We start from the raw sequence: 114829 nt of genomic DNA on the forward strand, positions 1-114829 counted from the left end.
TGCGCGGCAGCCCCGCCGTACCCTCCGCCTCGCGCCGCGCGGAGGCTTCCGCATAGCCCTCGTCGAGGCTGTGGTCCATCACGTGCGTCAGCAGCGACATGGACGCGTCCGGGCGCGCGGGCGGTGTGGCCGAACTCCGGTTGTTGGGCGGCTGCGACATGCCGCACATCGTCGCATGTCGGCGCCGCCCATACCGAATGCGGCCTTCCGGCGGGCCGGGGCGGATGGCTCCCGCACCCGGCCCGCCGTATTCCTGTCCCGCTCCGCACGCGCGTACGGGCGGGATTCCGGTCAGTGCTGGCCGGCTCCGTCCACCACCGCGGCCCACTCGTCCAGCAGGGCCTGTGCGGACGCGTCGTCGGGGCCTTCGGCCCACAGGTGGGTGACGGCCTCCGCCGGGTCCGGCAGGACCAGGGCCCACCGGCCGTCGGCCTCGACCACGCGCACGCCGTCGGTGGTGTCCACCTGCCGCTCCCCGGCCGCTTCCACGACCCGCCGCATCACGAGCCCCTTGGCCGCCCACGGGGTGGGCACGTCCCGCTTGAGGACGTGCGCCCGCGGGATGCGGGAGTCGATCTGGCTGAGCGTGAGCTGCGTGCGCGCGACCAGCCCGATGAGCTGGACGAAGGCCGCCGATCCGTCGAAGACGCTGCTGAACTCCGGGACGATGAACCCGCCCCGGCCGTCGCCGCCGAAGATCGTGGTCTCCTCGCGGCCCACCCGGGTCAGGTCGTCGGGCGAAGTCGTCGTCCACTCCACCTGGGTGCCGTGGTACGCCGCCACCTGCTCGGCGACCCGGGTCGTGGTCACCGGCAGGGCCACCTTGCCGCTGCGCTTCTCGGCCGCCACGAGGTCCAGCAGGACCAGCAGCGCCCGGTCGTCCTCGATGATCCGGCCGCGTTCGTCCACCAGGGAGATCCGCTCGCCGACCGGGTCGAAGCGCACGCCGAAGGCCGCCCGCGCCGAGGCCACGATCTCCCCGAGCCGGACCAGTCCGGCGCGCCGCGACTCGGTGCTCTCGGTGGGCCGGGACTCGTCCAGGCCGGGGTTGATCGTCAGCGCGTCCACCCCGAGCCGCCCGAGGAGGCTGGGCAGGACGAGTCCGGCGCTGCCGTTCGAGGCGTCCACGACCACCTTGAGGCCGGAGTCGGCGATCCCGGTGGTGTCCACCCGCCGCAGCAGCGAGCCCGTGTACGAGTCGAAGACGCTCGAGGGGAACTGCAGGTCGCCGATCTCCCCGGGGAAGGCCCGGCGGTACTCCTGACGTGCGTAGACGCGGTCCAGCTTGCGCTGCTGCGCCTGCGAGAGGTCCGCTCCCCGCTCGTCGAGGAACATGATGTCCACCGAGTCCGGCACACCCGGCGAGGTCCGGATCATGATCCCGCCCGCGGCGCCCCGGGCCGTCTGCTGGCGGGCCACGGGCAGCGGTACGTTCTCCAGGTCGCGCACGTTGATGGCGCTGGCCTGGAGCGCCGAGATCACGGCGCGCTTGAGCGCGCGGGCGCCTCGGGAGTGGTCGCGTGCCGTGGTGACGATCGCCCCCTTCTTGAGGGTCGTCGCGTAGGCGCCGGCGAGTTTCACCACCAGCTCGGGGGTGATCTCCACGTTGAGGATCCCGGAGACGCCGCGCGCACCGAACAGGTGGGCCTGCCCGCGGGACTCCCAGATCACCGAGGTGTTGACGAAGGCGCCGGCCTCGATCGTCTTGAACGGGTAGACGCGGACGTTGCCCTGGACGATCGATTCCTCGCCGACGAGGCACTCGTCACCGATGACCGCGCCGTCCTCGATCCGGGCGGCCCGCATGATGTCGGTGTTCTTGCCGATGACGCAGCCGCGCAGGTTGCTGTGCGGCCCGATGTAGACGTTGTCGTGGACGACGGCCTTGTGCAGGAAGGCCCCGCTCTTGACGACCACGTTCGACCCGATGACGGTGTGCTCGCGGATCTCCGCCCCGGCCTCGACCTTGGCGTAGTCACCGATGTACAGCGGGCCGCGCAGGACGGCGTCCGGGCTCACCTCGGCACCTTCGGCGACCCACACCCCGGGCGAGATCTCGAAGCCGTCCATCTCGACCTGGACCTTGCCTTCGAGGACGTCGGCCTGGGCCTTGACGTAGCTCTCGTGGGTGCCCACGTCCTCCCAGTAGCCCTCGGCGACGTAGCCGTAGATCGGCCGGCCTTCCTTCATCAGCTTCGGGAAGACGTCGCTGGACCAGTCGACCGAGACGTCGGGGTCGACGTAGTCGAAGATCTCCGGCTCCATGACGTAGATGCCGGTGTTGATGGTGTCCGAGAACACCTGCCCCCAGGTCGGCTTCTCGAGGAAGCGCTCGACCTTGCCCTCTTCGTCCACGATGGTGATGCCGAATTCCAGCGGGTTCGGCACCCGGGTGAGGCACACCGTGACCAGTGCGCCCTTCTCCTTGTGGAAGTTGATGAGGTCGGTGAGGTCGAAGTCGGTGAGCGCGTCGCCGGAGATGACCAGGAACGTGTCGTCCTTGAGGGCCTCCTCGGCGTTCTTCACGCTGCCGGCGGTGCCGAGTGGCTTCTCCTCGTTGGCGTAGGTCAGCTCCATTCCGAGCTCCTCGCCGTCACCGAAGTAGTTCTTGACGAGTGACGCCAGGAACTGAACGGTGACCACGGTCTCGCTGAGCCCATGCCGCTTGAGCAGCCTGAGCACGTGCTCCATGATCGGCCGGTTCGCCACCGGCAGGAGCGGCTTGGGCATGCTTGAGGTCATGGGGCGAAGCCGCGTACCTTCGCCACCGGCCATCACGACGGCCTTCATGTCGGAAGAGTCCTCCTAGAGAGATGACGGTCTGGCCGACCTCACCCGTCTCGGACGGATACTCCGCTACTCCTCCGCGTCAGCACCGGCGCCGAGTGAGCTCAATCGGCCGTGGTGTCCGCCTTCACCAGACGGCGGACTTGCACCACGTAAAGGATTCCTGCCCACCAATAGAGCGTTGTACCCCAACCTGCGAACGCCCATCCGAAAACGGACGCCATCCAGGCCAACCACCCCGTACCGTCACTGAGCAGTAGCAAGGGGAAGGCGTACATCAGGTTGAAGGTGGCGGCCTTGCCGAGGAAGTTGACCTGGGGCGGCGGATAGCCGTGCCGGCGCAGGATCCACACCATGACCAGCAGCATTGCCTCACGGGCCAGCAGCGCGGCGGTGAGCCACAGCGGCAGAATCCCCCGGTAGGTGAGCCCGAAGAGCGTGGTCAGGACGTAGAGCCGGTCGGCGGCGGGGTCCAGGAGCCGGCCCAGTTTGCTGATCTGGTTCCAGCGCCGCGCGAGTTTTCCGTCGAGGTAGTCACTGACGCCGCTCAGCATGAGCACGAGCAGTGCCCAACCGTCGTGCTTCGCGAGGATGAGCCAGAGGAACAGCGGCACGCCCACGAGACGGGCCATGCTCAGGATGTTCGGAATGGTGAAAATTCGGTCAGTCTGGACCCGAGTCTCCTGGACCTCCACCCGGGGGCCTCCACTGTGACTGTAGAAATGTCGAATCTATGCTCCCCTGACCCTACAGGAGTCCACGACCGGCCCCGTAAACGCAAGAAAGCCCCGCACCATGACTGGTGCGGGGCTTTCCCACAATGATTGTTCGGCGGCGTCCTACTCTCCCACAGGGTCCCCCCTGCAGTACCATCGGCGCTGAAAGGCTTAGCTTCCGGGTTCGGAATGTAACCGGGCGTTTCCCTAACGCTATGACCACCGAAACACTATGAAGTTGAACTCAAGCCGGCAAGGCGAGTTCGTTACTTCAGAACTAACACAGTGGACGCGAGCAACTGAGGACAAGCCCTCGGCCTATTAGTACCAGTCAGCTCCACCCGTTACCGGGCTTCCACATCTGGCCTATCAACCCAGTCGTCTACTGGGAGCCTTACCCTCTCAAGGAGGTGGGAATACTCATCTTGAAGCAGGCTTCCCGCTTAGATGCTTTCAGCGGTTATCCCTCCCGAACGTAGCCAACCAGCCATGCCCTTGGCAGGACAACTGGCACACCAGAGGTTCGTCCGTCCCGGTCCTCTCGTACTAGGGACAGCCCTTCTCAATATTCCTACGCGCACAGCGGATAGGGACCGAACTGTCTCACGACGTTCTAAACCCAGCTCGCGTACCGCTTTAATGGGCGAACAGCCCAACCCTTGGGACCGACTCCAGCCCCAGGATGCGACGAGCCGACATCGAGGTGCCAAACCATCCCGTCGATATGGACTCTTGGGGAAGATCAGCCTGTTATCCCCGGGGTACCTTTTATCCGTTGAGCGACGGCGCTTCCACAAGCCACCGCCGGATCACTAGTCCCGACTTTCGTCCCTGCTCGACCCGTCGGTCTCACAGTCAAGCTCCCTTGTGCACTTACACTCAACACCTGATTGCCAACCAGGCTGAGGGAACCTTTGGGCGCCTCCGTTACCCTTTGGGAGGCAACCGCCCCAGTTAAACTACCCATCAGACACTGTCCCTGATCCGGATCACGGACCGAGGTTAGACATCCAGCACGACCAGAGTGGTATTTCAACGGCGACTCCACAACCACTGGCGTGGCTGCTTCAAAGTCTCCCACCTATCCTACACAAGCCGAACCGAACACCAATATCAAACTGTAGTAAAGGTCCCGGGGTCTTTCCGTCCTGCTGCGCGAAACGAGCATCTTTACTCGTAGTGCAATTTCACCGGGCCTATGGTTGAGACAGTCGAGAAGTCGTTACGCCATTCGTGCAGGTCGGAACTTACCCGACAAGGAATTTCGCTACCTTAGGATGGTTATAGTTACCACCGCCGTTTACTGGCGCTTAAGTTCTCAGCTTCGCAACCCCGAAAGGTCACTAACCGGTCCCCTTAACGTTCCAGCACCGGGCAGGCGTCAGTCCGTATACATCGCCTTACGGCTTCGCACGGACCTGTGTTTTTAGTAAACAGTCGCTTCTCGCTGGTCTCTGCGGCCACCCCCAGCTCAGAGAGCAAGTCTCATCACCAGGAATGGCCCCCCTTCTCCCGAAGTTACGGGGGCATTTTGCCGAGTTCCTTAACCATAGTTCACCCGAACGCCTCGGTATTCTCTACCTGACCACCTGAGTCGGTTTAGGGTACGGGCCGCCATGAAACTCGCTAGAGGCTTTTCTCGACAGCATAGGATCATCCACTTCACCACAATCGGCTCGGCATCAGGTCTCAGCCTTATATGAGGGACGGATTTGCCTACCCCTCGGCCTACACCCTTACCCCGGGACAACCACCGCCCGGGCTGGACTACCTTCCTGCGTCACCCCATCGCTTACCTACTACCACCTTGGGCCGGCGGCTCCACCACTTTCCTTTCCCCGAAGGGTCCGGAACGGCTTCACGGCCTTAGCATCAGAGGATTCGATATTGGGCGTTTCAAAGCGGGTACCGGAATATCAACCGGTTGTCCATCGACTACGCCTGTCGGCCTCGCCTTAGGTCCCGACTTACCCTGGGCAGATCAGCTTGACCCAGGAACCCTTAGTCAATCGGCGCACACGTTTCTCACGTGTGTATCGCTACTCATGCCTGCATTCTCACTCGTGAACCGTCCACAACTAGCTTCCGCTGCTGCTTCACCCGGCACACGACGCTCCCCTACCCATCACAACACCCGTTGGGGCTTATTGCTGCAATGACACGACTTCGGCGGTACGCTTGAGCCCCGCTACATTGTCGGCGCGGAATCACTTGACCAGTGAGCTATTACGCACTCTTTCAAGGGTGGCTGCTTCTAAGCCAACCTCCTGGTTGTCTCTGCGACTCCACATCCTTTCCCACTTAGCGTACGCTTAGGGGCCTTAGTCGATGCTCTGGGCTGTTTCCCTCTCGACCATGGAGCTTATCCCCCACAGTCTCACTGCCGTGCTCTCACTTACCGGCATTCGGAGTTTGGCTAAGGTCAGTAACCCGGTAGGGCCCATCGCCTATCCAGTGCTCTACCTCCGGCAAGAAACACACGACGCTGCACCTAAATGCATTTCGGGGAGAACCAGCTATCACGGAGTTTGATTGGCCTTTCACCCCTAACCACAGGTCATCCCCCAGGTTTTCAACCCTGGTGGGTTCGGTCCTCCACGAAGTCTTACCTCCGCTTCAACCTGCCCATGGCTAGATCACTCCGCTTCGGGTCTAGAGCGTGCAACTCAATCGCCCTATTCGGACTCGCTTTCGCTACGGCTTCCCCACACGGGTTAACCTCGCTACACACCGCTAACTCGCAGGCTCATTCTTCAAAAGGCACGCAGTCACGAGACGTACAAGTACGTCCGACGCTCCCACGGCTTGTAGGCACACGGTTTCAGGTACTATTTCACTCCGCTCCCGCGGTACTTTTCACCATTCCCTCACGGTACTATCCGCTATCGGTCACCAGGGAATATTTAGGCTTAGCGGGTGGTCCCGCCAGATTCACACGGGATTTCTCGGGCCCCGTGCTACTTGGGAGATGAGCAAGCAAGCCGCTGATGTTTCGTCTACGGGGGTCTTACCCTCTACGCCGGACCTTTCGCATGTCCTTCGACTACATCAACGGTTTCTGACTCGCCCAGCCGCCGGCAGACGACTGAAGCTCATTCCCACAACCCCGCATGCGCAACCCCTGCCGGGTATCACACGCATACGGTTTGGCCTCATCCGGTTTCGCTCGCCACTACTCCCGGAATCACGGTTGTTTTCTCTTCCTGAGGGTACTGAGATGTTTCACTTCCCCTCGTTCCCTCCACATGCCCTATGTGTTCAGGCATGGGTGACAGCCCATGACGACTGCCGGGTTTCCCCATTCGGACACCCCCGGATCAAAGCTCAGTTGGCAGCTCCCCGGGGCCTATCGCGGCCTCTCACGTCCTTCATCGGTTCCTGGTGCCAAGGCATCCACCGTGCGCCCTTAAAAACTTGGCCACAGATGCTCGCGTCCACTGTGTAGTTCTCAAATAACGACCAGCCACCCGTCACACCCTGCCGAAACAGAGCTTTACCGGGGCCGGCACTGAAGACTGACCAGACGGCCGTGCCTTCAGGACCCAACAACGTGCCAAGCACAGTCACTCATCGAATCACGCTTTCCACGCCGAAGCAGTACTCACGACTTCTCAGATCTGACTGTGCCAACTAATCAACGTTCCACCCATGAGCTGACCGTGCAGAACATTTGCCTGCAATCGGTACTGTGCTCCTTAGAAAGGAGGTGATCCAGCCGCACCTTCCGGTACGGCTACCTTGTTACGACTTCGTCCCAATCGCCAGTCCCACCTTCGACAGCTCCCTCCACAAGGGTTGGGCCACCGGCTTCGGGTGTTACCGACTTTCGTGACGTGACGGGCGGTGTGTACAAGGCCCGGGAACGTATTCACCGCAGCAATGCTGATCTGCGATTACTAGCGACTCCGACTTCATGGGGTCGAGTTGCAGACCCCAATCCGAACTGAGACCGGCTTTTTGAGATTCGCTCCACCTCACGGTATCGCAGCTCATTGTACCGGCCATTGTAGCACGTGTGCAGCCCAAGACATAAGGGGCATGATGACTTGACGTCGTCCCCACCTTCCTCCGAGTTGACCCCGGCGGTCTCCTGTGAGTCCCCATCACCCCGAAGGGCATGCTGGCAACACAGGACAAGGGTTGCGCTCGTTGCGGGACTTAACCCAACATCTCACGACACGAGCTGACGACAGCCATGCACCACCTGTATACCGACCACAAGGGGGGCACTATCTCTAATGCTTTCCGGTATATGTCAAGCCTTGGTAAGGTTCTTCGCGTTGCGTCGAATTAAGCCACATGCTCCGCCGCTTGTGCGGGCCCCCGTCAATTCCTTTGAGTTTTAGCCTTGCGGCCGTACTCCCCAGGCGGGGAACTTAATGCGTTAGCTGCGGCACCGACGACGTGGAATGTCGCCAACACCTAGTTCCCAACGTTTACGGCGTGGACTACCAGGGTATCTAATCCTGTTCGCTCCCCACGCTTTCGCTCCTCAGCGTCAGTAATGGCCCAGAGATCCGCCTTCGCCACCGGTGTTCCTCCTGATATCTGCGCATTTCACCGCTACACCAGGAATTCCGATCTCCCCTACCACACTCTAGCTAGCCCGTATCGAATGCAGACCCGAGGTTAAGCCTCGGGCTTTCACATCCGACGTGACAAGCCGCCTACGAGCTCTTTACGCCCAATAATTCCGGACAACGCTTGCGCCCTACGTATTACCGCGGCTGCTGGCACGTAGTTAGCCGGCGCTTCTTCTGCAGGTACCGTCACTTTCGCTTCTTCCCTGCTGAAAGAGGTTTACAACCCGAAGGCCGTCATCCCTCACGCGGCGTCGCTGCATCAGGCTTTCGCCCATTGTGCAATATTCCCCACTGCTGCCTCCCGTAGGAGTCTGGGCCGTGTCTCAGTCCCAGTGTGGCCGGTCGCCCTCTCAGGCCGGCTACCCGTCGTCGCCTTGGTGGGCCGTTACCCCACCAACAAGCTGATAGGCCGCGGGCTCATCCTTCACCGCCGGAGCTTTCCACCACAGGAGATGCCTCCCGCAGTCGTATCCGGTATTAGACCCCGTTTCCAGGGCTTGTCCCAGAGTGAAGGGCAGATTGCCCACGTGTTACTCACCCGTTCGCCACTAATCCCCTCCCGAAGGAGGTTCATCGTTCGACTTGCATGTGTTAAGCACGCCGCCAGCGTTCGTCCTGAGCCAGGATCAAACTCTCCATGAATGTTTACCGGTAATCCGGTGCACACGCACGAAAGAGCGGGCCAGTCACGGTCGGAATAAGACCGACTGACCACAACGTCCTCGCTGTGTTTGTCGCCTGCCAGTGCCCGAAGGCCCGACAGGTCTTTTTCAAAGGAACCTCATCCACCGAAGTGGACGGGGTATCAACTTCTGGCGTTGATTTTTGGCACGCTGTTGAGTTCTCAAGGAACGGACGCTTCCTTTGTACTCACCCTCAGTAACACTTACTGGGGCTTTCCTCCGGGCTTTCGTTCTTGCGATTCAGACTCTATCAGAGTCTTTCTCGCTTGCTTTCCAGGTCCTGCGCTTTCGCGCTTTCCCTTTCCGGCGGTTCCGACTCTATCAGCGCTTTTCCCTCTCTCCGACCACTCACAGCCGTGCCGAAAAGGCATGCCGAAAGAAGTGGGGATCGAGATCGTCACTGCTTGAGGAGGAGTCCCGTCCATCGACTGTTCGCGAGATGTTCACGGAACACGTCTCGGCGGGAGTCACGACAGTACAGGCCCCGTGAGGCGCAGGCAAATCCATTCACGCGTATGGTCTAGTCCACCGGTCTAGTCCACTAGTCTCCGTGTCGAAGGGTCAGCCCGGGTCGGGGACCGGCATCGGGCGAACCCGTACAAGCTGTGCAATATCCTTCACACGAAGCAGCCCCACCCCCTGGGAGGCCCCCATGACCAGCGTGACGTCCCCACTTGCCGGACGCGCCATCGGACTCGCGGCAGTGCCCGACCCGGTGTTCTCCGGCGCGATGGTGGGTCCGGGCACCGCCATCGATCCCGTGCGCGAGCCCGCCGCGGCGGTGTCCCCCGTCGACGGTGTGGTCGTCTCCCTGCACCCGCACGCGTACGTCGTGGTCGACGGTGAGGGCCACGGCGTGCTGACGCACCTCGGGATCGACACCGTCCAGCTCAACGGCGAGGGCTTCGAGCTGCTCGTGAACAAGGGCGACACGGTGGTCCGCGGCCAGGAGGTCATCCGCTGGGACCCGGCCGCCGTCGAGGCCGCCGGCAAGTCCCCCGTGTGCCCTGTCGTGGCGCTGGAGGCCACGGCCGACTCGCTCTCCGGCGTGGTCGAGTCCGGGGACGTCAAGACCGACGACGCCCTCTTCAGCTGGCAGTAAAGGCGTCAAGGCGTCCGCCTGCTCCCACACAGGCGAGTCGGACATCCACCGCGGCGGCTGCGGCCGCCGCTCAATCGGAGACGGGTGAAATGGAGACAACGCTGCGAGGCGTCGGCGTGAGCCACGGTGTGGCGATCGGCGAGGTGCGGCACATGGGTACGGCCGTGCTGGAGCCGCCGGCGAAGCAGATCTCCGCGGACGAGGCGGAGCGCGAGCAGGGGCGCGCCCGTCAGGCCGTGGAGGCCGTGTCGGCCGACCTGATCGCGCGCGGCCAGCTGGCCGGCGGCGAGGCCCAGCACGTGCTCGAGGCCCAGGCGATGATCGCCACGGACCCCGAGCTGATGTCGGACGTGGACCGGCGGATCGTCGTCGGCAGCACGGCCGAGCGGGCCGTGTACGACGCGTTCGCGTCCTACCGCGACCTGCTCGCGGGGGCGGGCGAGTACATGGCCGGCCGGGTGGCCGACCTGGACGACGTGCGCAACCGGATCGTGGCGCGCCTGCTGGGCGTGCCGATGCCGGGTGTGCCGGACAGTGACGAGCCGTACGTGCTGATCGCGCGGGACCTGGCGCCCGCGGACACCGCGCTGCTGGACCCCGCGCTGGTGCTCGGTTTCGTGACCGAGGAGGGCGGCCCGACCAGCCACAGCGCGATCCTCGCGCGGGCGCTGGGCGTGCCGGCCATCGTGGCGCTGCCGGGTGCCGGGGAGATCGCCGAGGGAACGGTCATCGCCGTGGACGGCAGCACCGGTGACCTGTTCGTGGAGCCGACCGCGCAGAAGCGGGCCGAGCTGGAGGCCGCGGCCGCCGAGCGGAAGGCGGCGCTGGCCGCCTCCTCCGGTCCGGGCGCCACCTCGGACGGTCACAAGGTGCCGCTGCTGGCGAACGTGGGCGGTCCGGCGGACGTGCCCGCGGCGGTGGAGGCCGGGGCCGAGGGCGTGGGTCTGTTCCGCACCGAGTTCCTGTTCCTGGACGACAGCAAGAAGGCTCCGTCCGAGGAGAAGCAGATCGAGTCGTACCGCAAGGTGCTCGAGGCCTTCCCCGAGGGCCGGGTGGTCGTGCGCGTGCTGGACGCGGGCGCCGACAAGCCGCTGGACTTCCTGACCCCGGCGGACGAGCCGAACCCGGCGCTGGGCGTGCGTGGTCTGCGTACGCTGCTGGACCACCCGGAGGTGCTGCGTACGCAGCTGACGGCGCTGGCGAAGGCGGCGGAGGGGCTGCCGGTCTACCTCGAGGTCATGGCCCCGATGGTGGCCGACCGGATCGACGCGAAGGCGTTCGCGGACGCCTGCCGCGAGGCCGGTCTGGTGGCGAAGTTCGGTGCGATGGTGGAGATCCCCTCCGCCGCGCTGCGGGCGCGTTCGATCCTGCAGGAGGTCGAGTTCCTGTCGCTGGGCACGAACGACCTCGCGCAGTACGCCTTCGCCGCCGACCGTCAGGTCGGTGCGGTGTCGCGGCTGCAGGACCCGTGGCAGCCGGCGCTGCTCGACCTGATCGCCATGTCGGCGGAGGCCGCCAAGGCGGAGGGCAAGAGCTGTGGTGTCTGCGGTGAGGCCGCGTCGGACCCGCTGCTGGCCTGTGTGCTGACCGGTCTGGGGGTCACCTCCCTGTCCATGGGTGCCGCTTCGATCCCGTACGTGCGGGCGACGCTCGCCAAGTACACCCTCGCGCAGTGCGAGCGCGCGGCGGCGGCCGCGCGGGCCGCGGACAGTGCCGAGGAGGCGCGGGTGGCGGCGCAGGCGGTGCTGTCGGGCGAATAGCCGGGCGCGTGTCGTACCGGCCGAGGGGCCTTCGCCGTGGGCGGGGGCCCCTCGGCCGTTTTCCGGAGGGCCGAGGGGAGGGCTACGGGGAAGGTCGAGGGGTTACGGCCGGCCGTGGGGGCCGGGGGCGTCGACCTCGTAGCCGGGGCAGTACTCGACGCCCGGTTCGGGGGCGACGGGGTCGCCGGTGTCGGCGTCGGTGCAGTAGGCGTCGAACACCGCTGCGGCGGAGAGGGGCAGCAGGCGGCCGTGGTCCAGGCGCCAGCCGTGGACCCGGTCGTGGAAGCCCTCGGTGCTGCTGCGCAGGACCAGTCCGCCGGCGCCGCCGAGGGCGAGGCCGGCGGCCAGGACGGTCACGAAGTCGAGCTGGTCGCGGCCCTCGGCGCGCAGGGGTGCGCCGGGTTCGGCCGCCGCCTCGGCATGCAGGACGGCGATGAGCTGCTGTTCGTCCGTGGGGATGCTGCAGACGAGGTGGTGGTGGCCGGGGCCGGCACCGTCGACGAGGCGGCTCACCAGGGCGGAGGCCCGTTCGAAGGAGGCCCGGCCGATGTCCTCTCCGCAGTCCGCGCACTCCCCCACCCCGGCGAGCACGGCGCCGGCGTACTCCCAGGTGGCCTGGCGGGCGGCGGCGTCGAGGAGGAGGGGTACGAGTTCCTCGACGGGCTGGCCGGCGTAGGGCAGGGCGGGGCCGCAGGCGAGTTCGGCGGTGAAGCGGGTGCGCGTCGGGGCGCTGTCGGGGTCCAGGCCGTGTTCGGCGCAGTAGTGCTCGTACTCGTCGGGGTCGAAGAGGGCGACGGTGGTGTGGATGCCCTGGGCGGCGAGGGAGCGCAGCAGGGCATCGACGTGCCGGAGGTAGTCGGCGTATTCGTCGTGGTGGTCGAAGGCGAAGCTGCGGTAGTCCCGCATGGCCGCGAAGTCCCGGGCGTCGGCGAGGAGGCCGACGGTGCTGGGGACCTCGCGGCGCAGCTCGCGGCGGAGGCGGGAGGCGGCTCGTGACGGCTTGGGCGTGGTGTTCATGGTTTCCCCCTGAGTGGCGCGCCGGGCGGCGCGACGGCTTGCTCACTCAGAGTAGTCACGACCACTGACAGTCACCTCCGGGTGCGGCCGAGCTCCTCGTAGAAGGCGAGCAGGTCCGGGTTGTCGACCGAGCCGGGGTTGACCGCCTTGGCCATCGGGGTGCCCTGGAGGAGGCGCTTGACGGGGACCTCGATGCGCTTGCCGGTGAGGGTGTGCGGGACGGCCGGGACCTCGATGACCTCGTCGGGGACGTGGCGGGGGGAGAGCTGCTCGCGGATCGTGGCGGCGATCTTCTTGCGCAGGGTCTCGTCGAGGACGGCGCCGGGGGCGAGGTGGACGAAGAGCGGCATCCAGTAGCCGCCGTTCGGCTCCTCCAGGCCGATGACCAGGGATTCCTTGATCTCGGGGAGGCGCTCGACGGCCTCGTAGATGTCGGCGGAGCCCATCCGGACGCCCTGCCGGTTGAGGGTGGAGTCGGAGCGGCCGTGGATGACGACGGAACCCCGGTCGGTGATCGTGATCCAGTCCCCGTGGCGCCAGACGCCGGGGAACATCTCGAAGTAGCTGTCGCGGTAGCGGCTGCCGTCGGCGTCGTTCCAGAAGTGGATCGGCATGGAGGGCATGGGGGCGGTGACGACGAGCTCGCCGACCTCTCCGGTGAGCGGCTTGCCGGAGGGGTCCCAGGACTGGAGGTCCGTGCCGAGGCAGGCGGCCTGGAGTTCGCCGATGTGGACGGGGAGGGTGGGGACGGCGCCGGCGAAGCAGCTGCACACGTCCGTGCCGCCGCTGACGGAGGCGATCCACAGGTCCTCGGCGACCTCGTCGTGGAGCCAGCGGAAGCCGTCGGGCGGCAGCGGGGAGCCGGTGGTGGCGACGCACTTGACGGCGGAGAGGTCGAAGTCGCGGGACGGGTGCACCTCGGCCTTGTTGCAGGCCATGACGTAGGCGGCGGAGGTGCCGTAGAGGGTGGCCCGGGTGCGTTCGGCGATGCGCCACTGGGCGCCGGTGTCGGGGAAGCCGGGGCTGCCGTCGTAGAGGACGACGGTGGTGCCGGTGAGGAGGCCGGAGACGAGGAAGTTCCACATCATCCAGCCGGTGGAGGTGTACCAGAAGAACCGGTCTTCGGGCCCGAGGTCGCAGTGGAGGCCGAGCTGCTTGAGGTGTTCGAGGAGGATCCCGCCCTGGGACTGGACGATCGCCTTGGGCGCGCCGGTGGTTCCCGAGGAGTAGAGGATCCACAGGGGGTGGTCGAAGGGGACCGGTTCGAAGACGGGTTCGGTGGCGCCGGAGGTCAGTTCCGACCAGGCGCGGGTGCCCTCGGGGGCGGGGGTGCCCAGGAGCGGGATGTGGACGACGGCGCGCAGGGAGGGCAGGCCTTCGCGCAGCTCGGCGACGGTCTCGCGGCGGTCGTGCTCCTTGCCGCCGTAGCGGTAGCCGTCGACCGTGAACAGGACGACGGGTTCGACCTGCTCGAAGCGGTCGAGGACGCTGCGCGCGCCGAAGTCGGGGGCGCAGGAGGTCCAGACGCCGCCGACCGCGGCGGTGGCGAGGAGGGCCACGACCGCTTCGGGGATGTTGGGGAGGTAGCCGCTGACCCGGTCGCCGGGGCGGACGCCGAGGGCGCGGAGTTCGGCGGCGAGGGAGCCGACCTGGCGGCGGAGCTCGGCCCAGGTGACGGGGGTGGGTTCGTGGGTCTCGTCGACGTGCAGGAGGGCGGGGTCCTGGGCGCGGGCGGGGTCCTCCGCGGCGCGCAGGGCGTGCTCGGCGTAGTTGAGGGTGGAGCCGGGGAACCAGCGGGCGCCGGGCATGGAGCGGTCGGCGAGGACGCTCTCGTAGGGGGTGGTGAACCGTACGTCGAACCATTCGGCGACGGCCTGCCAGAAGGTGTCGAGCTCGTCGACGGACCAGCGGTGCAGCGCCGGGTAGCCGCCGTCTGCGGGGGCGCCGAAGCGTTCGGCGGCCCAGGCCTGGAAGGCGGTGACGCGGGCCGCGGCGATCCTGTCGGGGCCCGGGGACCAGAGGGGTTCCGGCTGTGTGGCAGAGGTCATGGGTCGGCTCCCGGTCAAGTCTGTGGCTCGCGCTTCGTGTGCGTACGGTGCCACCGGTGCGTCGGTGTGCGCGCGGCGGCCCACTGGGACGATGCCATGTGATCGACATCCGCACCAGAGCCGTCCCCGGCGCCCGTGCCGTTGCCTTCCCGGGTGAACGGCAGCTGAACGCCGCCCGCTCGGCCGGGGGCCGGTGGCAGGGTGACCGTCATGGACGGTCGTGAACTGGTGCGTGCGGTGAAAGAGATCGGTACGGCGCGCGGGCGGCGCGCCTGGCGCGCGGTGCTGCGCCACCGGCGGACGGACGCGGAGGGACTGGTTCCGCGGGGTGCGGAGCGGGCGCGGGTGCCGGGGCCGCTGGAGGGTACGGAGCCGCGTCCGGGCGGGGGCGTGCTGCGGTTCGCGCGCAGCCGGCTGACGGTGCGGGTGGGGGTGGGCGGTGCGGTGTTCTGGGGCTGGGACGGGGCGGGGCCGGAGCCCTCGTACGCGGTGCTGGGCGGGGGCCCGGAGCCCGATCCGCGGGCGGTGCTGGAGCCGGACACCGGGGGTGGCTGGCGGGTGGTGTCGGAGCGGGTGACGGTGGCGGTGTCGCGGCACGGGGCGCTGGAGGTGCGGACGCCTGGCGGGGCGGTGCTGCGGCGGGAGCTGCCGCCGCGGTGGTGGGATCCGGTGGAGGGGGCGGGCGGGGGCGGCTCGCGGTGGCTCCAGCGGGCGGAGGTCCAGGCGGACGCGCGGTTCTTCGGGCTGGGCGGGCGGGCGCGGGGGCCGCGGCTGCGGGACGGGGAGTACCGGCTGTGGAACACCGATCCGAAGGGCGGGTTCGGGCCGGACACCGATCCGCTGTACATCACGATGCCGGTGCAGGTGGTGGTCGCGGACGCGGGGACGCACCTGGCGTTCTACGACAACACGTGGGACGGGCGGGTGGTGCTGCGCGAGGGTGAGGAGGGGGCCGGGTCGGGGGCGGACCGGCCCGGGTGGAGCGAGCTGCGGCTGGAGGGCGGGCCGCTGCGGTGCTGGGTGCTGGTGGGGACTCCGGCGCGGGTGGCTCAGGGGTGGGCGGGGCTGACGGGGGCGCCGGCGGTGCCGCCGGAGTGGGCGCTGGGGTACCAGCACGCGCGGTGGGGGTTCGGGAGCGCGGCGGAGGTGCGGCGGGTGGTGGCCGGGTACGCGGAGCGCGGACTGGCGCTGTCGGCCGTGCACCTGGACATCGACCACTACGACGGGCACCGGGTGTTCACGGTGGACCGGGAGGCGTTCCCGGACCTGCCGGGGCTGGCCGGGGAGCTGGGCGCGGCCGGGGTGCGGCTGGTGTCGATCGTGGACCCGGCGGTGAAGGCGGGGGACGCGGTGCACGCGGCGGGGCTGGAGGTCGGGCCGCACGGGGCGTTCGTGCGGGACGGGAAGGGGCGGGAGGTGCGGGGGGAGGTCTGGCCGGGTGAGTGCGCCTATCCGGACTTCACGGATCCGGCGGTGCGGGAGTGGTGGGGGCGGCTCTACGGGGAGCGGCTGGCGCAGGGGTTCTCGGGGTTCTGGCACGACATGAACGAGCCCGTGTCGTTCGCGCCCTGGGGGGACGCGACGCTGCCCCGGTCGGCGCGGCACGTGCTGGAGGGCGCGGGGGGCGACCACCGGGAGGGGCACAACGTGTACGCGCTGGCGATGGCCCGGGCGGGGTGGGAGGGGCTGGTGCGGCTGCGGCCGGCCGAGCGGCCGTTCCTGTTCTCCCGGTCGGGGTGGGCGGGGATGCAGCGGTACGGGGGGACGTGGTCGGGTGACGTGGAGAGCAGCTGGGAGGGGCTGCGTGCGTCGCTTGCGCTGGTGCTGGGGCTCGGCCTGTGCGGGGTGCCGTACTCGGGGCCGGACGTGGGGGGTTTCGGGGGTTCGCCGTCGCCGGAGCTGTACCTGCGGTGGCTGGAGCTGGGGGCGTACCTGCCGCTGTTCCGGACGCATTCGGCGATATGGGCGGGGCGGCGGGAGCCGTGGGAGTTCGGGCCGGAGGTGGAGCGGGAGGCGGCGCGGGTGCTGGCGGAGCGGGAGCGGCTGCGGCCGTACTTCGTGACGCTGGCGCACCTGGCCCGGCGGACGGGGGCGCCGTACGTGCGGCCGCTGTGGTGGGGGGCGCCGGAGGACCGGCGGCTGCGGGACTGCGAGGACGCGTTCCTGCTGGGGGACGCGCTGCTGGTGGCGCCGGTGCTGGAGTGCGGGGCGGACCGGCGGGCGGTGCGGTTGCCCCGGGGGCGGTGGTACGACACGGCGACGGGGGCCGCGCACGAGGGGCCGGCCCAGGTGCTGCTGGACGCCCCGCCGGGGCGCACCCCGGTGCTGGCGCGGGCGGGGTCGGTGCTGCCGGTGCGGCGTGCGGACGGCTCGGTGGGGCTGGAGGCGTGGGCCCCGGCGCGGGGGCGGACCGGCGGCGGGGTGGTGATCCGGGACCCGGGGGCGGGGTTCGGGGCGGGCGAGGTGGAGCGGTACACCGTGCGGTGGGCCGGGGAGGCGGTGGTGGTGGCGGACGAGGCGGGGGGTGTGGTGAGCGGGGTGGAGGTGCGGGGGTGTAGGGGGTGGACCGCCGTTGCCCTGGCCGGGCGTGAGGTTGCGGGCCAGAGGAGGGTGGACGGGCAGTGCCCGGCGGGCGGGGTCGGGGGCGGTGCCCGGTCCGGGGAGCTGGGGTGGGGTGCGGGGCGGGCTTTGGTGTTCGGCGCTTCGGGCCGGTCGAGCGGTTGGTGCGGGGCGGCCGGCGGGGTCAGGGACGGCCAGGGCCGTGCCCGGTCCGGGGAACCGGGCTGGGGTGCGGGGCCGGGGCGGGCTTTGGGCCGGGAGTGTCCGCCGTGAGTGCGAAGGCCGCTCCATGCCCACGGCGCCGGCTCCGGCGGAGCCATGGGCGTCGGGGTGACACCGATCGGGGCCAAGGGCGGGGCGGTCGGCGTGGTGCGGGCCGATCACTCGGCTCCGGCCGCGATCATTTCGTCGCAAGGTCAGGCCGCACCTCAAGGCCGGCGCTCGCCCCGGCCGGACGGGACCCTCGTGGTCGTCACCCTGTCCCGCATGGCCGACGGGGTGCACCAGCGAACCTGTGACCGCCCACCCACCCGGGACTCCAGGGAAGGCACGCATGACAGGCAGGGACGATGCCGTTGGCCGGGTGATCGCCGGGCGCTACCGGCTCCAGCGCAAGCTCGGCGTCGGCGGCATGGGGCGGGTCTGGCTCGCCCACGACCGGGAACTGGCGTGTGACGTCGCCATCAAGGAGATCGCCTTCCCGCCCGACACCCCCAGGGCGGAGAGGGAATCCCGGATCAACAGAGCCCGCGGCGAGGCACGGCACTCGGCGCGACTGCGTGGCAACCCCCACGTGGTCACGGTGTACGACGTCGTCGAAGAAGAGGGCCTTCCCTGGATCGTCATGGAGTACGTGCCCGGCGCGAGCGATCTGGGCCGGGTGGTGGACGAGTACGGTCCGCTGCCACCGGCCGAGACCGCGCGGATCGGTCTGGCCGTGCTCGACGCCCTGTCCCAGGGCCACCGGCTCGGCATCCTCCACCGGGACGTCAAGCCCGCCAACATCCTGTTGACCGGTCCCGTCACCGACGGTTCGTCCGCCGGGGACGGCGGGCGCGTCATGCTGGCCGACTACGGGATCGCCCTTCAGCAGGACTCCGGTGAGCCCCGGCTCACCACGGCCTCCGGAGTGATCGGAACCCCCCGCTACATCGCACCGGAACGGGCCCATGGATCGGCGCCGACAGCGGCGTCGGACTTGTTCTCGCTCGGTGCCACGCTGTACTTCGCGGTCGAGGGCCAGGGCCCTTTCGACCGGGATTCCGACGTGTCCACCCTCACCGCGCTCCTCTTCGAGGAACCGTCACCGCCACGGCGCGCCGCGGACCTGTCACCCGTCCTGCTGGGGCTGCTGTCGAAGGATCCCGGGCAACGGCTGGACGGGGAGACGGCGGCCCGTCGCCTCGCCGTGATCGGCACGGAGCCGCAGCGCACCCCCGCACCGCCCCCGCCGGAGCCCCCCACCCATGTCGTCCCGACGCCCGACCAGGCTCCGACGCGCACCGCTCCCCACCGGCCGCCGGCCCGGCAGGAGCCCGCGCCGCCCGTCCCGCCGGGGCCGGAGAAGTCCCGGCCCCGACCACCCGCGGGACCGCTCCCGACGCGCCGGAACGGCCCGGTCGAACCGGGTGGGCGCCCGTCCCGCAAAGGCCGGTGGATCGTCGCCACGACGGCTGCGGCGGCCGTGCTGCTGGTCGGCGGCATTCTGTGGGCGACCCTCCCCACGCACGAGTCCGCGCAGAATCCGTCGACGGACGCTGCCAGTCCAGCCGTCGGCGTGAACGCCTGGGCCAAGCGGTTTTGCGACCCGGCCCAGCCCCAATTGCAGAAGATCAGCAACGCCAACGCCGCGATCCAGCGTGCGAGCGCAGCCGGCGCCAAGCCGGCAGACGTCAAAAGGACCGATTCCCAGGCGTTCCAGCAGATCTCGGAGGCGTACGGGGCGCTGAGCACCGCACTCCGAAACGCGGGCGCCCCGCCCGTCAAGGACGGCCCGGCAACCCAGCAGGGCGCCGTCAAAGAGTACGAGGACAGAGCCGCCGCCTACGCGGACATGAAGGAGAGAACGGACGCGCTCGACGCCAACGACCAGGCGAAGTTCGCGGAGGGTCTCCAGGCGGTGGCGGACCAGTTGAAAAGCCTGCACGACTCGAGTGGCGGCGCCGTGCAGAAGCTCGAGTCCGGAGAGTCCGGTGCGGCACTGTCCGCCCAGCCCGGCTGTCAGGCGTAACAGCCCGCGAACCAGGCGTTGGCGGCCTGGGTGTGGAGGGGGAAGGCCAGGTCCGTCGGGGCGTGGAGGACGTGCCAGCCCGTCGTCTCGTCGGTGGGCTTCGAAGGCGGGAGGGCCGAGGCCGGGCGGGCCGGGAGGAGGCCGAAGAGGAGGAGGTGGCCGTGCGGGGAGCTGAGGGCGTCGGCGAGGGTCACCTCGGTCGCGGGGGCCTCGATGCCGGTCTCCTCGCGCAGTTCGCGGACCACCGCCTCGCGCCAGTCCTCGCCGAAGTCGATGAATCCGCCGGGCAGGGCGATGCCGCCCTTGGCGGGTTCGATCGTGCGGGTGATGACCACCAGGCCGGTGCCCGAGGCGTCCTCGACGGGGAGCAGGGCCACGGCCACCGGGAGCGGGTTGCGGTAGGTGGCCGTGCCGCACGCGGTGCACGTGCGGGGCCAGTCGGCGGTGTCGAAAGGGGCTCCGCAGGTGGAGCAGTGCGAGTCCCTCAGCTGTACCGGCATGCGGTGATCGTATGCCAAGGGCCTGCGGGGCGAGGCGGGTTGGCGCCTCCTGCCGCTGTGCGCCCGGGGTCCGGCGTGGCAGACTTCTGACGGATCGTCAGGTTCGGGTATTCCGGGAGGGGTCTTGGCACGCACACGTACACCCGTGGTCAGCGGCTGGTTCGCCGATACGCCGGGCGGTTTCCGCCTGCTCGGGACGCGGTGTTCCGCCTGCACGGCGGTGTTCTTCCCGCGCGAGGACGCCTACTGCCGCAATCCCCGCTGTCCCGGCGGCGGTTCGCTCGTGGAGGTGCCGCTGTCGCCGCGCGGCCGGGTCTGGTCCTACACGGACGGCCGCTACCGGCCGCCCGCCCCGTACGTGTCGGATCCGGACGCGCCGTGGGAGCCGTACACGCTGGTCGCGGTGGAACTGGAGGCGGAGGGGATGGTCGTGCTCGGGCAGGCTGCGCCCGGGGTGACCGTGGCCGGCCTGGCGGTCGGCATGGAGGTGGAGGTGGTCGGCGGGGTGCTGAACGAGGACGCCGGGACCACCTGGACGACCTGGCAGTTCAAGCCGGTGGAGGGGGCGCGGTGAGCGGGCAGGCCGGCGGGGAGGTCGCCGTGCTGGGTGCCGGGATGCACCCGTGGGGCAAGTGGGGCCGCAGCTTCGTCGAGTACGGGCGGGCCGCCGCCACGGCCGCGCTCGCCGACGCCGGGCTGGAGTGGACCGACGTGGATTCCGTGGTCGGCGCCGACACGGTGCGCGGCGGCTACCCGGGCTATGTCGCGGGGGCCACCTTCGCGCGGGCGCTCGGCTGGCAGGGCGCCCGGGTGACCAGCGTCTACGCGGCCTGCGCCTCCGGGGCCCAGGCCCTCGGGGCGGCGCGGGCGCAGATCCTGGCCGGGCTGGCCGACGTGGTGCTGGTGGTGGGTGCGGACGCCGCGCCGAAGGGGTTCTTCGCCCCGGCCGGCGGTGACCGGCCGGACGATCCCGACTGGCTGCGGTTCCGGGTGCTGGGGGCGACGAACCCGGCGTACTTCGGGCTCTACGCGCGCCGCCGGATGGCCCTGTACGGGGACACCGGTGAGGACTTCGCGCAGGTCAAGGTGAAGAACTCGGCGGCCGGGGCGCTCAATCCGAACGCCCGCTACCGCAAGGCGGTGACGGCCGAGGAGGTGGCGGCCTCCGCGGTGGTCGCCGATCCGCTGCGGCTGCTGGACATCTGCGCGACCTCCGACGGGGGCGCGGCCCTGGTGCTGTCCGGCATGGAGTTCGCGCGGGCGCGCGGGGTGGCCGACCCGGTGCGGATCCGGGCGGTGTCGACGGTGACGCCCACGTATCCGCGTACCGTGCTGGACCTGCCGGACATCGCCACCGACTCGGTGGTGGCCGTGGCTGCGGCGGCGGGCTCCTTCCGGGCGTCGATCGCACGGGCGGCGTACGAGGAGGCGGGGGTGGGGCCGGAGGACCTGTCGCTGGCCGAGGTGTACGACCTGTCGACCGCGCTGGAGCTGGAGTGGTACGAGGACATCGGCCTGTGCGGTGAGGGCGAGGGGGCCAAGCTCGTCCGGGAGGGGGCGACCGCGCTCGGCGGGCGGGTGCCCGTCAACGCCAGCGGAGGGCTGGCCTCCTTCGGGGAGGCGGTGCCGGCACAGGCCATCGCCCAGGTGTGCGAGCTGACCTGGCAGCTGCGCGGGACGGCGGGGGCCCGGCAGGTGCCGGGGGCGCGGGTGGGGATCACCGCGAACCAGGGGTTGTTCGGGCACGGCTCGGCCGTCGTGGCGGTGCGCTGAGAAGTGCCGGGTGCCCTTCACCAGCGGGCGGGGCGGGCCGGGAGAAGTGCTGTCGCCGGGGTGCTTGACGCTCCCCGGCGGCGGGTTCACACTCTCCCCACGGTCCCGCGCCGGGACCCCCGCAGCCCCCCATGTGAGCCGCGGCCCGTACCCCAGTCGGCGGGGGTACGGGCCGCCTCCACGCGCTCGGTCCGGTCAGGCTCCGGCCGTCAGGCTGGCCCGGCGGGCCCGGGCCAGCGACATGGCGTGTTCCACGACTCCCACCAGCACGTCCTTGACCGATTCGCGGTCGCGGGCGTCGCAGAGCAGTACCGGCACCTCCGGGTCGAGGTCGAGGGCCTCGCGGATGGTCACCACCGGATGGCGTTCGGCCCCGTCGAAGCAGTTGACCGCGACGAGGAACGGCAGGCCGCGCCGCTCGAAGTAGTCGATGGCGGCGAAGCAGTCGGCGAGCCGTCGGGTGTCGGCGAGCACGACGGCACCGAGCGAGCCCTGGGAGAGCTCGTCCCACAGGAACCAGAAACGGTCCTGGCCGGGGGTGCCGAAGAGGTAGAGCACCAGGTCCTCGCGGAGGGTGATGCGGCCGAAGTCCATGGCCACGGTCGTGGTGCTCTTCTGCTCCACTCCCCCGGTGTCGTCGATTCCGACGCCCGGCTCGGAAAGCGTCTCCTCCGTCCGCAGCGGACGGATCTCGCTCACCGCACTGACCAGGGTGGTCTTGCCCACCCCGAAGCCTCCCGCGACCAGGATCTTCAAGGTCAGCGGTTCGACCGGCGAGACGGCGTGCATCGCACCGGTGCGGCTAGAGCGCCCGAAGGCCATCGATCACCTCACGCAGAATGGATTCGTCGGGCAGTTCGGCCGGTGGGACCGGCCGGGTCACGTGGACCAGGGAGTCGTCCACGAGGTCGCCGATGAGGACCCGGACGACGCCGATGGCGAGGTCCAGGTCCGCGGCCAGCTCGGCGACGGACTGGGGGCGTTCCCGGCACAGCCCGAGGATGTGGGCGTGTTCCGGGGACAGGGTCAGGTCCCAGACCGGATCGTCGGCCGCCGGTTCGGCGACGACCAGGGCGATCAGGTCGAGGCGGTGCCGGGCGGCGTGCTGGGTCCGGCCCCGGGTCATGGCGTACGGGCGTACGACGGGCCCCGCCTCGTCGTCGAACCAGTGCGGGTGGCCGCCCCCGTGCGCCGCGCCGGGGGTCCCGGCGGGTGCCGGGGAGTCCGGGAGGTGGTCGTGGCCTGGATCGCTCATACGGTCCGACTCACCCTCCGGCTGGCAGCCCGGTGCGCGGGGCGGTCGCCAGGTGGTCGCCGACGCGCTTGACCATGAGGGTCATCTCGTAGGCGACCTGGCCGACGTCGGAGTCGGAGTCGGAGAGCACGGCCAGGCAGCTGCCGTCGCCGGCGGCCATCACGAACAGGAAGGCCTCGTCCAGCTCGACGACGGTCTGGCGGACCCGGCCGGAGTCGAAGTGCCGGCCGACGCCCTTGGCCAGGCTGTGGAAGCCGGAGGCCACGGCCGCCAGGTGTTCGCTGTCCTCGCGGGTCAGGTCCTTGGAGCTGCCCGTGGGCAGGCCGTCGCCGGAGAGGACCACCGCCTTGCGGATGCTGGCCACCTTGTCGACGAGTTCGTCCAGGAGCCAGTTGAGCGGGCCGGGGCCGCGGCCCCTGCTGTCGTTTCCGTTCTGCGGTGCGGTCATCGACCGTCCCCTTCGTTCTCGTGCGCGGGACCGGTGGCGGCGGGGGTGCCGTCGCCGGTCTCGGACTGCTGTGGTGCCTGCTGCTGGGATTGCTGTGCTGCGTACTCCCTGCGCCCCGCCGTCCAGCCGCGCTGGAGGGCGGACATGCGGGCGCGTACGTCCTCGGCGTCGCGGTCGGTCGGCGGCGCGGGGGCTTCGGGCTCGGCGGGGGCCGGGGCGTTCTTCAGCTGGGGCGCGAGGTTCGCCTGGCGGACCCGGCGGGGCAGCCCGCCCGGGCCGGCTGCCGTACGGGGCGCCTCGGGGCCGGTCTGCGGCCGGTCGGGGGCCGGGGCGCCGGCCGGGCGGGGATCGACGCGGCGGCCGTGCTCGGCGACCAGGGTCGGGGTGGGGCGGCGGCGGGGCAGCGGGACGGCGCCGGAGCGGGGGCCGTCGGGGCGGACGGCGTCCAGGTGCGGGCGCTCGGCGCGGATGGGGCCGGTGGGCGCCTGGGGCTCGCGGTCGGCGCCGCCCCGGGTGCGGGCCGCCCGGCCGGGGGCGGACTCCGGGCCGGTGTCGCGGGCGCGGCCCCAGTCGCGGTGGCGGTCGGCGCTGCTGTCGCCGATCCGGTCGCCCTTCCAGGTGCCGCGCTCGCCGCCGCCCCGCCGCTCGCCGTCGGGGCGGCCCGCGGAACCCGGGCCCAGCAGGGCGCTGCGCGGGGTGCCGCCGGGCGGGGTCTCGTCGTCGAGGGTGGCCATGGGAGGGCGGCCGCCGACCCCGGCGATACCGGTGATGGTGTCGTCCAGGTCGTCGATCCCGTCGAGGTCGTCCGGCCCCTCCAGGCCGAGGAGGCCGAGCGGGCCCTCCAGCTCGACCGGGCCGTTGAGAACCCCGGCGGGCAGCGGGCGGGCCGAGGCGGCGCGGTCGAGGGCGGAGGCCACGGTCCGGCCGGACCCCCGGGCGCCGGGGGCGGCCTTGACGCCCTTGACCGCCGCGGGGCCCTTGGCGGCGCGTACGGCGTCGAGGCGGATGCCCGTGCCGTTGGTGTCGGGGGCTTCGGTGAGGAGTTCGGCCGGGAGGAAGACCACGGCGGTGGTGCCCCCGTACGGGCTGGGCTGGAGGGCCACCTTGATGGCGTGGCGGCGCGCGAGGCGGCTGACGACGAACAGGCCGAGGCGGTCGGTGTCGGAGAGCTCGAACTCGGGGGTCTCGGCGAGCCGCAGGTTCGCGTCGAGGAGGGCTTCGGGGTTCATGCCGAGGCCGCGGTCGTGGATCTCCAGGGTGAAGCCGTTGGCGACGCGTTCGCCGTGGACCTGGACGGCGGTGTGCGGCGGGGAGAACACCGTGGCGTTCTCCAGCAGTTCGGCGACCAGGTGGGTGACGTCGGCGACGGCCGGGCCCTCGATGCCGATGCGCGGCAGGCGGCGCACCTCGATGCGCTCGTAGTCCTCGACCTCGGCGACGGCGGCCCGTACGACGTCCATCAGCTGGACGGGCTTGCGCCACTGGCGGGAGGGGGCGGCGCCGGAGAGGATCACCAGGCCCTCGGCGTGCCGTCGCATGCGGGTGGTCATGTGGTCGAGGCGGAACAGGTCCGCGAGCTCCTCGGCGTCCTCGGTGCGCCGTTCCATGGTGTCGAGCAGGGTCAGCTGGCGGTGGAGCAGCACCTGGTTGCGGCGCGCCAGGTTGACGAACACCTCGGACACACCGCGACGGAGCTCCGCCTGCTTGACGGCGGCTTCGACGGCGGCGCGCTGGAGGCTGTTGAGGGCGAGGGCGACCTGGCCGACCTCGTCCTTCTCGAACTCCAGGCGGGGCGCCTCGGTCTCCACGTCCACGCTCTCGCCGGCGGCGAGGCGGCGCATCACGCTGGGCAGGCGGACGCCGGAGGCCTCGGTGGCGTCCTTGCGCAGCTGGGAGAGGTCGCGGATCAGGTCGCGGCCGATGCGCACCGACAGGAAGAGGGAGAAGGCGAGGGCGATGAAGCCGAGGACGCCGGCGAGGGCGGCCTGGACGAGGACGCTCTGCGCGACGGGTTCGACGCGCTTTTGGTAGCGGTCGCCGGCGGCGGTGCCCATGGTGGCGAGGTCGTCGAGGACCTTGTGGGCGGCCTCGTCCCACTGGGCGGCGGTGACGGTGCGCGGGTTCTTGACGGCGCCCGCGCTGATGAACCGTTCCTCCGTGTCGCGCAGCGCCTTGCTCTCGGGGCCGTTCCAGTACTGCTCGAAGAGCCGGCGGTCGTCGGCCGGGAGGATCGCGAGGTTGAACTCGTAGAGCAGGGAGCGGTTGGCGGCGAAGGCGGAGACGCGGCGGACGTCGCTGGTGGCGACGTTGCCGGCGGCGAGGGTGGAGGCGATGACCGCGTCCTCGCGGGACAGGGTCTCGCGGGCGCGGGTGATGCCGACGAGGGCGCGGCCCTGCTTGTCCATCTCCACGTTCTCCAGGGCGTGGAGGTTCATGAGGAAGTCGTAGCAGGGGTCGACGAGCCGGCTGTAGAGGTCGAGGGCCGTGGTCGGGTCGAGGTCACTCGCGTCCACGGAGCGGCGCAGGGCGGCGATGCCGTGGAACGCGTCGAGGATGGAGCTCAGGCGCTGCCGGGCGGCGGGGCTGAGTTCGTCGAGGACCTCGGGGTCGGTGGCGTTCGAGGTGATCTTGCGGACCATCTCGTCGGTGGCGGCGCGGCTCCTGGTGAGCTCGGCGGTGGCCGCGACGGCGCGGGGGTCGCCGAGGACGACGAGGGTCTGGCGGCGCTCCTTCTGGAGGACGCGGACGACGTCCTCGATGGGGTAGCCGACCTTGCCGATGACGTAGGCGACGTCGAGCAACTGCACTGCTTCGCGGCCGGTGATGACCGTGGAGAAGCCCCAGAGCGCGGTCAGGGAGACGAGCGGCACCAGCAGCAACGCCACGATCTTCCGGCGGATCGACTTCCCGCGAAAGCGCATGGCCTCCCCAGCCTCCCCCAGCTCAACCCCGTTGCGCGGGGTCGGTGTTCCGTCGTTCAAACGGCGTGAGCCTACTACTGCCGCGCAGCGGCCTCGAAGGCGTGTCCGGACGTTTTCGGCCTGACCCCTGGACGAAGATCACGAGTTGTCCGATACTTCCGGTCAAGTCCGGCCCGATTTGTGGCAGATGACACTTGGTGGGGTGTCGGTTCCCCTTGAGCGATGGATGGCTGGAACTCTTTGATCCGGAACCGGGCGGGGGTGCGGGGGCGTCCGGGATGCGGGAATCTCCGGGAACCTCCGGGCGGGGCCGGCCGTTGGGTTCGGCGGGTGAGTGGAGCGGCGCATGAGGGCTTACGAGGACGAGGCGGGGGACGGGGACGGCTCCGGGGCATGGGCCTCCGGCCGGGGGCTGTGGGTGGAGGAGCCGGCCCGGCGGCGGCGCCTGCCGGATCCGGTGCGGGCATCGGCGGTGCGGGCGGTGCTGATCGTGGCGGTGACGCTGACGGAGGCGTCGGTCACGTTCTTCCTGGTGCTGACGGGGTCGTGGCTGGCGTTGCCGATGGTCATCGGGGGAATAGCGGGGACGGTGGTGGCCACGTGGGCCGTGCTGGATGTGTGGATCACGCGGCAGATGTGGAACCAGCGGCACGGGGTGGTTTCCGAGCCGAGTAGTGCGGCGCGGGGGGACTGAGGTCCTTGCCCCGCGGGACGGGCGGGGCGGGGGCGCGGGCCGGCTCGGCCGCGCAGCCGGGGAGGCGCCCCCGGCTGCGAGCCGTGCGAGCGGCGGGTCAGGAGGGGGTGCGGCGGAACATGCGGGTCGCGGTGATTTCGCCGTGGATGGCTTCCGGTTCCTGGGACGGCTGCGGGAGGCCCGGGCGCAGGTGTTCCTCCACGCTGATGTACTTCAGGCCCGCCCTCAGGTCCGCGTCGTTGCGCAGGCGGATGACCAGCGGGAACTCCGCCAGGGCCGTGGTGTCGAAGAGGCCCGTGGTGTAGAGGAGCTGGACACCGAGGGCGTCGGACACGGCCCGCTGGAGCTCCAGCAGGTAGGTGGCGTTGGCGCGCCCGATCGGGTTGTCCAGGAACAGCGTGCCCGCGTGGCGGTGCTTGTCGCGGCCGCGGTCGTTGCTGCGCAGGGCCGCCATCGTGCAGTACAGGGCGATGGCGGCGGTGAGCAGCTGGCCGCCGGAGAAGACGTCGCCCATCTGGCCGACGGGGACGCGTTCGGCGCGCAGGACCGCGTCCGGCTTGAGGATCTCGACCGCGATGCCCTTGGGTTCGAGGGCCGCCTGGACGCCCCGCAGGAGGAGGGACATGCCGTCGCGGCGGCCTTCGCCGAAGGCGGCGTTCTTCTTGACCGCCGTGCGGGTGGCCTCGTCGATGACCTCGCCCAGGCGCTCGGTGAGGGTGGCCTGGTCGGGTTCCTCGAAGCGGATCCGCAGGAACTCCTGGCCCGACCACTCCCCCAGGCCCTCGGGGAGCTGGGAGAGGCGCTGGGCGGAGCGGAGGGTGGCCAGGGCCGACTCCACCAGGCCGCGCAGCCGGTCGACGATGCTGTCGCGGTTGCGTTCCAGCTGGGCCAGCTCGTCGGTCAGGACGCGCAGGCGCGGCGCGAACGCGGCCGCCCAGGCGGCGGCGTGCTCGGGGAGGGCGGAGGCGGGCAGTTCGCGGATCTGCTGGCGCGCGGGGGTGCGCACCTGCTCGTAGCGGTTGGCGTTGGCGTGCCGGACCAGGACGTCGCTCGCCTCGCGCACGGCCGCCTCGGCGGCGGAGAGCTCGGCGGCGCAGGCGCGCAGGGAGCGGCGGGTGTCGGTGGCGGACTGGCGGGCCTCCTCCAGGGTGCCCTGGTGGGGCGCCGGCTCCTGCTCGTCCTCCGGGTGGGTGTGGTCGCGCAGCAGGTCCCGCAGCAGGGCGGCGGTCTCCTCGAAGCCTCCGGCGCCCTCCTCGGCGGTGCGGTGGGCGCGCAGCAGGTCCGCGTGGGCGGCCCGGGCGCTCTCCACGGCGGCGGAGTGCGCGGCGAGCTGGGCGGTGGCGGTGCGCAGCAGGCCCTGGGCCTGTTCCACGTCGGCCGGGACCAGTTCCTCGGGCAGCTCGGTGTGCGCCTCGCCGTCGGCGGGGGCGTGCCGTTCGGCCTCGCCGCGCAGCCGGCCCAGCTGCTCGCTCGCGGCGGAGGCGCGGGACTCCAGCATCTGTACGAGGGCCTCGGCGCGGGCCGCGGCGGCCTGCCGGGAGGGGCCGTCGGCGCCGTCGGTGCCTTCGAGGAGCTGGGCGGCGCGGGTGCGGACCTTGTTGGTGAGCCGGTCGAGTTCCGCGAGGGCGGCGCTCTCGTCGCTCTCGGCGCGGGCCTGTTCGGCGCGCAGGTCGGCGCCGACACCCACCTTCTCGTAGAGCCGGGAGGCGGCCCGGTAGGCCTCGCGGAGGTCGGGCAGGGGGACCCGGGGGCCGTCGCCCTCGGGGAGCTGGTCGGGGGCTCCGGCGATCTCGGCGCGTTCGGCGCGCAGGGCGCGGGCGGTGCGGCGTGCGTCGTCGGCGGCGCGCTGGGCGGCGCGGCGGTCCTCGTCCGCGGCGCGGGCGCGGTCCAGGCAGGCCTCGGCCCGGGCCTCGGACTCGGCGGCCTCCTCGGCGAGTTCACGGACCCTGGCCTGCCAGCCGGAGCGCTCGCGCAGGCGGTGGGCGAGGCCGGCGAGGGCGTCGGCGGCGCGGCGGGCGCGCTGGGCGGTCTCCTGGCGCTCGTCGCGGACCCGGGCCGCGTCGGCGGCGGCCTCGTCCGCCTCGGCGCGGACGGTACGGGCCTCGGTGAGCTCGGCGTCGGTCTCCTCGGCGAACGCGCGTGCGGCGGCGGCCTGTTCGGCGAGTTCGGTGAGGCGGCCGGGCGGGCAGCCGGTGCGCCAGGAGTTGAGGCGGGCGGCGAGTTCGCGGTCGCCGGCGAGGCGGGCGGCGAGTTCGCGGATCTCGGTGTCGCGCGCGGTGGCGCGGGCGCGCAGGGCCTGGCGTTCCTCGTCGGCGGCGTGCTCGTCGTGCATGGCCGGGTTCGGGGGTACGAGGAACACCGCGTCGGAGCCGTCGGCCGGGGGGACGGGTGCCAGCAGGGCGGCGGCCGTGCCGACGGCGACGGTGGAGCGGGGCAGCAGGGCGGCGCCGGAGAGGACCTGGCGGGCCCGGCCGTGGGTGTCGGGGTCGGTGATGATGACGCCGTCGACCAGTTCGGGGCGGGCGGCGAGGACGGCGGCGTGGTCGGCCGGGGCCACGGCCTGGGCGAGGTAGCGCCAGCCGGGCAGGGCCGGGATGCCGTGTTCGCCGAGGTACTCGACGGTGGCGAGGACGTCGGGGCCGGGCGGGAGCAGGCCGCCGTCGCCGAGGGCGCCGAGGATGCGGGAGTCGTCGGCGGCGGCGGTGCGCAGCTCGAACAGCTGGCGCTCGGCCGCGCCGACGGTGTCGGCCAGGAGCTCGCGGAGGGTGTCGGCGTTGCGGTCGAGGTCCTCGGCGGTGAGGGCTGCGGCGGTGGTGGTGCCGGCGGTGGCGGTGCCGGCCTGGGGTGCGCCGGCCTGCGCGGCGGAGCCGGGGGCGCCCGGTGCGCCGTCGGCGGCGGCGTGGCCCGCCGTACCCGCTCCCGCCGCGGCGGCCGGGGCGGCTCCGGCGGGTGCGCCGGTGCGGGGGTGCGGGAGGAAGGCCTCGGGGACCGTCGGGAGGCCGAGGAGCTCCGCGAGGCGCGGGGCCGCCGCCAGGGAGGCGGCCGCACGGTGCTCCGCGGCGTGGGCGGCCTCGGCCGCGTCGGCTGCGTCGGCGGCGCGGGCGGCGGTGAGCTCGGCGCGGGACTCGGCGCCCGCGGCCTCGCGGGCGGCTTCGGCGGCGGCGCGGGCGGCCTCGCGGGACTCGTCCCAGGCGGCCACGGCGGTCTTCTCGGCGTCGCTGGCGGCCAGCGCGGCGCGCGCCGGGTCGGCGTCGGGGGCGGTGTCGTCGAGCCAGCCGGCGCGGACGGCTTCGGCGGTCTCCTGCTGGACCTCGGCGAGGCGGGCCCGCAGGTGTTCGGCCTCGCTGCGGGCGCGCTGGGCGGCGGTGGCGGCGGAGGTGGCGTCGCGGTGGGCGGTCTCGCCGATGGCCTGGAGTCCGGCGGAACGCTCCTCCTCCTCGTTGGCGGCCCGCTCGCCCTGTTCGGCGGCGGTGTGCAGGGCGCGTACGAGTTCGGCGGCGGCGGTGGCGCGGGCGGCGAGCGCCGGGGCCGCGTCCCGTTCGGCCTCGCGGATCGCGGCGGCGACGCGGGCGGAGCGGTCGGCGGCGGCGCGGTGGCGCAGGACGGTCTCGGCGGCCTGCCAGGCGGAGTGCAGGGTGCGGGCTTCGAGGAGTTCGCGGCGCTGGGCGGCGGCGGCCTTGTCGGCGACGGTCAGGGCCAGCGAGGCGTGCCGGTAGGCGAGTTCGGCGGAGACGGCGGCGCTGCGGGCGCGCTGCTCCTCGGCGGCGGTGACGGCGTGGGCGGCGCCGGTGACCTGCTGGGCGAGGTCGGCGGCGCGGCCGCGTTCCCCGGCGGCGCGGGCGGAGAGGCGGCGGGCGAGGGTGCGGGTGCGGCGTTCGGCGCCGGCGTGGACGTCGCGCAGCCGGGAGCGGGTCTCGGCGGCCTCCACGATGCGGGTGAGCAGGTCGACGGAGCCCGCGGTGAAGTCGCGTTCGGCCATCAGCTCGGCGCGGCGGCCGAGTTTGTTGCCGAAGCCGTGGACCAGGTCGGCGAGGCCGTCGGTGTCACGGGTGTCGGTGACGGCGCGCAGCAGCAGGTCGGTGAAGTCGGAGTCCTTCTTGACCGCGAACAGGCCGGCGGCCTCGCCCTCGTCGGCGTTCATCTCGCGCTGGTAGCGGAAGAGTTCGGGGTCGAGGCCGAGTTCGGTGAGGTGCTCGTTCCAGCGGTCGTGGATCTCCTCCCAGGACACCTCCAGGTGCGGGTAGGCCTTGCCCGCCTCCGTGATCGCGTCGCGGAAGCCCTTCATGGTGCGGCGGCGGCCCTGGGCACCGGAGGCGCCCTCGGCGGGCGGGCGCACGGAGGTGGCCTCGGCGACGGGGAGGCTGTCCAGGCTCAGGCCCGGGCCGGGGCGGAAGGAGTACCAGGCCTCGGCGAACTTGCGGGGGTCGTTGGAGACCTGGCGGCCGCGCCATTCGCTGACCTTGCCGACGACCACGCACTCGCCGGTCTGGGTGTGCTGCCACTCCAGGGCGACGTGGCCGCAGTCGTCGGCGAGGAGGAACTTGCGCAGCACGCCGGAGCTGGCGCCGCCGAGGGTGTTGCGGTGGCCGGGGAGCATGACCGAGAAGATCAGCTTGAGGAGGACGGACTTGCCGCCGCCGTTCTCCAGGAAGAGCACGCCCGCGGGCGCCGGGCGGCGGGGCGGGCCGGTGGGCTCGTCCTCGAAGAACTCCGCCTGGGTGGGCGCCGGATGGGGCACCGGCTCGCCGACTCCGCGCAGGTCGAGCACGGTGTCGGCGTAGCGTGCGCCGGCGGGCCCGATGGAGTAGAGGCGGATCCGGGACAGCTCGTACATGGCGGCGGACTCTCGTGGGTTCTCGGTGCGGAGGTGAGGTGCGTGCGCGTGCGGGTCAGGCGTGGAACGGCAGGCCGGCGTCGGCGGCGAGTTCCAGGTCGTCGCCCTCGGGTGGCGGGAGGAGGGTGGCGGTGCCGTCGCTGACGGGCACCACGCCGAGTTCCAGGAGTTCGGCCATGGCCGCGCTGCCCGCCATGTCGCGGACCTGGAGCTGGTAGCGGGGGGTGGTGCGGTAGGTGCCGCCCGCGTCGTCGCCGGTGCGCTGGAGGAAGCCGGACTCGGTGAGGAAGGCGGCGGCCTTGCCGACGATGCCGGTGGTGGAGCCGGCGAGGCGGCGGGCGTCCTTGGTGGCGCCGGTGGCGCTGCGGCGGGCGTAGACGCGCCAGGCGGCCTCCAGGCCGGGGGCGTCGGACGCGGGGTCGGTGTTCTCGCCGAGTTCCCCGGCGCGCTCCTCCAGACGGCGGCAGGTCTGCCGGACGAAGGCGTCGACGCCGTTGACGGTGATCCGGCCGATGTAGCCGTCGTCGGCGAGGTCCTCGGGGCGGGGGAAGGCGAGGGCGGCGACGGCGAGGTGGGCGAGGCCGTGGAGGAAGCGGTCGCCGCCGTCGGCGGCGGTGCGGCGGGCGTAGTCGCCCATGCGGACGGCGAACACGGAGTCCTCGCCGGCGGCGACGGCCATTCCGGCGCGCGGGGACACCTCCAGGACGACGAGGCCGAGCCCGGTGGCGACGGCGTCGGCGAGCCGCCCGAAGCCGGGGTCCTCGCGGTAGCGGCGCAGCAGTTCGGCGTACTCGGCGTCCCGGGCGGGCAGCAGCTTGGGCTGGAGCCCGAACCCGACGAGGCGGGCCGCGTCGGCGGCGTCGGCCGGCGTCAGCGCGGCGGCGGCCGGTGCGGGCGCGGCCGGGACCGACGGGCCGTCGGGCTCGCTCCACGCGGCGTACTCGGCGTGGTGGTCGCTCACGGGTGGGTCTCCTCGGCGGTGCGATGGGCCTTGCGGCGGGGGTGGTGGGATCGTGCGGCGTCGTCCCGCCCATCAGGGCGGACCGGGGCGGGGGCGACGCAGCCAGGTCGACGGCCTGGGCGGCCCGGGGCCGGTGCAGGGTCGGCCGCGGCGGTCGTGCCGGGGCGTGGGCGCGCCGGTGCGGGGACGGTCGGGGTCACGCCGACTCCGAGCGGTCCGCGGCCATGCCGGCCGCGTCGAGGAGGGCCGTGCCCACGATCAGGTCGGCGCCGCCGAACTCCGGGTCCTCCAGCGGGGTGCCGTCGTCCACCGCGAACAGCAGGCGCTCCTCGCCCTGCCGGTACGCCGTGCCCACGGCCGGGCTGGCCGCGTGGACGGCGAGCAGGGCCACCAGGTACGGCAGGTCGGGGTCCTCGCGGCGGGCCTGCGCGAGGAGGCCGGACAGGCGGCGCGGGGCGTCGTGCGGGAGGTCCAGGAGGCGGGTCGCGGCCGCGAGCTGCTCCTCGCTGAAGCGGCTGTCGTCCGGGGTGGCGATGAGGTCGGGTTCCGGCATCTCGGCGCCGAGGTGCTCGCGCTCCACGGGCGGGGTGAGCAGGATCTCCACGAGGTCCGCGACCCGTACGGAGACGGGGGTGCGCAGGCCGGTGCCGCCGGCGAAGAAGGCGTCGGTGACCCGGGTGGCCTGGGCGACCGGCAGCGGCAGCAGCGGGGCCACGAGCTGCCCGTACAGGTCGATCCCGGAGCGCGCGGCGGGCGCGGCGAAGGCCTGGCGGTCCTGTTCGGCGCGGAAGAGCGGGCCGGCGTCGAGGAGCCTCGACTGGAGCTGGGTGTGCCGGCGGATGCAGTCCTTGACGATGTCGACGAGCTCGGCGGCGCGCCGCTTGTTCTCGGGGTCCTCGGCCTCGTCGCGCGCCTTGCGGATGTTGGTGAGGATGGCGTTCTCGTGCCGGTAGCGGTCGGCGACGTGGTCGAGGGCTTCGGCGATCATGTCCGGGACGGCCTGGAGCCAGTCCACCGCGCGGACGTTGCGCCGCGTGGCGTCGAGCGTGCGGCGCAGGGTCTCGGCGTACTGGACGGTGCGGTAGCGGGCCTGTTCGGCGGCGAGCTGGGCGTCGGCGAGCCGGCCCCGGCTGATCAGGACCTCCAGCTTGACCTCGGCGGCGATCTGCGCGCTGGTGACGTCGGTGTCGAGGGCTCCGACCAGGACGTTGACGGCCTCGTCGGTGGTGCGCAGGTAGACCGCGCCGCCGTGCCCGGGCACCTCCTCGATCAGCTTGAAGTCGTAGTCCCGGCGGACGTAGACCCCGTCGGGGCCGAAGGTGCCGTAGATCGCGCGGAAGCCGCGGTCGACGCTGCCGACGTTGATCAGGTTCTCCAGGACCCAGCGGGCGACGCGCTCGTGCTCGGCGGCGGGCCGGGCGGGGGCCTGGGCGGCGACGCGGGGCAGCAGGCGGGCCACTATCTGCTCGTGGTCGGCGCCCGTGTCGAAGTCCATGTTGAGCGTGACCAGGTCGATCGCGGACAGCGCGACCTCCGCCATCGCGTAGACCCCGTACTCGCCGGCCAGGTTGGCCTTGCGGACGTCGAGGTCGTGCAGCGGGGCGGTGCAGGCGAGGGCCCGCAGCCGCCGGGCGAGGCCCTCGTCGGCGGCCGGGCCCGGCGCCGGGGAGGGGAGGGTCTTCGCCGGGGCAGGGAGAGTCACGTCGAAAAGATTAGGCGGTGTCACGGACAACATCCCAAACGGCATGGTTCGGCCGGATCGTCCCCGGCTCCGCGGAAGGCCGCGGACGGGCTCTGCGGCGCGCGGCGCGTGCGCTGTTCTACGCTCGCCGCATGGCTTCCATGATCACATCCCCCGCGGCCGCGATCGACCTCAACGCCGACCTCGGCGAGGGCTTCGGGCGGTGGGCGCTCACGGACGACGAGGCCCTGCTCTCGGTGGTCACCAGCGCGAACGTGGCCTGCGGGTTCCACGCGGGAGACCCGTCGATCATGCGCCGGGTGTGCGAGCTGGCGGCCGCCCGGGGCGTACGGATCGGCGCGCAGGTCTCGTACCGGGACCTGGCGGGGTTCGGGCGGCGGGCGATGGACGTACCGGCGGCGGAGCTGGCGGCCGAGGTGGCGTACCAGATCGGGGCGCTGGAGGTGTTCGCGCGGGCGGCCGGGTCGAGGGTGTCGTACGTGAAACCGCACGGTGCGCTGTACAACCGCACCGTCCACGACGCGGACCAGGCGGGCGCGGTGGTCGCCGGGGTCCGGCTGGCGACCGGGGACGCCGGGCTGCCGGTGCTGGGGCTGCCGGGCTCGCTGCTGCTGGCCGCCGCCGCGGAGGCGGGGCTGGAGGCGGTGCCGGAGGCCTTCGCCGACCGGGCCTACACCCCGGAGGGCACGCTGGTCCCGCGCGGGACGCCGGGGGCGGTGCTGCACGACCCGGACGCGATGGTGGCGCGGGCCGTACGGATGGCGGCGCAGGGGGAGGTCACGGCCTCGGACGGCTCCTCGGTACGGGTGTCCGCGCGCTCCCTGTGCCTGCACGGGGACACCCCGGGGGCGGCGGGGCTCGCGGTGCGGGTCCGGGAGGCGCTGGCGGCGGCCGGGGTGCGGGTGGAGGCGTTCGCGTGAGGGCGCTGGTGGTGGGCCGGGAGGCGCTGCTGCTGGAGGTGGACTCGGCGGCGGAGGTGGCCGCCCTCCACGCCGAGCTGCTGCGCCGGCGGGACGCGGGTGAGCTGGGCGCCGTACGGGAGGTGGTGCCGGCGGCGCGGACGGTGCTGCTGGACGGGGTGCGGGAGCCGGGGGCGCTGGCCGCGCGGATCGCCCGCTGGGAGGTGCCGCCGCTCGCGGAGGCGGAGGGGCCGCTGGTCACCGTGCCGGTGCGGTACGACGGGCCGGACCTGGCGGAGGTGGCCCGGGCGTGGGGCGTGGCCGAGGGGGAGGTGGCCCGGGTGGTCGGGGGGCTCGAGTTCCGGGTGGCGTTCTGCGGGTTCGCGCCCGGCTTCGGCTACCTGACGGGCCTGCCCGAGCGGCTGTGGCTGCCCCGGCGTGCCACACCCCGCACGTCGGTCCCGGCGGGCTCGCTGGCGCTGGCCGGCGAGTACGCGGGGGTCTACCCCCGCTCCTCCCCCGGCGGCTGGCAGCTGATCGGCTCCACGGGGGCGGTCCTGTGGGACCCGGCCCGGGAGCCGGCGGCGCTGTTCGCGCCGGGGGTACGGGTGCGGTTCGAGGAGGCGGGATCGTGAGCGGTAGCGGTGTCGGCACGGGTACGGACCCCGGCGCGGCGGAACGCGGCTGCCCTTCGTCTGGACCGGGCGACCGGGCGCCCGGCGGCCCGGCCGCGCGGGCGGGCAGCGCGGGCAGCGCGGGCAGCGCGGGCAGCGGCATCGTTGCGTCCCCCGGCGAGGACACGTGCGCGGGGCGGGACCGGGGTCCAGGCGACGGGACCGAGGCGGACGCGGGCCCGGGCGAAGGCCCGGACGCCGAGACCAGCCCGGGGGGCGGCACGATCGCGGCCTCTGCCGACGGCGAGGGCGTAATCCCGGGCCTCGCGACCGGCACGGGCGCAGGCCTGGGCGCCGAGACCGGCGCGAGCGCAGAGCGGAGCAGAGGCCCGGGCGCCGAGGCCGGTGGGGGGCCGGCACCGGCGTCGGCGTCGGCGAGGGCGAGGGGCGAAGGTACGGGCTCGGATGCAGGCGTGGGGATCGGGGCGGGGGCGGGTGTGAGGGGGCTGCTGGTGGTGCGGGCCGGGGCGTTGAGCACCGTGCAGGATCTGGGGCGGCCCGGGTTCGCGCACCTGGGGGTGCCGCGGTCGGGGGCACTGGATGCGGGGGCGTACGCCCTGGCCAACCGGCTCGTCGGCAATCCTGCCGGGGCCGCCGCCCTGGAGACCACCCTGGACGGGATCCGGCTGCGGGCCCTGGCGCCGGTGACGGTGGCGGTGACGGGCGCGCCGTGTGCGGTACGGGTCTCCGGGCGGCCGGCGGCGTGGGGTGCGCCGGTGTGGCTGCGGGCGGGGGCGGAGCTGGACGTGGGGCGGGCCTCGGCCGGGCTGCGGAGCTATGTCGCGGTGCGGGGCGGGGTCGCCGGGCCGGCGGTGCTGGGGAGTCGTTCGACGGACCTGCTGTCGGGGCTGGGGCCGGCGGTCCTGGCCGACGGGACGGTGCTGGACGTCGGCGCGGCGGGCCCGGTGCCGGTGGCGGGAGCGGACGCCCTTCGGGTGCCGGGGCCGCCGGTGGCAGAGCTGGTGCTGCCGTTGCGGCTCGGGCCACGGGCGGACTGGTTCACGGCGGCCTCGGTGACGGCGCTGCTGTCGGGCGGCTACCGGGTGTCGCCGGCGTCGAACCGGATCGGGCTGCGGACGGAGGCGGGGCCCGCGCTGGAACGGGCGCGGGGCGGGGAGCTGCCGAGTGAGGGGATGGTGCTGGGGGCGGTACAGGTCCCGCCGGACGGGCTGCCGGTGGTCTTCCTGGCCGACCATCCCGTGACGGGCGGCTACCCGGTGGTCGGCGTGGTACCCCCGGGCCCCGCGCTGGACGCCGCCGCGCAGGCCCGGCCGGGGGTGGCGGTGCGGTTCGTCCCGGCGTGAGCCGTACGGGGGCGTGGCGGCGGTGGCCGTGCTGCGGATCGCGCCCCGCCCCCGCCGCACGGCCGTCCCCTGCGGCCCGCCCCGCACCGGCGGGCAGTTACAGGTGGCCCTCTCTTGCGACCTGCCCCGCCGGTGGGGCGCGGTCGGGGGACGCTCGTGTGGCGGCGGTGGCCGCCCGCCTTCCCGTCCGGGTGACGGTGCTGCATCGGCAGGAACCGGCGCCGGTGTGTGCGGCTGCCGCGAGGCGGCCCCAGAGCTTGCGGCCCCGTCCCGGGCCCTCCCCCGGCGGCCAGAGGCCTGAGGCACGAGGGCCGGGGCGCAGACCCAGATCTTACAGGCCGCCCGCGGCCATCCCAGCAGCAGCCAGGGGGCTTGGGGCGGAGCCCCCGGTCTTGCAGCCCCGCCCCCCGGGCCCTGCGCATGGTGGCCGAGGGAGTTCGAGGCGCCGGGGCCCCGAGCAGGGGCCGCGGGTGGCCCCGGGGGTGGCCCCGGGAGCCGGGGCGGAGACCCCGGGGCGGCTCCAGAGCGGGCTCCGAGGGCCTCCCCGGGGGCCGCCCCGGGGGCCGCCCCGGGGGCCGGGGGTCCACCCGGCAAGGCCGGGGGCCCTGGACAGGGGCCAGGCGTGGCCCCGGAGGCCGGGGCGCAGACCCCGGGGCGGCTCCAGAGCGGGGTCCGAGGGCCGCCCCGGGGCCGGAGGGCCGACCAGCGAGGCCGGAGGTCCGCCCGGCAAGGCCCGGGGCCGGAGGGGCGGTCGGCGGGGCCGGGGGGCGGTCGGCGGGGGCGGGGGTTACGCCGTGGGTTCGGGGGTGATGCGGCTGCGGACCGCCGACTGGACGTCCTCCTCCTCCGCCGGGTCCGCCGCCAGGCGGCGCAGGCGGGGGGCGACGCGGGCGTCGGCCGTTTCGGCGTGGCGGGCCGCCACCTCGCGGGTGGTCTCCTCGCAGTCCCACAGGCACTCGACCGCGAAGCCCGCCGCGAAGGTCGGGTCCGTGCTGGCCAGGGCCCGGGCGGCGCGGCCGCGCAGGTGCGAGGAGGCCGTCTCACGGTAGATGTGGCGCAGCACCGGGGCCGCGCAGCCGATCGAGAGCCGGCCCGCGCCGTCCACGAGGGTGAACAGGCGGGGCGAGTCCGGGCCGGAGCCGCGGACGGTGTCGCGGAGGGCGCCGAGGACCAGGCCGGCGTCGTCGGCGCCGCCGCCGGCCGCCAGGAGGGCCGCGGCGGCCGCTCCGAGGGCGTCGGGGCGGTGGACCCACTGTCGGGCGCGGTCGAGGGCGGCGGGGCCGCACATGCGCTCGTAGGCGGCCACGGCGGCTTCGTCGCCGGCGGCTTCGATGAGGTCGAGGACGGCCGGGTTGTCCGGCTCGGCGAGGACCAGGTGGTGCAGGGCGGTGGCCCGGGCGGCCTCGCCCCGGGCCCCGGCGGCGGCCGCGAGGATCTCGGAGCGGTCCTCGGGCGAGGCCACGGCGGCGAGACAGCGAGCGGCGGGCACGTGCAGCGGGGTGCCGCGGCGCAGCCCGTCGGCGGCCCAGTCGAAGACGGCCTGGACGCCCCAGCCGGGCCGGGGGCCGCTGGGGTCGAGCTGGCGCTGCCAGCGGTCGAAGGAGCCCTGCTGGCGGGCGGCGCGCAGGCGCTGCCCGTACTGCGGCAGCTCCTCCCACAGGCTCCACGGCCGGGGCTCGTAGGCGTCGCGGACGGCGGCGGCCAGTCGCGCCCCGCCCTCGGCGGTGTCCGGGAACCTGGCCAGGACGGGGGCGGCGAGGGAGCGCAGCCCCTCGTCGTCGTCGCGCAGGGCGAGCTCGTCGAGGGCCCAGGCCCAGTTGGCGCCGGAGGCGGCGTAGCGGCGCAGCAGCATCAGCGCGTCGTCGCGGCCGTACGAGGCCAGGTGTCCGAGGACGGACAGGGCGAGGCCGGTGCGGTGGTCCTCCTCGTCGACGAGGTCGTCGACGCCGAAGAGGTGGGCCTCGATCTCGCGGAGGGGGCCGTCGAGGTCCAGGTACAGGCGTGCGTAGTACAGCGACCGGTTCTCGACCTGCCAGTCCTGCCGCGGGTCGCGGGTCACGCACTGGTCGAGGGCCGCGAGGGCCTCCGGGCGGGGCGCCGCGAGGGCGTGCAGCGTGCCGTCGCCGCGGCCCCTCTGGAGGAGGCCGAGCAGGGTGCCGCTCGGCGCTATGACTGGTTCGAACATGGGAATGGCCTCAAATCAAGCTGGGGACGCAACCGGGAATCGGGATTCACAGGGCCGCGTAACAGCATGTGAGGACGTCCGCCGTCATGTTCCGCTCGATGTAGACCATTGCCTTCTCACTCTCGTCGGTGCTTCGCGTCCGTGCCGGCCGGTGCGGCAGGGCTGGGTGTGGACACCCTTCGTGTCCAGCCCGCTCCTGCCCGTCCGTCATGTCTGCGAATCGAATCCGACGCCATGATGACCCAGGCGGTTTGCGCGCCGCGACCACATTTAAGGGCGTCGTGACCAAGCCGTGAGCTCGCGGGCCCGTCCTGGCCCGGGCCGGGCGGGGGAAAAAGCGGATTACGCGGCTCCGAACAGTTCCAGCAGGTCGGCCTTGTTGAACATGCGGGCCGTGTCCACCGCGGACGGGGTTCCGGCGTGGGGGTCGGCCCCACCGGCGAGCAGCGCGCGGATGACGGCCTCCTCGCCCTTGAAGACGGCGCCGGCGAGCGGGGTCTGGCCGCGGTCGTTGGCGCGGTCGGCCTCGGCGCCGCGGGAGAGCAGGGCGGTGACGGCGTCGGCGTGGCCGTGGTAGGCGGCGAGCATGACGAGGGTGTCGCCGCGGTCGTTGGTGAGGTTGGCGGGGACCCCGGCGTCGAGGTAGGCGGCCAGGGTCTCGGTCTCACCCTGACGGGCGAGGTCGAAGATCTTGGTGGCCAGTTCGACGACGTCCTCGTCGGGCGTGCCGGGCGTGTCCTCGTGCTTGCTCATCGGTCGTTCCGCCTTTCGCTCTTCCCAAGTCGTACGGGGCAGGAGTCTGCCCAGGCCGGGCGGGCAGGGGGGCGCCCGGCGCTGCGTCCGTACGGGTGAATCGCCAGGGTAGCGCCCGGTCAGGGACATGAGGGGGCCGGACCGAGGCAAGGATGTCGGTGGTCCGTGCACCCGACACCGCCGCGGGCCGACGCGCCAGCCGGGAAGGGCCGGTCAAGTGAAAATCCCGAAGGTTCACCCGTATGCACCTTTTGTCGCATTGATACTTCCTGTGAGCCTGGAACAACTGATGGTGACCTTCCCGACCGTTCCGCTACCAGGAGAACTCACATGGTCCTGTCGATCTCAGGTGTCGTACTGCTCGGCATCATCTGCTTCCTGTTCTTCAAGAAGGACGGGATGAAGCTGACCCACGCCGTCGTCAGCGCGCTCTTCGGCTTCTTCCTCGCCGGCTCCGCCATCGCCCCGAGCATCACCGCGAGCACGGCGAGCCTCGCGAGCCTGCTCGGCGGGATCAAGCTCTAGACCGCCCCCACCCCCCAGGAGACGACCGTGGCCCGGCGCCCGCTCCCCCGCATCCTCACCAGTGGCAGCACCTCGCTCGCCCGGGGGCGCGACCTCGCCCGCACGGCGGCCGACAACGCCACGGACGTCCTCCATCCGCTCCTGGTCATCGGCCGCGGACTGCGCGTCCTGGCCTCGGCCGGCCGCCGCAAATGGGCCGCGACCCCCAAGGACAGGCGGGGTCCCGCGCTGTTCCTGGGGGCGGCCTGCGTCCTCGTGGTCGCGCTCGTCCCCTACGCGCCCGTCACCGCGCTGATCGCGCTGATGGCCGCGGCGGGCTGGCACGGGCGCGACCGCAGCCCCGCGAAGACCGGGCCCAGCGACGCCGAGACCGACCGGCTGCGCTCCCTCTACGAGGCGCTCGTGCCGTACTTCTGCACCCCGGAGGACCCCAGCCCGCTCTTCGCCCACGGGGGCGCGTTCGACGAGGCCTTCAGCGACTACGCCTTCGACGCGGAGGGCCGCGTCACCCGGCTGACGATCCGCTACCCCGCGTACTTCACCGACGGGGAGGCGGCCTCGCGGGCCCGGATCGAGGCCGTGCTGCACGCCAAGTCCGGGCGCGGCCGCGAGTACCTCTTCGTCTGGGACGAGGAGGCCAACCGGCTCGACCTGAGCGTGCTGGAGGCGCTGCCCACCGGGATCGCCGCCCAGCCGTTCGTGACCTCGCCCGGCGAGAGCGTCCTCGGCTTCACCGACCCCGCCGGGGTCCAGCGCACCCTGCCGGTGCTGGAGGGCGACGAAACGCGCGACCTGCCGCCCGTGGTCTGGCGGACCGGCCCCGGCTCCACCGAACCGCACCTGCTGGCGGTGGGCCAGCCCGGCAGCGGGACCACCAGCCTGCTGCGCTCGCTCGCCCTCCAGGCCCTGCGACAGGGCGGCGACGTGATGATCGTCGAGGGCGGCGGGAGCAACGAGTACGCCTGCCTGGCCGGCCGCGCGGGCGTCCTCGCCGTCGAGTGCGGCCCGACCGGGGCCCTGGCCACCGTCGAGTGGGCCGCGCACGAGACCGAGCGGCGCCTGATCGCCACGCACCGGGCCCGCGAGGCCGGCCGGCCCGCGCCCGAGGACACCCGGCGGCCGCTGTGGATCCTGCTGGACCGGCCCAGCGTGCTCGCGCACCTGGCGACCGCCGAGGGCCGCCCGGACCCCCTGGCCCAGCTCCAGGTCCCCTTGCGGCACGGCCGCGCCGCACACGTCACGGTGGTCGTCGCCGAGCACTTCGACCACCTGGAACTGATCGGCGACGCCGTCTGGCAGCACACCCGGGCCCGGGTCGTCCTCGGGCCCGCCCCCGCCCAGCAGCTCACCGACGTCCTCGGGCTGCCCCCGCACACCACCCCGGCCCCGCAGCTCCCGCCCGGCCGCGGCTACGCCCGGCTCGGCACCGGGCCGGTCCACCGGCTCCAGGTGCCCGCCACCCCGGACCCGTACGACGACTCCACCCACCCCGCGCACCGCCACGCCGTACTGGAACTGCTGCCCGAACGGCAGGCGGCGGGCCCGGGCGGCGGGGAAGGCCCGCAGGCCCCCGCCCGGCCGCTCAAGGACCAGCCCCCGGCGCAGCCCGGGGCCCTCGACGCCGAGGAGCTTCCGGAGGTGGCGGCGGAGGCCCCGTAGGGCCCCGCAGCCCGTCCCGCGGATCAGGCCACGAAGGTGCGCGGCGGCTCCGCCCCGCCGCCGCCCGCGCCCGTACCGACCAGGCGGGCCGCCGCGGCCAGGCGCGCGGCGGCCTCGTCGGCCAGCGGCCCGCCCACCGTGAACGGCAGCCGGACATAGCCCTCGAAGGCCCCGTCCACCCCGAACCGCGGGCCCGAGGGGACGCGGACGCCGACCCGCTCCCCCACCTCCGCGAGCCGCGAGCCGGACAGCCCGCCGGCCCGGGCCCACAGCGTGAGCCCGCCGCCCGGCACCTCGAACTCCCAGTCCGGCAGCTCCCGGCGCACCGCGGCGACCAGCGCGTCCCGGTTCTCCCGGGCCTGGGCGCGGCGCATCCCGACGGCCTCCTCCCAGCCCCCGGTCCGCATCAGCCAGTTCACCGCGAGCTGTTCCAGCACCGGGGTGCCGAGGTCGGCGTAGGCGCGGGCCGCGACCAGGCTCCGGATGACGTCCGGGGCCGCCCTGACCCAGCCGATCCGCATGCCGGCCCAGAACGCCTTGCTGGCGGAGCCGACCGTGATCACCGTGGAGCCCGCCGGGTCGAAGGAGCAGACGGGCCGCGGCATGGCCGGCTCCGGGTCCAGCTGGAGCTCGGCCATCGTCTCGTCGGCGATCAGGACGGTTCCGGCGGACCGGGCGGCCTCGACCATGGCCCGGCGCTGCTCCTCGGAGGCCAGGGCTCCGGTCGGGTTGTGGAAGTCGGCGACGACGTAGGCCAGGCGCGGGGCCGAGTCGCGCAGCACCTGCCGCCAGACGTCCATGTCCCAGCCGCTGAGCCCGCCGCCCATGGCCACGGGCACGAGGCGGACGCCGGCGGCGCGCATCAGCTGGAGGATGTTGGCGTAGGAGGGGGACTCGACGGCGATCCGCTCGCCGCGGCCGGCGAAGAGGCTGCAGATGGCGTCGATGGCCCCCATGGCCCCGGTGGTGACCATGATCTGCTCGGGCATGGTCGGGATGCCGCGCTCGGTGTAGCGGTCGGCGAGCATCCGGCGCAGCGCGGGCAGACCGGCCGGGTAGTCGCCGTGGGTGTGGGCGTACGGCGGCAGTTCCTCCAGGGCGCCCTGGACGGCCTTGGTCAGCCAGGGCTCGGGGGCCGGGAGGGCGGCGCAGCCGAGGTCGATCATGGAGCCGAGGGACTCGGGCGGCAGCGGCTCCAGGCCGCGGGCCGGGAGCGGGTTGCCGGCCGGTACGGAGGTCCAGCTGCCGGCGCCGCGACGGGATTCCAGGAAGCCCTCCGTGCGCAGGGCCTCGTAGGCGGCCGCGACGGTGGTGCGGCTGAGGGAGAGGGCGACCGCGAGCTCGCGCTCGGCGGGCAGCCGGGCGGCTACGGGGACGCGGCCCTCCAGGACGAGCAGCCGGATGCCGTCGGCGAGGGTGCGGTAGGCGGGAGCCTTGCGGGCGCCGGGCACGGCGGGGCGCTCCTGCTGCGAGGTGATCAGCCGGGCGAGCTGCGCGGTGCCGACCGCTGAGGTCCACTGAGCCATGGCGTGCGGTCCACCTTCATCGGATTGGCCTCGCCGGGCGGGGCCGGGGCCGGGATTGGATTGGTTGCGCGGCTCTCAGGGTGTCATGGTGCGGTCCACTCGGGCCAGGTGGGTCGTCCGTGCCCTCCGCCCCGCCCCGGCCGGGAGCGGTGGGCGGGGCCGCGGGGGCGTTCACCGTCCGTCCATGTGGCCGCTCCCGTCCCACGGGACCCAGCGTGCATACTGCGGCCGTGACTCACGTACGCCGACCCCACCCCTATCTGGACCACCCGGCCCCGATCCCCTTCGCCCACCGGGGCGGGGCCGCGGACGGGCTGGAGAACACCGCTGCCGCCTTCCGCCGGGCGGCCGCAGCGGGCTACCGGTACTTCGAGACCGATGTGCACGCGACGGCGGACGGGAAGCTGGTGGCCTTCCACGACGCCACCCTGGACCGGGTCACCGACGCCACGGGCCGGATCCGTGAGCTGTCGTGGAGCCGGGTGCGCGAGGCGCGGGTGGCGGGGAGCGAGCCGCTGCCGCTGTTCGAGGAGCTGCTGGAGGAGTTCCCGGACGCCCGCTGGAACGTGGACGTGAAGGACGAGTCGGCCCTGTACCCGCTGGTGAACCTGGTCGCGCGGGCCGGGGTCTGGGACCGGGTGTGCGTGGGCTCCTTCTCGGAGAGCCGGGTGGCCCGGGCCCAGAAGATCGCCGGGCCGCGGCTGGCGACCTCGTACGGGGTGCGGGGCGTGCTCGGGCTGCGGCTGCGCTCGTGGGCGATCCCGGCGGCCCTGCGGGTGGGTGCGGTGGCGGCCCAGGTGCCGGAGACCCAGGCGGGCATCCGGGTGGTCGACCGGCGGTTCGTACGGACCGCGCACGAGCGGGGACTCCAGGTGCACGTGTGGACCGTGAACGAACCGGAACGTATGGAGGCTCTCCTCGACCTGGGTGTCGATGGCATCATGACCGACCGGATCGACACTTTGCGCACGGTGCTGGACCGGCGCGGGGCCTGGGCCTGACGGGCCCGACGGCCGCCGTGCCCGGTCCGGCGGCCGGCGCCTACGGGGAACGGCGAGGGGGCGCTCATGACCGAGCGTACGGAAAACGAAGCGGAATCCGGCGCGGAGGGCGGCAGAAGCACCGGGGACGGGGCCGCCGCGCGGCGGCGGGAACAGCACGGCTGGTACTTCTACGACTTCGCCTGCTCGGTCTACTCGACGAGCGTGCTCACGGTGTTCCTCGGGCCGTACCTGACGGCGGTGGCCAAGGCCGCGGCCGATGCCGAGGGCTACGTCCACCCGCTGGGCATACCGGTGCGGGCCGGGTCGTTCTTCGCGTACACCGTGTCCCTGTCGGTGATCCTGGCGGTGCTGGTCATGCCGCTGGCCGGCGCGGCGGCGGACCGGACCGGCCGCAAGAAGCCGCTGCTGGCGGCGGCCGCGTACACCGGGGCGGCGGCGACGACCGGGATGTTCTTCCTGGACGGGCACCGCTACCTGCTGGGCGGGTTCCTGCTGGTCGTCGCGAACGCCTCGCTGGCGGTCTCGATGGTGCTCTACAACGCCTTCCTGCCGCAGATCTCCACCCCGGACGAGCGGGACACGGTCTCCTCGCGGGGCTGGGCCTTCGGGTACACCTCGGGGGCGTTCGTGCTCGTGCTGAACCTGGTGCTGTTCCAGGGGCACGACTCCTTCGGGCTCTCCGAGGGTGAGGCGGTGCGGATCTGCCTGGCCTCGGCGGGGCTGTGGTGGGGCGCTTTCGCGATCATCCCGCTGCGCCGGCTGCGGGACCGGGCGGCGGTCCGGGAGGCGGGTGCGGCGCCGGCGGTGAGCGGCTGGCGGCAGCTGGTGGCCACGCTGAAGGACATGAGGCGGTATCCGCTGACCCTGTCGTTCCTGCTGGCGTACCTGGTCTACAACGACGGCGTCCAGACCGTGATCTCCCAGGCCTCGGTGTACGGCTCGGAGGAGCTGGAGCTGGAGCAGTCCACGCTGATCGTGGCCGTGCTGCTGGTCCAGGTCCTGGCGGTGGTCGGGGCGCTGGCGATGGGCCGGCTGGCGGTCGCCTACGGGGCGAAGCGGACGATCCTCGGCTCGCTGGCGGCGTGGGGCCTGACGCTGGGGGCCGGGTACTTCCTCCCGGCCAGGACCCCGGTGTGGTTCTTCGCGCTCGCGGCGATGATCGGGCTGGTGCTCGGCGGCAGCCAGGCGCTGTCGCGCTCGCTGTTCTCGCACCTGGTCCCGGCGGGCAAGGAGGCGGAGTACTTCTCGGCGTACGAGATGAGCGACCGCGGGCTGAGCTGGGTGGGACCGCTGGTGTTCGGGCTCACGTACCAGGTCACGGGCAGCTACCGGGACGCGATCATCTCGCTGGTGGTCTTCTTCGCACTGGGTTTCGCACTGCTCGCGCGAGTGCCGGTGCGGCGCGCCGTGGAGGCGGCGGGCAATCCTGTTCCGGTGCGCGTCTGAGCCGGGATCCGTCCGGACTCGTGAACGAGATCCGAACGAATTTCGACGTTATGGCGATGGGCCGGTAGTGTACGCCTTTGGCCTGCCAGACGGACCGTTACTGCGCGTTCACAGAGTAGAGACGTTGGGTGACATCTGCTGCCAGATGTGACAAAACGGGCACTGGTGGGTACAACAAGGGGCGGCACGACGGGCGACGCATTGACCCGGAGCGGGAATCTATACCGCCGACCGGACGTTGACCGGATGACGACGACAGCGACACCTGTCCTGTGGGCGACAAGCCCGGGAGGCACGATTCATGAGTGAGCGAGCTCTCCGCGGTACGCGGCTCGTGGTTACCAGCTACGAGACGGACCGCGGCATCGATCTGGCCCCGCGCCAGGCGGTGGAGTACGCATGCCAGAACGGACATCGATTTGAGATGCCGTTCTCGGTTGAGGCAGAGATTCCGCCGGAGTGGGAGTGCAAGGCGTGCGGCGCCATGGCACTCCTGGTGGACGGGGACGGGCCCGAAGAGAAGAAGGGCAAGCCTGCGCGAACGCACTGGGACATGCTCATGGAGCGACGCACCCGCGAGGAACTGGAGGAGGTGCTGGCCGAACGGCTGGCCGTCCTGCGTTCCGGCGCCATGAACATCGCCGTGCATCCGCGGGACAGCCGCAAGTCCGCCTGACCCGCGGGCGCAGTAGAGCAAGAGCCGAGGGGCCCCGCCACTGACGTGGCGGGGCCCCTCGGCATGTGCGGGACGGCCCCGGCGGGGCGTCGGCCGCGTTACGGGGTGAGCGGCGGGCGGTGACCGGTGTCCGGGCCGGGCCGTCCGGCCGGGGAACCGTCCTCGCGGATCACCTCGCCCTGGACGACCTTGCCGTCGGGGAAGTGGATACGGGCCTGGGTGTAGGCGTCGCCGAAGCCGCCCGGGGTGCCGGAGGTCATCTTCCGCTCCAGCGTGCTCCCGGCACGGCGGGCGGCGAAGTCCCGTACCGGCGGGAGCAGCAGGAGCAGGCCGGCCGCGTCGGAGAGCAGGCCGGGCAGGATCAGCAGCAGCCCGGCCAGCATGGTCATGCCGTTGCCGGAGCCCTTGGCGGGCTGGGGGGCGGCGGGGGCCGCGCCGGACATCGCCTGTTCCTGCGCCTGCTGGAAGGTCCGCGTCAGGTTCTTGAAGGCCCGCCGCCCGGCGCGCTTGATCACCACCACGCCCAGCACCAGCCCGCCCGCGAGCAGCGCGGCCACGGTGAAGCCGCCGGCCGCGCCGGCGACCAGGCTGAGCAGCCAGATCTCCAGGATCAGCCAGGCGGCGACCGCCAGGGGCACGAAGGTGCGGGCGGCCGACCGCCGCCTCGGGGACATGGGGGACGTGGATGTGCCGGTCCTCAGCGAACCAGTTCCGGAACTCATACCACCCAGTGTGCCCGGGCCGGTGTAAAAGCGGCCTCAGCCGGAGGTACCGGGCACCCCCTAGGGGACGGCCCCGGGAAGGGGGGCCCGCTCCCCGGCTACCGCCGGGAGGTACCCCCGGTGAGCCTGGCGAGGCGCTGCCCCAGGCCCCACTGGGTGACCCGCCAAAGGGCCTCGACCACGATGTCCTTGCTCATCTTGCTGTCGCCGAGCTCGCGCTCCACGAACGTGATGGGGACCTCCACCACCCGGAAGCCCTTGCGGACGGCGCGGCGGGCCAGGTCGACCTGGAAGCAGTAGCCGGCCGAGGCGACCTCGTCCAGGCCGAGCCCTTCCAGGGTCTCGCGGCGGAAGGCCCGGTAGCCGCCGGTGACGTCCCGGATCGGGACGTCCAGCATCAGGCGGGAGTAGGTGGAGCCGCCGCGGGAGAGGATCTCGCGGCTCTTGGGCCAGTTCACGACCCGGCCGCCCGGCACCCAGCGGGAGCCGAGGACCAGGTCCGCGCCGGCCAGCGCGGTAAGCAGGCGGGGCAGTTCCTCCGGCTGGTGCGAGCCGTCGGCGTCCATCTCGACCAGGACCCCGTAGCCGTTCTCCAGGCCCCAGGCGAAGCCCGCCAGGTAGGCGGCGCCCAGCCCCTCCTTGCCCTTGCGGTGCATGACGTGGACCTGGTCGTCGGCGGCCGCCAGCTCGTCGGCGAGCTTGCCGGTGCCGTCGGGGCTGTTGTCGTCCGCGACGAGGACGTGCGCCTCGGGGACGGCCGCACGGACCCGGCCCACGATCCGGCCGATGTTCTCCGCCTCGTTGTAGGTCGGAATGATCACCAGCGTGGTGCCGAGCGGCCCGAAGGTGCGCTGTCCGCCGTTGCTCACTGGTTCCCCTTGCGTGTCTTGCGTCGAATCGTCCCCGCGCGGGCCGTCTCTTCCGGCCCGTCACAGCAGGATGATTTTAGAACAGCGATCGGGTCCCGGCGGCCCTTCGGGCCGGACCGGGGTCCGCTGGCTGCGGGCCTCCGTGACCGTTGTCTACTGGACCGCCGGGGCCCGATCCGGTGCCACCGCCGCCCCGGCGAGACCTTCCCTCGCTCCCGAGGCTCGGGTGCAGTGAGCGGACGGCTCCCTCCGGTCCGGCGTCCTGCCGGTGGACCCGGGCGAACCTATCCGGGCGGGGGCACCGGGACCGAACCGATGCCGGGTGGATCACCCCTGTGGCCGTACGAATACCTCCCGGCCGCCCACCACGGTCCGCAGGCACACGGGCAGCTCCCCGCCCGGGGTGAGGTCCGGCAGACCGGGGGTGCCGGAGCGCGGGTCGGTGGACCAGCGGGCCACCCGGTCGTCGGGGGCCTGGACCACCAGCTCGCCCGTCTGCCAGACGGCGTAGTCGGCGGGCGCGCCGGGCACGAGGATGCCCGCGTCGTCCCGGCCCAGCGCCCGCCAGCCGCCCCGGGTGTGGGCGGCGAAGGCGGCCCGTACGGAGATCCGGTGCTCGGGGGTGCGGTGGAAGGCGGCGGCGCGGACGGTGCCCCACGGGTCGAGCGGGGTCACCGGCGCGTCGGAGCCGAAGGCCAGGGGGACGCCGGCCTTCAGCATGGCGGCGTACGGGTTGAGGGTGCGGGCGCGCTCCGCGCCCAGCCGGTCGGCGTACATGCCGTCCTCGCCGCCCCAGGCGGCGTCGAAGGCGGGCTGCACGGAGGCGGTCAGGCCGAGCTCAGCGAAGGCGGCGATGGTCTCGGGGGTCATCATCTCGGCGTGCTCGACGCGGTGGCGGGCGGCCCGGATCCGGTCGAGGCCCACCTTCCCGGCGGCCGCGCGGACGCCCTCGACCACCGCGGCGACGGCGGCGTCGCCGATGGCGTGGAACCCGGCCTGGAGGCCGGCCTCGGTGCAGGCGGCCACGTGCGCCGCGACCTCGGCGGCGTCCAGGTAGCCGGTGCCGGTGTGGGCGGCGTCGGCGTACGGGGCGTGCAGGCAGGCGGTGTGGGAGCCGAGGGCGCCGTCCACGAAGAGGTCGCCGGCGGCGCCGACCGCGCCGAGTTCGCGGGCCAGGTCCAGGTCGCGGTCGGCCCAGTAGCCGTGGACGCGCGGGCCGGGGCGTTCGGCGGCCAGGGCCAGCAGGCCGGTGAAGTCCTCCGGGGAGGAGATCTCGGGCCCGCCGCATTCGTGCACGGAGCCGATGCCGAGGGAGGCGGCCCGGTCGAGGGCGGCCCGCTGGGCCTCGGCGCGCTGGGCGGGGGTGAGGGCGGCCAGCGCGGCGCGGCGGACGGCGTGGTGGTCGTCCTTGGTGAGCGGCTCGTCGTCGCCGTGCGGGTGGACGCCGGGGACCAGCTCCAGGAGGGCCGTGGTGACCACCGCCGAGTGGACGTCGACGCGGCTCAGGTAGAGCGGGCGGCCGCCGGTGGCCTCGTCGAGCTCGGAGCGGCGCGGCGCGCGGCGCTCGGGCCAGCGGGCGGCGTCCCAGCCGTGGCCGAGGAGCACCCGGTCGGCGGGGCGGCGGGCGGCGTACGCCCGGACGAGGTCCAGGGCCTCGGTGAGGGAGCGGGCGGCGGTGAGGTCGAGGCCGGTGAGGGCGAGGCCGGTGGAGGTCGCGTGGACGTGCGCGTCGGTGAAGGCGGGGGTGACGAGCGCTCCGCCGAGGTCGACGACCTCGTCCACGCCCTGCGCGAAGGCGTCGGCGGCGCCTTCGGAGCCGACCCAGGCGATGTGGCCGCGCTCGACGACCATCGCCGTCGCGAAGGGGTCGGCGGGGCTGTGCACCTCGCCTCCGCGCAGGAGGACGGTGCGGGTGGGGGTGGCGGTGCCGTCAGTCATGGTCACCAGTTTCGCCCCTGCGGGGGGCGGGATTTTCCCCGCCCCGTCCTTCCGTCCTTCCCAGGGGCTCCGCCCCGGACCCCGCGCCTCGAACGCGGGCGGGGCTACACGCGGGGTGGACGGGCCTCGTAGGGGGTGCTGAGGACCACTGTGGTGCGGGTGGAGACGTGGGCCAGGGCACGGAGGCGGCCCAGGAGGTCTTCCAGTTCCAGCGGGGTGGCCACGCGGACCTTGAGGATGTAGTTCTCGTCGCCCGCGACGCTGTGGCAGGCCTCGATCTCGGGTACGCCCGCCAGCCGCTCCGCGATGTCGTCCGGCGCGCTCGGGTCGAACGGCTTGACCGAGATGAAGGCCGTGAGGGGGAGCCCGACGGCCTCGGGGTCGACCACGGCCGCGTAGCCGCGGATGACGCCGCGCTGTTCCAGGCGGCGTACTCGCTGGTGGACGGCCGACGTGGACAGTCCGGTGGCCTTGCCCAGGTCCGTGTAGCTCATCCGCCCGTCCCGCACGAGCAGATCCACGATCTGGCGGTCCAGCTCCTCCATTGCGCTCATAGCCGCTCAACCTAAGGCCCAGGAGCGCTCCAGGCACAGCGGTGTCCACGCAGAAGTGGCACCTGCGGCGGGCATGTGACCAAAGCCACAGACATGTACGGGCGTACAACCCGCTCTCGTGGTTACCCGTGCCGCCTGGCGGGAAGTGCTCCGTGTGGCCGTGGCCGAAGAACCTGCCCGCCCGGCCCACCCAAGGGGGAGTACATCCATGCTGAACACCAAGCGCGCCGGTCGCACCGAACCGGAGCCCCTGGAACCGCTCGCCGCCGAGTACGCGGAGGACGACGACTACCTCGAACCCGGCGACGCCGGGGGTTTCGAGATCCACCACGCGATCTGCCCCGACTGCGGGCAGTCGATCGCCCTCGTCGCGGACGAGGAGCAGCTGCCGGAGCACGCCCTGTGCCTGACCCCGTGGAACCCGTTCGGGCTCACGGTGTGCGCGGGTACGGGCCGGCCGGTTTCGGACGCGCTGGCGTCGGTGGGGCTGCTCCAGCCGGAGCACTCGCAGCAGCCGGAGCTCGAGGCGGTCGTGCACCTCACGCTGCCGCAGGGCCTGGACTGGCGGACGCAGCCCTTCTCGCACGTCGGCGGTCCGGGCTCGCGTCCCGTGCGGCCGGCGGCGGCCCCGCTGCCGCAGAAGCGCCAGCACGCGCAGGCCGCCTGACCTGCGCTACCAGTAGGTTCCCTGCACCATGGCGGCCAGGGCGGCATGGTGCAGGATCAGGCCGTCCGGGTCGGCCGGGACCTCGACCTCCCCGAAGTACGCCTGCCGGTAGGCGATCCGCAGCATCACGATGCCGTGGCGCAGGGCGGCGTAGAGGGTGTGGAACTCCATGTCCCGCGGGGTGTGGCCGGTGAGTTCGGCGTAGCGGCGTTCCAGGTCCTCCCGGCGCAGGAAGTCGGGCAGGCCGGGCTGGCCGAAGCCCACGGTCAGGTCCTGGAAGAAGCGGTGCAGGTAGACGGTCCAGCCGAGGTCGACCTCGCGCGGGGCGTAGGCGGCCATTTCCCAGTCGAGGACCGCCGCCGGCCGGAAGCCGTCGTAGACGACGTTGCCGATGCGGGCGTCGCCCCAGTTCAGGACGGGCTCGCCCTCGTCGGCGGGCCAGAGTTCCTCCAGCCGGCCGAAGGCCCGCTCCAGGAGGGGCGAGGGGGACAGGCCCTCGACCACCCAGGCGTAGTAGGCGCGCTGCGCGTCGACGTGGCGGCGCAGCGGGCTGCCCTCGCCCGGCGGGAGCAGGAACGCGGCCTCCTTCGCCGGGAACTGGTCGTGCAGGCGGGCGAGGAGGGAGATGCTCGCCTCCTGGAGGTCGGCGCGCTCGGCGTCGGTCGCCGAGTGCAGCCAGTTGCCCTCGTAGGTGTAGGGCATGACGTCGGGCGGTACGCGGCCCTCGGCGCGGGCCATCACGAAGAACGGCGAGCCCAGCGGGGCGGGGTCCTCCTCCAGCCAGAGCACGCGCGGGACGGGGAGGTCGGTGTGCTCGGCGACCAGGGCCATCACGCGGTGCTGGCGGGGCATGTCGTAGGAGGGGAAGACGGTGTAGGCGGCCGGGTCGGCGGCCAGGCGCAGGGCGCAGCGGCGGACGGGGGCGTCGGGGTGCTCGATGTCGAAGAGCAGGGTCTCGCTGGACATGCCGTTGGAGCCGGGCACGGAGGTGCCGGTGACCTCGGCGCCGGGGAGCCGGCGGTCGAGCCAGGCCGCGAGGCGGCGGCCCAGTTCCTCGGGCTCACGGGTGGAGGTGCGGGGGCGTGGTGCCGTCATATCGGACTCCTCTCCGGATCGGGGCTGGTCAGGGGGCTACCGAGGTGTAGTCGGCGAAGCCGCTGGGGTCGTGGCGGCCGAAGCTGCCGTGTTCGAAGATCCCGAAGCCGGTGCGGCCGTCGAGGGTGAAGCGGGCCGAGTGGTCGGTGACCCCGAAGGCGGCCATGGGGTGGGCGCCGGGGTCGGAGAGGTCGTAGGCGCGGCGGTCGGTCCAGCCGCGGCCCTGCCAGCTGCCGTGCTGCCAGTCGGCGGCGGGCGGGTAGCCGGCTCCGACGGCGAGGGGGGAGGAGTTCAGGATCTCCACGCCGAGTTCGAGGGGTTTGCGCGAGGGGTCGGTGAGGTGGACGACGGCCCGCTCGGGGTGGCGGCTGCCGGGGCGGTAGCGGATCTCGGTGTGGGGCCAGCCCAGCTGGACGTCGTGGCGGCCGCTGTCCTCGGGGAAGACCTGTACGGCCTCGCTCAGGGTGCGGTGCCCGTCGGCGTCCTCCTGGGCGATGACCATGACGAAGCGGTCCTCGAAGCGGACGGGGATCCAGAGCCAGTGGAAGCCCTCCGGCCGCATCTCCTCGGCGGCGCGGCCGCCGTCCTCGCCGGGTATCGGGCGCACCCCCCAGCTGCGGTCGCGGGTGCCGGTCCACTCCCCCGGGGTGAGGGTGAACTCCTGTCCGCGGGCCCGGATGGTGCCGGTGACGTTTCCGGCCTGGACGAACCGGCGGCCCTCCAGCATGAGGCGGTCGCCGCGCCGCTGGATGTGGTGGGGCTCCCAGACGGCGGGGAACTCGGCGGTCCAGGTGATCTCGTACGAGAGTCCGTGCGGATCCGCCGGGTCGGGGTCGCAGCGCAGGGTGAGGCGCCGCAGCGGGACGTCGACGGTGATCGACAGGGGGCCGACGGAGAGGTTCATCCGGTCGTCGGTGAGGGCGTCGGAGGCGCGGACGGCGAGGAGCTCATCGCCGAGGCGCAGGGTGGCGTAGGCGTCGATGACGCCGGCGTTGGGGTAGACGCCGAGGCCGAGGATGAGGACGGCGCGTCCGGCGTGGTCGAAGACGTGGAAGATGCAGCGGTCGTAGGCGTTGCGGTCGCCCGTGACCAGGTGCTTCATCGACAGCGGGGCCTGGTGGACGGGGTACTCGTCGAGGGGCACGGGACGGTCGGCGGGCATGGCGAACCTCCTGGGCGCGCGGACGGCCGGCGCGGCGCCGGCCGAGCGGATATGACGGTACGTCAGATCTCGTGTGCGCGACCAGAGTCGTGGCACATCCTGACAGCCCGGCACTCCTGGCCACGGCCCGCGCCCCGGCTCCTCGCGGCGCACCGCCGGGCCCCCCGGGGGGGCGCGTGGGGCGCGGCGGCCGCGCGCGTGGGAAGGCTCGAACGGATGGGCGCGGGCGGGGAGGGGTTACCCGTGCTCCGGGTCCCGCGTTGGCCGTGCATGACCACCCTCGAGACGCCCGCGCCGAGAGCGGGACGCCGGCGGCGCCCCACTCCGCCGGGATACGAAGAACCGGGTTACGAAGAATCGGTTCAGCAGGCCGTCGCGCACCCCGTGCACGAGCAGTCCCGGCCGGGGCCGCAGGGGTACCGGGGCCAGCCCGACCCGCCGATCTACACCGCCCTGCTCGCCCGCTGGGCCGCCGACGGCCGGACCCTGCCGGGCCGGCGGGACCCGGACTGGTCCCGGATCGCGTCCTCCCCGATCTGGCCCTCCGGCCCCCTCTACGGCGGCTGACCGGCCGTGCGGCCCCTCCCCGGGGGCGGCCGGCGTACCGGAGGTGCGGTGCGCGGCGGGACGGGGGCCGGGCCGGCGGGTGGACCGGCGCGGCCCCCGCCGTCGTCAGCGGGTCTCGGGGCCGGCCAGGTGGCGGGCGATGACCATGCGCTGGATCTGGTTCGTGCCCTCCACGATCTGGAGCACCTTCGCCTCGCGCATCAGGCGCTCGACGGGGAAGTCCGCGGTGTAGCCGTAGCCGCCGAGGATCTGCACCGCGTCCGTGGTGACGGCCATCGCCGCGTCCGTGCAGAACAGCTTGGCCATCGCGGCCTGCCGGGAGAACGGCTTGCCCGCGTCGCGCAGCCGGGCGGCCGCGAGGTAGAGGGCCCGGCCCGCCTCGATCTTGGTGGCCATGTCGGCCAGCATGAAGCGCAGCCCCTGGAAGTCGGCGATGGGGTGCCCGAACTGCTTGCGGCCGAGCGCGTACGAGACGGCCTCGTCGAGGGCGGCCTGGGCCACGCCGATGGCGCAGGCGGCGATCCCGAGCCGGCCCGCGTCCAGGGCGGCCAGCGCGATGGTGAAGCCCTGCCCCTCGTCGCCGATCCGCCGGGAGTCGGGGACGCGCACGCCGTCGAAGTGCAGCTGGGCGGTGGGCGAGCCCTTCATGCCCATCTTCTTCTCGGGGACGGCGGCCGTCAGGCCCTCCGCGTCACCGGGCACCAGGAAGGCCGTGATGCCCTTGGGGCCGGGGGCGCCGGTGCGGGCGAGGACGGTGTAGAAGTCGGCGACCCCGCCGTGGGTGATCCAGGCCTTGGTGCCGGTGATCACCCAGTCGTCGCCGTCGCGGACCGCCTTGGTGGTGAGCGAGGCCGCGTCCGAGCCGGAGGCCGGCTCGGAGAGGCAGTAGGCGCCGAGCAGACCGCCGCCGAGCATGTCGGGCAGGTGGGCGGCGCGCTGCTCCTTGGTGCCGTATCCGGCCAGGCCGTGGCAGGCCAGGGAGTGCACGCTGACGCCGAGGCCGACGGTCAGGCGGGCGGCCGCCAGCTCCTCCAGGACCTGGAGGTAGACCTCGTAGGGCTGGTCGCCGCCGCCGAACTCGCCCGCGTACGGCAGGCCCAGCAGCCCGGACTCGGAGAGGAGGGTGAAGACCTCGCGGGGGAAGCGCCCGGCGTCCTCCTCCTCGGCGGCCCTGGGGCGGACCTCCCGCTGGGCGATCTCGCGTACGAGCGCGAGGAGGTCCCGGGACTCCTCGGTGGGCAGCTGACGGTCCACCGGCTGCGGGGCGCGGTCGGTCATGGCGGCGCTCTCCTCCCTCGTCGGGCACGGCGGCGACGCGTGAGGTGTGGTACGCGCCGCCGGATCTCGGTGCTTACACAGCCGATGCTGCCCTCCCGGGTCGCGGGAGGGCTCGAACAGCGGCTGCGGCGGCTTGAGTATGCCCGATCAGGCGCTTTACGTCACCGGTACAGGATCGCCATGATCATCCGGGGCGCTCGAAGCCTCCTCGGGAGCCACCGGAGGAGCGGGGCATTCGGGGACGAGCTCCTCGATCACGGTGAGCGTCGCGCGCAGCTGGCGTACGAGGAGGCCCGCGACGGCGGCCCGGTCGGGCCGGTCCCCGGCGTCCGGGGTGGCGGTCCAGTCGAGGGTGGTGCCCTCCACCCCGGAGAGCCAGCCGGCCAGGGCGAGCCGGGCGAGCGGCGGAACGGTCCGTCGGCCGTAGGCTCCCTCGGCGATGGCGGCCAGGAGCTCCTCGCGCACCGCGTCGCGTATCGCCAGCACCTCGGCGTCGGAGCCGACCCCGCCGGTGACGATCGTGCGGTAGGCGGCCCGGTGGTGCTCGGCGTAGTGGAGGTAGCCGTCGACGGTGCGGCGCAGCCGTTCGGCGCCGGACAGTTCGGGCTCCCCGGTGGCGCGGGCGACGAGCTGGGCCACCGAGTCCTCGACGATGGCGAGGTAGTAGCCGCGTTTGCTCGTGAAGTAGTAGTAGACGAGCCCCTTGGCGACGCCCGCGTGCTGGGCTATGTCATCCATGGAGAGGGCGTCGTAGGAGGTTTCGGCGAACAACTTCCGCCCGATCGCTATGAGTTCGGCCCTGCGGGCCTGCGATCGGCCGGTCGCACCGCGTTGTTGACTCTTATTCAAATCCAGCCCCAGCCTCGAAGCTCCGAACCGTCCGCCACAGGATTGCCCGCAGTGTACGGGAGTGATCGCCGTGGGCAAGGACGGCAGGAGGCCCGCCGGAGGCCGGGCCTACAGCCAGCCGAGCTGCGTGACGAACATGGCCACGACGACCACCAGCGTCCAGCCGAGCACGTGCTCCAGCCAGGCGGAGTCCTTGGGGCCGCCGGTGCCGACGAGGCGGCGGGCGCGGGCGGTGAGGGCGGCGGCGTGTGCGGTCATGCCGTCCAATGTGCCAGCGTTCGCGGCATTCACGGTATATGGCGAGGGTCACAGGGGCCCCGGCCGCCTCCGGGGTGCGGAGGCGGCCGGGGCCCAGGGGTGAGCGGGACGCGCGGTCCGGCCGGTGGCCGTACCGGGCGCCGGATCAGGTGGTCGTGCGCGGGCGTCCGCCGATGGCCACCATGGCCAGGCCGAGGCACAGGGCGACCGCGCCGGTGATGACGTTGCTGACGATGCTGCGTGTGGTGTCCATCGCGCCGGCCATGACCCAGGGGGCCACGATGGTCCACGCACCGATCGCGACCGCGGTCCAGGCCATCGCGTGCGTCCGTTCGTACGCCGATCCCAGGCCGCCCATGCACAGGCAGAAGGCCGCGCCGGCGATGAGGTTGTTGATGGCCAGCGGGCTCAGCGCGCTGAACCCGGCGATCCATGCCGAAGCCGCCAGGTAGAGGCCCGTGATCAGGGCCAGTGCCTCCACGGCCTGCGCGGCGGGCGTGGCCGTCACCCGCTCGAACCGAGTCCGCATTTCGGCAAGGTCCGGGTGATGTTCGATGCTCGAATGGGTGGTCATGGTGGGCTGCCTCCTGTGAGAAGCCTTATATGGCCCTTATGCCCAGAATCAGACGGTTAAGCCATCCGAGGGGCTGGATCTTCCGGGCATTTCCCTCCTCACAGCACCCCCACCTGACGCAGCGCCGCGATCTGGGCCGCCGACGGCCGGGCGGGGGCGTAGAGGTAGCAGACCCCGCCGCTGCCGGAGACGGTCTTGCCCTCGGCGTTGTGGCGCTTGGTGCGCAGCCAGACGTTCTCCCACTCGCGGCGCTTGTAGACGCGGCGGACGGAGGCGTTGTCGGCCGAGTTCGGGTCGTTGGCGATGACGTCCCCGGCGGCGGTGAAGCCGATCACGGTCATCAGGTGGCCCGCGGTGCCGTAGCCCGCGCCGGTCAGCTCCTCGCGGAGGAAGGACTGGGAGGTGATGGCCGGGATGCCGGCCGCGACGAGGGTCTCCAGGTCGGTGAGGGAGCCGAGCCGGGTGACGACGCCGGCCAGGTCGCGGTAGGTGGCGGCGTAGGCGGCGTTGAACGGCCAGTTGCCGCAGCCCTTGTAGGCGGCGTCGTAGGTGGAGCGGGCCGCGTGGCAGACCTGGGGGTCGGCGTACTCGGGGTCGACCCAGGCCAGGGAGGCGGCACTGGGCTTGCGGCCCCAGTACTCGATGATCATCTGGGAGGAGGTGGGGCTGCACCAGGCCTCGCCGCCGTTGTCGTACTGGGGGTACTGGCCGGTGTGCACCTCCTGGGAGTAGCGCGGGACCTTCAGCTCGTGGGCCCGGCCGGAGGGGGCGGCGGCCGGGACGGTGAACCGGTCCGGGACGGCGGAGGCCATCGCCCCGGCCAGCCAGACGGTGGGCCCTGCGGCGGTGCCGGGCTTGCGGTAGAGGGTGAGCCGCAGCTGCCAGTGCGTGATCCGCACCCCGGCCGCCGCGGCCGGGCCGTCGACGGCGAGGGTGTCGGTCCAGACGGTGGTCCGGCCGTCGGTCTGTCCGTCGACGGAGGTCCGGCGGATGTCGCCGTCACCGGCCGCCCAGCGGCCCATCACGTACCAGGGGCCGGTGGTGCCGTCCGGGTAGGTGACGCGCAGCTCGGTCTGGATCCAGCTGCCGGCCGGGGTGCGGGCGTTCCAGGAGGCGATGGCCTCCGTGGCGGGGACGGCCGAGCGGTGCAGCGGGGAGGTCCAGGTGGCGTACTCCCAGGAGGACTTCCGGTGGGTGTGCGGGTCGGTGTACTCGGTGCGGCCGGCCGGGGTCCTGATCTCCAGGCCGGGGCGGGGGCCGTCGACGGCGGTGGTGCCCTGGTGGGTGCCGGCCTGCCAGTGCGCGTGCGCGTACCAGAACCGGTTGTCCACGGTCGGGCCGGCGGCGGCCCCGTCCGGCTGGGGCTGGGGCTGGGGCTGCGCCGCCGGGCCGGGGGCCGCGGCGGCCCGGCCGGCGGTGGGCAGGGTGGCCGCGGTCGCGGCGGCGAGGGCGACGGCCAGGAGGGCGCGGCGGGGTGTGGGTGCGGTCATCGGCGTGGCCCCCAGGGGTCGTTGGTTCCGGTGGATCGGACGCGTCCACCTTTCCAGTTCCCGGGGGCGGGGCGGCGAAGCCGGCGTTCCGTGTCGGGCCCGTGATGCCGCTGCGCGGTGCGGCTCCCCCACCCGCCCTTCCCCCGTTCCCAGGGCTCGGCCCCTGACCCCGCGCCTCAAACGCCGGCGGGGCTGAAAGACCCCCCGGGGGCTTCGCCCCGGACCCCGTATGTGCGCTCCGCGCCCGGCCGCCCGCGGACAGCTGCCGGGCCGCGCCGCAATCCAGCGGGGGCCCGAGGGCGGGGGCCCGGAAAGGGGTCCGGGGCAGAGGCCCCGGGAAACGGGGCCCGGGGCAGAGGCCCCAGGGAACGGGGCCCGGGGCAGAGCCCCCGGAACGGGGCCCGGGGCAGAGCCCCCGGAACGGGGTCCGGGGCGGAGGCCCCGGGGAACGGGGGAAGGGCGGGGCGGGGAGCGGCTCCGCGCAGCGGCGTAGGGGCGGGACAGGCCCTTGGGCCTGTCGTCAAAGTCCCGTCGTCGCCCGGAGGGCGGCCCCGCGGCGTCTGGTGCGTGCTCCCGGTGCGCCGGGGGCACGGCCTCGTACTGGACGTACTCGGCCGTGCTCCCGGTGCGGCGAGAGTGCGTGCCAGACGCCGCGGGGCAGACGGGACTTTGACGACAGGCCCTAGGCTGGGCGGGTGGAAGGAACCGCGTCACTCGAACCGCTCGCGCACGAGCTCGCCGCTCTCGCGCCCTCCCTCGGCCCCGTCCGGGTGATCGGGGTCGACGGGCACGCCGGCAGCGGCAAGAGCACCTTCGCCGGCCGGCTCGCCGAGGCGCTCGGCGGGGCGCCCGTGCTGCACCTGGACGACGTGGCCAGCCATGCGGAGCTGTTCGGCTGGTGGGAGCGGCTGCGCACACAGGTCGTGGAGCCGCTCGCCGCCGGGCGCCCCGCGCGCTGGGCCCCGTACGACTGGGACCGGCGCCGATTCGGGGCCGAGCAGGTGCTGGAGCCCGCCCCGGTGCTGCTGGTCGAGGGGGTCGGGGCCGGGCGGCGGGCGCTGCGGCCGTACCTGGCGCGGCTGCTGTGGATGGAGACGCCCCGTGAGACCTCCTGGGGGCGGGGACGGGAACGGGACGGGCGCGAACTCTCCGCCTTCTGGGACGGATGGGAGCGCGCCGAGCTCGCGCACTTCTCGGACGACCCTTCGCGCCCCTTCGCGGACACCTTGGTGCGCCAGAGCGGTACGGGATACGAGTGGACTTCCGGGGTTTCTGCGACCCCCGGAACGCCCCTCGCGCTCACCGAACGTGACGGACTCCCCCAGGCCTGAGCCCTCCCGCGCGACGGAGGCACCAGGGCTTCCCCGAGCCGCTTGACCCGGGCCCGGATGCGGCCTTACGTTCTGAATGCGCGGTCTGTGAAGGCCGCCGCGGACACGAAGCCCCCGGTTGTTCCCCCGTGATCGGGGGCTTCGTTCTGCCCGGAGCAGGTTCCGGCCGGGCGTGGGGCGCGCCTCTCCGCCCACCGACGTTCACCCTGAGTCACCTCACGCTTCCGGGGGATACCCCCGACCCGTGTCCACCGCACCCTGGGTAAGGTGCGTCACCGCAGGTACGATGCAGCCCTGATTTCATCGGCCGGGTGGACGACTCGCGCGCTCGGCGCGCGGGTTGCCGCGTGCAACGGGCAGGCTTGTGGGGGACGTGATGGACTTCGGCATGCCGGGCAGCGCACACGCCCCGGCCGAACTCGCCTGGCTGCGCGGGGTCGACGCCTGCACCATGGGCGCCTACCCGCAGGCCGAGGAGGAGTTCCGCACGGCCGTCGGCCTGGATCCCGCCATGGCCGACGCCTGGCTGGGGCTGCACGCGCTGCGCGTGGACACCACCAACGCGTTACTGCGCATGTACGCCCACCGCGACCGCTTCGGCGAGCAGCGCACCCGCCACCGCCGGACCCTGAACTCCTGGTACTGGCTCGGCTGGTGGGTGCAACCGGTGCTGGAGAGCCGGCGCGACCTGCTGCTGGCCCACGCCTCCCACTGGCTGGACGGCCGCCACGTCCCCGAGCTGGACCAGGCCCTGGCCGCGCTGCCCCCGGTGGACACCGACCCGCAGGTCCGGTTCCTGCACGCCTGCCGGGCGTACCTGGTCAAGGACTGGGAGCAGCTCGTACGGCACACCGAGCCGCTGGTCCACGACCCGCTGCTGGGCATCGAGGCGGGGCTCTTCGGCGGGATGGCCCGGGTCCGGCTGGAGATGTACGGGCAGGCGGAGCCGATGCTGTCGGCGGCGCTGATGCGCTGCCGCAGCGAGCAGCCCCAGCGCAAGGAGCTGCGGTACTGGCTGGCGCGGGCCCGCGAGGGCACGGGGCGCAGCGCGGCGGCGCTGCCGCTGTACCGGGCCGTGCACCGGGTGGACCCGGCGTTCATGGACACGGCGGCGCGGCTGACGGCCATCGAGGACAGCACCGACCCCGACGACATGGCCGGGATGGCGGACGCCGCCGGGTACGCCGGGTACGGGGGGCACCTGTCCGAGGGCTTCGCCGGGCACGGGCTCTCCCCGGCCGGCGGGGACTACACGGCGGTGGCGCTGGGCGGCGGAGGGGGGCCGGTGCAGGACGTGGCCCCGGACGGGCAGGTGGACGCCGATCCCCCGACGCCCGGGGAGCCGCCGGACCCCCGCTTCGGGCCGTCGGCCGGGACGGGCCGGCTGGAGGGCGTACGGCACAAGGTGACCCTCCCCGCGCAGGGCGCCCCCGCCGGGCTGCCCGCCGGTCCGGCGGATCCGCAGGCGCTGGCACAGGCCCTGGCGGAGCTGGAGCGGATGGTGGGGCTGGAGCCGGTGAAGCGGCAGGTGAAGGCCCTCTCGGCGCAGCTGCACATGGCCCGGCTGCGGGCCGCGCAGGGGCTCCCGGTGCAGCCGCCGAAGCGGCACTTCGTCTTCTCGGGGCCCTCGGGGACGGGCAAGACCACGGTGGCGCGGATCCTGGGGCGGGTCTTCTACGCGCTGGGGCTGCTGGGCGGGGACCATCTGGTGGAGGCGCAACGGGCCGATCTGGTGGGCGAGTTCCTGGGGCAGACGGCGGTCAAGGCGAACGAGCTGATCGACTCGGCGATCGGCGGGGTGCTGTTCGTGGACGAGGCGTACAGCCTGTCCAACTCCGGTTACAGCAAGGGCGACGCGTACGGGGACGAGGCCCTGCAGGTGCTGCTCAAGCGCGCCGAGGACAACCGGGACCACCTGGTGGTCATCCTGGCGGGCTATCCGGCGGGCATGGACCGGCTGCTGGCGGCCAATCCGGGGCTGTCCTCGCGGTTCACGACCAGGGTGGACTTCCCCAGCTACCGGCCGGCGGAACTGACCGCGATCGGCGGGGTGCTGGCCGACGCGAACGGGGACCGCTGGGACGAGGAGGCGCTGGAGGAACTGCGCAGCATCAGCGGGCACGTGGTGGAGCAGGGCTGGATCGACGAGCTCGGCAACGGGCGGTTCCTGCGCACCCTGTACGAGAAGAGCTGCGCCTACCGGGACCTGCGGCTGGCGGGCTTCGCCGGGGAGCCCTCGCGCGACGACCTGGCGACGCTGCGGCTGGCGGACCTGATGCAGGCGTACGGCGAGGTGCTGTCGGGGCGGGGGCCGCAGGAGCGGCCGGAGCCGCCGGCGGTGTAGCCCGGCCGGCCGTCAGGGGGCCGGCGGGCCCGCGCGGACGACGGCCTGGTCCCCGCGGGGGCCGAAGAGGTGCAGGACCTCTGCGGCTCCGCCGTCGGCCGGGCCGAACCAGTGGGGACGGGCGGTGTCGAACTCGGCGGCCTCGCCGGGGTGGAGGACGAACTCCTCGTCGTCGAGGAGCAGGCGCACCCGGCCCGCGAGGACGTAGAACCACTCGTGGCCCTCGTGGGTGACCTGCTTCGGCTCGCGCGGGGTCAGTACCTGCTTGAACACCTGGATCCGGCCCGGGTAGCGGGTCAGGGGCACGATGACGCGGCCGTGCTTGCGCAGGGGCTCCAGGTGGACCCGGGGATCACCGGTGGCCGGGGCGCCGACGAGCTGGTCGAGGGCGACGCGGTGGGTGCGGGCGAGGGGGATGAGCAGTTCGAGGGTGGGGCGGCGTTTGCCGGACTCCAGGCGGGAGAGGGTGCTCACCGAGATCCCCGTGGTGGCGGCCAGGGCCTCCAGGGTGAGGCCGCGGTCGTGGCGGAGCCGGCGGAGGCGGGGGCCGATGGCGTCGAGTACCTGTTCCGTTTCCGGGTCCACGGGACCATTGTGCCGTCCGCCGTCCGCCGTCCGCCGTCCGCCGGGTGCCGGGTGCCGGGTGCCGGGTGCGGCTGGGCGGGCCAGTGCGCGGGGCCTCTCCCCGGCCCGCCCTGCCTCCGTTCTTCCCCCGGCTACCTCCCCCAGACTCCGTCCGGGGGGGACCCCCAGAGGTGCCCCCAGGGGCTCCGCCCCGGACCCCCGCGCCTCGAACGCCGGCGAGGCCGGATTCAGGGTGTCAGGGCTCCCGCGCGGCGGCGGGGCGGGACGCGGTGGGCGGGGTCGCGGACCTCGCCCACCAGCATTTCCAGGACGTCCTCCAGGGCCACCAGGCCCAGGACCCGGCCGGACGGGTCGGCGACCTGGGCCAGGTGGGTGGCGTCGCGCCGCATGACGCTGAGGGCGTCGTCCAGCGGGAGCGTCGAGCACAGGGTGGTCATCCGGCGCCACACCCGCTGCGGGACGGCCCGCTCCCGGTCCTCCAGGTCCAGGACGTCCTTGACGTGGAGGTAGCCCATGAACGCGCCGCTGTCCGAGCGGACCGGGAAGCGCGAGTAGCCGGTGCGCACGGTCAGCTGTTCGATCTGGCGCGGGGTGACGGCCGGGCCGACGGTGACGAGCCGGCCCGGGGCCAGCAGGACGTCGGTGACCGGGCGGCTGCCCAGCTCCAGTGCGTCCTCCAGGCGCTCCTGTTCGACCGGTTCGAGGAGCCCGGCCTGCCGGGAGTCCTGCACCAGGCGGCCGAGCTGGGCGCTGGTGTAGACGGCCTCCACCTCGTCCTTGGGCTCCACCTTGAACAGCCGCAGCACGAACGCGGCACAGGCCCCCAGGGCGGTGGTGACCGGCCCGCAGAGGCGGGCGAAGGCCACCAGGCCGGGGCTGAACCACAGGGCGGTCTTCTCGGGGGCGGCCATGGCGAGGTTCTTGGGGACCATCTCGCCGATGACCAGGTGGAGGAAGACCACCGCCGCCAGCGCGACGGCGTAGCCCAGCGGGTGGACCAGGCCCTCGGGCACGTGGACCGCCTCGAAGACGGGCTCCAGCAGCCGGGCCACGGTGGGCTCGGCGACCGCGCCGAGGGTGAGCGAGCACAGGGTGATGCCGAACTGGGCGGCCGCCATCATCCGGGGCAGGTTCTCCAGGCCGTACAGCACCTGGCGGGCCCGCTTGGAGCCGGCCGCCAGGGGCTCGATCTGGCTGCGGCGCACGGAGACGAGCGCGAACTCGGCGCCGACGAAGAAACCGTTGGCCAGGACAAGGAGCAGGGCGAAGAGCAGCTGGAGGGCGTTCACCGGGCGGCGCCTTCCAGCTCGGCCCGCTGCCGCCCGGCGGCGCGGGCGGGCTGCGGGACGGCCTCGGCCACGGCCTGCGGCACCGCCGTCAGGCGGACCAGCCGGACCCGTTCGGCCCGGTTGCGCCGGACCTGACGGACGGACAGCTTCCAGCCGGGCAGCTCGGCCCGGTCCCCGGGGGCGGGGATCCGGCCCAGGAGGTCGGCGACGAGACCGGCGACGGTCTCGTACGGGCCCTCGGGCACCTCCAGGCCTATGCGGCGCAGGGTGTGCACGCGGCAGCTGCCGTCGGCCTCCCAGGAGGGGCGGCCGTCCTCGGCGGTCACGGCCGCCAGTTCGTGGCTGTCGTCCTCGGCGAGGTCGTGCTCGTCGCGGACCTCGCCGACGAGTTCCTCCACGATGTCCTCCAGGGTGACCACACCGGCGGTGCCGCCGTACTCGTCGACGACCACGGCCATCGGCTGTTCGCTGCGCAGCCGCTCCAGCAGCGGCTGGACCGGCAGGGAGCCGGGGACCAGCAGCGGGGCGACGCAGATCCGGCCGACGGTCGTACGGGCGCGCTCGGACTCGCGCACGGCGAGGGCGTCCTTGAGGTGGACGACCCCGGTGATCTCGTCGATGCGCTCGCGGTAGACCGGGAAGCGGGACAGGCCGGTGGCACGGGTCAGGTTCAGCACGTCGGCCGCGGTGGCCGAGTCCTGGAGGGCGCTGACCTTCACCCGGGGGGTCATGACGTGCTGGGCGGTGAGCTCGCCCAGCGAGAGGGTCCGGACGAAGAGGTCGGCGGTGTCCTGTTCGAGGGCGCCGGCCTGGGCCGAATGGCGGACCAGGGAGACCAGCTCGCCGGGGGTGCGGGCGGAGGCCATCTCCTCGGCGGGTTCGACGCCGAGCGCTCGCACGAGGCGGTTGGCGACGGCGTTGAGGCCGGAGATGACGGGCCGCAGGGCCCGGGAGAAGGCCTGCTGCGGGCCGGCCACGAAGCGGGCGACCTGGAGCGGCTTGGAGACGGCCCAGTTCTTCGGGACGAGCTCGCCGACGACCATCTGGACGGCGGAGGCGAGCAGCATGCCGATGAGGACGGCGGCTCCGGGGACGGCCCCGTCGGGCAGGCCGGTCGCGGCGAGCGGCTTCGACAGCAGCGAGGCGAGGGCCGGTTCGGCGAGCATGCCGACGACGAGGGAGGTGATGGTGATGCCGAGCTGGGTGCCGGAGAGCTGGAAGGACAGCTCCCGCAGGGCTTCGACCACCGTGCGGGCACGGCGGTCACCGTCGGCTGCGGCCCGTTCGGCCTCGGGCTTCTCCACCGTGACGAGGCCGAACTCGGCCGCCACGAAGAAACCGTTGGCGAGGATCAGGGCGAATGCCGCCACGAGCAGCAGTAGCGGGATGGTCATGCCGCCGCCTCCACGGGGAGGGCGGCGCGGGTACTACCGGACGATCCGTCCATTGCTGGAGGGAGTCACTCCTCTGGTCGCAGGTGCCCACGGGCCACGGGGTCCCGGGGCGGGTGGGTGGGCGCTGTGGTGCGCCGCCCCACCAGGGTAGTCATTGAGATCGCCGCCGCAATGGGACGCAGCGGGCGGGTGCGTGTGCGCCGGGCTCAGCGGCCGGCGGCGCCGGTCCCGTGGGCCTCGGCGAGGGCGCGCAGGGCGCGGGCGTCGCCGATGGCGCGGGCCTTGGCGATGCCGGGCTGGATGCCGAGGGCGGGCAGGCTGGTGCCGTCGTTGAGGTCGAGGAAGACCCAGGGGTCGCCGGGGCGGAGGTTGACGCGCAGGATCTGCGCCCATTCCAGGCGGCGGGTGGTGGTGAGGTTCACCACGGTGACCCCGGCCTCGTCCGCGACCACCTTGGGGCGGCTGAGCAGGACGAGGACGGAGGCCATCAGGACGGCGGTGACGACGAAGCTGATCCGCTCGCCGGGGCTGAGGTTCTCCAGCAGCAGGGCGATCGCCGTGATGGTGGCGAACATGACGGAGCCGACGCCCAGCAGCACCGCACGGGTACGGTTCGGCCGGAAGGTGACCGGCAGTTCGGGCGGTGCGGGCTGGGCGGCGGACTCGCTCATGGTGCGGTGATGCCTTCGGGGACGGGCCGGCCGGTCAGAGGCGGCAGGCGTGGATCGAGGTGGTGAGGATCGCGCGCGCGCCGAGCTCGTACAGGTCGTCCATGATCCGCTGGGCCTCCTTGGCGGGGACCATGGCGCGGACGGCGACCCAGCCCTCGTTGTGGAGCGGGGAGATCGTCGGCGACTCCAGGCCCGGGGTGAGGGCGACCGCGCGCTCCAGGTGCTCGGCGCGGCAGTCGTAGTCCATCATCACGTAGCTGCGGGCCACCAGGACGCCCTGGAGGCGGCGCAGGAACTGCGCGACCTTCGGGTCGTCGCCGTCGGCGCCGGTGCGGCGGATGACGGTCGCCTCGGACTTGAGGATCGGCTCGCCGATGACCTCCAGGCCGGCGTTGCGCAGGCTGGTGCCGGTCTCGACCACGTCGGCGATGATCTGCGCGACGCCGAGCTCGATGGCGGTCTCGACGGCGCCGTCGAGGTGGACGACGGAGGCGTCGACGCCGAGGTCGGCGAGGTGCTTGGCGACGATGCCCTCGTAGGAGGTGGCGATCGTCATCCCGCCGAAGTCCTCGGGGCCCTTCGCGGTGCCGGGCTTGGTGGCGTAGCGGAAGGTGGAGCGGCCGAAGTTCAGCGGCAGGATCTCCTCGGCGTTGGCGCCGGAGTCCAGCAGCAGGTCGCGGCCGGTGATGCCGATGTCGAGCTTGCCCGACGCGACGTAGATCGCGATGTCCTTCGGGCGGAGGTAGAAGAACTCGACCTCGTTGTCGGGGTCGACCGTGACGAGTTCCTTGGACTCCTTGCGCTGGCGGTAGCCGGCCTCATGGAGCATCTCCGACGCCGGTCCGGAGAGCGAACCCTTGTTGGGGACGGCGATGCGCAGCATGGGGCTTCCTTCTGTGCTGGGTGCGTAAGGGGTGGGTGGGCGGGGGCCCGCGGTGGAGAGCTCCGGCCTAGAGGTGGGAGTAGACGTCGTCGAGGGAGATCCCGCGCGCCACCATCATCACCTGGACGTGGTAGAGCAGCTGGGAGATCTCCTCGGCGGCGGCTTCCTTGCCCTCGTACTCGGCGGCCATCCAGACCTCGGCGGCCTCCTCGACGATCTTCTTGCCGATGGCATGGACGCCCTTGCCCACGAGCTCGGCGGTGCGGGAGGTGCTGGGGTCGCCTTCGGCGGCCTTGAGCTGGAGCTCGGTGAAGAGCTCTTCAAAGGTCTTGTTCGCCATGATGCCCTTAGGGTACGGGTTCACCCGGGGCCCCCGGTGCCAGGGTTCACTCCGTGGACTGGGCCGTCCGGAAGCGAGGCCCTAGCGCCAGGGCTCGCTGACGGTCCGCAGGGTCATGGCGGTGGAGACGGCGGCGGTGACCGCTTCGTGTCCCTTGTCCTCGTTCGAGCCCTCCAGGCCGGCGCGGTCCAGCGCCTGCTCGTCGTTGTCGCAGGTCAGGACGCCGAAGCCGACGGGGACCCCGGTGTCGATGGACACCTGGACCAGGCCCTGGGTGACGCCCTGGCAGACGTAGTCGAAGTGCGGGGTGCCGCCGCGGATGACCACGCCGAGGGCGACGATGGCGTCGTAGCCGCGTCCGGCGAGCACCTTGGCGACGACCGGGAGCTCGAAGCTGCCCGGGACGCGCAGCAGGGTGGGCTCGTCGATGCCCAGCTCGTGCAGGGCCCGCAGGGCGCCGTCGACCAGGCCGTCCATGACCTTCTCGTGCCACTGGGCCGCGATCACGGCCACCCGGAGGTCGCCGCAGTTCTTCACGCTCAGTACGGGTGCGCCCTTGCCGCTCACAGCTCTGCTCCTCGGGGGTTCCGGTTCGGTACCGGGTTGACGGGTGGGGTGGGTGGTGCGTGGTGCGTGTGCTGGGTGGTGCGTGTGGTGCGTGTTACTGGTTGCCGCAGGCGGAGGTGGGCACGGCCCCCTCCAGCCAGGGGAGGTCGTGGCCCATGCGATCCCGCTTGGTGCGCAGGTACCGCAGGTTGTGCTCGCCCGCCTGGACGGGCATGGGCTCGCGGCCGGCGACCGAGATGCCGTGGTCCTCCAGGGCGGCCGCCTTGTCGGGGTTGTTGGTCAGCAGCCGGACGGTGCGCACGCCGAGGTCGGCGAGGATCTGTGCGCCGGCGCCGTAGTCGCGGGCGTCGGCGGGCAGGCCGAGTTCCAGGTTGGCGTCCAGGGTGTCGCGGCCGCGCTCCTGGAGCTCGTAGGCGCGCATCTTGGACAGCAGTCCGATGCCGCGGCCCTCGTGTCCGCGCAGGTAGACGATGACCCCGCGGCCTTCGGCCTGGACCCGGGCCATGGCGGCCTGGAGCTGGGGGCCGCAGTCGCAGCGCTGGGACTGGAAGATGTCGCCGGTCAGGCACTCGGAGTGCATCCGGACGAGGACGTCCCGGCCGTCGCCGATCTCGCCGTGGACGAGGGCGACGTGCTCGACTCCGTCGACGGTGGAGCGGTACCCGTACGCGGTGAACTCTCCGGCGGCGGTCGGCAGGCTGACCTCGGCCTCGCGGCGGACGGTGGGCTCGGCGGAGCGGCGGTAGGCGATCAGGTCCTCGATGGAGATGATCGTCAGGCCGTGCTTGCGGGCGAAGGGGATCAGCTCGGGCAGCCGCAGCATGACCCCGTCCTCGCCGGCGATCTCCACGATGGCGCCGGCCGGGCGCAGGCCCGCGAGGCGGGCGAGGTCGACGGCGGCCTCGGTGTGGCCGTTGCGGACCAGGACGCCGCCGGGCTTGGCGCGCAGCGGGAAGATGTGGCCGGGGCGGACGAAGTCGCCGGGCTCGGAGGTGCCGTTCGCGAGCAGGCGCAGGGTGGTGGCCCGGTCGGCGGCGGAGATGCCGGTCGTGACGCCGTGCGCCGCGCCGGCGTCGACGGAGACGGTGAAGGCCGTCTTCATCGACTCGGTGTTGTGCTGGACCATCTGCGGGAGCTCCAGGCGGTCCAGCTCGGGGCCCTCCATCGGCGCGCAGATCAGGCCCCGGCACTCGCTCATCATGAACGCGATGATCTCGGGGGTGGCCTTCTCGGCGGCGATGACGAGGTCGCCCTCGTTCTCGCGGTCCTCGTCGTCGACGACGACCACGGGCCGGCCGGCGGCGATGTCGCGGATGGCCTGCTCGACGGGGTCGAGGCGGAAGGACTCCGCGGTGTCGGAGTCGGCCGGGTCGGGCACGGGCTTGAGGAGGGGGGTCATGCCGTTGCTCCTTCGAGGGCCGGGGCGGGAGTGGTGCGCGAGCGCTGGTACCAGTCGTAGGCACCCCAGAGCACGAGCGCTCCGTAGATCACGTAGACGAACGCGGAGAAGGCGTAGCCGCTGGTGAAGGCGAGGGGGACGCCGACCGCGTCGACGAGCAGCCAGGCGAACCAGAACTCGACCAGGCCCTTGGCCTGGGCGTACATGGCGACGATGGTGCCGACGAAGATGTAGGCGTCCGGCAGCGGGTTCCAGGACATCCACGGGTAGAGGGTGAACAGCCCGGTGACGGCGAGGGTGCCGACGGCGGCGGCGCCCAGCAGCAGGCCGCGCTCGCGCCAGGTGGCGAAGCGCACGGCGAGGGAGGCGTCCTGGGCCTGCCGCTTGCCGCGGGTCCACTGGGCCCAGCCCCACAGGGCGACCAGCATGACGACGACCTGCTTGCCGGCGTTGCCGGAGAGGTGTCCGGCGGCGAAGGCGACGAAGAGGATGGCGCCGGAGAGGAACTGGGTCGGCCAGGTCCATATGGAGCGCTTCCAGCCCAGGGCGAGGGCGATCAGGCCCATGGTGTTGCCGATGGCGTCGGACCAGATGATCTTCTGGCCGAAGGCGGTGAAGGCCTCGGAGTTCAGCCAGGTCAGGGCGCTCACTTCTGCGCCTCCTCGGCGTGCAGCGGGTTCACGCCGGCGGCGAGCAGGCGCTCGACGTACTTGGCGAGGACGTCGACCTCCAGGTTGACCGGGTCGCCGGGCTGCTTGATGCCCAGGGTGGTCAGCGCGAGGGTGGTGGGGATGAGGCTGATGGTGAAGTAGTCGGCGGCGGCCTCGACGACGGTGAGGCTGACGCCGTCGACCGTGATGGAGCCCTTCTCCACGACGTAGCGGGCGAGGTCCGCCGGGAGCGCGATCTTGACGAGCTCCCAGTGCTCGGAGGGGGTGCGGGAGAGGATCCGGCCGGTGCCGTCGACGTGGCCCTGGACCAGGTGTCCGCCGAGCCGGCCGCCGAGGGCCATGGGGCGCTCCAGGTTGACCCGGGAGCCTTCGGCCAGGGCACCGAGGCTGGAGCGGTTGAGGGTCTCCTGCATGACGTCGGCGGTGAACTCCCCGTCGGCGGTCTCCACGACGGTCAGGCAGACGCCGTTGACGGCGATCGAGTCGCCGTGCTTGGCGCCCTCGGTGACGACCGGGCCGCGCAGGCGGAAGCGGGAGGCCTCGGCGAGCTGCTCGACGGCGGTGACCTCGCCCAGTTCTTCGACGATTCCGGTGAACACTCAGTGCTCCTTGGGGGCGTTGGCGGGAACGGCGGTGATGCGCAGATCGGTGCCGCTGCGGACGGCCTCGGTGATGTCGAGGCGTACGGCGTGGGCGATGTTCGTGATGCCGGCGCCGCTGAGGGCGGCGGGGCCGGCGCCGAGGAGGGCCGGGGCGATGTAGCCGACGACGCGGTCGACGGCGCCGGCCTCCAGGAAGGCTCCGGCCAGGGTGGGTCCGCCTTCGAGGAGGACGGAGCGCACCCCGCGGTCGTACAGCTCGGTGAGCAGGGCGGCGACGGGGACCCGGCCGTCCTGCAGCGGCAGCCGCAGGACGTCGGCGCCGGGCAGGTGGCGGGTGTCGGCGTCCTCGCCGGTGACGATCAGGGTGGGGCCCGCGTCGTCGAGGATGCGGGCCGTGGGGAGGAGTGCGGCGCGGGTGTCGAGGGCGACGCGCAGCGGCTGGACGGCCCGGTCGATGCCACGTACGGCCAGGTGGGGGTCGTCGGTGCGCAGGGTGCCGCCGCCGACGAGGACGGCGTCGGCCTCGGCGCGCAGCCGGTGGACGTCGGCGCGGGACTCGGCGGAGGTGATCCAGCGGCTGCTGCCGTCCTCGGCGGCGCTGCGGCCGTCGAGGGTGGCGGCGTACTTCCAGGTGACGTGGGGGCGGCCCAGGCGCACGGAGGTGAGCCAGGCGGCGTTGCCCTGCTCTGCCTCGTCGGCAAGGAGGCCCGCCTCGGTGGCGATCCCGGCGGCGCGCAGGGTGGCGCCGCCCCCGCTGGCCTGCGGGTTCGGGTCGGAGACGGCGTAGACCACGCGGGTGATCCCGGCGTCGATGAGCGCCTGCGCGCAGGGGCCGGTACGGCCGGTGTGGTTGCAGGGTTCGAGGGTGACGTAGGCAGTGGCGCCGCGGGCGGCGTCCCCGGCCGCGCGCAGGGCGTGGACCTCGGCGTGCGGGCCGCCGGCCCGCTGGTGCCAGCCCTCGCCGACGACGGCGCCCGCGGGGTCGGTGATGACGCAGCCGACGACGGGGTTGGGGCTGGTGGAGCCGAGTCCGCGGGAGGCCAGCTCGATGGCCCGGCGCATCGCGGTGATGCTCGGGTCGGCTGCTGCCTGCGCGGTGTGTGTCGCCACCGGGTCCTCCTGCCTCATCGGGCACGGACTCCGGGGCCTGTCGGGATACGACAGATGAAGCGGGAAAGCGCACGCGGGGACGCCGGGGGCCGGAAAACGGTCCGTCCGGCACGTATCCCGGGGGATACGGCGGTGGACCGCCGGCGGCGGCGTACCGGTGACTGCCCGCCGCGCACTGCCTCCCATCCGGACTTTAACCGTCGGTCCAGGAATTTCACCTGGTCAACCGGCCGCTGGCTGCGGACGGGTCGCGGACTATACCGCCGGTTCGGAATTACACCGACCCCGGAGTGCGCTGCTACTGATACTAGGGCCAGTGTGCCACGGGGGATCGGCGGCCATGCGGGTGAAGCGCTGTGGCCTGGCTCACAAGAGTGCCGTCCTTGAGCGCTCCTCTTGCGCCGACAGCGTCGCGCACGCACCGGATCCGAGGTTGGTCCAGACCTATTGACGGGTTGGTCTAGTCCTCTTAACGTTCCCTTCATCTTCCCGGGAGTCCGGCCTGTCGACGTGCGCACGTCACGGGCCAACCAGCGCCACTTTTCCGCCTGTTGCCGCATTTGGCCCTGCCATCCTCCCCTCCCCAGGAGGCACCATGCCGTCCCCCACACGTACGAGAGCGATGCTCCTGGCATCCGGCGCCGCCATCGCCGGACTGCTGGTCGGCGGGCTTTCCGCCGGCGTCTCACACGCGGCCGGCAACGAGAGCTGCCGGCCCGACGGGCTGTACAAGACGCCCGGAGTGGACGTCCCCTACTGCTCGGTCTACGACTCCGAGGGCCGCGAGAAGATGGGCGCGGACCACCAGCGACGCGTCATCGGCTACTTCACCGGCTGGCGCACGGGCAAGGACGGCACCCCGGCCTACCTGGCCAACAACGTCCCGTGGTCCAAGGTGACCCACCTGAACTACGCCTTCGCCCACGTCGGCTCCGACAACAAGATCTCGGTCGGCGCGGACGGCCCGAACAACGCCGCCACCGGGATGACCTGGCCGGGGGTCGCCGGGGCCGAGATGGACCCGGCCCTCCCCTACAAGGGCCACTTCAACCTGCTCGGCAAGTTCAAGAAGCAGTACCCGAACGTGAAGACGCTCATCTCGGTGGGCGGCTGGGCCGAGACCGGCGGCTACTTCGGCGACGACGGCAAGCGCGTGGCCTCCGGCGGCTTCTACTCGATGGCCACCAACGCCGACGGCTCCGTCAACCAGGCGGGCATCGACACCTTCGCGGACTCCTCGGTCGACTTCATCCGCAGGTACGGGTTCAACGGCGTCGACATCGACTACGAGTACCCGACCACCATGAAGGACGCGGGCAACCCGCTGGACTGGCAGCTTTCCAACGCCCGCCGGGCCGGACTGGTCCAGGGCTACGCGGCCCTGATGAAGTCGCTGCGCGAGAAGCTCGACCGCGCGGGCGCCGCCGACGGCAAGCACTACCTGCTGTCCGTCGCCGCGCCCTCCTCCGGCTACCTGCTGCGGGGCATGGAGACGTTCCAGATGCAGAAGTACCTGGACTACGTCAACATCATGTCCTACGACCTGCACGGCGCCTGGAACGAGTACGTCGGCCCCAACGCCTCCCTCTTCGACGACGGCAAGGACGCCGAACTGGCGGCCGCGGGCGTCTACTCCACATCCCAGTACGGCGGCGTCGGCTACCTCAACACCGACTGGGCCTACCACTACTTCCGCGGTTCGATGCCCGCGGGCCGGATCAACATCGGCCTGCCGTACTACACCCGCGGCTTCAAGAACGTGCAGGGCGGCACCGACGGCCTGTGGGGCAGGGCCCCGGCCACCAGCTGCCCGGCGGGCGCCGGCCTGACCAAGTGCGGTGACGGCGCGGTCGGCATCGACAACCTCTGGCACGACCTCGACACCAACGGAGCCGAGTCCCCGGCGGGCTCGAACCCGATGTGGCACGCGAAGAACCTGGAGAAGGGCGTCGTCGGCGACTACGTCACCACGTACGGCTTCCCCGCGAACACCACGCTGACCGGCACCTACGCCCGCAAGTACGACTCCACCCTGGTGGCGCCGTGGCTGTGGAACGCGCAGAAGAAGGTCTTCCTGTCGACGGAGGACGAACAGTCCGTCGCCGCCAAGGCCGACTACGTCGTGGACAAGGGCATCGGCGGCACGATGGTCTGGGAGCTCGCGGGCGACTACGCGTACAACGCCGCCAAGGGCCAGTACGAGATGGGCGACACCCTCACCTCGCTGATGTACGACAAGTTCAAGGCGGCCTCCCCGTACGGCGCGAAGAAGGCCGGGAGCACGCTGCCCGCCCAGGCGGTGGACATCAAGACGGAGTTCACGGAATTCAAGCTGGGCGACTCCAACTACCCGATCACCCCGAAGCTGAAGATCACCAACAACACGAAGACCACCCTGCCCGGCGGCACGGAGTTCCAGTTCGACTACGGCACCTCGGCGCCGGACAACGCCTCCGACCAGTCCGGCTTCGGTACGAAGGTGATCAGCAGCGGGCACACCGGCAGCAACGCCGGCGGCCTGAAGGGCGACTTCCAGCGGGTCTCGCTCAAGCTCCCGGCCTGGCAGTCGCTGGCCCCGGGCGCCACGGTCGACCTGGCGTTCAACTACTACCTGCCGGTGTCCACCCCCTCCAACTGGACGGTGAACGTCTCGGGCACCACCTACGCCCTCGCCGGGGACCTGGCGCGCGGCACCACGATGACGGAGCCGGGCGGCAGCCAGCCCCCGACCACCCCGCCGACCACGCCGCCCACCACTCCCCCGACGACGCCGCCGACCACGCCACCGACCACGCCTCCGGGCGGGACCTGCACCAACCCGGCCTACGTGGCGGGCACGGTCTACAACGGCGGGAACGTGGTCTCGCACAAGGGCCACAACTGGAAGGCCCAGTGGTGGACGCAGAACGAGGAGCCCGGCACCACCGGACAGTGGGGCGTCTGGCAGGACCTCGGCGCCTGCTGACACCCGGCGGGTGAACGCACGTGAGGACCCGGTGGCCCGGCGGCCACCGGGTCCTCGCACGTCCGGGACATCCTCCCGCGCGCCGGTGTCACGTTCCGGGCCCCCCGTCTGTCCCCTGGCAGAAGGAACTCCTCCCAGGAAGGACACCCCCACCATGAGCACGATCCTCGTGACCGGCGGCACCGGCAATCTCGGTGCCCTGGTCGTCGGCAGGCTACGGGACCGGGGCCACGAGGTCCGGGCGCTGAGCCGGAGCTCCGCCGCCTACCCGGTCGACCTGCGCGACGGCGGCGGACTGGACGCGGCGATGGCGGGCGCGCAGGTCGTCGTCCACTGCGCGAGCTCCCCGCGCGGCGGCGACGACGTGGCCGCCGGACACCTGATCGCCGCCGCCCGGCGGGCCGGGACCGTCACCAACCTCGTCTACATCTCGATCGTCGGGGTGGACGTGGTGCCGTTCGGCTACTACCGGACGAAGCTGCGGGTGGAGCGGATGCTGGAGGACTCCGGGCTCGGGGTCACCATCCTGCGGACCACCCAGTTCCACGATCTCGTCGCCGAGGTCACGGCCTCCATGGCGAAGCTGCCGCTGGTGCCGGTGGTACCGCTGCCCAAGGGCGTACCGGTGCAGCCGATCGCGGTGGAGGAGGTCGCGGACCGGCTCGCGGAGCTGGCGGTGCCGGATCCGGCGGGGCGGGTGGCGGACATGGGCGGGCCGGAGGTCCGGACCCTGGAGGAATGGGGACGGGCGTACCTCGCGGCGGTGGGCAGCCGGCGGCGGGTGGCCGGAGTGCCGCTCGCGGGGCGGACGTACGCCGCGTTCCGGCGGGGCGGGATCCTGGCCCCGGACCGTGCGGCCGGCCGGATCACCTTCGGGGAGTACCTGGAGCGGCGGGAACGGGGGACCGGCCGCCCCTGAGGGCCCGTGAACACCGGGGAATGTCAAGGACCGCAGGCCACAAGGTCCGGGCAGCCTTCTGCGTGACCTACCGTCACATGTCCGCGACGGACCCCTGGTTAGGCTCCCTGGAGACGGACGGCCGGAGCAGGCCCCCGGTAGCGGCACCCCGGCCCCGCCGGCCGGTCACGCCCCCGGCACCCGGCTGTCCGTGGCCCTCCCGGACGAGGAGGGCGCCGCCCGCGCGCCCTCCTCGTCCGGCCCTCCCCGGACAGGACGGACACCTCGTGAGCCTTCGCCAGATCGAGCCCAAGCAGCGCGGGTTCCTCGTCGTCAACTCCCACCCCGAAGGCGCCGCCCGGACCGTCCGCGACATGTGGCAGGCGATCCCGGCCCGCACCGACGGCCGCCGGCCGGTCGCACTCGTCCTCGGCCACTCCGCCGGCTACGGGCTGGCCACGGTCCTGGCCGGGCTGCGCCGCCACGGCATCCGCGGCATCGGTGTCGCCTTCGAGACCCCCGACACCGGCCGCCGCACCGCCGGCGCCGGCTGGTACCGCACCGCGGCCGCCGCGGCACTCGCCGCCGAACACGGCCACGACATCCGGTTCGTGAACGCCGACGCGTTCTCGGCGGACACCAAGACCCGGATCGCGGACCTGCTGGAGCAGCACTACGGCCCGGTCGACTACCTCGTCTACAGCCTCGCGGCGCCGCGTCGCACCGACCCGGCCACCGGCGAGGTCCACCACTCGGTGATCAAACCGCTCGGCACCGCCTACGAAGCCCCCTCGCTCGACTTCTCCGCCGACGACCCCGCCGTGGCGTGGACGCGGATCGAACCCGGCACCGACGCGGAGGCGCGCGCCACGGTAGCGGTGATGGGCGGCGACGACTGGGCCCTGTGGGTCCGGGCCCTGGCCTCCCGCCGGCTCCTGGCGGACGGTTTCACCACCGCGGCCCTGACCTACGTCGGCTCGGAGGTCACCGCGCCGGTCTACCGTGAAGGCACCATCGGCGCGGCCAAGGAACACCTGGAGCGGACCGCCCGGGAGCTCGCCGCCTCCGCCCCGCTCAAGGAGAAGGACGGCCGCGCGTTCACGGTGGTGGCCGGCGCGGCCGTCACACAGGCCTCCAGCGCGATCCCCTCCATCGCCCTCTACACCGCCTTCCTCCGAACCGCCCTCGGCGAGGGCGGCTTCCGGACGACGAGCGAGCAGGCCGTGGACCTGTGGGACCAGCTGGAGGGCCGCACCCCGCTCGTCCTCGACGCGGAAGGCCGGATCCGGCTCGACGGCTGGGAACTCGACCCCCGGGTCCAGGACCGGGTCCGTGAGCTGTGGGCCGACCCCCGGCGCGGGCTGGACGCCTCGCGCTCCGGTGCCGACTGGTTCATGGGCCAGGTCAGGGCCCTGTACGGCTGGAACGTCGACGGGGTCGACTACGGCCTGCCGGCCGAGACCGACGTCCCCTGGCCCACGCGGCGGTAGGCCGGGACCGCGCGGCGGGCCGGACCCCTCGGCGGGCCCGGACCCCTCGGCGGGCCCGGACCCCTCGGCGGGCCCGGACCGCTCGACAGGCCCGGACCGCTGCCGCGTCAGCCGGCGAACAGCTGCGCCTGGGCCGCCTCGCGGGCCGCGAGGCGGGCGCCCTCCAGGACCGCGGGGTCACCCAGCGCGGTGGCGCGGACCTCGGTCGTCACGGGGCTCAGGGCGGCGAGGCTGCGGGCGACCCGGGCGGCCAGGGGATCGCCGCCCGCCCGGCCGAGCCCGCCGCCGAGGACCACGCAGCCCGGGTCGAGGACCGCGGCCACGGCCGCCGCACCGAGGGCCAGCCGCTCCGCCAGCACCTCGAGGAAGGCCTCCCCGGCGGCCCCGGCGACGGCCTCCTCCACGGGCCCCCCGAACCCGTGCTCCGCCGCCAGCGCGGCCACTCCGGCCGCACCGGCCAGGGCGTGGAAGCCGCCGCTGCAGTCGCCGGCGGAGGGCAGCCCGGCGGTGCCCGGCACCGGCAGGAAGCCGATCTCGCCCGCGCCGCCCGAGGCGCCCCGCCGCAGCCGGCCGTCGAGGACCACGGCCGCGCCGACGCCGGCTCCGAGCCACAGCAGGACGAAGGAGTCCAGGTCCCGGGCGGCGCCGACCCGCTGTTCGGCCAGGGCGGCCAGGTTGGTCTCGTTCTCCACCACCACCGTGGCGGGCAGCCGCCGCTGGAGGGCGGCCACCAGGTCCCGGTGCCAGGCGGGCAGGCCCGAGGTGTCGCGCAGTTCCCCGGAGGCGGGGGCGACCAGGCCGGGCGCGCCGACGACCACCGTGTGCAGCGCCTGCGCGCCGGCCTCCCGGGCCAGTGCCTCCAGCCGGTCCACGGCCTCGCCGACGGCGTCGACGGGGAGCTCCGCCCGGGCCAGCGTGCGGCCGAGGAGGTCCGTGACCACGGCCGTCGCACTGTCGGTGCGGACGTCCAGGGCGGCCAGGTGGGCCCTGCGGGCGACGATCCCGTAGAGGCGGGCATTGGGGCCGCGCCGCTGTTCGCCGGACTCCCCCACGACCTCGACCAGCCCGGCCGCGCCGAGCCGTTCGAGGAGGTCGGCGACGGAGGGGCGGGAGAGTCCGGTGAGCTGCTTGAGCTGGGTCGCCGTCAGCGGCCCGGCCGACTGGAGGAGTTCGAGCGCGAGCCGGTCGTTCATCGCCCGGGCCGTGCTCGGCGAGGCGGGCGACGGGGCCGGGGCGGCGGCAGCGGCGGGGGACATCGCCTTCACGGGGGTCACGGACCCCATCCTAAGGAAAGGGTGGTAATTATCAGGCAGGCTCCCTGATAATTACATGCCATGACGACCGAGACGGCCGGGGAACCCGGCACCGGCCCGGCGAGGCTGCGCCGCGCCCGCTTCTCCATCGCCGCCGTCTTCTGCGCCCACGGCGCGGTGACCGGCTCCTTCGCCACCCGCATCCCGTGGATCCAGGAGCACGCCCAGGTCGGCGCGGGCACCCTGGGCCTGGCCCTCGCCTTCCCCGCCCTCGGCGCGGCCGTCGCCATGCCGCTGGCCGGGCGGGTCAACCACCGCTTCGGCGCCCGCGCGGCCCTGCGCGGGCTGCTCTCGCTGTGGACCCTGTCCCTGGTCCTGCCGGGCCTGGCCCCGAACCCGGCGACCCTCTGCTGCGCCCTCTTCGCCTACGGGGCCGCCGCCGGCCTGTCGGACGTGGCCATGAACGCGCTCGGGGTGGAGACCGAGGACCGGCTCGGCCGCTCGATCATGTCCTCGCTGCACGGGATGTGGAGCGTCGGCGCCCTGCTCGGCTCGGCCGCCGGCACGGTCGCCGCGCACACCGCGACCGACGCCCGGCTGCACCACCTGATCGCCGCCCTCGCCCTGACCGCGGCCGGGCTGGTCGCCGTGCGCGGGGTGCTGGACCTGCGCAGCCGGCCGCAGGAGCAGGCGCCGCCGCGCTTCGCCCGGCCCCCGAAGGCGGCCGTGCTGATCGGGGCCGTGGGATTCTGCGCGGTGTTCGCCGAGGGGGCGAGCCTGGACTGGTCGGCGGTGTTCCTGCGGGACGTGCTGGGCACCGGGGCCGGTGTGGCCGCGGCCTCCACCACCGCGTTCGCGCTGACCATGGCCGTGGCCCGGCTGGCCGGGGACCGGGTCGTGGACCGGTTCGGTGCGGTGCGCACGGTCCGGGCGGGCGGCGCACTGGCCGGCGCGGGCGGGCTGCTGGTGGTGGTGACGGTCCGCCAGCCGGTGGCGGCCATGGCGGGGTTCGGGATGACCGGGCTCGGCATCGCGGTGGTGGTGCCGCTGGCCTTCGCGGCGGCGGCGCGCAGCGGGCCGGCCCCGGCGCAGGCCATCGCGGGGGTCGCGACGATCACGTACACCTCGGGGCTGATCGCCCCTTCGGCGATCGGGGCGGTGGCGGACGCGACCTCGCTGGTGGTCTCGTTCGGCCTGGTGACGCTGCTGGCGTGCGCGCTGGTCGCGGGGGCGGCGGTGCTGCGGCCGAAGGCCGGGGCGGGCGGCGGCGCGCATGCCGTCAATCGGGACGAACCCGCTGCTATCCGGCCGTAATATATGGCTGGCCGCCCTGCGGTCATGATCCTTGACCTCTCGGCGGAACGGAAGTGGTGGAACATGGGTTTCGGCCTGCGCTGGACCCTGCACGGAGACGGGCGGACCCCCGCCCCCGGCGCGGTGGTGCGGCCGGACGAGCGGCTGTCGTGGCCGCGCACCGCCGGGCTCGGCGCCCAGCACGTGGTCGCGATGTTCGGCGCCAGTTTCGTTTCGCCGGTGTTGATGGGCCTGGACCCGAACCTGGCCATCATGATGTCGGGCATCGCCACCGCCGTCTTCCTGCTCGCCACGCGCGGACGGGTCCCCTCCTACCTGGGCTGTTCCCTGTCCTTCGTGGGCGTGGCGGCGGCGATCCGGGCCGGCGGCGGGGACAGCGCGGTGGTCACGGGCGCGGTGTTCGTGGTCGGCGCGGCCCTGTTCCTGGCGGGTATGGCCGTGCAGCGGTTCGGGGCGCGGATCATCCACACGGCGATGCCGCCGGTGGTGACGGGCGCGGTCGTCATGCTGATCGGGTTCAACCTGGCGCCGGTGACGGCGGCCACGTACTGGCCGCAGGACCAGTGGACGGCCCTGCTGACGATGCTGTTCACCGGGCTGGCGGTGGTGTGCCTGCGCGGGTTCTGGTCGCGGATCGCGATCTTCCTGGGCCTGGTGTTCGGGTACGGGATCTCATGGGTCTCCGACCTGGTCTTCGGCAAGATCCACTCCCCGGCGGGCGGGACCGAGGCCGTGGACCACTGGCGGCTGGACCTCTCGGGGGTGGGCAAGGCCGACTGGATCGGGCTGCCCGCCCTGCACGGGCCGTCGTTCCAGTGGTCGGCGATCCTGATCGCGCTGCCGGTGGTGGTCGCGCTGATCGCCGAGAACGCCGGGCACATCAAGGCCGTCGGCGAGATGACGGGCGACCCGCTCGACGACAAGCTCGGCACGGCCATCGCCGCCGACGGCGCGGCGTCCATGCTGTCCACGGCGGTGGGCGGCCCGCCGAACACCACGTACTCCGAGAACATCGGGGTCATGGCCGCCACCCGGGTCTACTCCACGGCGGCCTACTGGGCGGCGGCCGGCTTCGCGCTGCTCTTCGGCCTGTGCCCGAAGTTCGGCGCGGTCGTCGCGGCGATCCCCGGCGGGGTGCTGGGCGGCATCACCGTGATCCTGTACGGCATGATCGGCCTGCTCGGCGCGCAGATCTGGCTCCACGGCCGGGTGGACCTGCGCAATCCGCTGAACCTGGTCCCGGCCGCCGCGGGCATCATCATCGGCGTCGGCGGGGTCAAGCTGCACTTCAGCGACAGCTTCGAGCTGGGCGGCATCGCGCTCGGCACGATCGTGGTGATCACCGGCTACCACGCGCTGCGCTACTTCGCCCCGGAGCACCTCAAGCGGCAGGAGCCGCTGCTGGACTCGGGCACGTCCGCCTACGACGACGCCGCCGAGGAACCCCGGGACAAGCGGGGTTGACGGTGTTTCGCCCGAACCGGCGAAGCCCACGGCCAAGTTCCCCGCGCCGGGCGCGGGGGCTGTGACGCTGTCCTCCATGGAAGCGGTACTCGCGCGGATGCGCGTCCTCGACGAGCGGCTGCCGGCGCAGGACGGCGTGGCCGTCTTCAACCGGGTGTACCTGACCGTGACGCAGACCCTGCACGAGCGGATCGGGCGCGGGGGCTTCCCCGAGCCCCGGCGGGCCGAGACGCTGAGCGTGCGGTTCGCGGAGCGGTACCTGACGGCGGTGGAGTCGGAGCGTGCGCCGGCCTGCTGGCGCCCGCTCCTGCAGTACCGCCGCCACCCCGGGGTGCGCCCGCTCCAGTACGCGCTGGCCGGGATCAACGCCCACATCGGGCACGACCTGGCCCTGGCGGTGGTGTCCACCTGCCGGGTGCTGGACTGCACGCCGACGGCCCTGGAGGCGGACTTCCACCGGGTCGGCGACACCCTGGTCTCCCTGGAGGAACGCATCCGGGAGGACCTCATGCCGGGCCCGGACCTCCTGGAGATCGCCGACCCGCTGACGCACCTGCTGGGCTCCTGGAGCCTGGAACGCGCCCGCGCGGGCGCCTGGGCGGCGGCCCGCCTCCTGTGGGCCCTGCGCCGCTCCCCCGACCTGGCGGAGGAGTTCGAGGAATCCCTGGACGCGGGCGTGGGCCTGGTGGGCCGCTGCCTGCTGACCCCGACGGGCTGAAACCCCGGTGCGGCCGGAGCGCCCCCTTCCCAGGCTGTGCGGATGCCCAGCTTCGCCACGCACCGGCTCCGGGTGCACGACGCCTCGCTCCCGCCCCACCGGCGGCTGTCGGCGCTGCGCACCTGCCTGACGGTGTTCTGTCCGTACGGCTTCTACGCCACCTACCACCACCTGTGCCGCAGCGCCGGGATCCCCCGGGAACTGGGCGAGGACCCCGGGTCGCTGGTGCGGGCGGTGGAGGAGCTGCACGAGGCGCGGCTGCTGTGGCTGGACGCCATGGCGGTGTGGCGGGTGGGCCGGCGGGCCCAGAAGCGGGCCGGAGTGCGCAGGCCGGAGCCGCCGGAGCCCGCGCAGGGGCTGTTCTGGCCGAACCCGGAGTTCCATCCCGGGGTCTGCCTCGCCGAAGTGATGCCCGGGGTGATGCGGGGCCGCCTGGACGTCGAGGGCGACCAGAGGCGGGACGGGGCGTGCCCCGTGTGCGCGCGGGACCGGGGAACGGTGCAGTGGGACGGCAGCGGCCACGGGCGGTACACCCTGTGCGCGGGGTGCGGCCTCGGACTGGGCCGACGGCCGCCCCCGCTGCCGCACGGGCCGCAGCGCGGCGACGTCCGCGCGGGCTTCCGGCACCGGCAGCGCCTGATCTGGGCGCGCGAGGTGTGAGCCGGTCCCTCCGCTCGGGTGAGCACAGCGCCCCGAGGGCCGACGGGGCTGGTGTCAGCCCCACCGGCCCTCGGGGCGGGAACGGGTGCCCGGCGGGGCCGACGGACGGAGTCCGGCGCAGCGGCGCGAAGCCGGGGAGGCCCGCCGGGGCCGAGCCGTGCGAGCGGCGCGTGAAGGGGGTCAGTCCTCCGGGAGTTCGACCGGGGCGATCTCGTCGTAGACGTCGCCCGGGCCGGGGTTGGTGGCGTCCGTGGAGCCGCCGAGGTGGTGCATGACGCCCCAGACCGCGTTCAGGGCGGTCTGGACGGCGCCCTCGGCCCAGCCGGCCGTCCAGGAGATGTCGTCGCCCGCGAGGAAGATGCCGCGCTTGTCCTCGGGGAGGCGGTCCTGCATGAAGTGGGTGAACAGGCGGCGCTGGTAGCGGTAGTGGCCCGGCAGGTTGGCCTTGAACGCGCCCATGAAGTAGGGCTCGTTCTCCCACGACACGGTCACCGGGTTGCCGATGATGTGGCGGCGGATGTCGACCTTGGGGTAGATCTCGCCGAGGGACTTCAGCATGACCTCCATCCGCTCGTTCGCGGACAGCGGCAGCCACTTGAGGCTGTCGTCGCACCAGGTGTACGAGAGGCAGATGACGGCCGGCTGGTCCGGACCGTTGTCCAGGAGGTACGTACCGCGGGTCATGCGGTCCGTGAGGGTCATCGACATGACGTCGCGGCCCGTCTCCTCGTCCTTGTCCAGCCAGAACGGGCGGTCCACGGGGATGAAGAGCTTCGAGCTCTCCATGTAGTGGGTGCGCTCGATCGCCGTCCAGTGGTCGATCGGGAACAGCGTGTCGTCACAGGCGATCTTGGACAGCAGCATCCAGGACTGCGCGGTGAAGATCGCGGCACGGTAGGTGCGGATGTCGCCGTTCGCGTCGGTGACCGTGATGCGGTTGCCCGCGGTGCGGTGCAGCCGGGTCACGGCCGGGCGCGGGGCGCCCTCGTGCAGGGAGGACAGCGAGGTGCCCTGGGCCCAGTGGACGATCTTCTCGGGCTCGCGCTCCCACAGGCGCAGCGGCAGCTGCTGCGAGCCGCCCACGATGCCGCGGTGGTGGTCGTCGGCCTCGGTGTAGACGACGCGCAGGATCTCCAGGATGGAGTTCGGGAAGTCGGTGTCCCAGCCGCCGGTGCCGAAGCCGACCTGGCCGAAGATCTCGCGCATGCGGAAGGACTGGAAGGCCTCCGACTCGCACAGGAAGCCGTAGAAGGTCTGGTTGTCGAGCTTCTCGACGAGCTTGGCCCAGATCTCGCGGATGCGCGGGACGTCCCGCTCGCGCATCGCCTGGTTCATGTCGGAGAAGTCGGCGCCCTCGTCGAGGCAGGCGTTCCAGGCGGCGGAGACGTCGCGGTAGACCTGCGGGAGGTCGGCGATGGTCTCGGCGTAGTGGGTCTCGCCCTTGAGGTCCACGACCGTCGAGGGGGTGGCCTCGGCGAGCGGGTTCGGGAAGGGCTGGGTCTGCAGGCCCACCAGGTCGATGTAGTGCTGCAGGGCCGTGGAGGAGGGCGGGAAGCGCATGGCGCCCATCTCCGCCGTGAGGCCCTCGGTGCCCGGGCCCTCGAAGCCGACGGTGCGCAGGCGGCCGCCGATCTGGTCGGCTTCGTAGACGACGGGCTTGAGGCCCATCTTCATCAGCTCGTAGGCGGAGATGATGCCGGACAGGCCGCCGCCGATGACGGCGACCTCGGTGCCGTGCTCGGTCGCCGGTATCTGGCCCAGGCCCGCCGGGTGGGCGAGGAAGTCGTCGTACGCGTACGGGAAGTCCGGGCCGAACATGGTGATCGGCGGGAGCTGTCCGTCGCCGTGCGGAACGGCGGTGGTGGGCACCGTGGACGTCATGGGGGTACGTCTCCTTGCGGCAGAGCAGGCAGGGCTGGGCGGGCGGGGAAGAGCGGGTGCGGGCGGGCCTCAGACGAGGGAGGCGTAGAGCCCGGGGCGGCGGTCGCGCAGGTACGGGTTGGTCTCGCGCGAGGCCCGGAGCAGCTCGGGGTCGACCTCGCCCTGGACCATCTCCTCGCCGCGGCCGGCGCGGGTGCGGGTGGCCCCGTCCGGGCCGGCGAGGCAGCTGAGGCCGACGAACTCGAACTCGCCCTCGGGGCCGGTCCGGTTGACGTACGCGATGTACATCTGGTTCTCGAAGGCCCGGACGGGGACCAGCTGTTCGGCGACGAACTGGAACGGGTGCATCTGCGCGGTCGGGACCAGGAGGAGGTCGGTCCCGGCGAGCGCGTGGGCCCGTACGTTCTCGGGGAACTCCACGTCGTAGCAGATCATGATGCCGACGCGGAGGCCGTTGAGGTCCGCCTGGACGACGGGGGCGTCGCCGGGGGTGAAGGCCTCCTGCTCGAAGCAGCCGAACAGGTGGGTCTTGCGGTAGTTCGCCAGCCGGGCCCCGTCGGGGCCGATGAGCTGGGCCGAGTTGTAGACCGTGTCGCCGTCGCGCTCGGGGTAGCCGTAGAGGACGGCGATCCCGTGGCGCCGGGCGATGCCCCCGATGGCGTGGGCCGATTCGCCGTCGGCCGGCTCGGCCAGGCCCGCGATGTCCCCGACCTCCAGCGCGTAGCCGGTCAGGTACATCTCCGAGGTCACGAGGAGCCCGGCCCCGCCCTGTGCGGCGCGCGCCGCGGCCTCGTCGAGCCGCTTCAGGTTCTCGGCGGTGTCGCCGAGCCGTCCGGAGCTCTGGAGGAGTGCGGTGCGCAGCGGGGGCATGGGCGTACCTCTGTGACAGGTGGGGTGGGGGTCGTAAAACGGTACGTTCGGGCGTTCGACCGGGACAAGCCGTCAGCGTTGCGTCGGCCTCATCGATTCGTTGCGCTTTCCACCGCTTCCGCGGCGAATCGTTGCGCGGGGGTCCTGGGGGCGCCGGAGCCCGCCCGTAAATCCGCTGCTCCCGGGGGCTGCGGGGGCATACCCTTCCGCCGTCGCCCCTGTCCCGTGCCGCCGCGCGGGGAGGCCGAGGGCGGCCGTCACCGAGGAAGGACCCCGCACCGCATGTCCCCCGAGAACCCCGCCGCCCCGTTGGACAACCCGGTCTGGGCCGCGCTGACGGGCCCGCACCGCGCTTTCGCCGAGTACTCCGGGCGCGGGGCCGCCCGCTACCTGCCGGCGGCGAACCCGTTCGCGGCCGTCGCCGACCCGGCCGATCCGGCCGCCTGGGCGGACCTGGCGGCACTGGTGGGCCCGGGCCGGGAGGTGTGGCTGACCGGTCTGCCGACGCCGCCGGCCGGCTGGGAGACGGTGCGGTGCATCCCGGGCGTGCAGCTGGACGGGTCCGCGGTACGGGCCGAGGCCGCGCCGGAGGCGGTGCGGCTGGGGCCGGCCGACGTGGCCGAGATGACGGCGCTGGTGGAGCTGACCGAGCCGGGCCCCTTCCTGCCGCGCACCGTCGAGCTGGGCACGTACCTGGGGATCCGCCGTGAGGGCCGGCTGGTGGCGATGGCCGGGGAGCGGATGCGGCCGCCGGGCTGGACGGAGATCAGCGCGGTGTGCACCCACCCGGACCACCGCGGCCGGGGGCTGGCCGGGCTGCTGATCCGTGCGGTGGCCGCGGGGATCCGGGAGCGCGGGGACGTCCCGTTCCTGCACGCCGCCGCGGACAACATCCAGGCGATCCGGCTGTACGAGTCGATGGGCTTCGTGCTCCGCCGGGAGCCGGTCTTCATCGGGCTGCGCACGCCCGCGGCCCCCGCGATCCGGCCGTAGCCCGGTCTACGTCCCATGGTTTAACACGCGGTTCATTGAGTGCCGCCCGGGCCTCCCGTAGCGTCGGCGCAGACGGGGGCCCGGGCGGGCACCGGCCGGCCGAAGCGATGAACACGCAGATCAGCGACCGGCCGGCGGTCCGCCCGGCTTCCGTCCCCGTGTGCCCTCAGCCGGTGGGCCGGCCCCTCCGCGGGGATACGACGGATACGACGACGCCCCCGCCGGATGGCGGGGGCGCGGACGCTACGCGGGTGCTCCCGAGGTGAAGCGGCGCAGCAGGGGCGACAGGACGAGGACGGACTTGGTCCGCTCCACGAAGGGCTCGCCCGCGATGCGTTCCAGGACCCGCTCGAAGTGGCGCATGTCGGAGGCGAAGACCTGGACGAGGGCGTCCGCGTCGCCGGTGACGGTCGACGCGGACACCACCTCGGGGTACCGCTCCAGCCCCCGCCGGATGTCGTCCGGGGAGGTGTTGTGGCGACAGTAGATCTCGATGAAGCCCTCGGTCTCCCAGCCCATGGCCGCCGGGTCCACGCGGACGGTGAACCCGGTGATGGCGCCTTCGGCGCGCAGCCGGTCCACGCGCCGCTTGACGGCGGGGGCGGAGAGGCCGACCTCGGAGCCGATGTCGGCGTAGGAGCGGCGGGCGTCCTCGGCGAGGGCGTGCACGATACGTTCGTCGAGATCGTTCAGTCGCACTGCGGATGGATCACTTCTCTGCTGTGGCCACTTCTTCTTCCGTGGCCAGACGGGAGCGGCGGATGCCGTACAGGAAGTAGAACACGAGGCCCACGATCATCCAGCCACCGAAGACCATCCAGGTGGCGGCATCGAGCTCGAACATCATGTAGCCGCAGGCGATGGCGCCCAGGATGGGCGTGACCGGGAAGAGCGCCACCTTGAAGGTGCGCGGCATGTCGGGCTTGGTGCGGCGCAGGATGATCACGGCGACGTTGACCAGGCCGAAGGCGAAGAGGGTGCCGATGCTGGTGGCGTCGGCGAGCTTGCCCAGCGGGATGAAGGCCGCGAGGACGCCGCAGAAGAGGGAGACGATGACCACGTTGGCGCGGGGGGCGCCGGTCTTCTCGTCGACCTTGGCGAAGACCTTGGGGACGAGGCCGTCGCGGGACATCGCGAAGAGGATGCGGGTCTGGCCGTAGAGGACGGCGAAGACGACGGAGAAGATCGCGACGATGGCGCCGGCGGCGAGGACGACGCCCCAGACGCTGGTGCCGGTGACGTCGGTCATGATCTGGGCGAGCGCGGCCTCGGTGCCCGCGAAGTCCTTCCACGGCATGGCGCCGACGGCGACGAAGGCGACGAGGACGTAGAGGACGGTGACGACGGCCAGCGACAGCATGATCGCGCGCGGCAGGTCCTTCTTCGGGTCCTTGGCCTCCTCGCCCGCGGTGGAGGCGGCGTCGAAGCCGATGTAGGAGAAGAAGAGCGTGGAGGCGCCGGCGGCGATGCCGCTCATGCCCAGGGGGGCGAGCGGGGTGTAGTTGCCGGCCTTGATGCCCATGACGCCGATGCCGATGAAGAGCAGCAGGGTGACGATCTTCACCGCGACCATGATCGAGTTGACGGTGGCGCTCTCCTTGGCGCCGCGCATCAGGAAGACCATGGAGAGCAGGACGACGACCAGGGCCGGCAGGTTGATGTACCCGCCGTCGCCCAGCGGCGCGGAGACCGACCCCGGGATGGTGACGCCTATGGTCCCGTCGAGGAACTCGTTGAGGTACTGGCCCCAGCCGACGGCCACGGCCGCGACGGAGACGGCGTACTCCAGGACCAGGCACCAGCCGCAGATCCAGGCGATGAGCTCGCCCATGGTGGCGTACGCGTAGGAGTACGAGGAGCCGGAGACCGGGACGGAGCCGGCCAGCTCGGCGTAGGAGAGGGCCGAGAACAGAGCGGTCAGGCCCGCGAGGACGAAGGAGATCGTCACGGCGGGGCCGGCCTTGGGGGCGGCGGTGCCGAGGACGACGAAGATGCCGGTGCCCAGGGTGGCGCCGATGCTGATCATGGTCAGCTGCCACATGGTGAGCGAGCGGCGCAGCGAGCCGCCCTCGCCCTGCCCGCCCTCGGAGACGAGCCGCTCGACCGGCTTGCGCCGCATGAGCGGGTTCACGGGCTTGCGCGTCTCCTGGGAGAGCGGGGGTGCCTGGCCCTGATCGAGCACGAGGGGACTCCTTTGACACTGCGGGATGGGGACGGTTCGGGCGTCGACCGCAGCGGTCCGGAGCAGTTGACAGACGGATGGGAGCCCGTCTGGGCATGGGGGGACCGCCGAGCAGGCGGTCCGCGCCACTCCACGTACAGGGGGTGAGCCTACGAGCTGAGTGATACCGCCCGTAATGCACCATCCTTGCACATTGGCGCACGATCGTTGCGCGGATCTGTCCTGGATGGTCCTTTGTTGCACGCGGATGTTCGATCAATGCGCGGACTCCCCTGATCGCCGTTCTTGACAGCCCGTCAGAATTGTCGCAGCGTGCCGCCATGGACGCAGACGGCACGGCCACGGCCTGGCTCGATCCGGGCCCCTTCCTGCGCGGGATCGCCTGGCTGGACCGGGACCGGCCGGTCCGGGCCGACCCGGCCGACACCGAGCGGCTGCCCTGGGACACCGGCGAGCGGGCCACCCTGCCGATCGGAGTCCGGCTGGAGTTCACGGCCCACGGGGCGCGGGCGGTGGAGATCCACTACCGGGCCGCCGTCCCCGGCCCCACGGACGCCCTGCGCGACCTCGCCCACGGCTTCTGCCTGTGGGACCGCCACGGGCTGGTCCACGAGGTCTTCACCGACCCCGCCGCAGAGGCCGTCGTACGCGTCCCCCTGCCCGGCGGGCCCGGGCCCTTCACCGTCCACCCGCCCGAGGCGCAGTCTCCGCGGGTCCTGGGGGTGCGCGGGGTCGGCGGGACCCTCGCCCCGGCCCCGCCCGCCCCGCGGTGGGTGGTGCACGGGGACTCGATCACCGAGGGCTGGTGGTCCACCCGCCCAGCCCACGGCTGGCCCGCCGTCGCCGGGCGGGCGCTCGGCTGGGACACCGTGAACCTCGGGTACGCGGGCGCCGCGCGCGGGGAGCTGGCCACCGCCGAGCAGCTGGCGGCCCTCCCCGCCGACGTCCTCACCCTCGCCTTCGGCACGAACTGCTGGACCCGCGTCCCCTACACGCCCGCCCTGCTGTACGAGACCACCCGCGTCTTCCTCGACCTGATCCGCCAGGGCCACCCCCGGACCCCGCTGCTGCTGCTCTCCCCCGTGCTGCGCCCGGACGCCGAACGCACCCCGAACCGGCTCGGCGCCACCCTGGGCGCCCTGCGCGACGCCATGGAACGGGCCGCCCGCGACCGGATCGCCGCCGGGGACGGACGCCTGGCCCTGCTGCCGGGCCGGGACCTGCTGGGGCCCGAACACCTCGCCGACGGGCTGCACCCCAACGACGCCGGACACCGGATCCTCGGCCTCGCTGTGGTCACGGCCCTGCGGCGGGCCGGGTTCGACGGCGGGTGAGTGAAACACGCCATACCGCCCCCGGTGAACGCCGCGCTCCCCCGGGGCCGTGTTCCGCACGAGTTGACGGGTCCGGCGGCGGACGAGCCCCCGGACCCGGCGGAAACACACACGGGAGAGATCACCATGGGCATCAAGCGCGGAACCACCCTGGCCGCGGTCGCGGTCGTCGTCGCTCTGGCCGCGACCGCCTGCAACGGGGACGCCAAGGCCGACAAGGCCGACGCGGCCAAGCCGGCCGGGGCCGCCGCCGCCGCTCCCGCCGCCGACCCCTACGCCGGCGACAAGCCCGCCGGGGACACCGGGGCCAAGCCCGCGGGCGCGCTCGCCGTCTCCACCACCGACAAGCTCGGGCCGGTGCTCACCGACAGCGCCGGGTTCACCCTGTACCGCTTCGACAAGGACACCGCGAAGCCCCCGGCCTCCCACTGCGACGGGGACTGCGCCAAGGCCTGGCCGGCAGTCCCGGCGGGCGACGCGACCGCCGCGGCGGGCATGGACCCCGCCGTGCTGGGCGAGGTGGTCCGGGGGGACGGCAGCAAGCAGCTGACCGTGGCCGGCTGGCCCGCGTACCGCTTCGCCAAGGACACCAAGCCCGGCGACCTGAACGGGCAGGGCGTCGGCGGCACCTGGTTCGCCCTCGCGCTGGACGGCAAGAAGGCGGCCAAGGCGGCGGCCCCCGCTCCGGCCGGGGCACCGGGCCAGGCGGCCGGCGCGCTGACGGTGGCCAAGGACCCCCGGCTCGGCGAACACGTCGTCGACGGCAACGGCATGACCGTCTACCGCTTCAAGCCCGACACCGCCTGGCCGATGGTCTCCAAGTGCACCGGAGACTGCCTCGCCAAGTGGCCGGTCGTCGCCCCGGCGGCGCGGGGCGAGGGGATCGCCGAGAAGAACTACCTGGTCCTCGACCGCCCCGACGGCAAGAAGCAGCAGACCGTCAACTGCTGGCCCGTCTACACCTTCACCGGCGACAAGGCGCCCGGCGAGGCCAACGGCCAGGGCGTGGGCGGCACCTGGTACGCCGTCGCCCCCGACGGCAAGCTCATCGGCGCCCAGTAGCCCCGGAGTTCCACCGGAGTCCCGGTCCCCCCGCACACCGGCCGCACGGCCCCCGCCCTCCTCCCCCCGGGCGGGGGCCGTGCCTAGACTCGGCCCATGCTGCGCGTACTGGCCGTCGACGACGAGAAGCCCCTGCTCGAGGAACTCCTCTACCTGCTGCGCTCCGACGACCGGGTGCTCAGTGCGGAGGGGGCCTCGGACGCCACCGAAGCGCTGCGCCGGATCACCCGGGCGGTGGAGAGCGGGCCCGACGGGCCCGACGCCATCGACGTGGTGTTCCTGGACATCCAGATGGCCGGGCTGACCGGGCTGGACGTCGCCCGGCTGCTGGCCGGGTTCGCGCGGCCACCGCTGATCGTGTTCGTCACCGCGCACGAGGGCTTCGCCGTCCAGGCCTTCGACCTCAAGGCGGTGGACTACCTGCTCAAGCCCGTGCGTCCCGAGCGGCTGGCGGAGGCCGTCCGGCGGGCCCGTGCCCTGCTCGGCGGCCCCGAGGAGACGGCGCCGCCCGCTGCGGCCGTCCCGGAACAGCGCAGGCCCGCTCCCGAGGAAGGCGCCGCCGACCGGGCGCCCGAGCAGATCGCCGTCGAACTGGGCGGGGTCACCCGGTTCGTGGCCATCGCGGACATCGCGTACGTGGAGGCCCAGGGCGACTACGCGCGGCTGCACACCGACGGGGGCAGCCACCTGGTGCGCATCCCGCTGTCGACGCTGGAGGAACGCTGGGCGGCCCGGGGTTTCGTCCGCATCCACCGGCGGCATCTGGTGGCGCTGAGCCGGATAGACGAACTGCGCGTCGACGCGGGCACCACCAGCGTCCGCGTCGGCCCGGCCGAACTCCAGGTGAGCCGGCGCCACGCCCGCCAGCTCCGCGACCTCCTGATGCGCCAGGCGACGGGCTGACCCGTCCGCCCCGCCCCCGTGCGCCCTCCCGTGCCACCGGCTCACGCCTCCGCGCCCGGACGACCGTCCGGCGTACCAAGACGCCGTTCGTCGCTCGGGGAGGGGCGTACGGCGATCCACCGGGCCCGTCGGCCGCAGCGGCGGGGCGTTCGGGCCCGCCGCCCCCGGGGCCGCCGTATCGTGGATCTTCCGGCCCCGGGAGGAGCGAAATGTCCGAGATCGAGGCGCTGCTTGACGCGCTGACCGGACTGCCCCGCACCCGGGCCGCCGGCCCCGCGGAGGCCGAGGCACTGCTGGCCCGCCTGCGCAGCGCCGCCGCCCGCTGGGCCGACGTGCTGTACGAGGCCCGGGAGGGCACCCGCGAGCAGCTGCCGGCGAGCGCGGAGGCGGCCCTGACGCTGGCCTTCCGCCGGGCCGAAGAGTCGTACGTGGAACTGGAGATCGCCCTCCGCGACTGCGCGGAACACCGCGACCCGGCCCTCTGACCCGCCCGCGCCACGGCGGCCGCAGCCCGGCGGGGGGCAGGGCGCACCCACCCCGGGTCAAGGGCCGGAACGCGCCTGTTCCGGGGCCCGGGGGCTGCGTAGACTCCCATGATCCCCTCCCCCGCCCGTCGAAGGACCCCCGTGAACCAGACGTACGCGCTGACCGCGGTCACCGTCGTCGTGCTGGCCACGGTGCTCGTCGGCGCGCTCGGGCTGCGGATATCGCGGACCACCTCCGACTTCTACGTCGCCTCCCGCACCGTGGGCCCCCGGCTCAACGCGGCCGCCATCGGCGGGGAGTACCTGTCCGCCGCCTCCTTCCTCGGGGTCGCCGGGCTGGTGCTGCTCCAGGGCCCGGAGATGCTCTGGTACCCCGTCGGGTACACCGCCGGGTACCTCGTCCTGCTGGTGTTCGTCGCGGCCCCGCTGCGCCGCTCCGGGGCGTACACACTGCCGGACTTCGCCGAGGACCGGCTCCAGTCCCAGGGGGTGCGGCGCATCGCGGTGCTGTTCGTGCTCGGCGTCGGCTGGCTGTACCTGCTGCCGCAGCTCCAGGGGGCGGGGCTGACCCTGGAGGTGCTGACCGGGGCGCCGCCCTGGGCGGGCGGTCTGGTCGTCGCCTGCGTGGTCACGGCGGCGGTCGCGGCGGGCGGGATGCGCAGCATCACCTTCGTGCAGGCCTTCCAGTACTGGCTCAAGCTCACCGCCCTGCTGGTGCCCGCCTTCTTCCTGGTCGCCGCCTGGGCGGGCGACGGCGCGCCCCGCGCCTCCTTCGACGCCCCGGCCGTCTTCCGCGAGCACACCGCCGTCACCCTCGGGGAGGACGTCCGGCTGTCGGTGCGCGAGCCGCTGGCCCTGGAGGTGACGGGCCGGGTGGACGGGCGCGCCTACCGGGACGCCCCGCTGACGCTGGAGCCCGGCCGGCACTCCGTCCAGGCCCGCACCCGGCTGGAGTTCGCCGCCGGCTCGGCCGTCCCCGACTCCCCCGCCGGGGCCGTCCGGGACACCCCGGGCTGGTCGAAGCCGCTGTCCGGCGGGGAGCGGGAGCACCGGCTGTACGCCACCTACGGGCTGATCCTGGCCACCTTCCTCGGCACCATGGGCCTGCCGCACGTCGCCGTCCGCTTCTACACCAGCCCCGACGGGCGGGCCGCCCGCCGCACCACCCTGGTCGTGCTCGGCCTGCTCGGGGTGTTCTACCTGCTGCCGCAGGTGTACGGGGCCCTGGGCCGGATCTACGCGCCCGAGCTGGCGCTGACCGGGGACGCCGACGCGGTGGTGCTGGTGCTGCCGGAGCGGATGCTCGGCGGGCTGCTCGGCGACCTGCTGGGGGCGCTGCTGGCCGGGGGCGCCTTCGCGGCGTTCCTGTCGACGGCCTCGGGGCTGACCATGGCGGTGGCCGGGGTGCTGCACCAGGACGTGCTCCCCCGGCGGGGGGTGGGCAGTTTCCGGTTCGCGGTCGTGGTGGCGATGGCGGTACCGCTGGCGGGCGGGTTCGTGACCACCCAGGTGCCGGTCGCGGACGCGGTCGGGCTGGCCTTCGCGGTGTCGGCGTCCTCCTTCTGCCCGTTGCTGGTGCTGGGCATCTGGTGGCGGGGGCTGACCCCGCCCGGCGCGGTGGCGGGCCTGCTCACCGGTGGCGGGGCGGCGCTGGGCGCGGTGGTGGCCACCCGCAGCGGGCTGGTCCCGCGGGGGTGGGCGCACGCGCTGCTGGCCTGGCCGGCGGTGTGGTCCGTGCCGCTGGGGTTCCTGACGATGGTGTCGGTGTCGCTGGCCACCCGGTCCCGGGTCCCGGCCGCGGTGGGGGCGGCACTGGCGCGGCTCCACCTCCCGGAGGACGTGGCCGGGGCCCGGCGGTCCGGCGGGGGTGCCTGGTGACCGCGGCCGCGCAGGCGGTGCTGGCCGCGGCCGGGGCGGTGCTGCTCGTGGGCCTGGGCTGGGCGGGCGGCCGGTGGCAGGCCGGGCGTCGCGGGGAGCGGGCGGCCGGGCCGGGACTGGGGACCCCGGTGGAGCGGGCGACGTTCCACACCCTGTACACCGCCTCGCTGGCCGCTCCCCCGCTGCGCGCCGGGCTGACCCAGGACGCCGCCCGCAAGGCGGCGCGGCGGCTGCGTTCGCTGCTGGGCACGGAGGCGCTGTGCCTGACGGACCGGGAGGCGGTGCTGGCCTGGGACGGGCCGGGCGCCGACCACCACCAGCGGCGGGCGATGGCCCGGGTGGCGGTGATGCTGGAGTCGGGGCGCAGCCAGAGCGTGCGCACGGAGTGCCCGCGGCCGGACTGCCCGCTGAAGTGGGCGGTGTTCGCCCCGCTGACCGGTGAGGACGGGGTGCTGGGCGCGCTGGTCGCGTACGGGTCGCGGGAGTCGGCGGTACTGGTGCGGGCGGCGACGGAGGTGGCGCGCTGGGTCTCCGTCCAGCTGGAGCTGTCGGAGCTGGACCGGGCGCGGACCCGGCTGATGGAGGCGGAGATCAAGGCGTTGCGGGCGCAGATCTCCCCGCACTTCATCTTCAACTCCCTCGCGGCGATCGCCTCGTTCGTGCGGACCGATCCGGAGCGGGCGCGCGAGCTGCTGCTGGAGTTCGCGGACTTCACCCGCTACTCCTTCCGCCGGCACGGGGAGTTCACCACCCTGGCCGAGGAGCTGCGGTCCATCGAGCGGTATCTGGCGCTGGCCGGGGCCCGGTTCGGGGACCGGCTGAAGGTGACGTTGCAGGTGGCGCCGGAGGTGCTGCCGGTGGCGCTGCCGTTCCTGTGTCTGCAGCCGCTGGTGGAGAACGCCGTCAAGCACGGGGTGGAGGACTCCGCCGGGGAGTGCCGGATCACGATCGCGGCCCGGGACGCGGGCGCGGAGGCGGTGCTGACGATCGAGGACAACGGCGTGGGCATGGATCCGGCCCGGCTGCGCCGGATCCTGGCCGGGGACCGGGCGGGTTCGTCGTCGGGGATCGGGCTGCCGAACGTGGACGAGCGGATGCGGCAGGTGTACGGGGACGACTACGGGCTGGTGGTAGAGACGGGTGTGGGCGCGGGTATGAAGGTCACGGTCCGGATCCCCAAGTACCGGGCGGGGGTGCACACGACGACGCCCCGCCCCCCGGCCGGTCCGGCGGGGGGCGGGGCGTCGGGCGGAGCCCGGGAGGACTAGCTCCAGCTGGCGTGCAGCGGCTTGCCCTCGGCGTAGCCGGCGGCGGACTGGATGCCGACGACGGCCTTCTCCTCGAACTCGGCGACGGAGCCCGCGCCCGCGTAGGTGCAGGAGGAGCGGACACCGGCGATGATCGAGTCGATCAGGTCCTCGACGCCCGGACGGGCGGGGTCGAGGAACATGCGGGAGGTGGAGATGCCCTCCTCGAACAGCGCCTTGCGGGCGCGGTCGTAGGCGGACTCCTCCGAGGTGCGGTTGCGCACGGCGCGGGCGGAGGCCATGCCGAAGGACTCCTTGTACAGGCGGCCGTCGGCGGCCTGCTGGAGGTCGCCCGGGGACTCGTACGTGCCGGCGAACCAGGAGCCGATCATGACGTTGGAGGCGCCGGCCGCGAGGGCCATGGCCACGTCGCGCGGGTGGCGGACGCCGCCGTCGGCCCAGACGTGCTTGCCGTACTTCTTCGCCTCGGCGGCGCACTCCAGGACCGCGGAGAACTGCGGGCGGCCCACGCCGGTCATCATGCGGGTGGTGCACATGGCACCGGGGCCCACGCCGACCTTGATGATGTCGGCGCCGGCGTCGATGAGGTCCTTGACGCCCTCGGCGGCGACGATGTTGCCGGCCACGATCGGGACCTGCGGGTCCAGCGCGCGGACGGCCTTGATCGCGTTGATCATCGACTCCTGGTGGCCGTGGGCCGTGTCGATGACGAGGGTGTCCACGCCGGCGTCGAGGAGCTGCTTGGCCTTGCCCACGAAGTCGCCGTTGATGCCGACGGCGGCGGCGATGCGCAGCTTGCCGCCGGCGTCGGTGGCCGGGGTGTACAGGGTCGCGCGCAGGGCGCCCTTGCGGGTCAGGATGCCGACCAGCCTGCCGTCCTTGTCGACGGCCGGGGCCAGCTTGCGGTGGCCGGCGTCGAGCTGGTTGAAGGCCTCGCGGGGGTCGATGTCGGCGTCGATGAGCAGGAGCTCCTTCGACATGACCTCGGAGAGCTGGGTGAAGCGGTCCACGCCGGTGAGGTCGTGGTCGGTGACCACGCCGACGGGGCGGTGGTCGGCGTCCACGACGACGCCCGCGCCGTGGGCGCGCTTGGGCAGCAGGGACAGCGCGTCGGCGACGGTCTGGGTGGGCGCCAGCGTGATCGGGGTGTCGAGCACGAGGTGGCGGGTCTTGACCCAGGAGATGACGTCGGTGACGACCTCGATCGGGATGTCCTGCGGGATGACGACGATTCCACCGCGGCGGGCGACGGTCTCGGCCATGCGCCGGCCGGCGATCGCGGTCATGTTGGCGACCACGAGCGGAATGGTGGTGCCGGTGCCGTCGGGCGAGGCCAGGTCCACGCCCTGGCGGGAGCCGACCGCGGAGCGGCTCGGCACCATGAACACATCGTCGTACGTCAGGTCGTACGGCGGCTTCAGGTCATTGAGGAAACGCACGTGCTGAACATCCCAGTCGATCGGAGGTACCTCGACAGAAGGCAGCCGAGGAAACGCACGTACTTCATTCTCCCACGGCCCGGGGTTCATGCCGCCCGGGCCGATCGTCCAGGACATTCCGGGCCGGGTGGTCCTTTCCTACGAGACGTTGGTCCCGAAAGGGCGGTGGAGGGGGTGCAGGCCCCCGGTGAGCGGGGCCGCCGTGGCCCCGTGGCGGACGGCGGTGAGCTCGGCGGCGATGGCGAGGGCCGTCTCCTCGGGGGTGCGCCCGCCCAGGTCGAGGCCGATGGGCGATCTGAGGCGGGCCAGCTCGGCCTCGGTCACCCCCTCGGCCCGCAGCCGTCCGGTGCGCTCGGCGTGGGTGCGGCGCGAGCCCATGGCCCCGACGTAGGCGAGCGGGAGCCGCAGGGCCAGGGCGAGGACGGGTACGTCGAACTTGGCGTCGTGGGTCAGGACGCACACGGCCGTACGGGTGTCCAGGCGCCCGGCGTCGCGTTCGGCGGCCAGGTGGCGGTGTGGCCAGTCCACGACCACCTCGTCGGCGCCGGGGAAGCGTTCGGGGGTGGCGAAGACGGGCCGGGCGTCGCAGACGATGACCCGGTGGCCGAGGAAGGCCCCCATCCGGGCCAGGGCGGAGGCGTGGTCGACGGCCCCGTAGACGATCAGCCGGGGCGGTTCGGCGGCGGATTCCACCAGCAGGGTGAGGGGCTCGCCGCACAGCCCGCCGGCGGTGCCCAGCTCGGCGGTGCCGGTCCGGCCGGCGAGCAGCAGGGCCCGGACCCGTTCGGCGGCGGCCCGGTCCAGGGCGGCTCCGCCGTCGAGGCCGCCCTCCCAGGAGCCGTCGGCGTGGACGGCCAGGGCCCGGCCGAGCTGGCCCGGCGGTCCGCAGACCACCCGGGCCAGCGCGGCCCGGCCCCCGCCGGCGGCGGCGTCGAGCACCGAGCCGAGGACGGGGCGGACGGGGTCCTGGCCGCGTACCGGGGTGACCAGCACGTCCAGGACCCCGCCGCAGGTCAGCCCCACCGCGAAGGCGTCGTCGTCGCTGTAGCCGAAGCGGTGGACGCCGCCGCGGCCCGAGGCGATGGCGTCCAGGCAGAGCTCGTGAGCGGCGGACTCCACGCAGCCCCCGGAGAGGGAGCCGAGCGCGGTGCCGTCGGCGTCCACGGCCAGGCTGGCGCCGGGGCCGCGGGGCGCGCTGCCGCTGACGGCGACCACGGTGGCCAGGGCGAACTCGCGGCGTTCGGCGCACCAGGTGCGCAGGGGTCCGGCGATGTCGAGCATCAGCGGATGTACGCGCGGCGCGCGGACTGGCCGGGGATCAGGGGCCGCGGCGGGAGGACGGCGGGGGGCCGGCCGGGAGGGCGTCCGCCCGGGTAGCGGGCGGGCGAGGCGAGGGACACCGGGTCGGGGTGCCGACCGCCGGTGCCCAGCAGGCGGGCCGCGTGGGCGACGCTGGCGAGGGTGGCGTGGTGGTGCCAGCCGCGGAAGGAGCGGCCCTCGAAGTCGCGGATGCCTACGGGTTCGCAGGTCTCGGTGAAGTCCAGGGCGACCCGGTCGGTGAGTTTGGCGAGCAGGAAGAGCTGGGCGAGCGGCCGGTCCCCGATGTTGGTGATCCAGAACTCGGAGGGCAGCAGGGAGGCCTCGGTCCAGGCGCCGAGCAGGAGCAGCGGGGTGGGCGGGGCGGGCGCGGGCCGGTCCTCGGCGGGGGTGGCGAGGATGTGGGCCGAGGTGAGCAGGGTGACCGATCCCTCGGCCCGGCCGTGCCGGGTCCATTCGACGACGCGGCGCTGGGAGCGCAGCGAGTCGATCAGTTCGCGGGCGGGTGCGGTGTACGGGCCGGGCTTGTGGCGGCCCGCGCCGCCGAAGGAGACGGGCAGGGAGCCGTCGACCTTCAGGACGAAGGGGATGTCCTGGAGCGTGAAGGCGTCGAGGACGGGAGGGAGATCGGAGTTGGAGACCTCCATGACGACCGGGCGGCGCTGGAGCTGCCAGCCGGCGGCCATGCGCTGGACGGCGTGGACGGCGTCCAGCGCGGGTGTCTGGGAGCGTGCGGTGTCGGGGATGCCGGCCCGGCGGCGGCGCAGCAGTTCGCTGGTCCAGGGGCCGGGCAGGGTGAGGGTCCATTCGACGGGGAAGCTGGCCTCGCTGGAGGCGAGCCAGATCCCGCCGGCCTGCTGGCAGTTGGCGGTGCGGCCGAGCTGGGGCACGAACTGCCTGCCGACTCCCACGGAGCGGTCGCCGGCCTTCTCGATGACCATGGGCTGGACGACCCAGGCCAGCGGGCGCTGTGCGGTGCGTTCGAGGTGCTGGGCGAGGGACCGCCTCACCGGGGTCCAGTCCCACGGCGACTTGCTGATGAACTGCTGGAGGCTCTGTTCCACGGAACTGGCCCCCGTTCCGGCGATGTTGCGGATCGTTTTCTTCCCGCTGGTCCGGACCAGACCGTCGAGATAAACGCGGGCCCAGTTTCGCTGGTCCCGCCGCGGTAATGACTCGAAGAATAGCGAGATCAATTCGTCGATCAATTCGGATATTTCCGTGGTGGAATCTTCCGGCACCACTGCGCGAACCATCTGGAGCCTCCCCCGCGACCAGATCAGACCTTGACCCTACTTGACGGCCGAGAACGGCCGTAGGGCCCTGCGGCTACTTCCTGAGGTCGCTGCCAGATTCGAGCCGCTCTTCCTCTACCACGAGCGGGATGGGGATCTGGTTCGCCGCGTAGTAGAGGGCGATCAGGAAGTGTGCGACGAGAGTGAGAGGTGCGGAGAAGAAGGACAGAATCACAGTCAAGGGGTAGGCGACCGCACCCAGCCCGAATCGGACGCGGGTGGCCCGGGCCCCGTCCTTGTCCACCGCTTCGTGGAAGAGGTGGCCGACCTTGGTCACGTACCACCAGAAGCCCAGGAACGCGAGGGCGTACACGACGGTCCACGAACTGTAGAGGATCGCGGCGACGTTGGCCGAATCCCCGTCCATGAGGTGCTCGGCGAGGATGTTGGTGGTGTAGGGAATCACCGAAACCACCATCAGCACCAGCAGATTCAGGAACAACAGGGGCCGGTCGACCCGCTTGAGGTGACTGAAGATCGTGTGGTGGTTCACCCACATCACGCCGATGATGAGGAAACTCACCAGATACGCGGCATAGTGCGGCCATTGCTCCCGGAGCCCGTGCCACAGGGCGGACCCCCGCTCTTCCGGAACCTTTAACTCCAGCACCAGAATGGTGATCACGATGGCGAATACGCCGTCGCTGAACGCCTCCACCCGGTTGGTTTCCTGCTCCATGACCTCCCCTTCACATTTCCCTCACGTGCGCGGGGAGGGCCGCCTGCGCCCTCCCCGCCCACGCTACCCACGAAAGGGCGGTCAGCTGCCGAAGCCGGCCGTCTGGCGCCAGATCCGGCCATCGCGGACGACGAGTGTCCCGAACGCCTGCTCCGGAGCGCCGTTCAGGTTCATGATCGCCCGGTAGAAGATGGTGTCGTCGGTCTCGATGTACTCCTGGAGTTCGACCAGCGTGGGCTTGAGGGTGAGATAGCCGGTGAACGTCTCGCGAACGGCCTCGATGCCCACCGAGGCCCCCTCGAAGCGGACCAGGACGGCGTCCTCGGTGTAGTTCTTCATCACCGCCTCGATGTCCAGCGCGGCCAGGGCGTCCATCTGGCGGACGAAGACCGGGTGCAGCGCGGAGATGTCGTACTTGGCCATGTTCGACTTCCTTTCGGTGGGAGTGGGTGACGGCTTGCGGGGTGACGGTTCGCGGGGGCGGGCCGACCGGGGCGCCGGCTCAGCCCGCCAGGGGCAGGCGTACGAGCATCCGGGTCTCGCCCGGCCGGGAGCGGGCCGTGATCGACCCGTGGTGGCGCTGGGTCACGATCCGGTAGCTGAGGTGCAGCCCCAGACCGGTGCCCTTGCCCACGTCCTTGGTCGTGTAGAAGGGCTCGAAGATGCGCGGCAGGACGTCCTCGGGGATGCCCCGGCCGGTGTCGGTGATCTCCACGACCATGCAGACGCCCTCGGCGTGGCAGCGCAGGGTCAGCGTGCCCGCGCCCTCCATGGCCTCGGCCGCGTTGTCGACCAGGTTGGTCCACACCTGGTTGAGCTCCCCCGGGTACCCGGTCAGCTCCGGCAGGTCCGGTTCGTAGGCGCGGACGATGGTGATCCCGGCGAGCTTGGAGCGGAGCACGACCAGGGTGTTCTCCAGGCCGTCGGTCACCGCGAACCGCTGCTCGGGAGCCCGGTCGAGGTTGGCGTAGTCCCGGGTGGCCGCGACCAGCTGGGAGATGCGGGGCCCCGCCGCGCGCAGCTCGGCGGCCAGCGAACGGGCCTCCAGCAGCGCCGCCAGGTGGTCCAGGGCGGCGGCCAGGGAGGCCTCGCCGATCCCCTCCAGCCGCTCCAGCAGCCATTCGAGCTCCAGCCCGAGGTCGGAGGCCCCGGAGCCGAGCAGTCCCGGCCGGGCCGCTCCGGCCTCCTGCGCCCAGTCGGTGATCTCCTCCTCGGCGTCGGCCTGGGCCAGCGGGTCGGTGGTCTCGGGCGGCGGGAGCCGGTCCAGCTCCCCGGCCAGCCGCTCCAGCACGCCGCGCTCCGCGTCCGTGGCGGCCGCCCCCCACCCGTACGCGGTGGCGGTCAGCCGGTCCAGGGCGGGCACCAGCTCCTGCGCGGCGCGGGCCACGGCGGCGGCCGGGTTGTTGAGCTCGTGCGCCAGGCCGGCGGCCAGCGTGCCCAGCGCCTCGACGGTGGCCCGTTTGCGGGCCTGGACCTCGGAGGACTTGATCCGCCAGGCCAGCACGGGGATCAGTACGGCGGCCACCCCGTTGCAGCGGGTCAGCATCTCGAAGAACACCGGCTTGGGATAGGCCACGACGGTGGTCGCCGGGCCGCTGGCGGAGGCGGTGGCCACGTAGGAGCCGTCCGTGAGCAGGGGCAGCTCCCCGGTGAACCGGTGGGCGGCGGTGGGCTTGCCGTCGTGCTCGTCCGCGGCGGCGCTCTCCTCCTCGGTGGAGTGCCGGGTCAGGACCTCCTCCCGGCCGTCGACGACCTTGGTGACGACCAGCCCGCCGGAGACCAGCACGTGGAAGCAGGTGGCCTCGTCCCCGTCGCGGAAGAGGACCTCGCCGTCGGCCAGGACGCGCAAGTGGGAGACCGAGACGAGCCAGTCCAGCTGGTCCTCGGTGAGGGCGGCGAAGATCTCCAGCCCCTGCAGGGTGGTCCGCAGCTCCTTGGTGCTCACAGTGGTCACAGGGTGCTCCCCTCGGCCCTGGTGCGCGCCGCCAGCCGCAGGGTCGTGAACAGGGCCAGCGCGCACACCGCGGCGACGGCGGCCATGAAGCCGACGGAGGTGCGCTGCAGGCCGTGGATGTTGGTCAGGAGTCCGGCGAGGACCGCCGGGACGCTCATGGCGAGATAGGCGAAGACGTAGACGGCGGCGGTCAGTTCGCCGCGGTGTTCGGGTTCGGCGAGGGTGCTGATCGCGCGGAAGGAGCCGAGGAACGCCGCTCCCCAGCCGCTGCCGAGGACGGCGGTGGCGGCGAGGAACACGGGCGCCGAGCCGAGGCCGAGCGCCAGCAGCACCAGGGCGAGCCCGGCGAGCAGCCCGAGCAGCCCGAGCACGGCGGTGCGCAGCGGTGCGGTGCGGCCCAGCAGCAGCTGGGCGGCGGTGGCGGAGCCGGCGAGCAGGGCCACCGTGGCCCCGCCGGCCAGGTAGTTGGTGGTGTGGAGCAGGGACAGGGCCAGGTGCGGCCCGAGCGAGAGGTAGAAGCCGCCGACGGTCCAGACGGCCACGATCGTCAGCACCAGCACGGCGAACCTGCGCCGTATGGCGGGCGGTACGCGGATCCGGCGCGGTGCCACCCGGAGCCGGCCCCCGGCGCCGGGCGCGCTCTCGCCCATCCGGACCACCCCGACCAGGGTGGCCGCGAAGGCGGCGACCAGCAGCAGGTAGCTCAGCACGGTCGGGGCGGGCGCGTACTGGACGAGCAGTCCCGCCCCGAGCCCGCCGAGGCCGATGCCGACGGTCGGTCCCGCGCTGTTGACCTGCGCCCCGAGGGCGGGCCGCGAGCGCGGGCTGAGTTCCAGCAGGGCCGCCCCCATCGCCCCGGTGGCCAGGCCCACCGCCAGCCCCTGTACGGCGCGGGCGGCGAGCAGCAGGCCGAGTCCCCCGGCCCCGGCGAACAGTCCCATCGAGACGATCGCGAGGACCAGCCCCGCGGCGAGGACGGGCCGGCGCCCCAGGGTGTCGGAGAGCGAGCCGAACAGCAGCAGCCCGGCGAGGACGGTGACGGCGTACACGGCGAAGACCACCGTGACGACGCCGGAGGACAGTCCCCAGCGCTGCTGGTAGAGCACGTAGAGGGCGGAGGGCACGGAGGAGGAGAGCATCAGCAGGACGAGGACCGCGCCCACCACCCAGAAGCCGGACGGTCTCGGCCCGGCCGCCGCGCGGCCGCCGGCTGGGTGCAGGACGTCTCCCGTGGTCGTCGTCTCGGTCGGTTCGGGCACGCTCGTCAACTCCACTCCCCCGCCCTGCCCCGGCGGGCCGTCTCAGGCGCTGCTGTGGGCCGCCGCCCGGGCCAGCGCGCGGGCGGTGAGCACGCCCGCGAGATGGCCGAGGTACTCGGCCGAGGTACCGCGCCCGGGGACGAACAGCTCCCTGGGCTCGGCGCGGAACGCCGCGAGCACCGCCCCCGTCGTGTAGGCGCCCCCGCGCAGCCGGTCCTCGACCCCGCGCAGGCGCAGGGCGCGGGGGGTGGCTCCGGTGACCGCGATCCGCGGCCCGTCGGGGGTGATCCGTACGGCGGCGGCGCACAGCGGGTAGCGGGTGGCCCGGTCGGCGGTCTTCTCGAAGGCGGCCGCCCCTCCGGCGGCGGGCACCAGCAGGGCGGTCAGCACCTCCCCGGCGGGCACCCCGGAGGCGGCCAGTTCCTCGGCCGGGACGGTTCGGGTCCCGCCGGGTCCGGCCAGTTCGGCCCGTGCGCCGGCGGCGATGGCGGCGACGGGCAGGTCGGTGGGGCGCTCGGCCGCGGCCAGGTTGCCGCCGACGGTGCCGAGGTTGCGGACCTGGGGGTCGCCGTTGGCGCGGGCCGCGGCGGCCAGCTCCGGGGCCCCGGCCCGCACCTGCGGGTGCGCGGCGAGCTCGGCGAGGGTGGTCAGCGCCCCGATCCGCAGCTCGCCGCCGGTCCGTGCGACCCCGTGCAGGGCCGCGAGGTGGCGCAGGTCGACCAGCAGGCGGGCCCGGTCGGCTCCGGTGCGCAGGGCGGGCAGCAGGCTCTGGCCGCCGGCGAGCACCCGGGCCCCGTCCGTGCCGGCGAGGAGGGCGAGGGCCTCTTCGAGGGAGGCGGGCCGGACGTAGTCGAAGTCGGCGAGGATCACCGGGCCCCTCCTTCCAGTACGCGCCAGACCTTCTCGGGGGTCAGCGGCATGTCGATGTGCTGGACGCCCAGGTCGGCGAGGGCGTCGACCACCGCGTTGACGACGGCGGCGGCGGGCGGCACGGTGGCGATCTCGCCCGCGCCCTTGGCGCCGAGCGGGTTGTGCGGGGAGGGGGTGACGGTCCGGTCGAGGGTGAAGAAGGGCACGTCGGCCGCCCGGGGCAGGGCGTAGTGGGTCAGGTCGGAGCTGAGCAGGATGCCGTTCTCGTCGTACTCGGCGGCCTCCATCAGGGCCTGGCCCAGGCCGTGCACGATGCTGCCCTCGATCTGGCCGTGGACGATCTTCGGGTTCCCGATGTTCCCGGCGTCGTCCACGGCGGTGTAGTCGACCACCTCGGTCTCACCGGTGAGTTCGTCGATCTCGACCACCGCGACGTGCGTGCCGAAGGGGTAGTTGAAGTCCGGCGGGTCGAAGTGGGTGGTCTCGTCCAGGGCCGGTTCGATCTCGGGGGGCAGGCCCCAGCCGTACCACATGGCCATGGCCAGTTCGGCGAAGGTCTTGGCGTTCTCCGGGTTTCCGGCCTCGTGGACGCCGCCGTGCTCGTAGACGACCTTGTCCTCGGGGACGTTCAGGAAGACGGCCCCGGCCTTGATCAGCTTGGCCTTGATCTTGCGGGCGGTGAGGGCGACGGCGGGGGCGGCCATGCTGTAGGAGCGGGAGCCGTAGGTGCCCTGCCCGTACGGGGCCTTGAGGGTGTCCCCCTCGTACACCTGGACCTGCGCCGGGTCGATGCCGAGTTCGTCGGCGGCGACCATCGCGAAGACGGTGCCGTGGCTCTGGCCGGTGGAGGCGGAGCCGACGGTGACGGTGACCTCGCCGGTGGGGTGGACGCGGATGTTGGCGCTCTCCCAGGTGCCGCCGAGCATGCCCTCCTTGGACATCCGGGTCGAGGGGCCGACCCCGCAGATGGCCACGTAGGTGGCGATGCCGACGCCCAGGCGCTTGCCGCGGGCGCGGGCCGCCGCCTTGCGGGCGGGCATGCCGGCGTACCCGGCCAGCTCCAGGGCCCGCTCGAAGTTGGGCGCGTAGTTCCCGGAGTCGTAGGTCCAGCCGAGGCCGTTGTCGTACGGGAACTTCTCCTTGGGCACCAGGTTCCTGCGGCGGACCTCCGCCGGGTCCATGCCGATCTCGGCGGCGTACCGGTCGACGAGGCGTTCCATCAGGAAGGCGGCCTCGGCGCGTCCGCTGCCGCGCTGGGCGCCGAGGGAGACCGTGTTGGTGAAGGCGGCGTACACCTCGCAGAAGGCGGCGGGGATCTCGTACATGCCGCTGATGGAGCGGCCCATCAGGGCGGTGGCGACGCCGGGGCCGATGGTGGAGGGGTAGGCGCCGAGGTTGGCGTAGCTGGTGCAGCGCACGGCGGTGATCCGGCCGTCGCGGGTGCCGGCGAGGGTGACGTGCTGGCGGTGGTCGCGGCCCTGGACGGTGGAGTTCATCAGCCCGGTGCGGGTGTCGACCCATTTGACGGGCCGGCCGAGCGCCTTGGAGAGCAGCAGGACCAGCGCCATGTCGGGGTAGAGGTAGCCCTTGGTGCCGAAGCTCCCGCCGACGGTCGGGGCGATCACGCGGAGCTTGTTGAACGGGATGCCGAGGACCAGCGCGGAGAGCAGGAACCGGTGGTTGTGCGGGCCCTGGGTGGAGGCGTAGAGGGTGTACTCGCCGGTGGCGGCGTTGTAGTCGCCGACGGCCCCGCGCGGTTCGATGGGGCTGTTGATGGTGCGCTGGTTGACGAGGTCCAGCTCGACGGTGACCTCGGCGCGGGCGATGGCGGCGTCGGTGCGGTCCTTGTCGCCGCAGGTCCAGTACGCGTTGAGGTTGCCGGGGACGGCCTCGTGCAGCTGGGGCGCCCCCTCGGCGAGGGCTTCGTCGGCCCGGGTGACCACGGGCAGCGGTTCGTAGGCCACGTCGATCGCGGCGAGGGCGGCGGCGGCCTGGCGCGGGGTCTCGGCGACGACGACGGCCACGGGATCGCCGACGTGCCGGACGGTGTCCCCGGTGAGGACCGGGCGGGCGCCGGGCAGTCCGTAGGGGTGGGGCGGGAAGTGGCTCTCCACCCCGCCGGGTATCCAGATGCAGGGCAGCGGCATGACGTCGGTGAAGTCGGCGGCGGTGGCCACCTTCAGGACGCCCGGCAGCCGCTCGGCCGCCGCGGTGTCGATGGAGAGGATCCTCGCGTGGGCGACCGGGCTTCCGAGGATGGCCATGTGGGCGGTGCCGGGCAGGTCGATGTCCGCCACGTACACGGCTTCGCCGCGCAGCAGTTGCGGGTCCTCGCGGCTGTCGAGCGGCTGCCCGAGGACGGTGCCCGCGGTGGTGCTCTCCCCCGTCACGGTGGTCATCCCCCTCACCGCCCCTCGGCCGCGGGCACGGCGGAACCGGCGGAAGGGGCCGGCGGCGGCGCGGCGCAGGCGCGCTGCACGCCGCGGACCACGCTGTGGTAGCCGGTGCAGCGGCACAGGTTACCGGTGAGCCACTCGCGGATCTCGGGCTCGGTGGGCGCCGTTCCGGGAGTGGTGTTCTCCACGAGCTCGCCGAGGGCCATCACCATCCCGGGGGTGCAGAACCCGCACTGGGTGCCGTGCTCCTGGCGCAGGGCCTCCTGGAGGCCGGTCAGTTCACCGCCCCGCTCGGACACCCCCTCGATGGTGGTGACCTCGGAGCCGGCGGCGGAGGCGGTCAGGACCAGGCAGCTCTTGACGGACCGGCCGTCGAGGCGGACCACGCAGGTGCCGCACTGGCCGGTGTCGCAGCCGACCTTGGTGCCGGTCAGCCCGAGTCCGTCGCGGAGCCGTTCCACGAGGAGTTCGCTCGGCCGGGCCGCGAACTCCTCGGGTCTCCCGTTCACGTGGAGGGTCAGGGTGGGGGCGGGTGTCAGATCCATGCGAGCGCCTGCGCTTCCGTGAGCGACCGGTTGAAGAGGGGGCCGCCGGGCTGCTGGAGAATTCCTCCGGAGTGCAGCGATCCGGTGTCGACGGCGGCGAATCCGAGATCGGCGATGATTCCCGCGACGATTTCCTTCGCTTTGGGGTCGTCGCCCGCCGTGTAATGCGCGAGGCGTTCCCCTGCGGATTTGCCGGCAGTGGCCAGGGTTTCGAAATGCATGGTGTTCAGGGATTTCACGACCCGGGCACCGGGGTACCACTCGGCGACCAGTTCGCTGGAGGTGCGCCCGCCCAGGTCGGCGGGGGTGCCGGGGCCGCTGAACGCGTTGGTGGCGTCCACCAGCACCTTGTCCTGCACGACGTGCGGGGGCAGCAGCCCGCGCACGCTCGCGTACGGCACCATCAGCACCAGGAGGTCGGCCCGTCCCGCGGCCGGGGCGGGGCGTGCCGCGGTGGCGGCAGGGCCCAGTTCGGCCAGCAGGGGGGCGAGTGATTCCGGCCCGGTGGCGTTGGCGAGGACCACCTCGTGGCCTGCCGCCACCAGGATCCTCGCGAGGGTCGAGCCGATCCGTCCGGTGCCGATGACGCCTGTCCGCATCGATGCTCCTCGATCGCTCGGTCCGGCGGTGCCGGACGTCGGGTCCGTTCAGTCCATGCCGATCCAGACCGACTTGGTCTGGGTGTAGCTCTCCAGGGACTCCGGGCCGCACTCGCGGCCGTAGCCGGAGGCCTTGTAGCCGCCGTAGGGGACGGAGGGGTCGTACTGGTTGTAGCAATTGACCCAGACGGTGCCGGCCTTGATCTGCGAGGCGACCCGGTGGGCCCGGCGCAGGTCCTTGGTGTGGACGCCGGCGGCGAGGCCGTACGCGCTGTCGTTGGCGATGCGCACGGCGTCCTCCTCGGTGTCGAAGGGGATGACCGACAGGACGGGGCCGAAGATCTCCTCCTGGGCGATCCGCATCCCGTTGTCGACGCCGGTGAAGACGGTGGGCAGGAAGTACAGGCCCTGGCTGGAGGCGCCCTCGGGGGTCCAGCCGGTGCCGCCGGTGCGCAGGAGGGCGCCTTCCTTCTCGCCCACCTCGATGTAGGAGCTGACCTTGTCGAACTGGGCGCGGTGGGCCAGCGGCCCGAAGAGGGTGTCCGGGTCGCGCGGGTCCCCGGGCTTGAGGGCGGCGGCCCGGCGGACCAGGCGTTCGACCAGTTCGTCGTGGATGGGGCGCTGGAGCAGCAGCCGGGAGCCGGCCGTGCAGATCTCGCCCTTGTTGTAGTAGATGCCGAAGAAGGCCAGTTCCTCGGCGGCGTCGAGGTCGGCGTCGGCGAAGACGATGTTGGCGGACTTGCCGCCGAGTTCCATCGTGACCTTCTTCAGGGTGCCGGCCGACTTGCGGATGATCGACTGTCCGACGGCGGTGGAGCCGGTGAAGGCGATCTTGTCGATGCCGGGGTGGCCGGTGAGGGTTTCGCCGAGCTCCACGCCGGGCCCGGTGACCACGTTCAGCACCCCGTCGGGGATCTCCGCCTCCTGGAACAGCTCGGCGATCTTCAGGGCGGTGAGCGGGGTGGCCGGGGAGGGCTTGTGGACCACCGTGTTCCCGGCCGCGAGGGCCGGGGCGATCTTCGTCATCGACAGCAGCAGCGGGAAGTTGAACGGGGTGATGGCGCAGACCACGCCCAGCGGCTCGCGCAGGGTGTAGGCGAGCTGGCCGCCGGCGGGGGCCCTGGAGGAGCCGTCGACCCTGGTGACCGCGCCCGCGTAGTAGTGCATCAGCTGGGCGGCCATGGGTGCGTCGACGGTGCTGGAGAAGGCGAACGGCTTGCCCATGTCCACCGTTTCCAGCAGGGCGATCTCCTCCAGGTCCCGTTCGATCAGCTCACCGACGCGGTTGAGCCGCAGCGCTCGCTCCTGGGCCGACAGCCGGCTCCACGGGCCCTCCTCGTACGCCGTGCGGGCGGCCGCGACGGCGGCGTCCGCGTCGGTCGCGGCGGCCTGGGCCACCGGTACGATCTCCTGTCCGTCGATCGGGCTGATGTCCGGTTCCGTGCGGCCGTCCCGGGCCGGGACCCACTGGCCGCCGATGAACAGCTTCCCGGGGTGGGCCAGCGGGTGGCCGCTGAGCTCGCGCTTGGTCATGGCTGCACCTTCCGGTGTCGCGGGGGCTAGGGCCTGACCGACCATTCGCGCCGGATCAGGCCGGGTCGTTCGGTGCGTGCGATCGGCGTGCGGCCGGGACGCCCTCGTAGCGGAGCTACTTGGGCGTTTCGGCCGTGCGGCGAGCGTGCGTGCCGGGCGGGCCGGCCCCGGTGGGAATGGTCGGACAGGCCCTACGCCTCTTCGAGCCGGCGCAGGAACGTCTCGGCGAGGGCCTTGGAGGAGTAGGGGTTCTGGCCGGTGGTGAGCTTGCGGTCGACGACGACGTGGGAGTCCCAGATGACGTCGGCCTTCTCGTAGCGGGCGCCGAGTCTGGTCAGCTCGGCCTCCAGGATCAGCGGGAGTCGGCCGGCCATGTTGGTGACCAGTTCCTCGTCATGGGAGAACGCCGTCATCCGGTAGCCCTCGAAGGGCCAGCGGCCCTCCCCGTCGCGCAGGGCGAGCAGGGCGGTGTGGCCGTGGCAGACGGTGGCGAGGGGCTTGTCCTGGGCGATGGCCCAGCGCAGCACCTGCGCGAGCTCGTCGGACTTCGGCAGGTCCCCGATGGCCCCGTGGCCGCCGCTGATGTAGAGGGCGTCGTACCCGGCGACGTCCTTCTCGCCGAGGGACTCGATCGCGAGGGGGCTGCGCAGCTGGGGGGCCTGCTCGATGACGCGGACGTACTCGGCCGCGTTGGCGGCGTCCTCGTCGGGCGAGCCCTCCGGGCGGACGTACCGCAGGAAGCCGGGGTCGATGCTGGTCTGGTCGACCGTGGGGGTGGTGCCCCCGATCGTCGCCACGTCGACGGTGTGGCCGGCGGCCTGGAAGAGGGTGTAGGGGACCACGAATTCCTCGGCCCAGAAGCCCGAGGGGTGCTGCTCCCCGTCCAGGAGATGGAGGGTGGCCTTTGCCGTCAAGACGACGAGAATCCTCATGATTCTCTCCTTGTTCTGGATTCGCTGCCGATTCAACACGCCCCTGGAGGAGGGGCGTAAGGGGGTGACGTCAGGCCCGCGATACTTCGTCACGTGCGTCCAACGCCGTGAGGATCGTGCGGAATTCGCCGACCAGGGGGTGGTCGGGGAACGCTTCGGCGAATATGCGCTCGCCGTAGAGGGCCGCCATTTCCGGTACGTACGGGAGGATTCCGGCCAGGGGGGTGCCGTATACCTCCTCGGCGCGCCGGCGGACGGCTTGGTGGTCGACGCCCTCGGGCGCCATGCTCAGGACGAGGGCGCGCCGGCAGGCCAGCCGCCCGGCGAGGGCGATGGTCTCCTCGACCCCGGAGAGGTCCACGCGGTCCGCCCTCGTCATGATCAGTACGACGTCGGCGCTGCCCATGGCGGTCACCGACTCGTTGTTGAGCCCTGCGTGCGTGTCGAGCAGCAGGACGTCCAGCGCGTGGCTGCGCGCCAGCCGCTCGAAGCCCTCCGGGAGCAGGCCGACGTCGTACCCGGTGGCCATCAGCTCCCGCAGGGCCGCCGTCCCGGTCCGGGCCGGTACGACGTACAGGCCGGCCACCGAGGTGCGCCGGGCGGCGGCCTCGATCTCGCAGCGGCCGAGCAGGTAGTCGGCCAGCGAGCCGGTGCCCGGCGCGACCCCGAACAGCAGGTCCAGGGTGGGCGACTGGAGGTCGGTGTCGACCACCCCGACCCGCTGTCCGGCCGCGGCCAGCAGCAGGGCGAGGTTGGCCAGCACCGAGGACTTCCCGGTGCCGCCGCGGTGCGAGTGCACCACGATGGTCCGGGTCATCACGCCACCACCCGGTAGCCCGCCCCGTCCGCATGCGGCCCCCGCGCCGCACGTGGCCGGTGCAGGGCCAGCATGGTGACGTCGTCGTGCTGTTCGGCGGTGCCGGTGTGCTCGCGCACCGCCCGGTCCATCAGGTCGACCACGTCCCGGCCGCTCGCCGGGGGGCCGGCGAGCAGTTCGAGCATCCTGTCGTCACCGAGGAAGTAGCCTTCGGGGCAGCGTGCCTCGGGCACTCCGTCGGTGAACACGAAAAGGGTGTCGCCCGGGTCGAGCTGGGCGTAGCCGAGGGTGTAGACGCAGTCGGGGAGGACCCCGACCGCAGGTCCCGTGACCTCCAGGGCCCGGGTGCCGGAGCCGTCGCCGGAGAGCAGCAGCGGCGGGTTGTGACCGCCGTTGATGTAGACGAGGCTGCCGGTGCGGGGGTCCAGGACGCCGAAGAAGAGGGTGGCGAAGTACCCCTGCCTGAGGTGGTTGCGGGTGAGGTAGCCGTTGGTGGCGGTGACCGCGTTGAGCAGCGGGGTGGCGCCGACCACCGGGGTGCGCCGGCTGCCGCCGCTGCGGCCGGCGGCCATCAGGTGCTGCAGGCCGCTGTTCTCGGCGGTGTGGCGCAGCAGGGAGCGGATGAGCGCCATGAAGAGGGCGGCGCCCACTCCCTTGTCGCAGACGTCGGCGACGACGAGGGCCAGTCTGCGGCCCCGGGAGATCTCGAAGACGTCGTAGAAGTCCCCGGCGACCTGGCGGGCCGGCCGGAAGCGGACGTCGATCTCCCAGCCTGCGGGGACGGGCAGCGATTCGGGCAGGAAGCCGGCCTGGATCTCCCGGCCGATCTCCAGTTCCTTCTCGTAGCCCATGAGTTCGGCGCGGGCGTCGGCCTCCTGCACGGTGCGGCCGAGTCCGGCGCGTTCGGTGCAGCTGCGCAGCCGGGCCGCGACCAGGGCGGGCAGGAAGGGCGGGACGAGGTAGTCGTGGCCGAGGCGGACGTGCCGCTCCAGGGCGGCGAAGTCGGCGACGGTCCAGGCGACCACGATCGGGGCCCCGGCCCAGCGGCGCAGCCGGCGCACGACGGTGCGCACGGTGTCCCCGTCGGCTTCGGCGGGGACGAGCAGGACGTCCCCCGCGGGCAGCGCGTCCAGGCGGCCGCGCAGCAGGAGCGGGAGGGTGGGGGTGACGAGTTCGGCGTCCATCAGCCGGAGCGCTTCGAGCAGTCCGGCCGGGGGCAGCGGGTGCACGTCGAGGATGATCACGGTCGTGGAGGGCATGCGTCCGTCCCCTCGGCCTTGACGGTCAGCGTGCTGATGTTGCGGCCGTCCCTGCGGGCATAGGTGTACGCATCCACGCTGGTCAGGGCCAGGTGGATGCCGAGGCCGCCGACCCTGCGCCGTTCCGGGGGGACCCCGGGGGCGGGCGGCAGGCGGCCTGCGACGGGGTCGAACGCGGGGGCGGTGTCCTCGATGACGATCCGCACCCCGTCGGGACCGGAGCGGCCCAGGACGGTGATCCGTCCCTCGCCGCCCCGGTACCCGTGCATCACGATGTTGGTGGCCAGTTCGTCCACGGCCAGCCGGATCCGGTACGTCGCCCCGGTGCCGAGGCCGGCCCGGGCGGCGAGCCGCAGGACGAACGCGGCGATCTCGCCCAGTGCCCCCAGCGTCGCGGGCACCTCCAGCACGGCGGGCTTCCTCGCCAGTTCGACCACGTCACTCACCGGCCCGGGCCGTGTGCTCAGTCATCGGCCAGCAGGATGCTGCGGTCGAGTCCGGCCGTGCGGATGGTCCGCGAGACGGGCTCGATGGCGCCGACCACCTTGATGGTGACGTGGTCCGCCACCTTCTGCTGGGCGAAGACCAGGGAGCGCAGCCCGGCGCTGGCCATGTAGCCGACGCCCGCCATCCGGATCTCGACGGTGCTGGTGCCGTGGCCGGCGGCCTTCTCGATGGTCTGGTGGAAGTCCGGCGCGGTCTTGGCGTCCAGCTCGCCCGTCAGTTCGATCACGGTGGTGTCGCCCTCGATGCTCAGGGACACGGAAAGCGGCATGTCAGGTCTCCTTCGGTCACTCGGGGTCGTTGGCGCGGCCGACCAGGATCACGACCGAGCGCGGGCCGATCAGGTACTTGCCGGCGTTGTCGAGCTCCTGCTCGGTCCCCGGGGTGCGGATGTCGTGCGGGGCCTCGGCCCCGGTGTCGGCGAACAGGTGCCAGCTGCGGCCGTGGGGCAGGGCGGGCAGTTCCAGGTCGTGCGCCTCCCAGTGGGAGTTCATGGCCACGTACACCACGTCCTCGTCGGAGGTGCCGCAGCGGGCCACCGCGATCAGGCGGCTCTCCGGCGACCAGTCGGGCTGCCAGGCCCGCTCCCCGTGCCAGCTGATGTCCGGCAGCCCGAGGCCGTCGCGGAGCCGGCCGGTGGGGTGGGTGGTGGAGCGCAGCTCGCGGTGGCGGCCCCGGAAGGCGATCAGCTCGCGGGTGAAGCGGAGCAGTTCGGCGTTCTCGTCGACCTGGTCCCAGTCGAACCAGGACAGTTCGTTGTCCTGGCAGTAGGTGTTGTTGTTGCCCTGCTGGGTGCGGGCGACCTCGTCCCCGGACAGCAGCATCGGGATGCCCTGGCTGGTGAGCAGGATGGCCAGGGCGTTCTTCATCTGGCGCAGCCGCAGGGCGTTGACGGCGGGGTCGTCCGTGGGGCCCTCGGCCCCGCAGTTCCAGCTGTTGTTGTCGTTGGCCCCGTCGTTGTTGCCCTCGCCGTTGGCCTCGTTGTGCTTGTCGTTGTACGAGACGAGGTCGGCCAGGGTGAAACCGTCGTGGGCCGTCAGGAAGTTGACGGATGCGGTGGTCCCGCGGCTGGAGTAGAGGTCGGGCGAGCCGGCTATCCGGGTGGCCAGCTCCCCCGTGACCCCGGGGTCGCCCTTGAGGAAGCGGCGCACGGTGTCGCGGTACTTGCCGTTCCACTCGGCCCAGCGGCCGTAGGCCGGGAAGTTGCCGACCTCGTAGAGGCCGCCCGCGTCCCAGGCCTCGGCGATCAGCTTGGTGTGCCGCAGGACGGGGTCGAAGGCGAGCATCTCCAGCAGCGGCGGGTTGGGCAGCGGGGTGCCGTCCAGGTCCCGGCCGAGGATGGCCGCGAGGTCGAAGCGGAAGCCGTCGACGTGGTAGTCG

94 protein-coding genes, 3 rRNA genes and 1 riboswitch (2 of these 98 cut by a window edge) are annotated in these 114829 nt (G+C 73.0%); of the genes, 33 read left to right on the plus strand and 64 right to left on the minus strand.

Annotated elements, in window-relative coordinates:
- From BX286_RS07355 to BX286_RS07380, 6 genes are all read right to left on the minus strand, one after another.
- On the minus strand, positions 1-169 hold the start of the coding sequence (locus BX286_RS07355; protein ID WP_121014753.1) for a DUF881 domain-containing protein. The gene continues 737 nt to the left of window position 1, outside the view; 169 of the gene's 906 nt are visible here — the first part of the coding sequence; it begins with the start codon at positions 167-169; the stop codon falls past the left edge of the window.
- Positions 170-291: 122 nt separating this feature from the next.
- Positions 292-2790 carry a mannose-1-phosphate guanyltransferase gene (locus BX286_RS07360; RefSeq protein ID WP_079424817.1) on the minus strand — a complete coding sequence of 833 codons (2499 nt, stop codon included), beginning with the start codon at positions 2788-2790 and terminating at the stop codon, positions 292-294.
- Positions 2791-2891: 101 nt separating this feature from the next.
- Entirely contained in the window at positions 2892-3482 is a 591-nt protein-coding gene (locus BX286_RS07365; RefSeq protein WP_079424818.1) for a CDP-alcohol phosphatidyltransferase family protein, read from the minus strand.
- A 131-nt stretch (positions 3483-3613) separates the two neighbouring features.
- A 5S ribosomal RNA gene (rrf, locus tag BX286_RS07370) occupies positions 3614-3730 on the minus strand.
- A gap of 74 nt (positions 3731-3804) precedes the next feature.
- Positions 3805-6923 (minus strand): 23S ribosomal RNA (locus BX286_RS07375).
- A 279-nt stretch (positions 6924-7202) separates the two neighbouring features.
- Positions 7203-8728, minus strand: a 16S ribosomal RNA gene (locus BX286_RS07380).
- Together the 16S, 23S and 5S rRNA genes form the textbook arrangement of a ribosomal RNA operon.
- A gap of 693 nt (positions 8729-9421) precedes the next feature.
- Here BX286_RS07380 and BX286_RS07390 point away from each other — a divergent pair.
- Together BX286_RS07390 and ptsP are read left to right on the plus strand one after the other, a co-directional pair.
- The gene (locus tag BX286_RS07390) at positions 9422-9871 is read left to right on the plus strand and encodes a PTS glucose transporter subunit IIA (protein ID WP_079424820.1); all 450 of its coding nucleotides are present in this window, start codon (positions 9422-9424) and stop codon (positions 9869-9871) included.
- Positions 9872-9960: 89 nt separating this feature from the next.
- On the plus strand, positions 9961-11631 hold the full coding sequence (gene ptsP / locus BX286_RS07395; RefSeq protein WP_079424822.1) for a phosphoenolpyruvate--protein phosphotransferase: 1671 nt from the start codon (positions 9961-9963) through the stop codon (positions 11629-11631).
- 102 nt (positions 11632-11733) lie between these two features.
- On the opposite strand, the gene BX286_RS07400 is transcribed toward ptsP, so the two are convergent.
- Both BX286_RS07400 and BX286_RS07405 read right to left on the minus strand, forming a co-directional pair.
- Positions 11734-12648: a hypothetical protein gene (locus BX286_RS07400; RefSeq protein WP_121014754.1), complete on the minus strand. Its 915-nt coding sequence runs from the start codon at positions 12646-12648 to the stop codon at positions 11734-11736.
- Positions 12649-12719: 71 nt separating this feature from the next.
- Positions 12720-14696, minus strand: coding sequence for an acetoacetate--CoA ligase (locus BX286_RS07405; RefSeq protein ID WP_121014755.1), 1977 nt, complete (start codon positions 14694-14696; stop codon positions 12720-12722).
- 210 nt (positions 14697-14906) lie between these two features.
- On the opposite strand from BX286_RS07405, the gene BX286_RS07410 reads away from it, so the two are divergent.
- Together BX286_RS07410 and BX286_RS37830 are read left to right on the plus strand one after the other, a co-directional pair.
- A complete protein-coding gene (locus BX286_RS07410) occupies positions 14907-17528 on the plus strand; it encodes a glycoside hydrolase family 31 protein (protein WP_261993380.1) in 2622 nt (873 codons plus the stop codon).
- A gap of 280 nt (positions 17529-17808) precedes the next feature.
- On the plus strand, positions 17809-19485 hold the full coding sequence (locus tag BX286_RS37830) for a serine/threonine-protein kinase (protein WP_121014756.1): 1677 nt from the start codon (positions 17809-17811) through the stop codon (positions 19483-19485).
- Here the strand turns inward: BX286_RS37830 and BX286_RS07420 are convergent.
- Positions 19476-19985, minus strand: a complete 510-nt coding sequence (locus BX286_RS07420; RefSeq protein WP_079424829.1) for an NUDIX domain-containing protein — start codon at positions 19983-19985, stop codon at positions 19476-19478. The two genes, BX286_RS37830 and BX286_RS07420, sit on opposite strands and share 10 nt — an antisense overlap.
- A 124-nt stretch (positions 19986-20109) precedes the next feature.
- Between BX286_RS07420 and BX286_RS07425 the strand changes: the two genes are divergently transcribed.
- Together BX286_RS07425 and BX286_RS07430 are read left to right on the plus strand one after the other, a co-directional pair.
- Positions 20110-20559 (plus strand): Zn-ribbon domain-containing OB-fold protein, encoded by a 450-nt coding sequence (locus BX286_RS07425; RefSeq protein ID WP_185117250.1) that lies wholly within the window; start codon positions 20110-20112, stop codon positions 20557-20559.
- Positions 20556-21758 carry a lipid-transfer protein gene (locus BX286_RS07430; RefSeq protein WP_187344106.1) on the plus strand — a complete coding sequence of 401 codons (1203 nt, stop codon included), beginning with the start codon at positions 20556-20558 and terminating at the stop codon, positions 21756-21758. The genes BX286_RS07425 and BX286_RS07430 overlap by 4 nt, the downstream gene beginning before the upstream one ends.
- Positions 21759-21953: 195 nt before the next feature.
- On the opposite strand, the gene BX286_RS07435 is transcribed toward BX286_RS07430, so the two are convergent.
- The 4 genes from BX286_RS07435 to BX286_RS07450 are packed head-to-tail and all read right to left on the minus strand — an operon-like array spanning position 21954 to position 26382.
- Positions 21954-22580: an ATP/GTP-binding protein gene (locus tag BX286_RS07435; protein ID WP_079424832.1), complete on the minus strand. Its 627-nt coding sequence runs from the start codon at positions 22578-22580 to the stop codon at positions 21954-21956.
- Positions 22561-23013, minus strand: coding sequence for a DUF742 domain-containing protein (locus BX286_RS07440; RefSeq protein ID WP_079424834.1), 453 nt, complete (start codon positions 23011-23013; stop codon positions 22561-22563). Before BX286_RS07440 ends, BX286_RS07435 begins: the two co-directional genes overlap by 20 nt.
- 10 nt (positions 23014-23023) lie before the next feature.
- On the minus strand, positions 23024-23461 hold the full coding sequence (locus BX286_RS07445) for a roadblock/LC7 domain-containing protein (protein ID WP_100865124.1): 438 nt from the start codon (positions 23459-23461) through the stop codon (positions 23024-23026).
- Entirely contained in the window at positions 23458-26382 is a 2925-nt protein-coding gene (locus tag BX286_RS07450; RefSeq protein ID WP_121014757.1) for a nitrate- and nitrite sensing domain-containing protein, read from the minus strand. Before BX286_RS07450 ends, BX286_RS07445 begins: the two co-directional genes overlap by 4 nt.
- 346 nt (positions 26383-26728) lie before the next feature.
- On the opposite strand from BX286_RS07450, the gene BX286_RS07455 reads away from it, so the two are divergent.
- Complete coding sequence (locus tag BX286_RS07455) at positions 26729-27076, plus strand: hypothetical protein (protein WP_398898285.1); 348 nt, start codon at positions 26729-26731, stop codon at positions 27074-27076.
- Positions 27077-27173: 97 nt separating this feature from the next.
- Here the strand turns inward: BX286_RS07455 and BX286_RS07460 are convergent, their stop codons facing one another.
- The 3 genes from BX286_RS07460 to BX286_RS07470 all read right to left on the minus strand — a co-directional run bounded on the left by BX286_RS07460 (position 27174) and on the right by BX286_RS07470 (position 34618).
- Positions 27174-31910, minus strand: a complete 4737-nt coding sequence (locus BX286_RS07460) for a hypothetical protein (protein ID WP_121014758.1) — start codon at positions 31908-31910, stop codon at positions 27174-27176.
- A 55-nt stretch (positions 31911-31965) separates the two neighbouring features.
- Positions 31966-32871 (minus strand): hypothetical protein, encoded by a 906-nt coding sequence (locus BX286_RS07465; RefSeq protein ID WP_100865122.1) that lies wholly within the window; start codon positions 32869-32871, stop codon positions 31966-31968.
- A 196-nt stretch (positions 32872-33067) separates the two neighbouring features.
- Entirely contained in the window at positions 33068-34618 is a 1551-nt protein-coding gene (locus BX286_RS07470; RefSeq protein WP_237292686.1) for a hypothetical protein, read from the minus strand.
- An 86-nt stretch (positions 34619-34704) separates the two neighbouring features.
- On the opposite strand from BX286_RS07470, the gene BX286_RS07475 reads away from it, so the two are divergent.
- The 3 genes from BX286_RS07475 to BX286_RS07485 all read left to right on the plus strand — a co-directional run bounded on the left by BX286_RS07475 (position 34705) and on the right by BX286_RS07485 (position 37450).
- Positions 34705-35493, plus strand: a complete 789-nt coding sequence (locus BX286_RS07475; RefSeq protein WP_187344107.1) for a LamB/YcsF family protein — start codon at positions 34705-34707, stop codon at positions 35491-35493.
- Complete coding sequence (locus BX286_RS07480) at positions 35490-36107, plus strand: allophanate hydrolase subunit 1 (protein ID WP_121014759.1); 618 nt, start codon at positions 35490-35492, stop codon at positions 36105-36107. Before BX286_RS07475 ends, BX286_RS07480 begins: the two co-directional genes overlap by 4 nt.
- Before the next feature lie 452 nt (positions 36108-36559).
- Positions 36560-37450 carry a biotin-dependent carboxyltransferase family protein gene (locus BX286_RS07485; RefSeq protein ID WP_237292688.1) on the plus strand — a complete coding sequence of 297 codons (891 nt, stop codon included), beginning with the start codon at positions 36560-36562 and terminating at the stop codon, positions 37448-37450.
- Positions 37451-38237: 787 nt separating this feature from the next.
- Here the strand turns inward: BX286_RS07485 and BX286_RS07490 are convergent.
- Both BX286_RS07490 and BX286_RS07495 read right to left on the minus strand, forming a co-directional pair.
- Positions 38238-39635, minus strand: coding sequence for a hypothetical protein (locus tag BX286_RS07490; RefSeq protein ID WP_079424848.1), 1398 nt, complete (start codon positions 39633-39635; stop codon positions 38238-38240).
- Between the two features lie 342 nt (positions 39636-39977).
- Positions 39978-40388, minus strand: coding sequence for an ankyrin repeat domain-containing protein (locus BX286_RS07495; RefSeq protein WP_100865120.1), 411 nt, complete (start codon positions 40386-40388; stop codon positions 39978-39980).
- 330 nt (positions 40389-40718) lie between these two features.
- Between BX286_RS07495 and BX286_RS07500 the strand changes: the two genes are divergently transcribed.
- Both BX286_RS07500 and BX286_RS07505 read left to right on the plus strand, forming a co-directional pair.
- A complete protein-coding gene (locus BX286_RS07500; protein WP_045947797.1) occupies positions 40719-40913 on the plus strand; it encodes a hypothetical protein in 195 nt (64 codons plus the stop codon).
- A 27-nt stretch (positions 40914-40940) separates the two neighbouring features.
- On the plus strand, positions 40941-42572 hold the full coding sequence (locus tag BX286_RS07505; protein ID WP_121014760.1) for a hypothetical protein: 1632 nt from the start codon (positions 40941-40943) through the stop codon (positions 42570-42572).
- Positions 42573-42595: 23 nt separating this feature from the next.
- On the opposite strand, the gene BX286_RS07510 is transcribed toward BX286_RS07505, so the two are convergent.
- Positions 42596-44098: a PLP-dependent aminotransferase family protein gene (locus tag BX286_RS07510; RefSeq protein WP_079424853.1), complete on the minus strand. Its 1503-nt coding sequence runs from the start codon at positions 44096-44098 to the stop codon at positions 42596-42598.
- A gap of 230 nt (positions 44099-44328) precedes the next feature.
- Between BX286_RS07510 and BX286_RS07515 the strand changes: the two genes are divergently transcribed.
- The 3 genes from BX286_RS07515 to BX286_RS07525 all read left to right on the plus strand — a co-directional run bounded on the left by BX286_RS07515 (position 44329) and on the right by BX286_RS07525 (position 47224).
- Positions 44329-45099 (plus strand): glycerophosphodiester phosphodiesterase family protein, encoded by a 771-nt coding sequence (locus tag BX286_RS07515; RefSeq protein ID WP_079424855.1) that lies wholly within the window; start codon positions 44329-44331, stop codon positions 45097-45099.
- 66 nt (positions 45100-45165) lie between these two features.
- Complete coding sequence (locus tag BX286_RS07520; RefSeq protein WP_100865118.1) at positions 45166-46548, plus strand: MFS transporter; 1383 nt, start codon at positions 45166-45168, stop codon at positions 46546-46548.
- A 301-nt stretch (positions 46549-46849) separates the two neighbouring features.
- Positions 46850-47224 (plus strand): RNA polymerase-binding protein RbpA, encoded by a 375-nt coding sequence (locus tag BX286_RS07525; protein ID WP_007262928.1) that lies wholly within the window; start codon positions 46850-46852, stop codon positions 47222-47224.
- A gap of 98 nt (positions 47225-47322) precedes the next feature.
- Here the strand turns inward: BX286_RS07525 and fxsA are convergent, their stop codons facing one another.
- The 4 genes from fxsA to BX286_RS07545 form a co-directional block, all read right to left on the minus strand.
- On the minus strand, positions 47323-47946 hold the full coding sequence (gene fxsA, locus BX286_RS07530) for an FxsA family membrane protein (RefSeq protein WP_079424859.1): 624 nt from the start codon (positions 47944-47946) through the stop codon (positions 47323-47325).
- A 98-nt stretch (positions 47947-48044) separates the two neighbouring features.
- The gene (locus BX286_RS07535) at positions 48045-48815 is read right to left on the minus strand and encodes a polyprenol monophosphomannose synthase (protein WP_079424861.1); all 771 of its coding nucleotides are present in this window, start codon (positions 48813-48815) and stop codon (positions 48045-48047) included.
- 327 nt (positions 48816-49142) lie between these two features.
- Positions 49143-50753, minus strand: coding sequence for an amidohydrolase (locus tag BX286_RS07540; RefSeq protein WP_079424863.1), 1611 nt, complete (start codon positions 50751-50753; stop codon positions 49143-49145).
- 104 nt (positions 50754-50857) lie between these two features.
- Positions 50858-51298, minus strand: coding sequence for an Lrp/AsnC family transcriptional regulator (locus tag BX286_RS07545; RefSeq protein ID WP_030240692.1), 441 nt, complete (start codon positions 51296-51298; stop codon positions 50858-50860).
- Between the two features lie 217 nt (positions 51299-51515).
- Here BX286_RS07545 and BX286_RS07550 point away from each other — a divergent pair, with 217 nt between their 5' ends.
- Positions 51516-51974, plus strand: coding sequence for a hypothetical protein (locus tag BX286_RS07550; protein ID WP_079424865.1), 459 nt, complete (start codon positions 51516-51518; stop codon positions 51972-51974).
- Positions 51975-51980: 6 nt separating this feature from the next.
- Here BX286_RS07550 and BX286_RS07555 read toward each other — a convergent pair whose 3' ends face one another.
- Both BX286_RS07555 and BX286_RS07560 read right to left on the minus strand, forming a co-directional pair.
- Positions 51981-53069, minus strand: a complete 1089-nt coding sequence (locus tag BX286_RS07555) for a phosphotransferase family protein (RefSeq protein ID WP_121014761.1) — start codon at positions 53067-53069, stop codon at positions 51981-51983.
- A gap of 28 nt (positions 53070-53097) precedes the next feature.
- Positions 53098-54231: a hypothetical protein gene (locus BX286_RS07560; RefSeq protein WP_121014762.1), complete on the minus strand. Its 1134-nt coding sequence runs from the start codon at positions 54229-54231 to the stop codon at positions 53098-53100.
- A 384-nt stretch (positions 54232-54615) separates the two neighbouring features.
- Between BX286_RS07560 and BX286_RS37390 the strand changes: the two genes are divergently transcribed.
- On the plus strand, positions 54616-54798 hold the full coding sequence (locus BX286_RS37390) for a hypothetical protein (protein WP_237292697.1): 183 nt from the start codon (positions 54616-54618) through the stop codon (positions 54796-54798).
- Positions 54799-54903: 105 nt separating this feature from the next.
- On the opposite strand, the gene BX286_RS07570 is transcribed toward BX286_RS37390, so the two are convergent.
- From BX286_RS07570 to BX286_RS07590, 5 genes are all read right to left on the minus strand, one after another.
- Positions 54904-56076 carry an acyl-CoA dehydrogenase family protein gene (locus tag BX286_RS07570; RefSeq protein WP_079424871.1) on the minus strand — a complete coding sequence of 391 codons (1173 nt, stop codon included), beginning with the start codon at positions 56074-56076 and terminating at the stop codon, positions 54904-54906.
- Between the two features lie 156 nt (positions 56077-56232).
- Positions 56233-56925, minus strand: coding sequence for a TetR/AcrR family transcriptional regulator (locus BX286_RS07575; RefSeq protein ID WP_121014763.1), 693 nt, complete (start codon positions 56923-56925; stop codon positions 56233-56235).
- A gap of 108 nt (positions 56926-57033) precedes the next feature.
- The gene (locus BX286_RS07580) at positions 57034-57183 is read right to left on the minus strand and encodes an SCO1431 family membrane protein (protein WP_107438236.1); all 150 of its coding nucleotides are present in this window, start codon (positions 57181-57183) and stop codon (positions 57034-57036) included.
- A gap of 145 nt (positions 57184-57328) precedes the next feature.
- On the minus strand, positions 57329-57757 hold the full coding sequence (locus BX286_RS07585) for an SPW repeat protein (RefSeq protein WP_079424874.1): 429 nt from the start codon (positions 57755-57757) through the stop codon (positions 57329-57331).
- A gap of 98 nt (positions 57758-57855) precedes the next feature.
- Positions 57856-59247 (minus strand): peptidase C39 family protein, encoded by a 1392-nt coding sequence (locus tag BX286_RS07590; protein WP_121014764.1) that lies wholly within the window; start codon positions 59245-59247, stop codon positions 57856-57858.
- A gap of 695 nt (positions 59248-59942) precedes the next feature.
- Here BX286_RS07590 and BX286_RS07595 point away from each other — a divergent pair.
- Positions 59943-60578 carry a uridine kinase gene (locus tag BX286_RS07595; RefSeq protein WP_100865112.1) on the plus strand — a complete coding sequence of 212 codons (636 nt, stop codon included), beginning with the start codon at positions 59943-59945 and terminating at the stop codon, positions 60576-60578.
- Between the two features lie 376 nt (positions 60579-60954).
- Positions 60955-62922 (plus strand): AAA family ATPase, encoded by a 1968-nt coding sequence (locus BX286_RS07600; protein WP_079424880.1) that lies wholly within the window; start codon positions 60955-60957, stop codon positions 62920-62922.
- 12 nt (positions 62923-62934) lie between these two features.
- Here BX286_RS07600 and BX286_RS07605 read toward each other — a convergent pair whose 3' ends face one another.
- The 11 genes from BX286_RS07605 to ribD all read right to left on the minus strand — a co-directional run bounded on the left by BX286_RS07605 (position 62935) and on the right by ribD (position 72451).
- Positions 62935-63507, minus strand: a complete 573-nt coding sequence (locus BX286_RS07605; RefSeq protein WP_079424882.1) for a helix-turn-helix domain-containing protein — start codon at positions 63505-63507, stop codon at positions 62935-62937.
- Positions 63508-63734: 227 nt separating this feature from the next.
- Positions 63735-64796 (minus strand): hemolysin family protein, encoded by a 1062-nt coding sequence (locus BX286_RS07610; RefSeq protein WP_100865111.1) that lies wholly within the window; start codon positions 64794-64796, stop codon positions 63735-63737.
- On the minus strand, positions 64793-66190 hold the full coding sequence (locus tag BX286_RS07615) for a hemolysin family protein (RefSeq protein ID WP_079424885.1): 1398 nt from the start codon (positions 66188-66190) through the stop codon (positions 64793-64795). The genes BX286_RS07610 and BX286_RS07615 overlap by 4 nt, the downstream gene beginning before the upstream one ends.
- A gap of 206 nt (positions 66191-66396) precedes the next feature.
- On the minus strand, positions 66397-66861 hold the full coding sequence (locus BX286_RS07620) for a PH domain-containing protein (protein WP_079424886.1): 465 nt from the start codon (positions 66859-66861) through the stop codon (positions 66397-66399).
- 34 nt (positions 66862-66895) lie between these two features.
- Complete coding sequence (hisG, locus tag BX286_RS07625) at positions 66896-67744, minus strand: ATP phosphoribosyltransferase (RefSeq protein WP_079424888.1); 849 nt, start codon at positions 67742-67744, stop codon at positions 66896-66898.
- Between the two features lie 67 nt (positions 67745-67811).
- The gene (locus BX286_RS07630; RefSeq protein WP_079424889.1) at positions 67812-68084 is read right to left on the minus strand and encodes a phosphoribosyl-ATP diphosphatase; all 273 of its coding nucleotides are present in this window, start codon (positions 68082-68084) and stop codon (positions 67812-67814) included.
- Between the two features lie 81 nt (positions 68085-68165).
- Positions 68166-68651, minus strand: a complete 486-nt coding sequence (ribH, locus tag BX286_RS07635) for a 6,7-dimethyl-8-ribityllumazine synthase (RefSeq protein ID WP_042817356.1) — start codon at positions 68649-68651, stop codon at positions 68166-68168.
- 94 nt (positions 68652-68745) lie between these two features.
- A complete protein-coding gene (locus tag BX286_RS07640) occupies positions 68746-70050 on the minus strand; it encodes a bifunctional 3,4-dihydroxy-2-butanone-4-phosphate synthase/GTP cyclohydrolase II (RefSeq protein WP_261993381.1) in 1305 nt (434 codons plus the stop codon).
- Entirely contained in the window at positions 70047-70700 is a 654-nt protein-coding gene (locus BX286_RS07645; protein WP_185117253.1) for a nicotinamide mononucleotide transporter family protein, read from the minus strand. The genes BX286_RS07640 and BX286_RS07645 overlap by 4 nt, the downstream gene beginning before the upstream one ends.
- Positions 70697-71320: a riboflavin synthase gene (locus BX286_RS07650; RefSeq protein ID WP_079424893.1), complete on the minus strand. Its 624-nt coding sequence runs from the start codon at positions 71318-71320 to the stop codon at positions 70697-70699. Before BX286_RS07650 ends, BX286_RS07645 begins: the two co-directional genes overlap by 4 nt.
- Positions 71321-72451 carry a bifunctional diaminohydroxyphosphoribosylaminopyrimidine deaminase/5-amino-6-(5-phosphoribosylamino)uracil reductase RibD gene (gene ribD, locus BX286_RS07655; RefSeq protein WP_121014765.1) on the minus strand — a complete coding sequence of 377 codons (1131 nt, stop codon included), beginning with the start codon at positions 72449-72451 and terminating at the stop codon, positions 71321-71323. It lies immediately after the preceding gene.
- Between the two features lie 150 nt (positions 72452-72601).
- A riboswitch (FMN riboswitch) is annotated at positions 72602-72731 on the minus strand.
- 297 nt (positions 72732-73028) lie between these two features.
- Here ribD and BX286_RS07660 point away from each other — a divergent pair.
- The 3 genes from BX286_RS07660 (at position 73029) to BX286_RS07670 (ending at position 77786) form a co-directional block, all read left to right on the plus strand.
- A complete protein-coding gene (locus tag BX286_RS07660) occupies positions 73029-75398 on the plus strand; it encodes a chitinase C-terminal domain-containing protein (RefSeq protein ID WP_121014766.1) in 2370 nt (789 codons plus the stop codon).
- Positions 75399-75552: 154 nt separating this feature from the next.
- A complete protein-coding gene (locus BX286_RS07665) occupies positions 75553-76317 on the plus strand; it encodes an SDR family oxidoreductase (protein WP_100865107.1) in 765 nt (254 codons plus the stop codon).
- A 266-nt stretch (positions 76318-76583) separates the two neighbouring features.
- Positions 76584-77786, plus strand: coding sequence for an enoyl-[acyl-carrier-protein] reductase FabV (locus BX286_RS07670; protein ID WP_121014767.1), 1203 nt, complete (start codon positions 76584-76586; stop codon positions 77784-77786).
- A 107-nt stretch (positions 77787-77893) separates the two neighbouring features.
- Here BX286_RS07670 and BX286_RS07675 read toward each other — a convergent pair whose 3' ends face one another.
- On the minus strand, positions 77894-79042 hold the full coding sequence (locus BX286_RS07675; protein ID WP_121017595.1) for an ROK family transcriptional regulator: 1149 nt from the start codon (positions 79040-79042) through the stop codon (positions 77894-77896).
- A 78-nt stretch (positions 79043-79120) separates the two neighbouring features.
- On the opposite strand from BX286_RS07675, the gene BX286_RS07680 reads away from it, so the two are divergent.
- The 4 genes from BX286_RS07680 (at position 79121) to BX286_RS07695 (ending at position 83195) form a co-directional block, all read left to right on the plus strand.
- A complete protein-coding gene (locus tag BX286_RS07680) occupies positions 79121-80353 on the plus strand; it encodes an MFS transporter (RefSeq protein WP_121014768.1) in 1233 nt (410 codons plus the stop codon).
- Between the two features lie 63 nt (positions 80354-80416).
- A complete protein-coding gene (locus tag BX286_RS07685) occupies positions 80417-81817 on the plus strand; it encodes a uracil-xanthine permease family protein (protein ID WP_100865105.1) in 1401 nt (466 codons plus the stop codon).
- 76 nt (positions 81818-81893) lie between these two features.
- Positions 81894-82535, plus strand: a complete 642-nt coding sequence (locus BX286_RS07690) for a DUF5995 family protein (RefSeq protein ID WP_079431602.1) — start codon at positions 81894-81896, stop codon at positions 82533-82535.
- 42 nt (positions 82536-82577) lie between these two features.
- Entirely contained in the window at positions 82578-83195 is a 618-nt protein-coding gene (locus tag BX286_RS07695) for a hypothetical protein (protein ID WP_079424908.1), read from the plus strand.
- Positions 83196-83375: 180 nt separating this feature from the next.
- Here BX286_RS07695 and BX286_RS07700 read toward each other — a convergent pair whose 3' ends face one another.
- On the minus strand, positions 83376-85076 hold the full coding sequence (locus tag BX286_RS07700; RefSeq protein WP_079424909.1) for an NAD(P)/FAD-dependent oxidoreductase: 1701 nt from the start codon (positions 85074-85076) through the stop codon (positions 83376-83378).
- A 69-nt stretch (positions 85077-85145) separates the two neighbouring features.
- A complete protein-coding gene (locus BX286_RS07705; RefSeq protein ID WP_121014769.1) occupies positions 85146-85946 on the minus strand; it encodes a carbon-nitrogen hydrolase family protein in 801 nt (266 codons plus the stop codon).
- Positions 85947-86228: 282 nt separating this feature from the next.
- Here BX286_RS07705 and BX286_RS07710 point away from each other — a divergent pair, with 282 nt between their 5' ends.
- Complete coding sequence (locus BX286_RS07710) at positions 86229-86939, plus strand: GNAT family N-acetyltransferase (protein WP_121014770.1); 711 nt, start codon at positions 86229-86231, stop codon at positions 86937-86939.
- A gap of 243 nt (positions 86940-87182) precedes the next feature.
- On the opposite strand, the gene BX286_RS07715 is transcribed toward BX286_RS07710, so the two are convergent.
- Together BX286_RS07715 and BX286_RS07720 are read right to left on the minus strand one after the other, a co-directional pair.
- The gene (locus tag BX286_RS07715; protein ID WP_007262967.1) at positions 87183-87638 is read right to left on the minus strand and encodes an Lrp/AsnC family transcriptional regulator; all 456 of its coding nucleotides are present in this window, start codon (positions 87636-87638) and stop codon (positions 87183-87185) included.
- Positions 87639-87648: 10 nt separating this feature from the next.
- Positions 87649-89121 carry an amino acid permease gene (locus BX286_RS07720; protein ID WP_079424914.1) on the minus strand — a complete coding sequence of 491 codons (1473 nt, stop codon included), beginning with the start codon at positions 89119-89121 and terminating at the stop codon, positions 87649-87651.
- A gap of 320 nt (positions 89122-89441) precedes the next feature.
- On the opposite strand from BX286_RS07720, the gene BX286_RS07725 reads away from it, so the two are divergent.
- The 6 genes from BX286_RS07725 to BX286_RS07750 all read left to right on the plus strand — a co-directional run bounded on the left by BX286_RS07725 (position 89442) and on the right by BX286_RS07750 (position 96051).
- Positions 89442-90455, plus strand: coding sequence for a GDSL-type esterase/lipase family protein (locus BX286_RS07725; RefSeq protein WP_079424916.1), 1014 nt, complete (start codon positions 89442-89444; stop codon positions 90453-90455).
- A gap of 126 nt (positions 90456-90581) precedes the next feature.
- A complete protein-coding gene (locus tag BX286_RS07730; RefSeq protein WP_121014771.1) occupies positions 90582-91517 on the plus strand; it encodes an SCO0930 family lipoprotein in 936 nt (311 codons plus the stop codon).
- 96 nt (positions 91518-91613) lie between these two features.
- Complete coding sequence (locus BX286_RS07735) at positions 91614-92420, plus strand: LytTR family DNA-binding domain-containing protein (RefSeq protein WP_079424920.1); 807 nt, start codon at positions 91614-91616, stop codon at positions 92418-92420.
- A gap of 209 nt (positions 92421-92629) precedes the next feature.
- Positions 92630-92905 (plus strand): hypothetical protein, encoded by a 276-nt coding sequence (locus BX286_RS07740; protein ID WP_079424921.1) that lies wholly within the window; start codon positions 92630-92632, stop codon positions 92903-92905.
- Between the two features lie 141 nt (positions 92906-93046).
- Positions 93047-94783 (plus strand): cation acetate symporter, encoded by a 1737-nt coding sequence (locus tag BX286_RS07745; protein ID WP_079424923.1) that lies wholly within the window; start codon positions 93047-93049, stop codon positions 94781-94783.
- Positions 94780-96051, plus strand: coding sequence for a sensor histidine kinase (locus BX286_RS07750; RefSeq protein ID WP_079424925.1), 1272 nt, complete (start codon positions 94780-94782; stop codon positions 96049-96051). The genes BX286_RS07745 and BX286_RS07750 overlap by 4 nt, the downstream gene beginning before the upstream one ends.
- On the opposite strand, the gene BX286_RS07755 is transcribed toward BX286_RS07750, so the two are convergent.
- From BX286_RS07755 to glgX, 18 genes are all read right to left on the minus strand, one after another.
- On the minus strand, positions 96048-97511 hold the full coding sequence (locus tag BX286_RS07755; protein ID WP_121017596.1) for a GuaB1 family IMP dehydrogenase-related protein: 1464 nt from the start codon (positions 97509-97511) through the stop codon (positions 96048-96050). The genes BX286_RS07750 and BX286_RS07755 overlap by 4 nt on opposite strands.
- Positions 97512-97628: 117 nt before the next feature.
- Entirely contained in the window at positions 97629-98771 is a 1143-nt protein-coding gene (locus BX286_RS07760; protein ID WP_121014772.1) for an XdhC family protein, read from the minus strand.
- Entirely contained in the window at positions 98771-100063 is a 1293-nt protein-coding gene (locus tag BX286_RS07765; RefSeq protein WP_079424929.1) for a transposase, read from the minus strand. Before BX286_RS07765 ends, BX286_RS07760 begins: the two co-directional genes overlap by 1 nt.
- A 73-nt stretch (positions 100064-100136) precedes the next feature.
- Positions 100137-100781, minus strand: coding sequence for a TMEM175 family protein (locus BX286_RS07770; RefSeq protein WP_237292699.1), 645 nt, complete (start codon positions 100779-100781; stop codon positions 100137-100139).
- Positions 100782-100862: 81 nt separating this feature from the next.
- Complete coding sequence (locus tag BX286_RS07775) at positions 100863-101204, minus strand: nuclear transport factor 2 family protein (protein WP_079424931.1); 342 nt, start codon at positions 101202-101204, stop codon at positions 100863-100865.
- Between the two features lie 79 nt (positions 101205-101283).
- A complete protein-coding gene (locus BX286_RS36465) occupies positions 101284-102735 on the minus strand; it encodes an ATP-binding protein (RefSeq protein WP_159402073.1) in 1452 nt (483 codons plus the stop codon).
- Positions 102732-103994, minus strand: coding sequence for an MFS transporter (locus BX286_RS07790; protein ID WP_121014774.1), 1263 nt, complete (start codon positions 103992-103994; stop codon positions 102732-102734). The genes BX286_RS36465 and BX286_RS07790 overlap by 4 nt, the downstream gene beginning before the upstream one ends.
- 42 nt (positions 103995-104036) lie before the next feature.
- Positions 104037-104864: a xanthine dehydrogenase family protein subunit M gene (locus BX286_RS07795; RefSeq protein ID WP_121014775.1), complete on the minus strand. Its 828-nt coding sequence runs from the start codon at positions 104862-104864 to the stop codon at positions 104037-104039.
- Entirely contained in the window at positions 104861-107263 is a 2403-nt protein-coding gene (locus BX286_RS07800) for a xanthine dehydrogenase family protein molybdopterin-binding subunit (RefSeq protein ID WP_079424939.1), read from the minus strand. Before BX286_RS07800 ends, BX286_RS07795 begins: the two co-directional genes overlap by 4 nt.
- A gap of 5 nt (positions 107264-107268) precedes the next feature.
- Positions 107269-107805, minus strand: coding sequence for a (2Fe-2S)-binding protein (locus BX286_RS07805; protein ID WP_079424941.1), 537 nt, complete (start codon positions 107803-107805; stop codon positions 107269-107271).
- The gene (locus BX286_RS07810; RefSeq protein WP_079424943.1) at positions 107796-108404 is read right to left on the minus strand and encodes an NADPH-dependent F420 reductase; all 609 of its coding nucleotides are present in this window, start codon (positions 108402-108404) and stop codon (positions 107796-107798) included. Before BX286_RS07810 ends, BX286_RS07805 begins: the two co-directional genes overlap by 10 nt.
- 48 nt (positions 108405-108452) lie before the next feature.
- Positions 108453-109937, minus strand: a complete 1485-nt coding sequence (locus BX286_RS07815; RefSeq protein ID WP_079424945.1) for an aldehyde dehydrogenase — start codon at positions 109935-109937, stop codon at positions 108453-108455.
- A 191-nt stretch (positions 109938-110128) separates the two neighbouring features.
- Positions 110129-110869, minus strand: coding sequence for a type 1 glutamine amidotransferase domain-containing protein (locus BX286_RS07820; RefSeq protein ID WP_121014776.1), 741 nt, complete (start codon positions 110867-110869; stop codon positions 110129-110131).
- 70 nt (positions 110870-110939) lie between these two features.
- Positions 110940-111686 carry a MinD/ParA family protein gene (locus BX286_RS07825; RefSeq protein ID WP_079424948.1) on the minus strand — a complete coding sequence of 249 codons (747 nt, stop codon included), beginning with the start codon at positions 111684-111686 and terminating at the stop codon, positions 110940-110942.
- Complete coding sequence (locus BX286_RS07830; protein ID WP_079424950.1) at positions 111686-112945, minus strand: PP2C family protein-serine/threonine phosphatase; 1260 nt, start codon at positions 112943-112945, stop codon at positions 111686-111688. The genes BX286_RS07825 and BX286_RS07830 overlap by 1 nt, the downstream gene beginning before the upstream one ends.
- Positions 112927-113391, minus strand: coding sequence for an anti-sigma regulatory factor (locus BX286_RS07835; RefSeq protein ID WP_237292701.1), 465 nt, complete (start codon positions 113389-113391; stop codon positions 112927-112929). The genes BX286_RS07830 and BX286_RS07835 overlap by 19 nt, the downstream gene beginning before the upstream one ends.
- Before the next feature lie 17 nt (positions 113392-113408).
- Positions 113409-113720: an STAS domain-containing protein gene (locus BX286_RS07840; RefSeq protein WP_079424952.1), complete on the minus strand. Its 312-nt coding sequence runs from the start codon at positions 113718-113720 to the stop codon at positions 113409-113411.
- Between the two features lie 16 nt (positions 113721-113736).
- A protein-coding gene (gene glgX, locus BX286_RS07845) for a glycogen debranching protein GlgX (RefSeq protein ID WP_237292703.1) crosses the window boundary here: on the minus strand, positions 113737-114829 show its 3' portion. The gene runs 1040 nt beyond the window's last position; 1093 of the gene's 2133 nt are visible here — the last part of the coding sequence; its start codon lies off the right edge, out of view; it ends in the stop codon at positions 113737-113739.

It is taken from the genome of Streptomyces sp. 3211.6 (assembly GCF_003634815.1).
GTDB lineage: Bacteria > Actinomycetota > Actinomycetes > Streptomycetales > Streptomycetaceae > Streptomyces > Streptomyces katrae_A.

Excerpts from the sequence above, each read along its gene's own strand:
- BX286_RS07560 (WP_121014762.1), bottom strand. The coding sequence starts at position 54,231 with ATGCCCGCCGACCGTCCCGTGCCCCTCGACGAGTACCCCGTCCACCAG.
- BX286_RS07765 (WP_079424929.1), bottom strand. The coding sequence starts at position 100,063 with ATGGTTCGCGCAGTGGTGCCGGAAGATTCCACCACGGAAATATCCGAA.
- BX286_RS07490 (WP_079424848.1), bottom strand. The coding sequence starts at position 39,635 with ATGTTCGAACCAGTCATAGCGCCGAGCGGCACCCTGCTCGGCCTCCTC.
- BX286_RS07775 (WP_079424931.1), bottom strand. The coding sequence starts at position 101,204 with ATGGCCAAGTACGACATCTCCGCGCTGCACCCGGTCTTCGTCCGCCAG.
- BX286_RS07685 (WP_100865105.1), top strand. The coding sequence starts at position 80,417 with ATGGGTTTCGGCCTGCGCTGGACCCTGCACGGAGACGGGCGGACCCCC.
- BX286_RS07540 (WP_079424863.1), bottom strand. The coding sequence starts at position 50,753 with ATGACTGACGGCACCGCCACCCCCACCCGCACCGTCCTCCTGCGCGGA.
- BX286_RS07585 (WP_079424874.1), bottom strand. The coding sequence starts at position 57,757 with ATGACCACCCATTCGAGCATCGAACATCACCCGGACCTTGCCGAAATG.
- BX286_RS07815 (WP_079424945.1), bottom strand. The coding sequence starts at position 109,937 with ATGACCAAGCGCGAGCTCAGCGGCCACCCGCTGGCCCACCCCGGGAAG.
- BX286_RS07470 (WP_237292686.1), bottom strand. The coding sequence starts at position 34,618 with ATGCCGTTTGGGATGTTGTCCGTGACACCGCCTAATCTTTTCGACGTG.
- ribD (WP_121014765.1), bottom strand. The coding sequence starts at position 72,451 with ATGAGGCAGGAGGACCCGGTGGCGACACACACCGCGCAGGCAGCAGCC.
- BX286_RS07545 (WP_030240692.1), bottom strand. The coding sequence starts at position 51,298 with ATGGAGGAGCTGGACCGCCAGATCGTGGATCTGCTCGTGCGGGACGGG.
- fxsA (WP_079424859.1), bottom strand. The coding sequence starts at position 47,946 with ATGAGTTCCGGAACTGGTTCGCTGAGGACCGGCACATCCACGTCCCCC.
- BX286_RS07445 (WP_100865124.1), bottom strand. The coding sequence starts at position 23,461 with ATGACCGCACCGCAGAACGGAAACGACAGCAGGGGCCGCGGCCCCGGC.
- hisG (WP_079424888.1), bottom strand. The coding sequence starts at position 67,744 with ATGCTGCGCATCGCCGTCCCCAACAAGGGTTCGCTCTCCGGACCGGCG.
- BX286_RS07800 (WP_079424939.1), bottom strand. The coding sequence starts at position 107,263 with ATGACCACCGTGACGGGGGAGAGCACCACCGCGGGCACCGTCCTCGGG.
- BX286_RS07360 (WP_079424817.1), bottom strand. The coding sequence starts at position 2,790 with ATGAAGGCCGTCGTGATGGCCGGTGGCGAAGGTACGCGGCTTCGCCCC.
- BX286_RS07810 (WP_079424943.1), bottom strand. The coding sequence starts at position 108,404 with ATGCGGACAGGCGTCATCGGCACCGGACGGATCGGCTCGACCCTCGCG.
- BX286_RS07555 (WP_121014761.1), bottom strand. The coding sequence starts at position 53,069 with ATGACGGCACCACGCCCCCGCACCTCCACCCGTGAGCCCGAGGAACTG.
- BX286_RS07740 (WP_079424921.1), top strand. The coding sequence starts at position 92,630 with ATGTCCGAGATCGAGGCGCTGCTTGACGCGCTGACCGGACTGCCCCGC.
- BX286_RS07580 (WP_107438236.1), bottom strand. The coding sequence starts at position 57,183 with ATGACCGCACACGCCGCCGCCCTCACCGCCCGCGCCCGCCGCCTCGTC.
- BX286_RS07690 (WP_079431602.1), top strand. The coding sequence starts at position 81,894 with ATGGAAGCGGTACTCGCGCGGATGCGCGTCCTCGACGAGCGGCTGCCG.
- BX286_RS07450 (WP_121014757.1), bottom strand. The coding sequence starts at position 26,382 with ATGCGCTTTCGCGGGAAGTCGATCCGCCGGAAGATCGTGGCGTTGCTG.
- BX286_RS07440 (WP_079424834.1), bottom strand. The coding sequence starts at position 23,013 with ATGAGCGATCCAGGCCACGACCACCTCCCGGACTCCCCGGCACCCGCC.
- BX286_RS07820 (WP_121014776.1), bottom strand. The coding sequence starts at position 110,869 with ATGAGGATTCTCGTCGTCTTGACGGCAAAGGCCACCCTCCATCTCCTG.
- BX286_RS07550 (WP_079424865.1), top strand. The coding sequence starts at position 51,516 with ATGCTGAACACCAAGCGCGCCGGTCGCACCGAACCGGAGCCCCTGGAA.
- BX286_RS07760 (WP_121014772.1), bottom strand. The coding sequence starts at position 98,771 with ATGCTCGACATCGCCGGACCCCTGCGCACCTGGTGCGCCGAACGCCGC.
- BX286_RS07665 (WP_100865107.1), top strand. The coding sequence starts at position 75,553 with ATGAGCACGATCCTCGTGACCGGCGGCACCGGCAATCTCGGTGCCCTG.
- BX286_RS07675 (WP_121017595.1), bottom strand. The coding sequence starts at position 79,042 with ATGTCCCCCGCCGCTGCCGCCGCCCCGGCCCCGTCGCCCGCCTCGCCG.
- BX286_RS07695 (WP_079424908.1), top strand. The coding sequence starts at position 82,578 with ATGCCCAGCTTCGCCACGCACCGGCTCCGGGTGCACGACGCCTCGCTC.
- BX286_RS07590 (WP_121014764.1), bottom strand. The coding sequence starts at position 59,247 with ATGACCGCACCCACACCCCGCCGCGCCCTCCTGGCCGTCGCCCTCGCC.
- BX286_RS07630 (WP_079424889.1), bottom strand. The coding sequence starts at position 68,084 with ATGGCGAACAAGACCTTTGAAGAGCTCTTCACCGAGCTCCAGCTCAAG.
- BX286_RS07620 (WP_079424886.1), bottom strand. The coding sequence starts at position 66,861 with ATGAGCGAGTCCGCCGCCCAGCCCGCACCGCCCGAACTGCCGGTCACC.
- BX286_RS07500 (WP_045947797.1), top strand. The coding sequence starts at position 40,719 with ATGGTCCTGTCGATCTCAGGTGTCGTACTGCTCGGCATCATCTGCTTC.
- BX286_RS07525 (WP_007262928.1), top strand. The coding sequence starts at position 46,850 with ATGAGTGAGCGAGCTCTCCGCGGTACGCGGCTCGTGGTTACCAGCTAC.
- BX286_RS07520 (WP_100865118.1), top strand. The coding sequence starts at position 45,166 with ATGACCGAGCGTACGGAAAACGAAGCGGAATCCGGCGCGGAGGGCGGC.
- BX286_RS07830 (WP_079424950.1), bottom strand. The coding sequence starts at position 112,945 with ATGCCCTCCACGACCGTGATCATCCTCGACGTGCACCCGCTGCCCCCG.
- BX286_RS07730 (WP_121014771.1), top strand. The coding sequence starts at position 90,582 with ATGGGCATCAAGCGCGGAACCACCCTGGCCGCGGTCGCGGTCGTCGTC.
- BX286_RS07600 (WP_079424880.1), top strand. The coding sequence starts at position 60,955 with ATGGACTTCGGCATGCCGGGCAGCGCACACGCCCCGGCCGAACTCGCC.
- ptsP (WP_079424822.1), top strand. The coding sequence starts at position 9,961 with ATGGAGACAACGCTGCGAGGCGTCGGCGTGAGCCACGGTGTGGCGATC.
- BX286_RS07770 (WP_237292699.1), bottom strand. The coding sequence starts at position 100,781 with ATGGAGCAGGAAACCAACCGGGTGGAGGCGTTCAGCGACGGCGTATTC.
- BX286_RS07680 (WP_121014768.1), top strand. The coding sequence starts at position 79,121 with ATGACGACCGAGACGGCCGGGGAACCCGGCACCGGCCCGGCGAGGCTG.
- BX286_RS07475 (WP_187344107.1), top strand. The coding sequence starts at position 34,705 with ATGGCTTCCATGATCACATCCCCCGCGGCCGCGATCGACCTCAACGCC.
- BX286_RS07710 (WP_121014770.1), top strand. The coding sequence starts at position 86,229 with ATGTCCCCCGAGAACCCCGCCGCCCCGTTGGACAACCCGGTCTGGGCC.
- BX286_RS07825 (WP_079424948.1), bottom strand. The coding sequence starts at position 111,686 with ATGACCCGGACCATCGTGGTGCACTCGCACCGCGGCGGCACCGGGAAG.
- BX286_RS07405 (WP_121014755.1), bottom strand. The coding sequence starts at position 14,696 with ATGACCTCTGCCACACAGCCGGAACCCCTCTGGTCCCCGGGCCCCGAC.
- BX286_RS07840 (WP_079424952.1), bottom strand. The coding sequence starts at position 113,720 with ATGCCGCTTTCCGTGTCCCTGAGCATCGAGGGCGACACCACCGTGATC.
- BX286_RS07435 (WP_079424832.1), bottom strand. The coding sequence starts at position 22,580 with ATGGCCTTCGGGCGCTCTAGCCGCACCGGTGCGATGCACGCCGTCTCG.
- BX286_RS07390 (WP_079424820.1), top strand. The coding sequence starts at position 9,422 with ATGACCAGCGTGACGTCCCCACTTGCCGGACGCGCCATCGGACTCGCG.
- BX286_RS07700 (WP_079424909.1), bottom strand. The coding sequence starts at position 85,076 with ATGACGTCCACGGTGCCCACCACCGCCGTTCCGCACGGCGACGGACAG.
- BX286_RS07725 (WP_079424916.1), top strand. The coding sequence starts at position 89,442 with ATGGACGCAGACGGCACGGCCACGGCCTGGCTCGATCCGGGCCCCTTC.
- BX286_RS37830 (WP_121014756.1), top strand. The coding sequence starts at position 17,809 with ATGACAGGCAGGGACGATGCCGTTGGCCGGGTGATCGCCGGGCGCTAC.
- BX286_RS07735 (WP_079424920.1), top strand. The coding sequence starts at position 91,614 with ATGCTGCGCGTACTGGCCGTCGACGACGAGAAGCCCCTGCTCGAGGAA.
- BX286_RS07805 (WP_079424941.1), bottom strand. The coding sequence starts at position 107,805 with ATGGATCTGACACCCGCCCCCACCCTGACCCTCCACGTGAACGGGAGA.
- BX286_RS07410 (WP_261993380.1), top strand. The coding sequence starts at position 14,907 with ATGGACGGTCGTGAACTGGTGCGTGCGGTGAAAGAGATCGGTACGGCG.
- BX286_RS07455 (WP_398898285.1), top strand. The coding sequence starts at position 26,729 with ATGAGGGCTTACGAGGACGAGGCGGGGGACGGGGACGGCTCCGGGGCA.
- BX286_RS07400 (WP_121014754.1), bottom strand. The coding sequence starts at position 12,648 with ATGAACACCACGCCCAAGCCGTCACGAGCCGCCTCCCGCCTCCGCCGC.
- BX286_RS07495 (WP_100865120.1), bottom strand. The coding sequence starts at position 40,388 with ATGAGCAAGCACGAGGACACGCCCGGCACGCCCGACGAGGACGTCGTC.
- BX286_RS07640 (WP_261993381.1), bottom strand. The coding sequence starts at position 70,050 with ATGACCCCCCTCCTCAAGCCCGTGCCCGACCCGGCCGACTCCGACACC.
- BX286_RS07570 (WP_079424871.1), bottom strand. The coding sequence starts at position 56,076 with ATGACCGACCGCGCCCCGCAGCCGGTGGACCGTCAGCTGCCCACCGAG.
- BX286_RS07615 (WP_079424885.1), bottom strand. The coding sequence starts at position 66,190 with ATGACCATCCCGCTACTGCTGCTCGTGGCGGCATTCGCCCTGATCCTC.
- BX286_RS07420 (WP_079424829.1), bottom strand. The coding sequence starts at position 19,985 with ATGCCGGTACAGCTGAGGGACTCGCACTGCTCCACCTGCGGAGCCCCT.
- BX286_RS07660 (WP_121014766.1), top strand. The coding sequence starts at position 73,029 with ATGCCGTCCCCCACACGTACGAGAGCGATGCTCCTGGCATCCGGCGCC.
- BX286_RS07705 (WP_121014769.1), bottom strand. The coding sequence starts at position 85,946 with ATGCCCCCGCTGCGCACCGCACTCCTCCAGAGCTCCGGACGGCTCGGC.
- BX286_RS07460 (WP_121014758.1), bottom strand. The coding sequence starts at position 31,910 with ATGTACGAGCTGTCCCGGATCCGCCTCTACTCCATCGGGCCCGCCGGC.
- BX286_RS07510 (WP_079424853.1), bottom strand. The coding sequence starts at position 44,098 with ATGGCTCAGTGGACCTCAGCGGTCGGCACCGCGCAGCTCGCCCGGCTG.